This is a genomic window from Gimesia sp. (genome assembly GCF_048260065.1).
In the GTDB taxonomy this organism is placed as follows: Bacteria; Planctomycetota; Planctomycetia; order Planctomycetales; family Planctomycetaceae; genus Gimesia.
Genome location: NZ_JBLXHC010000015.1, coordinates 115,343 through 206,750, shown reverse-complemented (window position 1 = coordinate 206,750; position 91,408 = coordinate 115,343). Strand labels below are relative to the sequence as shown.

At 51.2% G+C, this 91,408-nt stretch carries 78 protein-coding genes (1 of these 78 only partly in view); 25 read left to right on the top strand and 53 right to left on the bottom strand.

Features of this window, described 5'->3' with window-relative positions; genetic code table 11:
• Positions 1 to 148: 148 nt before the first annotated feature.
• From ACN0YN_RS24430 to ACN0YN_RS24400, 7 genes are all read right to left on the bottom strand, one after another.
• Positions 149 to 1,156, bottom strand: a complete 1,008-nt coding sequence (locus tag ACN0YN_RS24430; RefSeq protein WP_417387649.1) for an ABC transporter permease — start codon at positions 1,154 to 1,156, stop codon at positions 149 to 151.
• A complete protein-coding gene (locus tag ACN0YN_RS24425; RefSeq protein ID WP_417387648.1) occupies positions 1,153 to 2,709 on the bottom strand; it encodes a sugar ABC transporter ATP-binding protein in 1,557 nt (518 codons plus the stop codon). Before ACN0YN_RS24425 ends, ACN0YN_RS24430 begins: the two co-directional genes overlap by 4 nt.
• The gene (locus ACN0YN_RS24420; RefSeq protein WP_417387647.1) at positions 2,706 to 3,683 is read right to left on the bottom strand and encodes a sugar ABC transporter substrate-binding protein; all 978 of its coding nucleotides are present in this window, start codon (positions 3,681 to 3,683) and stop codon (positions 2,706 to 2,708) included. The genes ACN0YN_RS24425 and ACN0YN_RS24420 overlap by 4 nt, the downstream gene beginning before the upstream one ends.
• A gap of 13 nt (positions 3,684 to 3,696) precedes the next feature.
• On the bottom strand, positions 3,697 to 4,629 hold the full coding sequence (rbsK, locus tag ACN0YN_RS24415) for a ribokinase (RefSeq protein ID WP_417387646.1): 933 nt from the start codon (positions 4,627 to 4,629) through the stop codon (positions 3,697 to 3,699).
• Positions 4,630 to 4,642: 13 nt separating this feature from the next.
• Complete coding sequence (locus tag ACN0YN_RS24410; RefSeq protein ID WP_417387645.1) at positions 4,643 to 5,695, bottom strand: nucleoside hydrolase; 1,053 nt, start codon at positions 5,693 to 5,695, stop codon at positions 4,643 to 4,645.
• A 39-nt stretch (positions 5,696 to 5,734) separates the two neighbouring features.
• The gene (locus tag ACN0YN_RS24405) at positions 5,735 to 6,769 is read right to left on the bottom strand and encodes a LacI family DNA-binding transcriptional regulator (protein WP_417387644.1); all 1,035 of its coding nucleotides are present in this window, start codon (positions 6,767 to 6,769) and stop codon (positions 5,735 to 5,737) included.
• A 171-nt stretch (positions 6,770 to 6,940) separates the two neighbouring features.
• A complete protein-coding gene (locus ACN0YN_RS24400; RefSeq protein WP_417387643.1) occupies positions 6,941 to 8,440 on the bottom strand; it encodes a PQQ-binding-like beta-propeller repeat protein in 1,500 nt (499 codons plus the stop codon).
• A gap of 297 nt (positions 8,441 to 8,737) precedes the next feature.
• On the opposite strand from ACN0YN_RS24400, the gene ACN0YN_RS24395 reads away from it, so the two are divergent.
• Positions 8,738 to 10,177 (top strand): DUF1501 domain-containing protein, encoded by a 1,440-nt coding sequence (locus ACN0YN_RS24395; RefSeq protein WP_417387642.1) that lies wholly within the window; start codon positions 8,738 to 8,740, stop codon positions 10,175 to 10,177.
• Positions 10,178 to 10,454: 277 nt separating this feature from the next.
• Positions 10,455 to 11,618 carry an FG-GAP repeat domain-containing protein gene (locus tag ACN0YN_RS24390; protein ID WP_417387641.1) on the top strand — a complete coding sequence of 388 codons (1,164 nt, stop codon included), beginning with the start codon at positions 10,455 to 10,457 and terminating at the stop codon, positions 11,616 to 11,618.
• A gap of 7 nt (positions 11,619 to 11,625) precedes the next feature.
• Here ACN0YN_RS24390 and ACN0YN_RS24385 read toward each other — a convergent pair whose 3' ends face one another.
• Together ACN0YN_RS24385 and ACN0YN_RS24380 are read right to left on the bottom strand one after the other, a co-directional pair.
• Positions 11,626 to 12,372 (bottom strand): SDR family NAD(P)-dependent oxidoreductase, encoded by a 747-nt coding sequence (locus ACN0YN_RS24385; RefSeq protein WP_417387640.1) that lies wholly within the window; start codon positions 12,370 to 12,372, stop codon positions 11,626 to 11,628.
• 66 nt (positions 12,373 to 12,438) lie between these two features.
• Positions 12,439 to 13,557, bottom strand: a complete 1,119-nt coding sequence (locus ACN0YN_RS24380) for a mandelate racemase/muconate lactonizing enzyme family protein (RefSeq protein ID WP_417387639.1) — start codon at positions 13,555 to 13,557, stop codon at positions 12,439 to 12,441.
• 401 nt (positions 13,558 to 13,958) lie between these two features.
• Here ACN0YN_RS24380 and ACN0YN_RS24375 point away from each other — a divergent pair, with 401 nt between their 5' ends.
• Positions 13,959 to 15,053 (top strand): serine hydrolase domain-containing protein, encoded by a 1,095-nt coding sequence (locus ACN0YN_RS24375; RefSeq protein WP_417387638.1) that lies wholly within the window; start codon positions 13,959 to 13,961, stop codon positions 15,051 to 15,053.
• Between the two features lie 16 nt (positions 15,054 to 15,069).
• Here the strand turns inward: ACN0YN_RS24375 and ACN0YN_RS24370 are convergent, their stop codons facing one another.
• Entirely contained in the window at positions 15,070 to 17,877 is a 2,808-nt protein-coding gene (locus ACN0YN_RS24370) for a serine/threonine protein kinase (protein WP_417387637.1), read from the bottom strand.
• A 451-nt stretch (positions 17,878 to 18,328) separates the two neighbouring features.
• Here ACN0YN_RS24370 and ACN0YN_RS24365 point away from each other — a divergent pair, with 451 nt between their 5' ends.
• From ACN0YN_RS24365 to ACN0YN_RS24325, 9 genes are all read left to right on the top strand, one after another.
• A complete protein-coding gene (locus ACN0YN_RS24365; RefSeq protein WP_417387636.1) occupies positions 18,329 to 18,925 on the top strand; it encodes a glutaredoxin family protein in 597 nt (198 codons plus the stop codon).
• 177 nt (positions 18,926 to 19,102) lie between these two features.
• Positions 19,103 to 19,576, top strand: a complete 474-nt coding sequence (locus ACN0YN_RS24360) for a response regulator (RefSeq protein WP_002648646.1) — start codon at positions 19,103 to 19,105, stop codon at positions 19,574 to 19,576.
• A 152-nt stretch (positions 19,577 to 19,728) separates the two neighbouring features.
• Complete coding sequence (locus tag ACN0YN_RS24355) at positions 19,729 to 20,979, top strand: class I SAM-dependent rRNA methyltransferase (RefSeq protein ID WP_417387635.1); 1,251 nt, start codon at positions 19,729 to 19,731, stop codon at positions 20,977 to 20,979.
• Between the two features lie 59 nt (positions 20,980 to 21,038).
• Positions 21,039 to 22,133 (top strand): class I SAM-dependent methyltransferase, encoded by a 1,095-nt coding sequence (locus ACN0YN_RS24350; protein ID WP_417387634.1) that lies wholly within the window; start codon positions 21,039 to 21,041, stop codon positions 22,131 to 22,133.
• A gap of 287 nt (positions 22,134 to 22,420) precedes the next feature.
• Positions 22,421 to 23,149 carry a YiiX/YebB-like N1pC/P60 family cysteine hydrolase gene (locus tag ACN0YN_RS24345; RefSeq protein WP_417387633.1) on the top strand — a complete coding sequence of 243 codons (729 nt, stop codon included), beginning with the start codon at positions 22,421 to 22,423 and terminating at the stop codon, positions 23,147 to 23,149.
• A 124-nt stretch (positions 23,150 to 23,273) separates the two neighbouring features.
• Positions 23,274 to 24,428: an efflux RND transporter periplasmic adaptor subunit gene (locus tag ACN0YN_RS24340; protein ID WP_417387632.1), complete on the top strand. Its 1,155-nt coding sequence runs from the start codon at positions 23,274 to 23,276 to the stop codon at positions 24,426 to 24,428.
• Positions 24,429 to 24,619: 191 nt separating this feature from the next.
• Complete coding sequence (locus ACN0YN_RS24335) at positions 24,620 to 26,110, top strand: serine/threonine protein kinase (protein ID WP_417387631.1); 1,491 nt, start codon at positions 24,620 to 24,622, stop codon at positions 26,108 to 26,110.
• A 94-nt stretch (positions 26,111 to 26,204) separates the two neighbouring features.
• The gene (locus ACN0YN_RS24330; protein ID WP_417387630.1) at positions 26,205 to 27,182 is read left to right on the top strand and encodes an acetyl-CoA carboxylase carboxyltransferase subunit alpha; all 978 of its coding nucleotides are present in this window, start codon (positions 26,205 to 26,207) and stop codon (positions 27,180 to 27,182) included.
• Between the two features lie 315 nt (positions 27,183 to 27,497).
• Complete coding sequence (locus ACN0YN_RS24325; RefSeq protein ID WP_417387629.1) at positions 27,498 to 27,893, top strand: hypothetical protein; 396 nt, start codon at positions 27,498 to 27,500, stop codon at positions 27,891 to 27,893.
• A 257-nt stretch (positions 27,894 to 28,150) separates the two neighbouring features.
• Here ACN0YN_RS24325 and ACN0YN_RS24320 read toward each other — a convergent pair whose 3' ends face one another.
• From ACN0YN_RS24320 to ACN0YN_RS24305, 4 genes are all read right to left on the bottom strand, one after another.
• Positions 28,151 to 29,380: a CvpA family protein gene (locus ACN0YN_RS24320; RefSeq protein WP_417387628.1), complete on the bottom strand. Its 1,230-nt coding sequence runs from the start codon at positions 29,378 to 29,380 to the stop codon at positions 28,151 to 28,153.
• A 240-nt stretch (positions 29,381 to 29,620) separates the two neighbouring features.
• Positions 29,621 to 30,070 (bottom strand): D-aminoacyl-tRNA deacylase, encoded by a 450-nt coding sequence (dtd, locus tag ACN0YN_RS24315; protein ID WP_417387627.1) that lies wholly within the window; start codon positions 30,068 to 30,070, stop codon positions 29,621 to 29,623.
• Positions 30,071 to 30,096: 26 nt separating this feature from the next.
• Positions 30,097 to 31,206 (bottom strand): glycine oxidase ThiO, encoded by a 1,110-nt coding sequence (gene thiO, locus ACN0YN_RS24310; RefSeq protein WP_417387626.1) that lies wholly within the window; start codon positions 31,204 to 31,206, stop codon positions 30,097 to 30,099.
• Positions 31,207 to 31,360: 154 nt separating this feature from the next.
• The gene (locus tag ACN0YN_RS24305; protein ID WP_417387625.1) at positions 31,361 to 33,253 is read right to left on the bottom strand and encodes a c-type cytochrome domain-containing protein; all 1,893 of its coding nucleotides are present in this window, start codon (positions 33,251 to 33,253) and stop codon (positions 31,361 to 31,363) included.
• A 446-nt stretch (positions 33,254 to 33,699) separates the two neighbouring features.
• Between ACN0YN_RS24305 and larE the strand changes: the two genes are divergently transcribed.
• The 4 genes from larE (at position 33,700) to ACN0YN_RS24285 (ending at position 37,110) form a co-directional block, all read left to right on the top strand.
• Positions 33,700 to 34,563 carry an ATP-dependent sacrificial sulfur transferase LarE gene (gene larE / locus ACN0YN_RS24300; RefSeq protein ID WP_417387624.1) on the top strand — a complete coding sequence of 288 codons (864 nt, stop codon included), beginning with the start codon at positions 33,700 to 33,702 and terminating at the stop codon, positions 34,561 to 34,563.
• 84 nt (positions 34,564 to 34,647) lie between these two features.
• Positions 34,648 to 35,745, top strand: a complete 1,098-nt coding sequence (gene ltaE, locus ACN0YN_RS24295) for a low-specificity L-threonine aldolase (RefSeq protein ID WP_417387623.1) — start codon at positions 34,648 to 34,650, stop codon at positions 35,743 to 35,745.
• Between the two features lie 522 nt (positions 35,746 to 36,267).
• Positions 36,268 to 36,564, top strand: coding sequence for a flagellar biosynthesis anti-sigma factor FlgM (locus tag ACN0YN_RS24290; protein ID WP_417387622.1), 297 nt, complete (start codon positions 36,268 to 36,270; stop codon positions 36,562 to 36,564).
• Between the two features lie 48 nt (positions 36,565 to 36,612).
• Positions 36,613 to 37,110, top strand: a complete 498-nt coding sequence (locus ACN0YN_RS24285) for a Fur family transcriptional regulator (protein WP_417387621.1) — start codon at positions 36,613 to 36,615, stop codon at positions 37,108 to 37,110.
• 47 nt (positions 37,111 to 37,157) lie between these two features.
• On the opposite strand, the gene ACN0YN_RS24280 is transcribed toward ACN0YN_RS24285, so the two are convergent.
• Positions 37,158 to 38,207: a prepilin peptidase gene (locus ACN0YN_RS24280; RefSeq protein ID WP_417387620.1), complete on the bottom strand. Its 1,050-nt coding sequence runs from the start codon at positions 38,205 to 38,207 to the stop codon at positions 37,158 to 37,160.
• A 321-nt stretch (positions 38,208 to 38,528) separates the two neighbouring features.
• Between ACN0YN_RS24280 and ACN0YN_RS24275 the strand changes: the two genes are divergently transcribed.
• From ACN0YN_RS24275 to glnD, 4 genes are all read left to right on the top strand, one after another.
• Positions 38,529 to 39,953 carry an ammonium transporter gene (locus tag ACN0YN_RS24275; protein ID WP_417387651.1) on the top strand — a complete coding sequence of 475 codons (1,425 nt, stop codon included), beginning with the start codon at positions 38,529 to 38,531 and terminating at the stop codon, positions 39,951 to 39,953.
• A gap of 225 nt (positions 39,954 to 40,178) precedes the next feature.
• A complete protein-coding gene (locus ACN0YN_RS24270) occupies positions 40,179 to 40,517 on the top strand; it encodes a P-II family nitrogen regulator (RefSeq protein WP_002648670.1) in 339 nt (112 codons plus the stop codon).
• Between the two features lie 91 nt (positions 40,518 to 40,608).
• Positions 40,609 to 40,947, top strand: coding sequence for a P-II family nitrogen regulator (locus ACN0YN_RS24265; RefSeq protein WP_417387619.1), 339 nt, complete (start codon positions 40,609 to 40,611; stop codon positions 40,945 to 40,947).
• Positions 40,948 to 41,029: 82 nt separating this feature from the next.
• The gene (gene glnD, locus ACN0YN_RS24260; protein ID WP_417387618.1) at positions 41,030 to 43,726 is read left to right on the top strand and encodes a [protein-PII] uridylyltransferase; all 2,697 of its coding nucleotides are present in this window, start codon (positions 41,030 to 41,032) and stop codon (positions 43,724 to 43,726) included.
• Positions 43,727 to 43,750: 24 nt separating this feature from the next.
• Here glnD and ACN0YN_RS24255 read toward each other — a convergent pair whose 3' ends face one another.
• Positions 43,751 to 44,752 carry a type I phosphomannose isomerase catalytic subunit gene (locus ACN0YN_RS24255; protein ID WP_417387617.1) on the bottom strand — a complete coding sequence of 334 codons (1,002 nt, stop codon included), beginning with the start codon at positions 44,750 to 44,752 and terminating at the stop codon, positions 43,751 to 43,753.
• A gap of 320 nt (positions 44,753 to 45,072) precedes the next feature.
• Here ACN0YN_RS24255 and ACN0YN_RS24250 point away from each other — a divergent pair, with 320 nt between their 5' ends.
• Positions 45,073 to 45,255: a hypothetical protein gene (locus tag ACN0YN_RS24250; RefSeq protein WP_417387616.1), complete on the top strand. Its 183-nt coding sequence runs from the start codon at positions 45,073 to 45,075 to the stop codon at positions 45,253 to 45,255.
• Between the two features lie 26 nt (positions 45,256 to 45,281).
• Here the strand turns inward: ACN0YN_RS24250 and ACN0YN_RS24245 are convergent, their stop codons facing one another.
• A complete protein-coding gene (locus ACN0YN_RS24245) occupies positions 45,282 to 46,922 on the bottom strand; it encodes a hypothetical protein (RefSeq protein WP_417387615.1) in 1,641 nt (546 codons plus the stop codon).
• A gap of 154 nt (positions 46,923 to 47,076) precedes the next feature.
• Positions 47,077 to 47,628: a hypothetical protein gene (locus ACN0YN_RS24240; protein WP_417387614.1), complete on the bottom strand. Its 552-nt coding sequence runs from the start codon at positions 47,626 to 47,628 to the stop codon at positions 47,077 to 47,079.
• A gap of 480 nt (positions 47,629 to 48,108) precedes the next feature.
• Between ACN0YN_RS24240 and ACN0YN_RS24235 the strand changes: the two genes are divergently transcribed.
• From ACN0YN_RS24235 to ACN0YN_RS24225, 3 genes are all read left to right on the top strand, one after another.
• Complete coding sequence (locus tag ACN0YN_RS24235; protein ID WP_417387613.1) at positions 48,109 to 49,785, top strand: type II and III secretion system protein family protein; 1,677 nt, start codon at positions 48,109 to 48,111, stop codon at positions 49,783 to 49,785.
• Between the two features lie 92 nt (positions 49,786 to 49,877).
• The gene (locus ACN0YN_RS24230; RefSeq protein ID WP_417387612.1) at positions 49,878 to 50,459 is read left to right on the top strand and encodes a hypothetical protein; all 582 of its coding nucleotides are present in this window, start codon (positions 49,878 to 49,880) and stop codon (positions 50,457 to 50,459) included.
• Between the two features lie 204 nt (positions 50,460 to 50,663).
• Positions 50,664 to 51,845: a tetratricopeptide repeat protein gene (locus ACN0YN_RS24225; protein ID WP_417387611.1), complete on the top strand. Its 1,182-nt coding sequence runs from the start codon at positions 50,664 to 50,666 to the stop codon at positions 51,843 to 51,845.
• A 15-nt stretch (positions 51,846 to 51,860) separates the two neighbouring features.
• Here ACN0YN_RS24225 and ACN0YN_RS24220 read toward each other — a convergent pair whose 3' ends face one another.
• The 4 genes from ACN0YN_RS24220 to ACN0YN_RS24205 form a co-directional block, all read right to left on the bottom strand.
• On the bottom strand, positions 51,861 to 53,435 hold the full coding sequence (locus ACN0YN_RS24220) for a hypothetical protein (protein WP_417387610.1): 1,575 nt from the start codon (positions 53,433 to 53,435) through the stop codon (positions 51,861 to 51,863).
• A 138-nt stretch (positions 53,436 to 53,573) separates the two neighbouring features.
• On the bottom strand, positions 53,574 to 55,802 hold the full coding sequence (locus ACN0YN_RS24215) for an alpha/beta hydrolase family protein (protein ID WP_417387609.1): 2,229 nt from the start codon (positions 55,800 to 55,802) through the stop codon (positions 53,574 to 53,576).
• Between the two features lie 164 nt (positions 55,803 to 55,966).
• Positions 55,967 to 56,827, bottom strand: coding sequence for a DUF1583 domain-containing protein (locus tag ACN0YN_RS24210; RefSeq protein WP_417387608.1), 861 nt, complete (start codon positions 56,825 to 56,827; stop codon positions 55,967 to 55,969).
• Positions 56,824 to 57,876 carry a DUF1559 domain-containing protein gene (locus ACN0YN_RS24205; protein ID WP_417387607.1) on the bottom strand — a complete coding sequence of 351 codons (1,053 nt, stop codon included), beginning with the start codon at positions 57,874 to 57,876 and terminating at the stop codon, positions 56,824 to 56,826. Before ACN0YN_RS24205 ends, ACN0YN_RS24210 begins: the two co-directional genes overlap by 4 nt.
• 668 nt (positions 57,877 to 58,544) lie before the next feature.
• Here ACN0YN_RS24205 and lexA point away from each other — a divergent pair.
• Positions 58,545 to 59,147, top strand: coding sequence for a transcriptional repressor LexA (gene lexA / locus ACN0YN_RS24200; protein WP_002649781.1), 603 nt, complete (start codon positions 58,545 to 58,547; stop codon positions 59,145 to 59,147).
• A gap of 129 nt (positions 59,148 to 59,276) precedes the next feature.
• Here the strand turns inward: lexA and ACN0YN_RS24195 are convergent, their stop codons facing one another.
• The 31 genes from ACN0YN_RS24195 to ACN0YN_RS24045 form a co-directional block, all read right to left on the bottom strand.
• On the bottom strand, positions 59,277 to 60,674 hold the full coding sequence (locus tag ACN0YN_RS24195; RefSeq protein ID WP_417387606.1) for a sigma-54-dependent transcriptional regulator: 1,398 nt from the start codon (positions 60,672 to 60,674) through the stop codon (positions 59,277 to 59,279).
• Between the two features lie 390 nt (positions 60,675 to 61,064).
• On the bottom strand, positions 61,065 to 62,627 hold the full coding sequence (locus ACN0YN_RS24190; protein WP_417387605.1) for a sensor histidine kinase: 1,563 nt from the start codon (positions 62,625 to 62,627) through the stop codon (positions 61,065 to 61,067).
• A 152-nt stretch (positions 62,628 to 62,779) separates the two neighbouring features.
• Positions 62,780 to 64,120, bottom strand: coding sequence for a PP2C family protein-serine/threonine phosphatase (locus ACN0YN_RS24185; protein WP_417387604.1), 1,341 nt, complete (start codon positions 64,118 to 64,120; stop codon positions 62,780 to 62,782).
• Between the two features lie 212 nt (positions 64,121 to 64,332).
• On the bottom strand, positions 64,333 to 65,412 hold the full coding sequence (gene flhB / locus ACN0YN_RS24180) for a flagellar biosynthesis protein FlhB (protein ID WP_417387603.1): 1,080 nt from the start codon (positions 65,410 to 65,412) through the stop codon (positions 64,333 to 64,335).
• A 22-nt stretch (positions 65,413 to 65,434) separates the two neighbouring features.
• A complete protein-coding gene (locus ACN0YN_RS24175) occupies positions 65,435 to 66,424 on the bottom strand; it encodes a flagellar biosynthetic protein FliR (RefSeq protein ID WP_417387602.1) in 990 nt (329 codons plus the stop codon).
• A gap of 38 nt (positions 66,425 to 66,462) precedes the next feature.
• The gene (gene fliQ / locus ACN0YN_RS24170; protein ID WP_002649040.1) at positions 66,463 to 66,729 is read right to left on the bottom strand and encodes a flagellar biosynthesis protein FliQ; all 267 of its coding nucleotides are present in this window, start codon (positions 66,727 to 66,729) and stop codon (positions 66,463 to 66,465) included.
• 51 nt (positions 66,730 to 66,780) lie between these two features.
• Positions 66,781 to 67,701 (bottom strand): flagellar type III secretion system pore protein FliP, encoded by a 921-nt coding sequence (gene fliP / locus ACN0YN_RS24165; RefSeq protein WP_417387601.1) that lies wholly within the window; start codon positions 67,699 to 67,701, stop codon positions 66,781 to 66,783.
• Between the two features lie 34 nt (positions 67,702 to 67,735).
• Positions 67,736 to 68,635, bottom strand: a complete 900-nt coding sequence (locus ACN0YN_RS24160) for a FliO/MopB family protein (RefSeq protein WP_417387600.1) — start codon at positions 68,633 to 68,635, stop codon at positions 67,736 to 67,738.
• A 59-nt stretch (positions 68,636 to 68,694) separates the two neighbouring features.
• The gene (gene fliN, locus ACN0YN_RS24155) at positions 68,695 to 69,363 is read right to left on the bottom strand and encodes a flagellar motor switch protein FliN (protein ID WP_417387599.1); all 669 of its coding nucleotides are present in this window, start codon (positions 69,361 to 69,363) and stop codon (positions 68,695 to 68,697) included.
• A 28-nt stretch (positions 69,364 to 69,391) separates the two neighbouring features.
• The gene (locus tag ACN0YN_RS24150; RefSeq protein WP_417387598.1) at positions 69,392 to 69,946 is read right to left on the bottom strand and encodes a hypothetical protein; all 555 of its coding nucleotides are present in this window, start codon (positions 69,944 to 69,946) and stop codon (positions 69,392 to 69,394) included.
• Positions 69,947 to 70,106: 160 nt separating this feature from the next.
• On the bottom strand, positions 70,107 to 70,835 hold the full coding sequence (locus tag ACN0YN_RS24145) for an OmpA/MotB family protein (RefSeq protein ID WP_417387597.1): 729 nt from the start codon (positions 70,833 to 70,835) through the stop codon (positions 70,107 to 70,109).
• Between the two features lie 84 nt (positions 70,836 to 70,919).
• Positions 70,920 to 71,699 (bottom strand): motility protein A, encoded by a 780-nt coding sequence (locus ACN0YN_RS24140; RefSeq protein WP_417387596.1) that lies wholly within the window; start codon positions 71,697 to 71,699, stop codon positions 70,920 to 70,922.
• Between the two features lie 89 nt (positions 71,700 to 71,788).
• Positions 71,789 to 71,983, bottom strand: a complete 195-nt coding sequence (locus tag ACN0YN_RS24135) for a flagellar FlbD family protein (protein ID WP_417387595.1) — start codon at positions 71,981 to 71,983, stop codon at positions 71,789 to 71,791.
• A 63-nt stretch (positions 71,984 to 72,046) separates the two neighbouring features.
• Complete coding sequence (locus tag ACN0YN_RS24130) at positions 72,047 to 73,738, bottom strand: flagellar hook-basal body complex protein (RefSeq protein WP_417387594.1); 1,692 nt, start codon at positions 73,736 to 73,738, stop codon at positions 72,047 to 72,049.
• A 185-nt stretch (positions 73,739 to 73,923) separates the two neighbouring features.
• Positions 73,924 to 74,364, bottom strand: coding sequence for a flagellar hook assembly protein FlgD (locus ACN0YN_RS24125; RefSeq protein WP_417387593.1), 441 nt, complete (start codon positions 74,362 to 74,364; stop codon positions 73,924 to 73,926).
• A gap of 31 nt (positions 74,365 to 74,395) precedes the next feature.
• Positions 74,396 to 76,318 carry a flagellar hook-length control protein FliK gene (locus tag ACN0YN_RS24120; protein ID WP_417387592.1) on the bottom strand — a complete coding sequence of 641 codons (1,923 nt, stop codon included), beginning with the start codon at positions 76,316 to 76,318 and terminating at the stop codon, positions 74,396 to 74,398.
• 373 nt (positions 76,319 to 76,691) lie between these two features.
• A complete protein-coding gene (locus ACN0YN_RS24115) occupies positions 76,692 to 77,342 on the bottom strand; it encodes a hypothetical protein (protein ID WP_417387591.1) in 651 nt (216 codons plus the stop codon).
• Positions 77,339 to 77,752 carry a flagellar FliJ family protein gene (locus tag ACN0YN_RS24110; protein WP_417387590.1) on the bottom strand — a complete coding sequence of 138 codons (414 nt, stop codon included), beginning with the start codon at positions 77,750 to 77,752 and terminating at the stop codon, positions 77,339 to 77,341. Before ACN0YN_RS24110 ends, ACN0YN_RS24115 begins: the two co-directional genes overlap by 4 nt.
• A gap of 93 nt (positions 77,753 to 77,845) precedes the next feature.
• Entirely contained in the window at positions 77,846 to 79,222 is a 1,377-nt protein-coding gene (locus ACN0YN_RS24105) for a FliI/YscN family ATPase (RefSeq protein WP_417387589.1), read from the bottom strand.
• 9 nt (positions 79,223 to 79,231) lie between these two features.
• On the bottom strand, positions 79,232 to 79,951 hold the full coding sequence (locus ACN0YN_RS24100) for a FliH/SctL family protein (protein WP_417387588.1): 720 nt from the start codon (positions 79,949 to 79,951) through the stop codon (positions 79,232 to 79,234).
• Between the two features lie 72 nt (positions 79,952 to 80,023).
• Positions 80,024 to 81,019, bottom strand: coding sequence for a flagellar motor switch protein FliG (fliG, locus tag ACN0YN_RS24095; RefSeq protein WP_417387587.1), 996 nt, complete (start codon positions 81,017 to 81,019; stop codon positions 80,024 to 80,026).
• Between the two features lie 50 nt (positions 81,020 to 81,069).
• Positions 81,070 to 82,686: a hypothetical protein gene (locus ACN0YN_RS24090; RefSeq protein WP_417387586.1), complete on the bottom strand. Its 1,617-nt coding sequence runs from the start codon at positions 82,684 to 82,686 to the stop codon at positions 81,070 to 81,072.
• A 64-nt stretch (positions 82,687 to 82,750) separates the two neighbouring features.
• Positions 82,751 to 83,065, bottom strand: a complete 315-nt coding sequence (gene fliE / locus ACN0YN_RS24085; RefSeq protein WP_417387585.1) for a flagellar hook-basal body complex protein FliE — start codon at positions 83,063 to 83,065, stop codon at positions 82,751 to 82,753.
• Positions 83,066 to 83,118: 53 nt separating this feature from the next.
• Complete coding sequence (gene flgC / locus ACN0YN_RS24080) at positions 83,119 to 83,532, bottom strand: flagellar basal body rod protein FlgC (RefSeq protein ID WP_417387584.1); 414 nt, start codon at positions 83,530 to 83,532, stop codon at positions 83,119 to 83,121.
• 51 nt (positions 83,533 to 83,583) lie between these two features.
• Positions 83,584 to 84,048 (bottom strand): flagellar basal body rod protein FlgB, encoded by a 465-nt coding sequence (locus ACN0YN_RS24075; RefSeq protein ID WP_417387583.1) that lies wholly within the window; start codon positions 84,046 to 84,048, stop codon positions 83,584 to 83,586.
• A gap of 37 nt (positions 84,049 to 84,085) precedes the next feature.
• Complete coding sequence (locus tag ACN0YN_RS24070) at positions 84,086 to 85,534, bottom strand: sigma-54-dependent transcriptional regulator (protein WP_417387582.1); 1,449 nt, start codon at positions 85,532 to 85,534, stop codon at positions 84,086 to 84,088.
• Between the two features lie 61 nt (positions 85,535 to 85,595).
• Positions 85,596 to 86,048, bottom strand: a complete 453-nt coding sequence (locus ACN0YN_RS24065) for a hypothetical protein (RefSeq protein ID WP_417387581.1) — start codon at positions 86,046 to 86,048, stop codon at positions 85,596 to 85,598.
• Between the two features lie 66 nt (positions 86,049 to 86,114).
• Complete coding sequence (locus ACN0YN_RS24060) at positions 86,115 to 88,718, bottom strand: tetratricopeptide repeat protein (RefSeq protein ID WP_417387580.1); 2,604 nt, start codon at positions 88,716 to 88,718, stop codon at positions 86,115 to 86,117.
• A 334-nt stretch (positions 88,719 to 89,052) separates the two neighbouring features.
• Positions 89,053 to 90,837 (bottom strand): peptidoglycan D,D-transpeptidase FtsI family protein, encoded by a 1,785-nt coding sequence (locus ACN0YN_RS24055; protein ID WP_417387579.1) that lies wholly within the window; start codon positions 90,835 to 90,837, stop codon positions 89,053 to 89,055.
• Between the two features lie 61 nt (positions 90,838 to 90,898).
• Complete coding sequence (locus ACN0YN_RS24050; protein ID WP_417387578.1) at positions 90,899 to 91,213, bottom strand: hypothetical protein; 315 nt, start codon at positions 91,211 to 91,213, stop codon at positions 90,899 to 90,901.
• A gap of 187 nt (positions 91,214 to 91,400) precedes the next feature.
• Positions 91,401 to 91,408 carry the 3' end of a LysM peptidoglycan-binding domain-containing protein gene (locus ACN0YN_RS24045; protein WP_417387577.1) on the bottom strand. It continues 1,873 nt past the right edge of the window, so the window shows 8 of its 1,881 coding nt (coding positions 1,874-1,881); its start codon lies beyond the right edge, outside the window; its stop codon occupies positions 91,401 to 91,403.

Genomic DNA, 91,408 nt, shown 5'->3' with positions numbered 1-91,408 from the left:
AATGAAGTCACATAACAGTTTACATGAGTGTTACCCATGTGTCCGAACGTGTGTTACCTATGTGTCCGGTCTTTACACTTGCCCAACAGTGATGTGATACAGCGTCCCACACCAAATTATTTCGTTTTTTTCGTGGTAGCAACAAATCTCACCCACGCTGCTTCCACCGCTGCCGTGCCGCGTCCAGCAGGACTGCGATGATAATCACCGCGCCGGTGATCACACGTTTGATCGGATCGGTTGCCCCGATCTGTGCCAGTCCCGTCTGCAGCACCGCGATGATCAGTACGCCGAAAAACGTATTGATCACCGAACCCCGGCCGCCCATCAGGCTTGTTCCGCCAATCACACAGGCTGCGATGGCTGACAGTTCCAGTCCCACTGCCGCGTTCGGGTCGGCACTGGAGAGCCGCGAGGTCTGCATCACCCCCGCCAGCCCGCAGAGCAGACCGCTGATGGTAAATACCGCAACCGAGCAGGGGGCCGTACGTATCCCCGACATCCGCACCGCCTCCGCGTTTGTCCCGATCGCCACACAGTAGCGACCAAACACCGTCCGCGTCAGCAGGTACTGTCCCGCCGCCACAATTACCAGCGCCAGCAGAAACGCGGGTGAAAAGACAAATCCTTTCAAAGGCACGCCGATCCATTCAATCGATGAGCCGATGTATTTTGTCTGGGAATCCGTGATCAGATACGCGCTTCCCCGCGCCATCTCCAGCATGCCCAGTGTCACGATGAACGACGGAATGCCCGCCTTCACACTGATCACCCCATTCAGCATGCCACACACAGCCCCCACACCCAGACAGACCGGTACCGCTGACCAGAGCGGCGCGCCCCAGTCGACCATGCACACCCCCAGCATGGCTGATGACAGCGCCAGCAGCGAACCAACCGACAGATCAATTCCGCCGATAATCAATACCAGCGTCATCCCCACCGAAATCACCAGCAGGTCCGGAATGTTATTCGCGACCGTCACCAGTGTCTGCTGTGACAGGAAATTCTGGCTCATCAGGCCGAAGATCATCACGAGCAGCAGCAGCACTCCCAGCAGACCCGCATATTGATATACAGAATACCTCACACCACTCATCAGCGAGGATCGCTGATCCGCGTTTTTATCCATAACAGGGGAAGGGGAGTCGCTCATTGATTTAATCCTGAAACAGTCTCTTTCGCTTGATTTGAGTATCCGGAAAAGCAGTCCTGCATGATGGCATCGTACGACCAGTCTTCCCGCGTGTATTCTGCCACCAGTCGTCCTGCCGACATCACACCAATCCGGTCACAGGTCTCAAACAGTTCTTCGAGATCACTGCTGACAATTACCAGAGCCTTCCCGTTCGCAGCCAGTTGATCGAACAGCTGATGAATATTCCGCCGCGCCGCCACATCGATACCCCGCGTCGGCTCATCGAACAGAAACACCTCTGCATCCTGCAGCAGCCACTTCGCGACCGCGACCTTCTGCTGATTGCCTCCACTCAAAGTGCCCACGCTCTGTTCGATATCGCGCGCATGAATCTGCAAACGCCGGCGTTCGGCTTCTACCAGCGCGACTTCCCGCCGACGATCGATCACGCCCGCAGTTCCCGTCAGTAGTTCCAGACTGGCCAGTGTCATATTCACGCGAATCGACTGTGACAGCAGCAACCCGTTCTGTTTTCGATCTTCGGTCACCATCGCCAGTCCCGCTTCCACCGCTTCGCCTGGATGCCCGAATCGACGGGACTGACTCTCGCCCCGCAGGAAAACGTTTCCCCGCGTCGCGCGATCCGCTCCGAAGATCAGCCGCAGCAGTTCGGTCCGTCCCGCTCCTACGAGCCCTGCGATACCATATCGTTCGCCAGCCTGAACGGAAAAGCTGACATCGCGCACCGGCCCGCCGGTCATCCCGTCCACACGTAATACCGTTTTTCCCGTCGCGTGATTGCTATGTTCCTGCAGCGCGTGTTGTAGCGCCTGCGTCTCCCCCGTCATCAGGTCCACAACCCGTTCGATGGGCTGAAACTCACTCACGGCATGCGTGCTGACATACTTTCCGTCTTTCAGTACGGTCAGTCGGTCCGCAATCCGCGCAATTTCATCCAGGCGATGGCTGATATAAATGATCCCCACACCTCGCGCACGCAGTTCATCCAGCCGCGCAAACAGTCGCTCCGTTTCCCCCGCACTTAACGCCGCCGTTGGCTCATCCAGAATAAGCAGCTCACACTTCCGGTCCAGCGCTGCCGCGATCTCCAGCATCTGCTGCTGACCCACTCCCAGACTCCCGGCATTTTGCGCTGTGTCGATCTCCTGCAGGCCGAACCGGTCCATCGCAACCCGCGCCTGCTGATGTAATCTTTTCCGGCTGATTATCCCCCACGTCTGCGGATAGCGTCCCAGCAGCAGATTCTCAGCGACCGTGAGCGTCGGGATCAGATTCAGTTCCTGCTGCACGATCTGCACACCCAGCAATTCCGCAAATCGTTTATCGACGGGAGAGTAGGGGACCCCGTTCAACAACATACTGCCCGCTGTTGCGGGAGTCAGTCCTGCGATAATTTTACACAGTGTACTTTTCCCGGCTCCGTTCGCGCCCAGCAGCGCATGGATCTCCCCCGGGCGCAGTTCCAGCTGCGCTTCATTGAGGACCCGCACCACATAGTCCTTACAGATGCCGCGGGCCTCGAACAGCAGCGACCGTGAGTCGCCCGTCATTTCAGAACCTCAGCCGTGATCAGATCAACGGGAGTCTCGCGGTCTTCGACTTTGGCTTCCGGATCAGCAATCAGCCGCAACGCATGCTCAATCCCGAACACCGCCAGTTCGCCGCCATGCTGATCCGCGGTCGCCAGAATCTGCCCTTCTTTAATCGCCTGCTGCACCGCGGGAATGTTATCAAAGCCGACAATCGCGACCTCACCCGCTTTGCCGCTGTTCCTGAGTGCCGCGAGAGCTCCCAGTGCCATACTGTCATTCGCCGCCAGGATTGCTTTCACATTCGGATGCTCGCTGAGCATTGAGGAAGCCAGCGTGTTCGCCATACTCATTTCCCACTGAGCCGACTGACTGTCCGCAATCTTGATGTCGGCTGCTTTCATTGCCGCTTCGAAACCAAGCCGCCGCTGTGTGCCGTTGAAGGAAGTTCGTATCCCTTCCAGCACAATCACTTCATCCCCGGCTTTCAGTTTTGTCGCCAGATAATCGCCGACTTTCTTTGCACCTGCCTGATTGTCCGGCCCGACAAACGGAATAGAAATCTTTTCGGCCTGCAGGATTTCTTCATCCAGTTTATTATCAATATTGATGACCACCACACCCGCTTCCCGCGCCCGTCGTAAAGCCGGCACCAAAGCTTTCGAATCCGCAGGAGCAATCACAATCGCATCCACGCCACTCGAGACCATCTCTTCGACCAACGCCACCTGGCGGCTCAGATCGCGTTCATCCTTGATCCCGTTGACGACCAGTTCATATTCATCGCTATGTGCCTGCTGATGCGATTCGGCTCCCTTCGCCATCGAAGAGAAGAAATCATTGGCCAGCGATTTCATGATCAGCGCAACTTTCGGCTTTTCATTGTCTGTCTTCTTTTCAGTCGTCTGCTCTGACGGTCCTGTCTGTGACGTACAGCCTGCGATCAGCCCGCAAAGCAGCAGACCGGGAATCAATCGTTTTCTCAACTCGTACATGGAAGCGCTCCTGTTATTGTTTTGTGATCAGTGTTTCAATCTGTTCGCGGTCGGGCATCGCGGTCTGGGCACCGGCCCCCGAGGCGGCAATCGCACCGGCTGCAGAAGCGAAGAGAGCTGCTTCCCGCAGTGTCGCCTGTTCTGACAGCTTCACCGCCAGCCCCGCAGCAAAGGCATCGCCGGCGGCTGTGGAGTCGACAGCCTGTATCTGAAATGGCGGAATGATCTCGACCGACGCTCCATCAAACAGGACCGCCCCCTGATCGGCCATCGTCACCAGGATCTGTCGCGGCCCCTGTTCCGCCAGAGCGGGAATCGCCGCGATGACATCTTCGAGAGCTGCCAGTGGTTTTCGTGTGAGAGCGGCCGCTTCGCTCTGATTGGGACAGATCAGATCGACGTCCAGTAGTTCCGCAGGGAAGTGAGCCGGAGCAGGGGCCGGGTCCAGAATGACCGGCACTCCCGCTTCACGCACGATGGCCGCTGCTGCGATGACCGTCTCGACAGGTACTTCCAGCTGCATCAACAAAACATCGCTGTCACAGATCACCTGCCTCGCCTGTTCCAGTTCCGCCGAACCCACCAGACCGTTGGCTCCCGGGACGACCAGAATCGCATTCTCGCCACTCGATTCCACCATCACCACAGCAATGCCGCTGGTCGTATTCGTTTTACGTGTCACGAACCTGGTATCAATGCCTTCTGCTGTCAGATTCTGTAACAGCTGGTCGGCGAAACTGTCATCTCCGACGCAGCCGATCATCGTCACTTCCGCTCCCATCCTCGCAGCAGCGACCGCCTGGTTCGCGCCTTTGCCGCCTGGATTCTCGACTTTGGTCTCTGCAATCACCGTCTCGCCCGGCAGAGGCAGCTTCGCCGAACGGATCATCAGATCCATGTTAATCGATCCCAGGACGGCAATTTTAGCGCGTCGTTTCTCGTCCATCACCGCCTCCGTTCTATTTCTGTGGAGGCTGACTGGAAAGTTGCACCAGCGCTTCAATCACGCGGATCCGCTGCTCGGGAGTCAGTTTCAGATAGCGCTGCTTTCCGTCCGCTGATTTTTGAAAAGTCGTCAGACCATCTTTCTCAACAGTCACGGTGCCTGCATCAGACAGATCGAAATACCCCCGATGTGGAAAGACGCCGTACAATACGCTGGTCAGATCCCAGGTAGGCCGATCGTGGGGCGGCGGATTGTACAAAATGTAAGCCTCCGCCAGCGGATGATGATCCACATAGTTATAATCCTCTTCGATACTCTCATGCGGATAAGCGACATTGAGCCCGATTTCAAACCCGCTCCACACAATCGGCGTCGGCCAGTCCTGCGCCAGCTTCTGCGCCGCCGGAATGTCTTTGATAATGTTATATTCACGATGATCGACAATTTTCCCTTTATGCGGAATTTTTTCAAACGCCCCCGCCATCATCGACAGCAGCTTCACTTTCTGTTTGACCAGTTCCTCACCGGTCAGGGGACTGATTTTATCTCCCGGCGATTTCAGCAGGTTCGCCAGATTGGTCGAGAACCCGACCTGCGCGATAACGACCGAATGATCTTCCGCCCCCGCCAGAGCCTTCCGTAAAACAGTCACGGCATCGGGTATCTGTTTCGGATCTTTGAGATCGTGTGGATAGCGCAGCTTGCCGTTGTCCATCTTTGCCGCCAGCACATTGAACTTGCCCGGCTGAGGAGTGACGCCGCTCCTGCAGATCCCGATCGGAATATCCCCTTTACCATAAAACGTATTCACAGCATCCGTGAACGAGGCAGCCAGCGGATTGTCTTTGGTAATCGTCACCGCCAGCAGTTTGCAGTCGCCGCGTGTCTCGAGTGCGTGAAGCATTCCTAAAGCGAGCACATCGTCCACGTCGTTGCCGATATCTGTATCAAAGATGATGGGCACCGGTCGTTCCGGTTCGGCAGCAGTAATCCGGTTCAGCGGCAGCACACAGACGAGGCTGAGCACCGCTGCCGTCAGGGCGAGCATCTGAGGGAATCGTTTCATTGCAGGATGTCCTTCTTCTGGTTGATAAATCGTCCCGCTTCAACCGCGCTGCGTGATCGAAGATCGGCGGATGAGCTGGACGGGAATCTGATACTGTTTCTGTTCGGGTGGTGCGCCGGTCCGGATCTGTTCCAGCAGCAATCGGGCGGCGACGCGCCCCAGCTGGTTCACATCCTGGCTGACCGACGAGAGCGGCGCTGCCAGATAAGCGGCGAACGGATGATCGTCGAATGCAATCAACGACAGATCACCGGGAATCGCACGTCCCAGTTCGCTGGCCGCCCGCAAAGCTCCCAGCGCATTCTGGTTACTGAAAGCAAACAGCGCCGTGATCTCGGGACGTTCCGTGAGCAGTGTTTTCGCGGCTGCATACCCGGAGGCTTCATCAAAATTGTGACCGGCTATAAGAGTCGTATCGTACTCCAGTCCCTGATATTCCAATGCAGCCTGCACTCCCGCCAGTCGTTCCCGATTAGGCAGGGTCTGGGGCAATCCCTGTAACACGCCGATTGTTTCGTGTCCCGCGTTTAACAGTAGTTGCATCCCCTCCCGGGCACCCGCCCGATGATCGGAGGTCACACTGACCAGCGCGGGATCGTCAAAGCCACGATCGACCAGCACCAGGGGCAGCTTCTGTTTCGCCAGCGATTTCAAATGGCGGTTCTCGATCCCCACCGGGCAGACCACCAGCCCTTCAATCTGTCGGGCCTGCAACTGATCCACCAGCCGGGCCTCGGTCTCACTGTTCTCCTGGCTGTCCGTCAGCAACACGGAATAGCCCTGTTCTTCCGCTGCCAGCGTAATCTCCCGCGCAATCGCCGCAAAGAACGGGTTCGCCACATTAGGCAGCACGACTCCCAGCAGCTTCGTCTGTTGTGATCTCAGGGACCGGGCCAGCAGGGAAGGGGAGAACTGCAGTTTTTTCGCTGCATCGCGCACGGACTGCTCGGTCGCACTGCTGATGCGATAGGCTTCCGCTTTGCCCGACAACGCACGGGACGCGGTCGAGACACTCACCCCGGCCGCCTCGGCGACTTCTTTCAACGTAATCGACTTGTTAGCAGACTTGCCCATAAAACCCCTTTGCACAATCGATTGTGCATATTACCAGATCCGAAGCGAAGATCAAGCCTGAACAGAAAAGTGAGCCCGGCGTACTGCTGTGCGTCCATAAAAAAAGCGGAACTGAATCGGATTCAGTCCCGCTTAACAAATTGAAAAAAGTTCACGCCAGGTTAACCAACTCTATTTCTCACCCACACAAATCAGTTTACCGCGGGTGCGGATAAAGAGCCGTCCGTCAGCGATCGCCGGGGTCCCCAGTATCGAATCCCCCATGTCGTTCTTGGCGATGATCTTCTGCTCGGGGCCGTCTTCCAGCACCACGATTTTTCCGTTCTCGCCAGCGACATAAATTTTCCCGTCGCCATAAATCGGGGAGGCGAAGTATTCGCATTCGTTCTGAATCCGTTTGGGTCCCCAGACCTTTTTCCCTTTTTCCACTTCAAAGCAGGTCGAGATTCCGCCCCCTTTGACGAGGAACATCCGATCTGCGGTCACCAGGGGAGAAACAATATGGTCGGTGTGTTTCGTGGGATGTTTCCAGAGCAGATGGCTTTTGGTCACATCGCCGCGACCGCCCCCTTTGACGGCGAGAATAAATTCCTGGGCAGGTTCTTCACCAAACTTGGCGCCCGCTTCATTACCGGGAGGCAAGAAGGCGATATCCAGTTCTTTGCCTTCGAGGGCTCCATCTTTATTCAGGTCGCCTCGATCAAACGTCTTTTTGTAGAAGGCTTCGGGCACTTTGGTCTTGCCGACAAACGCCTGAATCTCTTCTTTGGTCACTTTCCCGTCGCTGTTGCCGGTCTCCCAGCGGTCGATGGAGGCCAGCCACTGATTGGCAATTCCGCCACTCTGCAGTGCCACATAAATGATTCCGTCGCGACTGACAGGTGTCGTCTTGATATTTCGCAGCAGTGTCTGGGCCGTCCATAAACGCTTGCCGGTTTCAGGATCGTAACCAATCAGCTTGCCGGTTCCGGCAACGACGATTTCATCCCCTTTGTCGGTTTCACAGATGACTGGATGCGAATAGTTCACCGCCTGGTCGCTGCGATCATCTTTCCAGACGATCTTTCCGGTCTTTTTATCGAACGCATAAAAGGCGGGTGCCAGGTCATCATCCTGACAGAACAACACCAGATCTTTATACAGAGTGGGAGACATCCCCGCACCCCACTTGAACACGAAGTAAGGGATCGGCAGTTCCTGTTTCCAGACATCGGCACCCGTTTCTGCATCGACGGCCAGCATGCCCAGCGTGCTGAAGTAGAAGTAAACCCGTTCGTCATCCGCAGCAGGCGTCGTCGCAGCGAAACTGTTCGTTTTATGAATCTCGAGCAGATCACCGGTTTTCCAGACGCGTTCCCAGAGCTTCTTTCCGGTCTCAGCATCAAAGGCATATAGACCGACCTTATCCTTGCCGACCATGCCGGATGTAAAGACTCGTCCCCCCGCTACCACCGGACAGCCGATGCCATCACCCAGTTCTGCTGACCAGATCACATTTTTCTGATCATCGAACTCTGCAGGCAAGGACTTGTTGCCAGTAGAAACCCCCGAGCAGTTCGGCCCCCGGAACTGAGGCCAGTCTTCTGCCTGCACCACCTCACTTTGACTCAGGAGACTGAATCCACCAGTCACAACAGCAAGTAAAACAGCCAGTTTTCGCGTCCAAAGCATCAGTCAAATCTCCTGAAAATCATAGAAGCCAATCGAATCCGCGCTGAAGTAAACCCTGGTTTGCGCAAGAGGGTCTGGTTCCACTCTACTTAATCTTTTGCGTAATACCACCTCATCTGACCGATTTTTAACAACCTTTAAAAACATATAAAAAAAACCGCATATCATAGGGACAGACTGTCGATCAATTGTTAGAATCGCACACTTGAACACCCCGCGACTCCTGCCCGATGTGCTCAGAAGTAATTCCAGAATGATGGTGTCCCGCCTGACTGAAGCGAGTGAAAGGAAAGTTCCATGTTCTCGATTCTGAATCACCCCCAGCGAACTCCTGGAAAGATGTCACGCCGCGAACTGTTGACGACCGGCGGTGCCGGGCTGCTGGGACTCTCGCTCCCCCAGATGCTCAAGGCGGAACAGCAGCAGATCGTGAATCCCTTCCAGGGAGGGAAAGCGAAGTCGGTCATCTTCCTGTTTCTGTTTGGCGGCCCCAGCCAATTGGAAACGTTCGACCTGAAACCGGAAGCCCCCAGTGAAATCCGCGGACCGTTTCAGCCCATCGCCTGTCGTACTCCCGGATTGCAGATCAGCGAACACCTGCCTCACCTGGCTGAAGTATCCGACAAGTATTCCGTCATCCGCAGTATGACGCATACCTTCAATGATCACAGTGGCGGTGGTCACTACATTCAAACCGGTAAACGCTGGCATGTTCCCGTCGGTGCCGGGTTCGACGCCACTCCCAAAGACTGGCCCTCCATGGGGTCGGTCGTGGAATACCTGACACAACATTCTCCCGGGGGACTCGAACGCGATCTGCCTAATTACTCGGTCGTTCCGAATCGACTGGGTCGTCTGCAGGCAGGGGGACGTTATATTCGACCCGGTGAATACGCGGGCTGGCTGGGACGGGCTTACAACCCGTTGTCGACCACCGTAGACAGCCGCGATTCCACCGACAACCCCTACTGGCGTGACTGCACCGATGAAGAACTCAATTTTGAAATCGAAGGGCTGGCCCCCGAAGTTCCGTTAAAGACGATCCGCCGTCGCGTGGCGCTGCTCGAACACTTCGATGGCATGAAACGGAATTTCGATAAAGCCGATTCCCAGGTCTTCGACCGTTTCCGCCAGCGGGCACTGGCTCTGTTAACTTCCAACAACACCCGTAATGCCCTGAACATTAAAGACGAACCCGCGTCGCTCCGCGACAAGTATGGTCGGCACCTGTTTGGTCAGTCCTGCCTGATGGCCCGTCGTCTCGTCGAAGCCGGCGTTCGCTTTGTCACCGTGCACTATGATTGTGTTGATGGCTACAGCTGGGATTCACACCGCAACAGTGACGATGTCAAAAACAATCTGCTGCCCACCTTCGATCAAGGCTGTGCCGCTCTGCTGGCCGACCTTGATCAGCGGGGTATGCTCGACGACACACTCGTCATCGCCATGGGCGAAATGGGCCGCACTCCCAAACCCAACAGCAACTGGGGGCGCGGCCACTGGAGCCAGCTCTTCCCCGCATTACTGGCAGGTGCCGGCATTCAGGGAGGCACCACCTACGGCAGTTCTGACCGTCTCGCTTCCCGACCAGCCGAACACCCTGTCAGTCCCGAAGACCTGGCGGCCACCATCTACTGGGCACTAGGCATTGATCCTGGTCTGATGCTCCCCGATGCGCTGGACCGGCCGATTCCCATCATCGATGGTGGAGAACCGCTGAAGCAGTTGTTTGGCTGAATCTGTTCAACAACAGGCTTTTCTAATAACACTCTCACTTCATTCGTTTTCATCCACTGACAGTTTCCTGCTCGCTGCGCTCGGACCGAATTACATCTGTCCCACCCTTTTTTACTTTTTATATCTTTACGTCTGCAGGTCACTGACAGAGTAACAGTTCGACTCAGAACCAGACGACAAACCGGTTCATTCCTTGCATTCCGGCTGCCGATCGGCTCCAATCATAATAGTATTCTCAACTCTGAACTGTTCTCTTTTCTGTTAGACAGGTTCTCCCATGATGCGCCTCATTTTTGCCGTCTGCCTCTGTTCGACATCGGTCTGTTTTGCCGATGATGCAACACCGAATTTCAAACCGCAAACGATCGACAGTACGGTCGAAATCGGATATGGAACCGCGATTGGCGATGTTGACGGTGACGGCAAACCGGATATTCTGCTCGCTGACAAGAATGAATTTGTCTGGTATCAGAACCCGACATGGAAGCGACACGTCATCGCGGAAAACCTGACGGAACGGGACAACGTCTGTATCGCCGCTCGCGATATTGACGGCGACGGGAAAGTCGAAGTCGCCGTGGGGGCCCAATGGAATCCGGGAGACACCCTGACTTCGGGAGCCGTCTTCTATCTCGATCCCCCCGCAGATCGGACACAGCTCTGGAAAGCGATCCCGCTGCCGAACCAGCCGGTTATTCATCGTATGCGGTGGGTCAAACTGGACAATAACAAATTCGCTCTCGTTGTTTCCCCGCTGCATGGAAAAGGAAACAAAAAAGGAGAAGGGGCCGGCGTCAAACTGATCGCCTATGAAAAGCCGGCCAATCCGGAAAGTGAATGGAAGCAGACGGTCATCGAAGACACGCTGCACGTCACCCACAACCTCGATCCGGCACAGTGGAATCCAGAGACCCCCGCGGAAGAAATTCTGTACGCCGGCCGCGAAGGGGCCATGCTGCTTTCTTACTCCGACGGCCAGTGGAAGAAAACAAAGTTTCCACTCATCGAAGGGAGTGGCGAAATCCGCATGGGGCAACTCAGTCCCACCAGCCAGTTCATTACCACCATTGAACCACTGCACGGCGATAAACTGGTTTTATATCAGTCGGATGACGCGAACAAGGGGATCAGCAAACGTCAGATTCTGGACGACAACATCAAAGCCGGCCATGCCATCGCAACCGCGAACCTGTTTGGCGACGCGCGGCAGGAAATTGTCGCAGGCTGGCGGACTCCTAACAAAGACAATCAGGTCGGAGTCAAAGTCTACTGGACGACCGATGATGCGGGTAAAGTCTGGAAATCCGCCTGGATCGATGAGAATGGTATGGCTTGCGAAGACCTGCGACTGGGTGATCTGAATGGCGACGGGCGGATCGACATCGTCGCCGCCGGCCGCGATTCACACAACTTGAAAATTTACTGGAACCAGCCCGAGTAAATCGGCTTTACATGGTCCTGCCTCCATCCACGACCAGCAACTGACCGGTTGACAGGGTAGTGCCCAGTGCCAGGTACAATACGGTATCGGCGATATCATCGGGCAGTGCAGGGCGGGGGATCGGGAAACCGGCCGTCCGCTCTGCCAGTTCCTCGTCAGTCATCACCTGCTTGAGCCAGCGACTGTCAATCGGACCGGGGCAGACCGAATTCACACGAATTTCGGGTGCCAGTGCCCGTGCCAGTGATTTGGTCATGGTATTCAGTCCCCCTTTACTTGCGCAGTAGGCAACACTGGAACCCTGGCCGGTAATGCCGGCGGTCGAACTGACATTCACGACCGCACCAAATTCGCTCTCCCGCAGCAGAGGAGCAGCAGCGCGAATGCAGAAGAAGGGCCCCTTCAGATTCACGCTGATAATACGGTCCCAGGTCTCTTCACTGAGTGCATCCAGATCTTTGTGTTCGATGAATTCGGTTGTGCCCGCATTATTCACCAGCACATCCAGTCGCCCCCACTCAGCTTCAATTTCGGAAATCATCTTTTTCACGGCAGCGTCATCACTGACATCACATTGAATGAGCAGGACCTTCACTCCCTCTTCTTCCACCATGGCTTTCGTCTCTTCCGCTTCGGCCTGGCTGCGTGAATAATTTACGACGATATCAAAGCCTTCCTCTGCCAGCCGCAGCGCACAGGCGCGACCGACTCCCGTTGCAGATCCTGTAACCAGCGCGACATTGTTTTCGTTCATCTGAAGTATGTTCCATTTAAGAAATTGAAAGGTAAGGAAACGTAACGGTTTGAGCTTCGATCTCGATCAGTCGGCAGCATTCGCTTCGACCACGCTCCAGTCGACTTCGATCCCCAGTCCGGGGGTATCGGGAATCGTAATCACAGGGCCTTCGATCTTCAGCGGATTTTTGACAACAGAAATCTCATGGTATTCGGGGCCAAGAATATCGCCCGGATATTGTTCGATGTTCATATTCGGACACCCGACCACGGCATGGCACATCGCAGCTGAAGCGATATCCAGCTCCAGGTTCGAACCGATACTGCAGGGAATGCCATGTTCGGCAGCGTAGGAAACAATCGCAGCCGTCTTGCTGATGCCTCCATTTTTTCCCGGATACACGTTGATCACATCACAGGCCTCATTGCGAATGCATTCTTTCGCATCGGCCAGATCGAAACAGGTATCGTCGGCCATGATCTCCGGTTGAATGGCCCGTCGGACTTCTGCGAGAGCAGCAAAATCACCGCGGTGTGTCGGCTGTTCAAACAACGCGACATTATAATCATTCATGCGTTCCATAGCAGCGATGGCGGTCGCAGCATCCCAGCCTGCATTGGCGTCAATCGTCAGTTCCAGATCAGGGCCCATCGTCTCGCGGACCATTTTCACACGGGCCACATCTTCGTCAGGATTCGTCCCCACCTTGACTTTGATCGTTGTGAACCCCGCTGCCACCAGTTCCTGCGTTCGACGTTCGGCCCGTTCCAGCGAATAGGCGCCCATGGAAAAGCGACATTTAATCGACCGGCTGCGGGCAGCGCCTCCCAGCAGATCGTAGACCGGCTTACCCGCTTCTTTGCCTTTGATATCCCAGCAGGCCATTTCAATCGCGGATTTGGCAAACCAGTTTCCCTGCGAAGTGCGGTCGAGGGTGTGATTGATCGTTTCAATGTCACAGGGATCCTGGCCAATCAATAATGGCGTAAAGACGCGATCGACAATCGCCTGGGCCCCCCAGACGGTTTCACCACTCCAGCGACAGAGCACCGTCGCTTCACCGGCTCCTTCAATCCCGGCATCGGTTTCGATCCGCAGCACAAGATAGTTCGAGACTTCGTGTTTTCCCAACGCGGAAATCATCCGCCGTTCCGGCTTCAGGGGGATGCGGACCGGGTAAGTTTTGATTGCTGTAATTTTCATGGTGTGCCTCTTGCTTTACTTCACATTGAGCGGGTACTCAAACATCCACCGGCGCTGGTTGCAGATCATCTGCTTCATGATATCAGAACCGGTTATCTTCAGGAATCAACAGCCGCGCTGAGAACTGAAAATACTCTGCACCGGGCAACAGGAGGTCGCAGCTTACACATTGTATGGTGAGAAAACGTGACTCACTCGATCTGCGATAAATCATCGAAAATGCGAACTTCATTCGAAAGTTCCCACAGCAACCTCCTGTTCGCTCCGCTCGGCCCGAATGTACATTCGGGCCACCCACTATAGGAAAGAATTGATTGAGAACCTCAGTTGAATTACCGGCTTCATTCCGCTAAAAGCAAAGCTTGAGCTCTTTTCATTTTCTTATTTTATGCGAGTCGATTGTGTCCTCACTCACCGAACGTCTGCCTTTGACCTGTCAGTTGATCCAGGAAGGCATTGAAAACGAACTGCATACAGGAGTGCAGCTTTATATTTCTCAGCAGGGTGAAGTGCTGGCTGACGGCGGCATCGGCGAAGCCCGCCCCGGTGTCCCGATGACTGCTGACACCATCAATCTCTGGCTCTCCGCGGGTAAACCTCTGACAGCCATGGCCATTGCCCGCTTGTGGGAGCAGGGAGACCTGCAGATTGATGATCGCGTTTCCCGCTTCATTCCCGAGTTCGGTTCACACGGGAAAGAACCAATCACGATTCTGCATCTGCTCAATCACACCGCCGGCTTTCGTCCCGTCGATACAGGCTGGCCCGATGTCAGCTGGGAAGAATCGATTCGGCGGATCTGCGAGGCACCGCTGGAAGAGAACTGGCAGATTGGAAAAACCGCCGGTTACCATGTCAGTTCCAGCTGGTTCATTCTCGGTGAAATTCTGCAGCGCATCACAGGTCAGTTGTATCCACAGCTGATGCGCGAACTGATTCTGGAACCGTTGGGAATGATACACAGCTGGCTCGGTATGCCTGCAGACATTTACGAACGCGAGCAGGATCAGATCGCGTATATCTATCAGCGCGACAAAGGGGAAATGCAGTTAACGAACCTGCATGATGCGTCCCACTGCATCACGCCTTCACCGGGCGGCAATGCGCGGGGACCGATTCGTGAACTGGGCCGGTTTTATGAATGCCTGCTCAACCAGGGCACACCACTGTTTGATCCGCAGACCGTGGACACAATGATTGAGCGTCATCGGGAAGGGGAGTTTGATCTCACGCTGCAACACAAAGTCGATTATGGTCTGGGGTTCATTGTGAATTCCAACCGCTACGGCGCAGGAACAGTCCCCTATGGATTCGGCAAGTACGCTTCCGAAACATCATTTGGGCACGGCGGCTCACAGTCTTCGATTGCTTTCGCTGACCCGGAGCGTGAACTGGTAGTTGCCGTCGTTGCCAATGGCAGACCTGGGGAACCGCGACATCAACGCCGCGCCAGAGAGATCAACGAAGCCATCTACGAAGATCTGCGTCTGGCGTAACTGAGATCTACTTGGATTAAGGAGCCACCGCTCCGATAAACGGCTTCATCCCGCCGGGAGTTCCCGCTGCTTTCGCGGCTGGATTATCGGAAGCCGGCGCCAGAAACTTTTCGTCCCCGGGTGTCGTGGAGACAAAGTTATTGAAATTCGCATCCCCCTGTTTGCCTTTATTTTTGAACAGATCGAGTTCATCCGCGGGCAGGGGACTGGGAGCGGCGCGGGAAGAATCATTTTCTGACGCGATCAACGCTTTGGCCCAGAATTTAGCATCGTTACCTTGCTCTACTTTTGCAGGAGGACCTTCGATGGTCGCAAACAGATTCCGTGAAATCTGAATTGCCTCACTGTTGGCATTCGGCATTGCCGTGAAGACAATCCCGGAGTTGACGATGAAGAAGGTATTGTTCGTTAATTTAAGATGACTGACTTCCTCTCCCTGACAGTCAATCCGAATCCCAGTGACGGTCTCCGAGAAGATTGACTCTTTGACCTGCGTTTCCCTGACAGCAGAGGCAAACTGCAGACCGACCTGCATGGCATTCAGGCAACGAACCTTCGTCAGCCTGATATCACTGTTGGTATCGCCGGTAAAATCCAGACCCACTGCGGCAGGATTTGCTGCTTTCAGATTGAGGTTTTCGAGTTGAAACGGTTCGCTTGAGAGCCCTGACACACTGGTGGCAGAGACGCCTGATTTTTGAAAATCATTGATCTTCAGGTTTTTCAACTGTGTCCCCACCAGATACCCCGACAGTTGGATCGCTGTTTTTTTCCCCTGGGCTTTGATCAGAAATCCATCAATCGTGAGTCCTTCAATGCCCTGCAGTTGAATGACCGGTTCGGGACCATCGGGAGCCAGGATTACCGGTTTACCACTTTCTGCGACGATCGAAATTCCTTTGGGGTAATTAAAATCGGAGTTATCAATTACGATCCGCTCTTTCAACTCCTGGTCGGCGGCGACTTTAACGGTGTAATGCTTATTGCCCGTGCCAATAGTTTTCCCATGAACAATCTGGATATCCTTGAGCACAGCCGTGATCGTTTTATAAGTTTCGTTCGGACCAACTTTGATTTCATCAGGCAGTGATTCCACTTCAACCGGTTTTTGAACCACGGGCGCCGGTTTGACGGGTGCCGGCTTTTCAGGTTCTTCACCCGGTAAAACGAACATCACGACCAATACGATCAGCAATAAACCGATCCCACCACCGGCGACTGCCGGGATAAACCATTTCTGGCTGGTAAGGGAGCTTCCGGCGGGCGCTGCTTCTTCGACGACTTCTGCTTCAATTTCATCCGGCTCCGCTTCCATCACTGCCGAGTCACCAGGTAACGCTTGCGCTACAGGTGCCGGCTTTCTCACAGGTCGTTTGGCAACCGGCTTCGCTACGGGCTTGGCAACAGGTTTGGCCACGGGCCTGGCAACCGGTTTGGCTGTGGGAGCCGGGACCTTGGGTTCTGCTTTTTTGAGTGTGTCGGAAGTACTCCCGATTCGCGTGGAAGCGGTACTGATTTTGTCCTGCTTTAAGACAGAGGAATCATGCACATCAGAAGAAGGTTTCGCTGCCGGCTCCGGACGGGGACTGCTTTTCTTTTCATTCGCTTCAGGAGCGCTGGTACTTTTCTGAATTCCAGATTCCTCTTTCAGATTCGAAAGAAAGGCCGCCAGTTCAGGATTCTGATTCTGTGGCTGCGCTCCTGAGCCTGTCTGCGCCAACTCGACACCGGAGCCCAGCCCACTGCTGACATTGTGGCTGCGCCACTCTTCGTCGGTGTTGTTCTGCAGCCATTCATACAAGGCTTCGGCTGTCTCATCCATGGTCTGAAACCGATTTTCCCGGTCCTTCTCCATCATCTTATTTAGAATCTGGACCACTTCGGGAGGCGTATCGGGACGATCATCGGTCACGGGAGGCGGGTCTTTGTGCTGATGCGCCATCAGCCGCTGTGTGAGAGAACCTTCGGTGAAGGGGGGGTGCCCCGTTAAGAGAAAGTACAGAGTACAGCCCAGACTGTAGATGTCCGCGCGAGAGTCCACCTGATGACTGTCGATTGCCTGTTCGGGTGCCAGATAATCTGCCGTTCCCAGAACCTTTTCGTCGTGAGCAATCGTCAGGGACTTGTCTTCCCCTTCATGAAAGAACCGGGCCAGTCCCAGGTCAAGAATTTTGACAACCCCCTTGGAATCCACCAGCAGGTTGCCCGGCTTGACGTCACGGTGCACCATGTCTGCTTCATGGGCATGGGCCAGGCCTTTGGCTGCCTGGCGGATATAGTTGACCGCATCGCGAATATCGAGGGGACCGTTTTTGGTGACGATTTCCTGTAAATCCTGTCCGTCCACATATTCCATGACCAGAAAATGAATTTCCGTATCATTCTCTTTTTCATGGTCCACATCATAGGCGCGTACGATGTTAATGTGATCCAGAGACGCCACCGCCTGTGCTTCTCGATGGAAGCGCGCGAGATAAGAGGCGTCATTCACCCGTTTCGAGGGGAGCACCTTGATGGCACAGCGGCGGCGCATCAGCACGTGCTCGGCCAGGTAAACCGAACTCATGCCCCCTTTGCCGACCAGGTCCAGCAGACGGTATTTTCCCAGGAAAAAACCTTTGTGTTTGCCTTGCAGCAGCTTGTTGGCCTGCCAGCGTGTCAGCAATGATCGAGAAATGAGTTCCTCGGCAACCTCAGCAGGTTCTCCCAGCTTCACCCCTTTTTCCTGATATTCGGAAAGCAGCTTCTTCAGCTGATCGACCGAAACCAAACCGCTCTGTTTTACCAGGTTTAAAAAAGCCTCGGCCGTTAGTTTGCCTGCCATTTTTTACCAATTCGCTCAACATGTCCTGCGATGAATCTCTATATTCCGTAAGGTAATAGTAACACTCTAGCATCAGTTTTAACGACTGACCAGTATTGGTTTAAGGATTCTACCGAATCATCGGAAAGGTCATTCCTCCTGCGACCGCTCACAGGCTCCCTGCCTGGCCTGTATTTTTTGAACACTATTTCAGATTCCGGAGTGGAAGACTCTCGCCTGTCTGGATATTTTGATAAAACCGGTAAGAGATTCAAAAAGCCCGGCAATTGACTATAATATTCACGGTCAATATTCGATTAATAAAGTATCGACCAGGGACCGGGAACTTACTTGGATAACAAGTGACAGATGCGAGCAGGATCTTGATATGAGCACAATGACACAGAAAGAAGAGCTACCCCACGGATTACCATTCTTAGGTAACTCGATGTTATTCCTAGGCTTAGGAATAATGGCTCTTTCACTGACCGGTACCGAATGGCTGCCATTTAATATGCCCCGTTCCTGGTACCAGAGCCCATCGATCTGGAATCTGCTGGCATTCTGCATGACCTGTGGCGGCATTGCTGTCCTGAAACAGGTTTCCAGCACAGAAATGAAAAACAGCGAACGAAATCGCCAGATTCCCCAAAAAGAGGACTGGATGCCCGAAGAACCGGGCCAGCGTTTCGAAACACTGATTGTTTATACGAAAGAAAGCTGCCCACTCTGCGAAGAAGCTGCGGAAATTCTGGAAGACTACGCCGCCTATCTGCCCGAAATCGAATTTGTCGACATCTACAGCGATCCCGGGCTGGTCGAACAGTTCGGAACCTGTGTCCCCGTCGTGGCCATCGATGGGAAAATCCGCTTTCGTGGCCGGATCAACGAAGTACTGCTGCGGCGTCTGATTGTGGCTTCCCCCGTAACGATCGCCCCTGCCGCCTCATCAGGGTGTGGCTGCAATAAGCAGAGTTGTGGCTGTAAACGCCAGAAATCGAGTCAAGATTCCCACTCTGAATCGACCAGCGCGTCAACGGGCTGTGGTGGTCAGTGCAAATGTGCCTGACCGCATTTTGAACCGATTCCAGAGGAAAACGGTGCATAGCCAGTAAAAAACGGTTTATCGGTTATTGTGATTCCGCCTTAAATGAGATAAATTACTTCCAGCAGGCACGATTCCCGAAACGAATTCAACTACAACGTGTCCGAATTTTAATTTCACGAAAGCTTTAGGCATAAGACCATGTCGTCTGAAATCTCTTTGAAGAATTCAAAAATACTCATCGCAGATGACAATCATCAGAACTGCGAACTGCTGGACGCGTATCTGCTGGACGAAGGTTATGAAACGTTTATGGCCTACGATGGGAAAGAGACACTGGAAAAGGTGGCTGAAATCGATCCCGACCTGATCCTGCTGGATATCATGATGCCGAAACTGAGCGGATACGAAGTGTGTGCCCAGTTGAAGCAGAGTGATGAAACAAAAGATATTCCGATCCTCGTGATCACCGCGCTGAACGAAATGGGCGATATCGAGAAGTCGGTTCAGGCCGGCTGCGATGACTTTCTGACCAAGCCCGTCAATCGAATCGAATTAACGACCCGCGTCCGCTCTCTGTTACGTGTCCGACACCTGACACACGAGCGCGATCGTCTGCTGGCTTATCTCGCTGAAGTAGAAGGCACGACCCGTTCTACTTCCAGCGAATCATAAATACAGTAGCAAACCACTTTCCCTCAGGAAAGAATTCCGGTCTGCACTAATTTCATAATCCTGCTCAGTCCCGGCACCGTCTGCCTCTGAGTCTCGCTGTACTTGTTTGCCGGACACTGACGCTCCTGCGACCCTTTGATTAGAAAACTCTTATGAGTGACTCACAACCCTCGGTCTCCGACGATCACGTCGCCACCGATACCAGACCAGTTCCTCGCGTGACATTGAAACCACGACGCGCGCTCCCCTTCTTTGGACGACATCCCTGGGTGTTTGCCGGTGCCATCTCACGGATTGAAGGCAATCCCAATGTCGGTGAGGAAGTGATTCTGCTTTCCGACAAAAATGAATTTATCGCCCGTGGTCTGTACAACCCCAACAGTAATATTCGCGTCCGCCTGTACTCCTGGAATGAATCGGAAGTCCTGGACGATGCGTTCTGGACCAGTCGACTTGAGCAGGCCGTGTCATTACGGGAACAGGTCGGGCTGCTCGAAAACTATGAGACTTCCGGCTGCCGTCTGGTCTTCAGTGAATCCGATCAGCTTTCGGGGCTGACTATCGATCGTTACGGTGCCTGGTTCCTGGTCCAGTTTTCCAGTCTGGCGCTGTCGCAGAAACAGGACCTGATCATTCAATTCCTCAAAGAACGTTTTCCGGCAAAGGGTATCTGGCTCAGAACCGAAAAAGGGATGCGGGAGGCCGAAGGACTGGAAATTTCCGATCAGCTTCTGGATGGCGAAGAGCCGCCGGCCCACTTCTTCCTGGAAGAAAACGGAATTCGTTACGGGATGAGCATGGTCACCGGTCAGAAGACCGGATTTTACCTGGACCAGCGGGAAAACCGTCTCGCCGCGGCCCGCTATCTGAAAAATCATCGGACACTGGAACTGCATTGTTACACCGGCGCGTTCGGTCTGAATGCCGTCATCCACGGACAGACACAATCGGTCCTGTCTTACGACTCATCACAGTCGGCCATCGATCAGGCGACTGCGAATGCAGAGTTGAACGGCGTGGGCAATCGCATCCGCTTTCAGACCGGTAAAGCGTATGCGGTTCTGGAACAGTTTAAAGCGGAAGGGGAGCAGTTCGATTCCATCATTCTCGATCCCCCTAAAATGGCCCGGCACCGTAGCGGCGTCAAACAGGCGCTGAAAGGTTATTTCAGCCTCAACCGTCTGGCATTCGATGTCCTGAAGCCGGGAGGCATTCTGATTACCTGCAGCTGCTCCGGTTTGATCAGCGTGGTCGAATTTCAGCAGATGCTCGCATCGGTTTCACAACACACCGGACGGCACATGCAGATTCTGGAACAGCGCAGTCAGCCGGCTGACCATCCGATCTCTCCAAGTTGTCCCGAAAATCAATACTTGAAATGTTTTATCTGCCGCGTGCTGTAATTGCGGCGTCCACTGATCAGGTACTACATCACAGATACTGTTCTGAAAATTGAAACATCATGTCGCGTAAGTCGAAAAAAAAACAACGCCTGAAAAAACAGGCACCTCCGCCGGAACAGATGCTGCTGGATTTCCTGCCTGCAGACTGGCACTCTACACAGACGCTCTGCTTCCAGTCCAATCTGTATCCCCTGACGACCGCATTAATGAAGCGTGTCACAGAAACGGATCAGGTCGACTGTTTCAGCTTCGATAAAACGATCGCGCAGCGAATTGGTCACAAATGCAGTCTCCTGCAGGAAGAGCAGGGGGGGGCACCGGCCTTTAACACGATCTGCGACAGTGAACTGCCTGCAAACGAATACGAAGCAGTACTGCTGCCGCTCTCAGAACAGTTCTCCGATGAACTGGCACGTGAACTGACACTCTCCGCCGCCTACGCGCTGCAGACAGGCGGTACGCTGACGATTGCTTCTTCGCGCACCAAAGACTACGAGTACCATAAATTTCTGCAGACGCTGTTCAACAAAGTCACACGCATCTCCTCTGATGTCGGCATCGCCTACCAGGGGAAGCGACAGCAGCCACTGCCGGAGAAAAAATGTCTGCAGGATGAGTCCGCCATGCGGGAAGGTGAAAAACTGCTTTATGCCTACACGCTGCCGGGTGTCTTCAGTCACCGGCGTCCCAACCAGAGCGCCCGCGCCCTGATTAATCTGATGGAACTCTCCGACGAATCATCGATCCTCAACCTGGAGTGTGGTTCCGGTATCGTCTCGTTTGTGGCGGCCAACCGCTGTCCCGGTGCTCAGATTCATGCCATCGACAGTAATGCCCGGGCAGTCAAATGCACAGAGCAGGGGATCGAGAAGAATCAACTCACGAACGTCTCCGTGAAGCTGGCGGCGATTGACGAAGGGATCATGCCTGAAAGCTATGATTACCTGTTGACCAATAAATCTTATTTCAACAGCGAAGAGCAGGGCGAAGCCTTTCTGCAAATGTGCCTGCGTGCATTGAAGCCCGGAGGGCTGCTGCAGTTCTCCACCAAGCAGTATCAGTGGTATGCCCATCGCCTGCTTGATCTGTTCACTGATGTGGCCATTGACGGCGCCGTCCATCACTTCATGCTCTCGGCCCGAAAACCGGAATAAGACGTCGCACCGCAGCCTGTACAGACCATCGTTCCTTCACTGGAGAGACACACTTCACACCAAAAATTTGTTGATTTTACAGAGTCTCACCGACTGCAAAATCGCCGGTAGACGTATCAGCGGCTTCTGATTTTATGGTTCAGAATCCATTTTTTCTGATCTTTTCCCAAGAAATCCTCGTTGACAGCGAAGAACTGATGTGAAAATATCGTTTATGGCTTCGGAAGGACTTGAAAACAGCCTGCTGGAGCTGTGAATCAGATTGCTCTTTTCAGAAGGAGGCTGTTATGTCATTATTCCTGTCAATTGCGGTCCTCGCAGCGACACCACAGGACACCCAAAGGAATGAACAGCCAGTCGAGGCTGCAATACCACAGATGACAACTAACTTTTCTACGTTCGACCAGCTGGCCGATTCCCTCTCATCCCGCGTACAAACGGGAACCCTGCTGTTCAGTAAAGGCGATTGCCTTGCCGTTCGCATTTATACCCAAAGCGCTTACACTCATGTTGCCATGATTGTGATGCGAAATGGCGAACCGCTGGTCTACGACAGTATGAACGGGGTCGGTGCCCGCTGTCTCACGTTGAAAAACTATCTGAATACACAACGTCCGGCTACCATCCATGTGTTTCAACCTAATACTGCATTCAATCCGACGATGACAGAGCAGTATGAACGCTACCTGGATCAGAAGCTGGGAACTCCTTATTCAATCCGGCATCACCTGACCGGCGCACGCGCCCGGGGAATTCATTGTGCGGAATATGCGATTGATGCACTTTCCGCCTGTCATCTGATGAAAGCACAGGCACCTGCCAAAGTTTCTCCGGCTTCCCTGGTGACTGGCATCGTGCAGGCAAATCGCTATTCACCTTCAATCACCTTTGAACTGGAACGTCCTCCACTGGTGGCGGAAAAACCGCGGAACTGGTGTCATCAACTTTGGGTGGATACCAAAAACTGCACCTCCGCCTGCTGCGTGAAACTGCGTGGCTGGGTTCTTTGCCAGTAAACGACAGTCATCTGTCGCAAAGCTGGTTCTTCACATCTTCTGTGAAATCCGGGAAAGATCGGCAAACACTGCTTGAAACTGCGCAACCGGTCAGCGAGAATCTGAGAAGGAATTCTTCTTAAGTGTGACCCGTTTCGTATTTGAAAGCGCCAGTATGACCAATACCTTTCAGAACCAGCAAACGAATTTTCAGCAGTTGATTTTGAATCGATCTGTATTTGGATTACTGCTGCTCACATTCGGAATCCCGGCAACGGCATTCTCTCAGGAGAAGTCAGGCGAACCGCAAACCGTTTCCATTCAGCGTGAAGCAATCACTCTCAGGCATCCGCGGGATTACTACGTTCCTCTTAATCTGAAGCCACTGCGTTCGCTGACCATTGCTGCCCCCATTGATGGCATCGTACACACTGTCGAAGTCAAATCCGGAGACAAGCTGACGGCCAAATCAGTCGTGGTTCGGCTCGATTCTTCGATCCCGCAGGCAGAGCTGGATCGTGCGGAAGCCGCGCTGGAAGTGGCCCGGGAAGAACAGAAAAATGCCACGGGAAAAGCCGCTGCAGTCGCAAAAGCAAATGTTGCGCTGGCAGAAGCAGATCTGAAGCTGGCCAACATTCGTATGGAGCAGACCATCGTTCGTGCACCGTTCGAAGGTGAAGTCTTTCGAATCTTTTCGGCACCGGGTGAATTCGTCAGAGCAGGGGAGCCACTGCTCGAACTGGGGGACACCTCAAAACTGCAGGTGGAGGTCCCCCTGTCGCGCGAACAGGCTCAAAAGGGGTCCAGCATCAATCTGAATGTGGAAGAACAGGCGACCCAGGCGACCGTGGATCAGGTTCTGCCTTTAGCACCGCAGTTCGAAAAACTCCGCGACCTGGCAAAGTCGATCACTTCGGCCGTGGTCATTCTGGATAACAAAAATGCACAATTCAAACCGGGTCAGTCCGTCAGCGTGGAGTTAATTCCACGTTATCCGATTGCAGAAGTTCCCACGGTTTCAGTCGCTAACACACCCGAAGGAACGCGAAAAATTCAAATCGTGCGTGAAAATGTGATCAGAGACCTTACGCCACAGATCCTGGGACAGATCGGCCCGGAACGCCTGTTTGTTTCGGCCCCCTTCAACAAAGATGATGAAATCATCGTCAGCACGTCACAGCCTCTGACGGACGGAACACAGGTACAACCTCGGCTCACTGTGGGAAAAACTCAGACCACACCAGCGGCCACGCCAGGTAGCCAGCCTGCAAAACCACCTGAAAAAAAGGTCAGCTTTTAGAATCCATTGTTTCGCTGGGTAACTGAGCTCGTTACACTATAATGTGCGAAGCAAAGTCACGTCCGATTCCATCGATTCCTGGACCGATTTCAGACTTCTGACAGAAATCGGGTTAGGGCAGATCATTGTCATAGGCTACAATGATATTCGACGGATCTTCGTCGAATCACTTAACAGCAAGAGGTTGCACAGTGGCTGAAACAGAAACCACAGAAACAGATAATATAGTCGATGAATACGAGTTGGTGAATCTCATCGTAGATGGGACTACGACTCAAATCTGGGAAGTGAAAGAACAGGGGGGCGCCAACACTTTCGTCATGAAAAAGCTGCTCCCCGAGCCCATGAAGCAGCCGGAAATCGTTGCGACCATGAAACTGGAAGCAAAGGTGGCAGCGGCACTCGATCACCCCAATATCATCCAGCTGCATAAGTTTGTTAAGAACAAAAAAAACATCTATCTGCTGATGGAGTACTTCAAAGCTCCCAACTTGCGCTCACAGATTTCATCGGATCGTCAGAGCGTTCAGGCCCGACTCCGCAAGTTGATTGAATCAACGGCAATGGCACTGGGGCACATGCATGAAAAGGGCTGGGTTCATAAAGATATCAAACCGGAAAACATTCTGATCAGCAAAAGTTCGGAAGTCAAAATCATCGACTTTGGACTGGCCGTTCCGGTTGCCAAAGGGCTGGGAAAGCTGTTCGGAAAACCCAAAACAGTACAGGGGACCCGCTCCTATATCGCTCCGGAAACAATTAAAAAGGAGCCTCTGGGGCCCGGGGCAGATATCTACAGTCTGGGAATCACGATCTTCGAAATCCTGACGGGCAGAACCCCGTTCCATGGAGAGAATCCCAAGGAAGTTCTGTTAAAACATATCTCAGAAAAGCCCGCGTACCCGTCCAGTTTCAATTCAAACGTCACACCGGAAATGGATGAGTTTATTCTGAAGATGCTGGCCAAGAAACCGGAGAACCGGTTTGCCTCCATGGAAGAGGTAGTCTCGACCATTCGAAACCTGAAAATGTTCAAATTGGAAATATCTGAGATCATCGCGCAGGAAAAGGCGGATGCAGAACAGGCTGAAAAAGAGTCCATGAAGGAGAAACGTCTCGACAGTCGCGCCGATGCGCGGCTCTCTGAAATGGTTAAAGAGAATCCGGAACTCGCAAAACAGTTGATGGCCGAGCGGAAAGCCAACGCGAAACCCAAGCCCAAACCGGAACCGCCACCAGAGAAAAAACCACAGCCGCAGCAGCCACCACAACCACAGTATCCGCCACAGTACCAGCAGCCGATGTATCCGCCGCAATTCCAGCAGCCGATGTACCCGCCGCAGTACCAGGGGCAACCCATGCCGCCCGGAGGTTATCCGCCGCCACAGGGATATCCACAGCAGCCGTATCCACCACAGCAGTACCCGCAACAACCTTATCCGCCTCAACCACAGTATCCGGGTCAGCAGCCGCCTCCGCAACAGCAGCAACCATCGGCTCCACAGCAGCCTGCCCAGCAACCGCCGGCTGCCAATGCGCCTCCACAGCAGTCACAGGCACCGCAACAACCGGCAAAACCACCTCAAAATCAGCCGGAACCTCCCAAAAATGAAGAGAAAGAGCAAAAAACCAGAAATGATGACGATCTTCCCTTCATGGATGAATTGCCGGATGTGATCTGAAAACATAAAATCTTCCAGGAATTGCCTGTATCTGGTAAACTTGCCGGCATCATTATCTCTATACATTTTTATTTAATACGTGGTCTCAAAAACTATGTCTGCGATCAATCAGCTTCCATTCGAACGTCCCATCTACGAACTGGAAGAACAGCTCAAAAAAATCGAGCAGGAACCAAACCCCACTCCGAATACAAAAGATGCCATTCGCAATATGCGACTGGAAATCACGCGTATGAAACGCGAGATCTTTGAGAATCTGGATGCCTGGGATACGGTTAAAGTCGCCCGCCATGCGGAACGACCTCAGACACTCGATTACCTCGAACTGGTATTTGATGAATTCGTCGAACTGCATGGCGATAAAGCCATCGGCGACGATCGTGCCATCCTGACCGGCCTGGCAAAACTGGACGGGCAGAAGGTCATGTTTGTCGGACAGCAGAAAGGTCGCACGTTAAAAGAGCGCACCGAATGCTATTACGGCTGTGCTCATCCGGAAGGTTATCGCAAAGCACTTTCCAAAATGAAGATGGCGGAAAAATTCGGCATCCCCATCATCTGTCTGATCGACACTCCCGGCGCCTACCCGGGCATCAAAGCGGAAGAACAAGGCATCTCCTACAACATCGCCATCAACCTCAGAGAAATGTCGCTCCTTAAGACACCCATTGTCTGCGTCGTGATTGGCGAAGGGGGATCCGGGGGAGCCATCGGGATCGGCGTGGGAGATCACATCTCCGTACTGCAGTATGCGTACTATTCGGTGATCACTCCCGAAGGCTGTGCCGGCATCTTATGGAAGGATGTCAAATACGCCAACGAAGCTGCCAACGCATTGAAGTTCACCAGCCAGAATCTGCTCGACCTGGGGATCATCGACGAAGTCATCCCGGAACCACTGGGGGGAGCCCATCGCGACCATCGCCAGATGGCAACCGCACTGAAAGCGTCTCTCTCTGCCAATCTGAAACAGCTGATGAACATCCCCCTGGATCAACTCGTCGATCAACGCTACGAAAAGTTCCGCAAGATCGGCAAGTTCCACGAAACACTGGAAGTGGAAACCGCGTAAAACGACTCCGGCCTCCACAACGCCACTAAAGACATTCAGACATACGCCCGTTGTTATTCCCGCAAGGAACTTTCAACGGGCGTATTTTTTTTGATAAGCATACCTGCTCTGTAAAACCACCCGAACAAAGTTCTTCCATTCTCTCAACGTCAGAGGCTGGTTCGGATGCTATGCTTCGAGTAGATGTTTCCCGATCGCGAAAGTGATTGAGGATGGCGTCTCTGTTTTCATTCAACGCTGTTGAAAATACGTTTTTGCGCGCTGAAAGAAGCGAGCCTCTCAGAGGCCCGTCAGTGAGCTGAAAAGGAAAACGCGATGCAAGTGTCACAAATCCGAATCGAGGCCCTCAGCGACGCATTTCTGCGCGAGGAGTTCCGGGAACCCGCTCTCCCTGAAGTCGATGTCACCGGCAACGAATTCACGATCGCAATCGCCGACCAGTCGCGTCAGATACCTGGGGAAACGGAGACGCGAAAATCGCAGTTCAGACCCGGCCAGAGAACTCTAATCGGGGCATGGAAATGGACCGGTTTCAAGACGCGATTTCGACGTCCGTTTCAGCATAATCAGGGCGAGAAACAGCAGCATAAATCCATGCCAGGATCGGCTCGTCTCGAGCGAGTTGAAGTGTGGCTGCTGACGGAGATCAGGTCTGCTATAAAGCGGACCTTTGCAAGAGAGCAGCGGCCCCGATTCACTTACCGTTATTAAGCACGCGATTCAAAGCATGAGAGTTGAGACAACACAGGGAAACCCCCAGAATGTACCCCACCACGAACGTCCGATAATGTCCGTTATGTTAAGTTCGGCGTGAATTTTAGCCTGTTTTTACAGGGTTTGCAATTCCCCTGATTCTGCTCTCTCACTTAACACACACTCTGTATCAGACTTTGAATTGACACTCAAAGCCTCTCAGCTTTCAGCGTTAGAATGATACTGAAAGCTGACTCGAATCCCACTTCCATTAATCATCTGCGCTGTGCTTCACGCATCCGATCCTGCAACGCAGATCCCAGTGAATTCAAAGGCACCTTTTGCAGTTCCAGCTGACGCAGAATTCGTGTATCCAACGGTGTCGTCACATCCGTTTTTGGATCGGGGTCTCCCCCGTTCAATAACAGGTCTGCCCGCCAGTCCTTGAGAGCTGCCAGGACCACCTGATCTGGCAGTCCTGTCAGAGTGAATTCAAACTCTTCGATCAACGAGTTCTGTGCTTCCGGGTAATCGGAATAGACGGCGGCAATATCACGCAGGAGCCGGGTTCGCTCCTGAGCGATCCCCTGCATCTCAGCAGTCGGCTGTCCCCCGTTCGTTCCAAACAGAGAACTGTCAGCTGGAAGCGATGCCTGGGGCTGGCCGTTCTGCCATTCGTTGGTCACATTTCTCAACACACCGGGAATCCGCGACTGCAGCTCTCTCGCGAACTGTTCCCGATCCTCGGGAGCGGTCGCGTTATAGGCTTCAATGACTTTGTCCTCAAGTTCGCTTTTCAGATAGCTGGGAATACTTTTCAGGATCTGCTTGAGTAATGAATCCTGCTTCGTGGTTCTGATGTCTGGACTACCGCTCCCTGGTTTTTCAAAGAAGGGATTCGGGAGATCATTCGAACCGGGTGGAAATGGATTGTGATCTCCGGAATGATCGTGGTCGTGATCGTCGCCAAACAGTTCATCGTCATGATGATCGTGCATTTCGATTCCGGGATAATCCAGTTTCGCCAGACACGAATCCAGGATATTATGCAACTCTTCCGGCATCACGGGTGCCATTTCATTCAGGATTACTGCTGCCGCATATCCGCTCCGCGACTCCAGTACGGTAGCCCGCGCCGTTTCGGAAATGGTAATCAGAAAGAACGTCAGGAATAATGAGAACAGAATTCCTTTCAGCAGCCCCAACACAGCGCCCAGATGGCGATCGAACTCATTGAATTTCAACGAATCGATGGCGGTCTTCAAACTGCGCGCCAACGTAAATGAGATGAATGAGAAGACAATGTAGATCACGAGCATCGCGATCCAGCGATTGAGTGGCGGTTTCACATTGATCAACGGAGCCAGTTGCAGCGACAGTGATTCGGCAAACGCAAAGCAGAGCACCAGCGCTGCAATTGCGGCCAACTGCCAGACGACGCCTTTCGAGGCACCTTTCCAGACAGCATAAATCAATATTCCAACTATCAGCAAATCAAACCACATCGCGACATCCTGTCTATTTCGGGTCATCCATGAGAAGTTTTCGGGGTTGGCCCTCTCCCCTGCTCACACTCCCCCGATTTTTCATGAATTCAAGGGAAGGGGATTATAGGCCAAAATTGAGCGTAACGGAAAGACCAGAATTTTGACCGGAAATTTCGGACATCAAGCGAATTGAGGCCAAATTTTCAAAATAGAAAAGCAGGGCGTCTCTGCCAGAAAGTTGCCATCACGGATTTGAAGCTAAAACTGCTTCTTACTGTCTAACAGCAGCGTAATCGGGCCATCGTTGACCAGTTCCACATCCATGTGCTCCTGAAAGCGTCCCGTTTCGACCGGGATCCCTTGACCGCGAACTTCCGCCACGAAACTCTGATACAATTCATTCGCCTGTTCGGGCCGCGCTGCATTCACAAAACTGGGACGACGCCCCTTGCGACAGTCTCCCAGCAGAGTGAACTGACTCACGACCAGCATTTTCCCATTCACATCGGACAGTGACAGATTCATTTTTCCGTCCGCATCTTCAAACACACGCAGACCAGCGACCTTAGGAGCGAGATAAATGACATCATCCTGCGTATCCCCCTGTTCTACACCCAGCAATACCAGAAACCCCTGCTCGATTTCTCCCGTAATTTCACCGTCCACCGTCACACTCGCGCGGGATACTCTTTGCACAACAGCTCTCAAGGGGATCTCTCCTGGTGGAAGATAACTTAATCGAATTGAATGCCGCGACGGCAGGAAAACGGTTCCAGTGAGATCGACAATTCTTCTTCACAGATCAATTGCCGAATCAACTTTGCCGTGATCGGCGAAAGCTGTAAGCCGTCCCGGTAATGCCCGGCGGCCATGATCAGGTTCTGGTAACCATCAACGCGTCCCAGGTACGGCAGGCTGTCAATCGACTTGGGTCGTAAGCCTGCCCAGGCGCGTTCGAATGTTGCCTCCTTCAAGCCCGGCACGACAGACTGTGCAAATGCAATTAAACCTGCGACTCCCTCCGCCGTATTCTGTTTATTAAAGCCGACATGTTTTTCAGTGGAGCCGATTAGTATTTTTCCATCACTGCGTGGCACAAGATAGCGGCGCCCTGATTCAATCACCTGGCGGAATGGAAGACGCGTCATCGAAAGTAAAACGATCTGTCCCTGCACGGGGACCAGCTCACACTGAATTCCCAGTCGACTGAGCACTTCAGGAGACCAGGCGCCTCCTGCAATTACGGTTTGCCCTGCCTGATACACTCCGGAAGGTGTCTGGACTCCCGTGATGCGCTCCCCTGCCTTTTGAAATCCGATAACAGGACTCCCTGTATGCAGTAAGACTCCTCGCTGAGCACATGCTGACAGCAGCGCTTTCATATGTCGCGGATTTCGAACCTGGCCCATTTCAGGCAGATAGAATCCCGCCTCGATCTGCTCATTTAAAAATGGAGCCCGTTCGCGCAAAGCAACCGAATCCAGTTCTTCAACAACGGTCCCGGTGTTGCGCCAGTCCTCAACATAACTCTGCCAGTCAGTCACATCTTCAGACAGAGCGACATGCAGACCACCACAATTCAGATAGCCGTTGTCAATGCCCGATTCCTCTTGCAGTCGACGCGACCAGTCAGGCCACAAAGGCTGGCTGGCGGCCCGCAGTTGTCCTCCGGGAGTGGTGGCACATTCGAGTTTCGCGGGAGGCAGCATGCCGGCACCGGCCCACGAAGCTTCCTGGCCGAACTGCTGACGATCAAAGACGGCAACCTGCAGGCCCTGCTTTGCCAGTTCATAAGCGATCGAAAGCCCGATCACTCCGCCGCCAATAATATTTACATCCATCATGGGTTTAACGAGCCCTGGTCACACTCTTCAATACGAGACACTCAAGGCCGTTGATTATAGCGGACTGGCCGCAGAATCACAGGGCTGCTACTCATTTCCAAAATCAGGAAACGAGCCCCCCTGCTTTTCTGCCTGATTCCGATTCACAGGAATCCTAATTCAACTTACCGGGTCGGAGAGTCCTGGCATAAGCGGTTGCCAGTGCCCGCAGATTGGTGCCATAAACTTTCTGCAATGCGGCAGGAGCTGCGGTTCCCGCTTTGAACTCCTTCAACAGCAGCGCCATTTTTTGTGGCCCCCCATTGTTGATCAGAAATTCGACTAGAGTGAACCCGACCGCCGTCGTTTCGGAAGGTGAAAAGGTTCCTTCCATCACCAGTTGTTCGGGCCGTGTCACTTTGGGAGCCGCATTGAGTGCTTCCTGTCGTAATGACTCGAAGTACTTTTGGCCGGATGAACCATTTGCCGCCAGCAGCATTCCGAGACCGCGAGACAACCACATCGGCACTTCCCCTTCTCCACGCTGGATTGCTGCATTCGTCACTCCTGCAACAACGTTGGTCTGCAAACCCGGTGAGTCTACGGTCGCTTCATCGCCGACATCCTGCAGAACCAGATAGGCATCCAGATAGGTTGGTGTCACTTTGGAATGCCAGGTGGTAGCGGCGTCTACCTGACGGTCTTCAATGGTCTGATTGAACTCGGAGTAACCAAATCGATCTTTGACTACAAAAACTGCCAGCTTACCGCGCCAGAGCGGTTTCTGTTTTTCATTGAACAGTTTTCGTAAACTGTCTGCCTGAGTTTCTGCCCAGCCACTGATCTGCTTCAGACGATCCGTGCTGACATTACCGTAGAAAATAAAATCATCGGTCTCGAGCAGTTCCGGTTTCTCATTGTTGAGTGCGCGTTTCCAGGTCGGTTCCAGTGTTTCCCGACGCAGATCTGCAAATTTTTCCGGTGAAAGATTCGCGAGTTCTGCCATCCGTTTCTCATCTTCGGTCGGCACCATTTCCCGCAAGTTGCCTTTGGCATTCTTCCCATCGAACTTGGCCCCTTCCTCGATCCAGGTTTTGAGATCGTTGGCATTTTTTCGTTTCAGTAATGCCTGTCCCTGAGGCATTTTGATTGGATCCTGCAGACCGACCAGATGCCACAGACGACTTTCATCCGGCTTCCCGGGTACAATCACTTCACCGGTATCACCGCCGCGCAGAATATCTTCAAAGGTCACGACTGAGAATCCGCTGGATGGATTATTGCCGCTGTGACACCGCATACAGAAGTCGAGCATCCAGGGAGCGATGTCTTCCATGAACGAGACTTTTTCGTTTCCTGTCGCCATCTCGACTTTCACAGGGTTCTTTTTCGCTTTCGCTGAAGCACCGATGGGATCGGTCTCTTTCTCACCGTCAAAACGGGCCCCCTCCTGAATCCATTTGGCGATCAATTCAATCTGATCCCGTTCCAGAGCCGATGCATTTTTCGGCATCCGCTGATTGTCCGGCGCGATCAACTTGAGAGCCATCAGACTGGCTTTCGGATTCCCCGGCACTAACAGCAGGCCACTGCGCCCCCCTTTTCGCATATCGGCAAATGTGTCTAATTTCAAATTGGCACTCGCACGCTGAGATCCGTGACAGTTCACGCATTTCTCATTCAGTATCGGCGCGACCTGAGATTCAAAACTGATTCCTTTATTCGCCCCCGGGGTCCCCCCTCCCCCGCCCATGGCTTTTTCGAGTACGGAGCGGCGGGCACTAATCAATTTTTTTGTACTGACCATGACGGGATCGGTTTCCGGAATCATCGCGTCCTGAGCCAGCTTGTCGAGTTTGGCTTCCTCTTCATCGGTCAGTGTTTTGGCTTCATCATATTTTTTCTGACGAATCAGCGTTGCCACTTTAGTCAAGTTCCGTTTAATCGAAGCCAACTCTTTGCGTTGCTCTGCAGTCAGCTTCGCCGCCTGAGAGGTGGCCGTGAGTATTCCGGAGAACAGAATCAGAGCCAGGAGGAATCGAGTAATCTGAACGGACCGATATGACATAACTTTCCTCTTAGTTTTGAAACAGGGTGGATTGCGTAATTCAACGCGGCTCCCCTGCTCCGCCACATACGGGAGAACGCAGGAGAAACATTTCTGACTGAATGAGACATTCTTCAATCAGACAGCTCTATCTTAATTGTCAGCATCAACCCGATTTAATCAGATTGAGGCTGCACTCCGTTTTCACTGGTTTCAGTATAATGGTCGCGGGTATGAGAAAAAAGCTCTGAATGCCATGAATCACAGATCCCGAGGCAGTCGATACCCATCCCTTATTAACTGAACCTCCCTTCTCTACCCCGAATTCGTTCCTTTTTGGCTGTCTTGATGGGGAATCACATATTTTTCGCCTGAAGTTCCAAGACAATGACTCCCCGGGTTGTCTATAATACAGTCAAATCGCATGAATTTCTGATAACCTCTTTCATATACTTCACTTTTTGACCATGCCTCTGACCGCAGAATTATCCCGGAAATCCACACGCCTGCATGAGATTCTGGCGAGTATGGACCGGATTATCGTCGCTTTTTCTGCCGGGGTAGACAGTACCGTCGTCGCAAAAGCGGCGTACCTGGCACGCGGCCATCACGCACAGGCGGCGACTGCTGTCAGTCCCAGTCTGGCCTCCGGCGAAAAAGAGGAAGCAATCCAGCTGGCTGAACTGATCGGTCTTCCGCATCGCCTGGTTTCCACCTCGGAATTCGCAACCGCGGAGTACCGGGCCAACGCTCCGAACCGCTGCTTTTTCTGTAAAACAGAACTGTATCAGATCCTCAGCCAATCCATCGCGGGTACAGAGTGGGAATCCGCCACCCTGGTCAACGGTGCCAATCTGGATGACCGCGGCGACCATCGTCCCGGAATGCAGGCGGCGAGCAATTACCATGTTCGCAGTCCGTTGATCGAAGCGGAATTCACAAAAGAAGACGTTCGCGCCCTGGCGCATCACTGGGAACTCCCGATCTGGGATAAACCGGCTCACCCCTGCCTGTCCAGTCGCATCGCCTATGGAGTGGAAGTTACGGAAGAACGGGTCCAGAGAATCGATCAAGGCGAACAGTTTCTCCGTAATCAGTTCGAAATCCGGGAACTCCGCGTTCGCCTGGAACCCAATGAACTGGCCCGCATTGAAGTTCCCCTGAACGAGATCCCCAAACTGACCACTCCCTCGGCGCTCACACAGATTTCAGATCATTTCCTGCAGCTCGGGTTTCGGAATGTCACACTCGACCTCCAGGGCTTTCGCTCAGGCAGCCTCAACAGTTTTCTTTCCATCAATGACCTGCAGATAGCCGCTCCCAAAACCTGAACTCAGGAGAGATCATTTTCCGTTCGCTTCTGAAATACAGCACTCAATACAGCACAACAGCAACGAATGACAAGGAAACCAGCCGTGGATTCAGACAGTTCGTCTTTCATCGATCTTCGCAGTGATACCAAAACCAGACCAACCCCCGAGATGCTGCAGGCCATGATTTCTGCAGAGCTGGGCGATGACATGAATGGAGAAGATCCGACCGTCAATCGGCTCGAAGCCATGATCTGCGACATGCTGGGCAAGGAAGCCGCCGTCTTTGCCTGCTCGGGAACGCAGTCGAACCAGATGGGGCTGCGGGCGCACTGCCTTCCCGGTGATGAACTGCTGATTCATGAACTCGGTCATATCGCCATCTTCGAAGGGGGCGCTCCCGCGATTCTAAGCGGCGTCAGCTGTCGCACATTGACCGGTGAGAGAGGCATGCTGACTGTAGAAGGGCTTCGCGGTAAGATTCGTGCCAATGATCAGCACCTGGCCCGCACTCGACTTTTATGCGTGGAAAACACGACCAATGCAGGAGGCGGGCACTACTACCCTCTCGATCAGCTCACGGACATCTGCAACTGGGCACACGAGAACGGCCTGAAAACTCACATGGATGGCGCACGGATCTTTAACGCCACTGTTGCCGGCGGCTATTCAATCAAAGAGATCTGTGCCCCTCTGGATACGATTTCCATCTGCTTCTCGAAAGGTCTGGGCTGCCCGATGGGGTCGATTCTGGTCGGTTCTCAGGAAGCAATCACCCATGCCCGCCGTTCCCGCAAGATCTTCGGCGGTGCATTACGACAGGCGGGCATTGTCGCAGCAGCCTGTATTTATGCTCTAGAAAACAATATCGAACGTCTACAGGAAGATCACGACAACGCCCGTTTCCTCGCCGAACAACTGGCGGAGATTGAAGGAGTTTCCATCAATCCTGCGAATACGGAGACCAACCTGGTCTTCTTTGACGTCCATCCGGAGCTGGGAAATGCGATGCAGCTGGCAGCGGCCCTCAAAAAAGAAGGGGTCGGAATCGGAGCGATGGGGAATTCCACCCTGCGGGCCTGCACGCATCTGGATATCAGCCGTGCCCAGATCGAACGGGTTGCCCCTGCAGTCCGCGCCGCGTTACAGACGGGACTGGAGCAGTACCAGGGGATTGCCACCGGCCCTTATGCCCGGGGATAGGCGATCAGCTGAAACTCTTTCTACCAAAAGACTTAACCAGAAAAAGTGTTATCTGAGACACAGACCGTTTTTTCCTGCGCCGCATAATCGGCATAATTGATACCAGCGGTTGAGTCCTGTCAGGTTCAAATGATTTCCGGGTCAGAAGTTAAACTTTTGCTATCTGGTCAGTCGATGGAATTAAGGTTCAGACTCCCCTCAACGATTGAGGCCGTAAAGACATAGGAACATGTCTTACATATAAGCCTAATACTCGTTTTAACTCCATTGAGCTGGAGGATGTGCAGGAAGCCATTCTACATTCAATATTGATGACTATCTGAAAACAGGTGTTCTTTTGCTTCATTAAGTGGCAAAAACACTGGAAATTCAGTGAATTCAATGAAAGAATTGGCCATGACTGCAGACTACCAGTTGAATCGATCCCCCGTCTTACGATATCATGAACCTCATACAGTAACTAACAGTCGGGAGAATTCTATCCCGACAGGTTCAGGACCACGTGACAGGGGGAATGCCGCCATGGATGTTAACGGCACCAGTTCTATTTCCGGATCTCTGCCTATCAGTAAGCAGATCGGTCCGAGCAATACCAACTTCAAACAGACACCTGCTTCGAAGCCGATCTCTTCTCCTCAGGATGAACTTGAGATTTCTTCTGCAGGTCGAATGCTGGACGAAATGACGAACAACTCTGATATGCGTGCAGAACGGTTAGCACAAATCAAGGCGGCGATTGACGATGGAACTTATGATACGGATGAAAAGCTGGATGCAGCTTTGAGCCGTCTGCTGGATCAGATTTCTGATTCGGAATAAACCACGTTAATGTCGTAGTAGAGAAATTAGATGAGAAAGAGATAGACCGTGCTCAATTTTGAAAGCCTGGAAATCGCTGTTTCTCCTACTGAGAAATTCAGGGAGTACCTGGCCACCAAGGGAATGAGACTGACACAGGAGCGAGAGTTAATCGTTGCTGAAGTTTTCTCGTCCCATGAACACTTCGATGCAGACCAGCTGGTTGAGCGCATGAAACTGCAGAAAACCGGACGTCGCGTGAGCCGCTCTACCGTCTATCGGACATTGAGCTCTCTCGAAGACGCGGGTCTGCTGCGTAAAGTCGCACGAACCAACGACAGGGACGTCTACGAGCACGATTACGGCTATCCTCAACACGACCATTTTATCTGCAAAAGCTGCGGCGAACTTTTTGAATTCCATAATGAAGAGATCGCCGAGATCCTGGAAAAGCTCGCAGATCAGATTAACTTCCGTATGAACGAGCACCGCCTCGAAGTCTACGGAATCTGCGATGAATGTTCGCGTCCTCCTCAACGCCGCCATAAGAAGCTGGATCTGATCTGATCCCGGGGCTGCTTTTTTGCAAGCCCCCTGCCCTGCTTCACTTTGATTTAACGGCGTTTGACGGGAATGGCTCTGTAGATTCTCAGTAGTACCAGTAACAGGATCAACGCGCCTAATGCGATCCCGCCGATCATCACCAGCCCCAGGCCATCGCCGTACAATTTCCGAATGGAAAATTCCGGTGCTGTCTCGGGAAGACTGGACGGCCATTCCGCCAGCCAGAACCATTTCCAGCCCATGAGCACAATCAACGTCGCGGCGCACAGATAAGGGCCGTAAGGCAGATAGGTTTTTCCCGTCATCACCCGCGTGAGAAAGCCGATCAAAATTCCACACAATGGAGCCAGCAGCAGAATTGGCAGAATGGCCTGCCAGCCCAGAAAGCTGCCCACCATTGCCATCAGCGTGACATCCCCCAGACCCAGCGCTTCCTGCCCCAGCAATACCGATGACACCAGTCGCAGTCCCCAGGTCAGTCCGCCTCCGACAATCAATCCCGCCAGACTCCAGCTCAGTCCATGCCAGTGTGAATGGTCTTTGATCCATTCCGGAATGTAAGGTCCCGTGAGACCGGGAACCGCCTGATTCCAGTCCACCCACAAATGGATGATCTGCAGATGACCGGCGATGGTCGCCCCCAGCACACCAATCAACATACCAGGCAGGGTGATCTGATCCGGAATCAGATATTCGCGGAAATCGATCGAAGTCGCAGCCACCAGCAGAGTGAGTAAGACGTATAAATACAGCAGTCGCCACTGAAGCATTTCACCGGATGGACGGACCGAAGGAACTTCGAGACAGCGTAACTGCACCGCCATAAAATAGAACAGCACAAACAGCACACCGGTGGCGATTTCCAGCAGCACCTCGGAACGTGGCAAACGCGCGGAACATTCACGGCACCGGTTCTGAATTGGCAGCCAGCGGAGAACGGGGACCAGCTTCCAGAACCGGACACGCGCACCACAGGCCTCGCAGCGCGTCAGAGGTCGGACAACGGGCTTGAGGGTCATCAGACGCACCCAGGCATTCACCAGCAGACCAACAACTGCCCCTGCTAAAAACAAGATTCCAGGTAATAAAGTACTATTCAATTGTCCTATTCTCACTCTCGTCAGATCTTAACCATTCCTGAACAAAACCCGTTGTTTCTCGGGTGATTTTGCAGCAGGGCTTTGGTAGACTGACGCGTTAACTGATTTGATCGTAAGATCATGCTGGATGAGGATATGGTGAAGTCTGTCTCATTCAATCGCAATTGCGGTTCGATGAAAAAATCAATTTAGATGAAACTGCTTGCTCGCACAATCATCTGAAACGATTCATCCACTTGGCAGATCGTTCGATCAATTCAGGGACCCAAAGCGCTCGCTCACTGCTTTGAACAATTTTTCGCGCTCGGAAAGGCCTTCATGATGAGGAGAGTCTACAGACAGATTACGTACTGTACATTTTTAACATTTCTATTAAGTTTCTCCGGAGTAGGACAGCTGTTCGCTGATGAAACTGCTCCTCCCCACGCACTTGGTTCTGATGCTGAAGCACCGGCTCAGGAAGAAGCGGCACCTGAATTCAACAGTGCCGACATCGCCTGGATGATGGTTGCCTCAGCTCTGGTGCTGATGATGACTGCCCCTGGACTGGCGCTGTTTTATGGCGGTCTGGTTCGCAAGAAGAACATTCTGGGAGTGATGATGCAATGTGTGTTCCTGATGGGGCTCATGTCCGTCATCTGGGCACTCTGGGGCTATAGTCTGGCATTCGGTACAGATATTCTGGGTGGATTTGTCGGCGGTTTTGACCATCTGCTCCTGAAAGATGTCATCCCCTCCTGGAAAGATGGCGCGGTTGTCATTCCCGCGAATGGATCCATTCCGAAATCCCTGTTTATGGTTTTCCAGATGATGTTCTTCATCATCACCCCTGCTCTGATCTGCGGCGCCTTCGCTGAACGCATGAAATTCAGCTCAATGGTCGTCTTCTCAATTCTCTGGGGCACTTTTATCTATTGTCCGATTGCCCACTGGGTCTGGTCAGATACAGGCTGGTTGTGTGAATGGAACGAGAATGCACTCTACCCCGCTTTTGATTTTGCCGGCGGGACAGTCGTACATATCAGCTCCGGTTTCTCTGCCCTGGTTTGTGCGATCCTGCTGGGCAAACGCCTGGGATACGGCCAGGAACCGATGCCACCTCATAACCTCACATACACCTTCATTGGTGCCACGATGCTCTGGGTCGGCTGGTTTGGCTTTAATGCGGGAAGTGCCGTCGGCTCTAATCCTGCTGCTGTCAACGCTTTTGTCGCGACCCATCTGGCTGCAGCAGCCGGTGTTCTGGCCTGGGCAGGCGCTGAATGGTATTTCAACAAAAAGCCGAGTATTCTGGGTGCCTGTTCGGGGGCCGTCGCCGGTCTGGTCTGTATTACGCCCGCCTGTGGCACGGTCACTCCCCTGTCGGGAATCATTTTGGGGCTGATTGCTGGTTTTGCCTGTTATTTTGCCTGTACAACTCTCAAATCCAAGTTTAAATATGATGATACGCTGGATGCATTTGGTGTACACGGCGTGGGAGGAACCGTGGGAGCGATTCTCACGGGTGTATTCGCCTCCAAATCCATTACCGGGAATGCGGCTGGTTCAGGTTTACTGGAAGGGAATTCCCAGCAGTTGATCAACCAGTTTGTCAGCGTAGGAGCTGCCATCGCTATTTCCGTCGTGGGAACGATTATCATTCTGAAGCTGATCGATCTGACCATGGGTCTGAGAGTCAGTAAAGATGGTGAAATTCAAGGACTCGACTTGAGTCAACATGGTGAAGAAGGATATATCTTCCTGTAAAATCGGGAGTCGGGAGTCGGCTTCAGGCCGACTCTCATTCTCATTTTCAGGAATTTCGGTCCGAAAGGCCTGTCAGGACAATAGTTCTGATTGTTTTTTCAGGGAAATCAATTTGCGGTATCGAGATTTCCCGACAATTGCGATATAATATCTAAGTGTGATAGTCGTCTGGGTTTCTGAAAGCGCTGGAAGAAAACCGGACATTTTTCTGGGAGTATGATTCCGATGAAAAAAGTGGAAGCTGTCATCAGACATTTCAAACTGGAAGAAGTTAAAGATGCTCTGACAGAAATTGGTGTACAGGGCATGACAGTGTCTGAAGTACGTGGTTTTGGTCGCCAGAAAGGCCACAAAGAACAGTACCGTGGTGCAGAATACACCGTGGATTTTCTACCAAAGGCTAAAATGGAAGTCATCGTTCCCGATGATCAAGTCAAAGCCGTTGTTGATACAATCCTGGAATCAGCACGCACCGGCCAGATCGGCGATGGTAAAATCTTCGTTTTACCTATCGAAGATATTATCCGGATCCGCACAGGTGAAGCCGGAGATACTGCGCTTTAACAAACGACGGTAAAGCGAGGGGCGGGCTTTTGCCCCTTTTGCTTTACGTCAGACCGGCTGACTGAAATTACGGTTTTCGAGAGAACTTTCAATGAAAAAGATTCAGGCAATCATTCGCCATTATAAACTTGAAGAAGTCAAAAATGCGATTTCTGAAATTGGCATTAGTGGAATGACTGTCAGTGAAGTCCGTGGTTTTGGTCGCCAACGTGGCCACAAAGAGACTTATCGAGGCAATGAATACATCGTTGACTTTCTTCCGAAAGTGAAACTCGAGATTGTGGTCCAGGACGATTTGGTGCCCCAGACCGTTGAAACGATCACTCAGGTTGCACGTACCGGGCAGATTGGTGACGGAAAAATTTTCATTACCAGTCTCGATGAAGTCATTCGAATCCGTACGGGAGAAACTGGTCCGGAAGCGGTCTGATCCATTGGCAGATTTCCTGCAAGATACTCTGTCCTGAATCCGGGCTCCTTTTGTTCGCGTTCGTTTCAGCCTGGAATTGATGATGTCACACACGTCGACCTCCTGCAGTGCACAACAATTTGTTGTCTATCGCACGAAGGTAGAGCAAGCCCGGCAACGCGGCCAGGAACTCTTGCGCAATGGCGCCAGCGGTTTGCAGATCGCCACAGCGATCGCCGAGTCTATTGAACAGCTGCTGCTGCAGATTATTCAGGATCAGTTTCAGCAGCTCCCGGAACAGCGTCAGAAATTACTGATTCCCAACTGCTCAATTCTCGTCATAGGCGGTTCTGGTCGCGGGTTGATGGCCCCCTACTCCGACGTAGACCTGTTGTTTCTGTACCGGAATCAGGTTGAGGAAGAATTTGCAGGATTTGTGGGAGACGTCGTTCGCAACTGCTGGGATGCAGGCTTGAAACTGGGACACAGCCTCAGAACCATTTCCGACTCGGTCAAAATGGCGCGTACCGAACCCGAATTTGCCACAGCGATGATTGAAGCCCGTGCCATCTGGGGGGATGAACATCTGGCCGAACAGCTGATTCGGTCATTCTATCGACACGTCATTTTATTTCGCAGACGGGTTTTCTTCGAACAGTGTGTTGAGGCACGCTGGCAGGAACGCAAACAGCATGGCGGCGCAGTCATGCAGTTGGAACCCGATATCAAGCGTTCTCCCGGCGGTCTGCGCGACATTCATCTCCTGCGCTGGACCGGCTTTGCCCGCTATGGAACCGCGAATCTTGACATGCTGCGACTCGACGGGAGAATCAACAGTCGCGATGTCAGAACATTGAAAAATGCCCGCGACTACCTGCTCAAAGTACGCATTCAACTGCATTACGAAGCGGGGCGTCAGCAGGACCTGTTTACCAAAGACACGCAACTCTGGATGGCCGAACAACGCAAAATTGAAGGCACCAACGGCCAGCGCCCCGTAGAACTGCTGATGCAGGAATATTTCCGGCACAGTAAAGCGGTGGCAGAAATCACTGAGCGTTTCATCAAAGCGCATCGGCCTCAGCCACTGCTGTCGCGGATCTACGATTTTCTGATGACACATCGCTCAGACTCCATTCTCAAAATTGCACCGGACCATGTGGACGTGATCCCCCGCTATCGGGCTCAGGTCTGTAACAGTCTCGAAGAGATATTGAAACTGTTTGATACCGCTTCACTATATGGCATTTCAATCGCTCCGGATCTGCTGGACGCCATCCGTGAATCGGCGCTCACTCTGCCTCCCGCGATTTCGAATCGAGCCATTGATCTGTTTCGTGCCATTCTGGCTCGCAGCACCAATCTTGGCCCGACACTCAGAATCATGTCCGAAACCGGGATCTTGAATTTACTGATCCCCTATATGAAGCACGCTTACTGCCTGCTGCAATTCAATCAGTACCACAGTTATACGGTAGACGAACACACATTTCGTGCCATCGAAGCTGCAGAAACCTTTGCCAGCGATGACTCCAGTCTCGGCAGTTCTTATCGACACATTGAAAAGAAAGATATCCTCAATCTGGCGATTCTGCTGCATGATATTGGCAAAGGCTACGGTGAAGACCATTGCAAAATGGGCGCGATGATCGCGACGGACACTTCAGTTCGACTGGGGTTGAAAGAAGAAGAACAGAAACTGCTGGTCTTCCTGGTATTCGAACATCTTAATATGGCGCATCTGGCTTTCAGACGTGATATTTCTGACCCGGACATTCTGTTCGCATTCAGCCAGAAGGTCGGCAGCCCGGAAAAACTGCGGATGCTGTATGTGCTCACTGCAGCGGATATCACAGCCGTGGGTCCCGGAGTCTTCACAGACTGGAAATCAGAACTGCTGGCAGACCTTTACGAGCGAACCATGCTCCTGCTGGGGGGAAAACATTCCCGTTACAATCGCGACCAGCGACTCTCACGTGTCAAACAACAGGTGCGCAGCTTCCTGAATCTTCCCATACTGCTTGAAGTCGAAGCAGAACAGGAAGAAAGCTGGTTTACAGAACTGTTCCAGTCATTCTCTCCCCATTACCTGCTCGTCACTCCTCCGGAACGGATTGCTGCTGATATTGAGATCCTGAGGGACCTCCCCTCGGACCAGATTGTGGTCGAAGGAGAATTCGAACCGGATACAGGAACGGTTAATTATCATGTGATTGCTTCTGCCTTGTATTCGCAATCCTGTTTTCATCGCATGGTCAGTGTATTTACTTCGCGTCGAATGGAAATCATTTCCGCACAGATCACCACGAGCGCTTCCGGCGGAGTGGTCGACAGTTTCCGTGTGATCGATCATGATTTCGCCGGCGAAGTACCTCGTTCGCGTGTGCAGGCGATTGAAACGGAAATCCGCAAAGCCGTGATTGGCGAGAGTGACGCTAAAACCATGTTTTTAAACAATCGACGTTTTCAGGAATCAGCCAGCCTGAGTGGTGAACTTGATCTGGGCCGGGTGGAAATTGACAACCAGTCTTCCCGACGCTGTACGATCATTGATGTGATCGCCCATGACCGTACCGGGCTGCTGTATATCGTCTCGCGTGCCATCAGCCGCATGGGACTCTCCGTCGTGATGGCAAAAATTTCCACGCACCTCGATCAGGTTGTCGATGTATTTTACGTCATTGATGAGCACGAACGTAAAATCGAAGATGGTGACCGGTTACAGGAAGTAAAAGAACAACTGGAACGCACCCTGCACGACTTTGAACTGGAAGGTTATAAACGCTATCAGCGCGTCTGACAGACCCCGCTGTTCTGCTTTGTCTCAGGCAGGGATCACTTCCAGAACAGTCACAGGCGTCTCTACATGGATTTGACAATCCGAGGCGGCTGCAGGCACCAGCAGCGTTTTCCCCTGAAACAGTTCATACGTTTCGGCACTGCAATCCAGTTGCCCGGAACCTTCCAGGACAATCAGAATCTGCGCCTGATTCAACGATGTCAGTTGAAATGATTCATGCGCGACATGCCGACGAATCGAAAAATGTTCGCACGATAATAAATCTTCAATCTGATGGTTTTCTCGAAACTGCTTTTCGGGTTCCAGCAGATCAACGGGCCCCAGATCAAAATCAATACAGGAAATGGCCTGCTCGACATGTACGGGACGGGGGCTCCCGGACTGATCCAGACGATGCCAGTCGAATAACCGATAGGTCACATCGCTGGTCTGCTGCACTTCAGCCAGTAATATTCCCTCACCGATCGCATGCAGAGTACCGGCGGGAATATAAACACTGTCCCCCTTGCGGACAGGATAGCTGTGCAGACATTCTTCAACAGTTCCCTGCTCCAGGTGGTGCCGGAGCTGATCGGGACCAATCCCCTGCTTCAGGCCGGCATAGATGCAACTCTCAGGTAATGCATCCAGAATGACCCAGGCTTCAGATTTTCCTGACTTCATGGCATCAAATCGGGGTAGATGACCTGCATCCGGGTGAACCTGCAGCGAAAGTCGGTCCGTGGCATCAATAAATTTGATGAGTATCGGGAATAGCGGATAACTCTTTCCCTCCCCAAACAATGCTTTGGGGTTCTTCTCAATTAATTCTGTCAGGGTCTTTCCTGCAAATTCTCCACTGGCAATCAGAGTCGGGGCTCCGGGATAGTCAGAGAGTTCCCAGCTTTCTCCATAATCCTGTTCCATTCCAATCATTTTATGTAATACCGTGCCCAGACGCTCCCCGCCCCATCTGGCACGCTTCAGGATTGGCGTGAACTCCAGAGGTAATAAGGTGGCAGTAGATTGGACTTCTTGTAATGACATAATTCGTTGAAAAGTAATACCAGATAACAAGATAGAAAGACTGGAAAAGATAGATGCTTCTATCATCGTAATTAAGGAAACCCCTCAATTGCAACTATAATCCTTACGAATTATGAGATCGGGGATCTCCTGCTTTATTTTATCATTTTCTTAGAACTAACGTTCTTAAAAGGTTTCAATTGCCATAAACGGGAACTCCTGCTAATCTCTCCCCCCTTGAAGCCATCGACAACACAAATAGAACACGCGCACACCATTTGTTCGCAGTTTGCCTCAGTTGTCTGGTGAATTACCGCTGTTAATCGATGAAAGGCTCATAAGTGGCAGATCTGACATCTCAAAGTTTAGAAGTTGAACTTTCCATTGGTGACACAATACAGATCGGAGAACAGTTTTTAACAGTAATCGATATCGAAGATAACGAAATCCTGTTTCAAGTCGATACAGACAATCCCACCGGACCTGCTGCAGACGCGATCAAAGATTCCTGCTCTTTTCTCTGAGAGTCCGCTTTAACATCGTTTTCCATTCATCTAGCGCTGTTTTCCTGTTTCAGAGGATCAGCAGGAAACAGTAGCCACTGGGAAATTTTTGGCTTTTGTATCTCCCCCCGTTGGGAACGCGCTATCGTCGTCCGGAACCGGGGAATATCTTTCAACCAGAGCGTTGCCTGATCATCTTCATAAATCAGCGACCAGTCCTTTCTCTGCTTCAAATACCCATTCGTCTGCTGAGCCTGAGGCAGAAGAATGATATCCGTGGGATACCGATCCAGTAGTGGCGTCGAAGCACTGGATTCCTGATTCAGCTTTTGAAACGCCACAAACTCCTCTTCCAGTTGCGCTGAATACACCGTGCGATAACGTCCATCAAAGGCCACACGTGATTCCGGAAAAGTCTGCCAGATGATATATTGCGCCCACCCGTAATCGGTCAGAATGTTCCCTGCCAGTTGCTCCTTCTGCATGACTTCAATGACGGCAACAGGCATTCCAGGAGCTCTGCTTCGAGTTTCCACTCCAATCTCCCAGGGCGGAACTCCTTCTTCCTGCAGATGGATCACCGTGTGAGCTCCCAGTCCCAGGATCACCAGTGTCATCATTGTAATCAGAACGGATCGCAAGCCCCGTCTCGATGCTCCCGACCACTGTTGATTGATCAAGGGAAACAGATTTCGCAGCGCGTCTGTGATTGGCCGTGGCAGCAGAATCATGACGGCAATTGCCAGCAATGCCACATGCCTGATATGACTGACTGCCTGCCAGGCAACCACGCCAATCAGTAACAGATCAATCCACTCCCATTTCTTCGAACGGAAAAAAGCCAGTCCGATCAGTAAAAACGGGATGTAATACAGCAGTGCCTGCCTTGCCTGCCAGAGTGGCTGCCATTCTCGAACAATCTGTGTTGTAATCAGATGATCCCAGAGCATCAGATGCAGATGAACCCCGTAGGGATTGATCAGCGTCACCAGCCAGCTCACAGTGACAGCCACCAGCAGTCTGAAAAAATCGCGTCTCTGGTAGAGGCCTTGAAAACAGCCCCATCCCACCCACAGGACAACCACCGCCTCAACACCAACTCCCGCCAGAAAGCCTCCATGAGAGTTCGACCAGAAGAGCATGACAACCGGCAGATACCAGACTCCCTTAGCCTGAGGACGATCAACATAATCCCGCAATAGTAACAGAGTCCAGGCGAAGCAACCAAAAGTCACCAGTTGCGGGCGAACAAAAACTACAAACTGCGCCAGACAGAACGCACCATACACCAGTAACAGGACCGCAGCGGCGAGACTTGCCTGCGACTTTCTCAATGCCATCCAGGCGGGAATCAGAATCATGCCTACCCAGAAATTACGCCAGAGCCACAACCCGGTATTTCCGATTTGACTCCAGAGCCAGCCAAAGGACAATTCGGAAAACCACTCATGGTTAATCCAGATGGCGCCCGGTTCCGTGTAACAGAATGGATCAGTCCGTTCTACCAGAACATGCTGTTCCAGCGCTCGTAATCCGTAGAGTGTATGCCCCCATAAATCGGGATCCGCAATGGTCACAGTGCCTGTTAAAAACAGACATGCGAGCCAGATACTCCCCGATGAAATCAACCATTCGCGAGAGCTCATATCCCATTCGGCATGACCGGATTCAAACTCAGATACTGACACAACGATTCTCCCGGTAGATTCCCTTCAGGAACCATGCTGCCATCAGCAGTTTGTCATCAAGCTGAAAAGAAAAAAAGACCTGCACTCAATAGTACAGATCTTTTTATATTTTTCTGAATTCTGTTCTCTACTGCATAGCTCACAATGGTGTGAACTATTTGGCCTTCAGAATATCTTCCAGGCTGGGAAGAGAATTATGAAGAGGTTCCAGCGTCGGAACGCCATCACCGTCTGCAGGGAATTCTTCGTACGCTTTCATGTCGATCTGCTCGTAGATTCGATCAAACATTTTGTGAGCGTAAGGAGCTTTCGGATTTCCGCCGAGAGCAATAATCTCACCTTTTTGACGAAGAATATTTGTGTAATTGTAAGGTCGGAAGTAATAGTATCCGTGATAGACAGGCGGGTAAGGATAGTGGGGGTACATATCACCCGTCGTTTTCCAACACAACCAGCTCCGCTTTTTCAACTTGCAACCATTGTCGCTGTAACAGCTGCCCCACATACCCCAGTGACCGAAGAGTCCCCCAGGCTGACATAGATCACCTGTCGAACAACCTGGTGTGCAAGCATCAGATGTAACGCAGGTATTTTGACATGATGCCATTGAGATTGTTGCGGGAGCACTGACGGTGCTGACAGGTACAACTTCTCCATCGTACTGCCAGACACTTAAACCGATGAGCAATGCAAAACTCGCATTCATGAGACCACCTTTTATTTTTACGTTGTATCAACAACACTATTTGTTAGGCATTATGGTGGACATTAAATTGATAGACACTCTGGAATCAGAGCACAAATTCTCCCACCATATCTCGTTTTCGTCCTGAAACAGACCAAATGTAAAGTAAAAATAGAGGAAATCAACAAAATCTTTAAATATACATAAATTGGGAAACACCTCAAAATTTATATCAACCTTCCGTACAGTTCTAACCGATATGATTGATGCTATGGGTTTTGCCTGTAAAGAGCAAACTCGTATTACAAACCAGTAATCAGGTAATTTTAAACATTACAATTCACTGGGACTGCGACAGCTAGCAGACAACATCAGACAGACACCACTGGACTAAGATTATACAAAGTTCTGTTAAACGTAGTTTTAATCGAACTTCAATTGATTCAACAAATCACTTACTCCAATTTCTCAAATTGACGACCAAAGGATTGGGAGACAAGTATGTCTATAAATGCCTCATGGAAAAGACGCACAATGCTGGCAGTTGCCTGCGGTGTCGCTATCACAGCATCGCCACTTTCTGCGCAGGTTCCACCAGCTCCTCCTGTCCCGGGAAAGTTGAAAACCAATAATTACATGCCTGGTAAAAAGCAGAAAAATGCACCAGTCATCAGCACCAAAACAAAAGAAAAAGTTCATCAGCTCGTTGATCAGATTTATGAATCTGAAGTAGAACTCAGTGTTCAACAACGACATTCAAAAATCTTGAAAATGAAGATGGACGTGTTCCGGGTGGCCATTGCAGACCCTTCAAAAATTGAAGTGGTTGCATTCGGATCACAGGAAGTAGAAGTAATCGGGAAAGACACCGGTACCACCACCATGACGCTCTGGCTGGGAGAAGAAGCAAATCCCCAGATCCTGAGCGTGCAGGTCAAAGTGGAAGGTGACAACTCCATCGAAGATCTTCGCCGCATGGAATACGGCGAATTTCAGAAAATGATTAACGAGTTCTTCCCGAACAGCAAAGTACAACTCATCCCGTTTGCAGACAAACTGATTGTTCGCGGACAGGCCCGGGATGAACAGGAAGCAGTACAGATTATTACCATTATCCGTGCCCACTCTGGTTCAGGTGGCGGTGGACAGGGTGGTGGAATGGGTGGCGGTTCTCTGTTTGCCAGTGGAACAGCTGCTGATCCATTCCCGGATGGTGCAAGGCTTCCAGAAGCAACAGTCGTCGACATGTTGAAAGTACCTGGTGAAAAGCAAATCATGCTTAAGGTACGCATCGCTCAAATCGATCGGTCTGCTGCCCGAACTGCGAGTACTGATCTGTTTGTCCAATCAGGTGATTTTGGCTGGAGTCAGTTATTCACCGGAGTGGCACAGCAGTTAGGAAACGGTGGAAGTGGTATTGTGACTGCTTCCTTCACAAGCAGCGATGTCGATCTGTTTATCTCAGCTCTGGCACAAAATGGTTATGCCAAAATTTTAGCAGAACCGAACCTGGTCACAATCAGTGGACGTACCGCCAACTTTATCTCTGGTGGTGAATTCGCTGTGCCGACCGTTGTCGGAGTTGGCGGTGCACAGGCAGCAACAACCACCTTCAAAGGATTTGGTACGCAGTTAACCTTCCTGCCGACGGTTCTTGATAAAGACCGGATTCGGTTACAGGTAACACCAACTTTCAGTACCGTCAACCCGGCTTTAACCTCAGGTGGAGTTCTGGGGCTCGATACACAATCTGTGAGTACGACCGTCGATATGCGGGAAGGACAGGTTCTGGCAATCGCCGGTTTGATCCAGGAACAACAGCGTGGTGACTTGAACCGCGTCCCGTTCATTGGAGACATTCCACTGGTGGGAACACTGTTCTCTAACAAAGCAGTTTCCCGTGATGAAACAGAACTGATCATTCTGATCAGCCCTGAACTGGTACATCCGATGGAGCCGGAAGATGCTCCCACCGTATTACCGGGAATGGAAGTAACCGAACCAGGCGACGTGGATTTCTTCTTTATGAATAATATCGAAGGCAAACCTGATGTGCATCATCGAAGCACTGTCTGGTACATGCAGAAAAAACGAATTCACCAACAACAGAAAGATTTCATTCACCAGAGTAAGTGTGATAAATATTACATCAATGGTGACTACGGATTCTCTGAATAATTATAACTGATTATTTCTTTGCCAAATGATACCTATAAAATTCCAATCACATTTATTGAAATGAATGTGAGAGAAATACAAGGAAGTAAGCGATGTCTATACAACCCAAAATTGCAAGTTTGCCTGCTATTGCATTAGCAGCAATGCTGATCAGTGGTTGCCAACATAAACAACATCACGCAGAAATTCCCTACGACTCTGTAGCACCCCTGGGAACCATCAGTGATGACATTTGGCAAAAGCAGGAAGAAAACGGAGAAGCTTCTGACTTTGTGATCGTCGAAAGTGAATTCGTTGGTGCGACTGCTAAACTGAATGCCGCTGGCGAAGACCACATTAAACAGATCGCTGTTCGCATGGGGTCAACACCATTCCCGGTTGTTGTCCAGCCCAGTTCAATGACTGTCAGAGAATCATCGGAATACAAATTTCCGATACATGGCAATGACGACCTGGACATGCATCGTCGCGATGTCATTGTGAAAATGCTGCAGGCAATGAACGTTCAGGATGCGGATGAAAGAGTTGTTGTTTCACCTGCCTTCACACCTGGCTTCGAAGGATTTGAAGCTTACAGAGCTTATTCCAACGGATTCATGAATCGCGGAAATAACGGCGGTGGTGGATTCGGCGGTGGCTTCGGTGGATTCGGCGGCGGAGCCGGCGTCTTCTAATCCCGATCGAATGATTTGAATTGACATGAGGTGGACGGATTCAAGTGAATCCGTCCACTTTTTAATAAAAATCAAACCGCTCACACCTCACCTCACACAAGTAAAACAGTTCAACCATTTCAATAGATGATTTTTTTACTGTGACAGCCTGGAATTCCCTGTGAATTCCTCACCATTTAAGTCGATTTACGTCAGGACAGAGTCATGAACGACAAAGGATTGTTTTGTTCAGCTGTAATCCTCATCATTTCACTTCAGGGTTGCGCCCAGTTGGGAACTCAGGTTGCCAAAGTGAAATCAGCCTTACCGGGAAAACATCAAGCACAAGACGTACTCACTGCAGCTCGTAGTGCCGAGCACAAAAAAGAGTGGTTGGCTGCGCGAAAGCAGTACGAAACCTATCTCAAAAAAAATCCTCGCAGTGTTGTTGCCTGTCATCGGCTGGGGATTGTCTGTTCTCATCTGGGTGATTCTGTTGCTGCCACACGCTACTTCACCCAGGCAAAACAACTCGACCCTCATAATTCAGAAGTACTGAATGACTTCGGTTACGCCCTCTATAAACGTGGTCAATATGATGCCGCAGAAAAAGTTCTGACAACGGCATTGCAGAATGATGCGAATAATAAACGTGTCATGAACAACCTGGCATTAACTGTTGGTCACCAGGGTCGTTTCAAAGAAAGCTACACGATCTTCCGCAACATTATGTCGGAAGCGGAAGCACACGCAAATGTGGCATACATTCATACGCAGCGTGGTGAAGGAGAGATGGCTCTTAAAGAATATGATCTGGCGTTAACTGCTGACCCGACTCTGGAAACAGCTGGCCGCGCAGCAGCAGAACTGGCTGAAATGAAAAACGTCTATCTGGTTCGTCAGGAAAAAGAATCGCAGGCTCAACCGGAAACACAACTTGCTTCCAACCAGACAAAGCCTGTTCAGTCTGCACCTGAGAAAAAAGCAGTCGAGAACCCGTTCATCGAAAAAACGATCACCAGAGAATCTGTCGCCAGTCGTTCAGAACCCGAGCCTGAATTCCGCAACATTCCAGAACAGCAGAAAACACAACTGGTCAGTGCAAAACAGACGACGAATGTTGTCGCAAGACCGACTCTCGATTCTCCAAAGAAGAAACTGGTCACACAGGCTGATCTCAAAAAAGAACTGCTTCCCCCCCGGACAGAAAAACCTGCACCAGTTGCTAAAATCGAGCCACCGGTACAGCAGCAGGAGGAAGAATTTCTGGAGCCGCTGGAAATCAACTCTTTCCGTACGCTTGATGAAATTTCCCAGGAAGAAGAACCTGCGATCATCCGTATTTCAAACGAGACTCCAGCGGAAGAACCCATGTTCCGTTCACCTGGTGAGCTGACCAGCCCGTAACACGGCTGGCAGGACTCAGTTCACCCTCGCTTCAATCGCTTTCACGGTAGATGCCGCCTGGAAACGGAAATTGTTATTCGTAGTAGTACGATTGACTTCTTCAATTTTCTTGAGGCTCTTCTCTGTGCCGATCTCTTTCAGTACTCGAAAGACATTGACCAGCACAACAAACTGATCCGGATCCATCTGTTCCAATACAGCATCTTCCGCACCACTTCCATACTCAATCAACTTCTTGGAAGCATTATGGGCTTTGATCGGCTCTTTCAGAAGTTCGGCCACTGCCGTTACTCCTTCTGGGGTCTCATGTTTCAGAATTGCTTCCATAACGCTTTCCTGCCCCAGGATATTCACTTCTTTTAAAACGCTGATCATCTCAGGGATATCTTCTTTGGTTGACCAGACAGCAAGTGCACGTGAAGCATCCTGTACGACAGTGATATCTTTACTTTCCAGGATGCCGATCAGGATCCCGGAGATTTCCCGATTCTCCTGCTTCGGCTTTGCCTGACTTAACTTCTGCAATGCTGCTTTGCGTTTGAGAACATTATTCGTTCCCAGATCGGTCAGGATCGATTTCATTTCCTCGTCAATATTTTCCGGAATCTCAAACCGGGCTGCTTCCTCACGTTTTTTCTTCTCAGCAGCATGCTTTGCCATTGCTGCTTTCTGGTCTGCCTGCAGTTTAGCCAGTTCTTCTGCATTCAACAAAGTAGAGGCAAGCGTAATCGGGATTTTCTGTGTGCTGTTTTCCGAACGCTGAATCAGTTTATAACTGAGAGACAGTTCCTTCACACAACCCTGTTTCTGATCAAACAGAATGGTACCGTTCCCCGTCAGCTCGACTTCCGGGCCACTGTCGTCAATCGTCGATACCGTGCGATAGGAATAGCTGGCTTCGATTGTAACCAGGTCCCCTTCCTGCCCCGTGATTTTATATTCCGCTGTTTTTTTCGCTCCCATCGTCTTTTCAATATCAGGACCTCGCAATGGTGAGGAAATTCGATTTGATGAAGAGATGACAGAGATACTGCTCTTCTCCGACTCAGACCAGGTACGCTCTCCCTTCGGAGAAAGCGGTATCAGGTTGATCTGCGAAAGGTGGCCGAGCAGGTAAGGCAGCAGTGACGACCCTTTGACCGTATCGACTTCACCATAACGGTTCAGTTCAAGCGTATGTTGTTCGAAAGCACCGGCAATACTACCCGACAGCCCGGCGAAAGGACTCCGATGACGATGCATTCGCATCGGTGGCAAAAACGGTCGCCGGCTTTTACTTTTTGTTACCGAATTCAAATTTCCGGAGCAACGCAGGGAGAAAGAATTGTCATCGGCGGCTGTCACATCGTACTGCTCAACACCACTCAATGTCTCTTCGAAGTTCTCCATACTGACTTCAATCTTCACTTGATACGCATATTGCTGGCCTTTTTCCCACTTGTACTTCAAGGGCAGTGGTTCTGCAGCCAGACTGGATGCCGGCGCAGCCACCATCAGCAGTACACAACAGACACAGCTTAACAGCAGAAAAAACGGGTCAGTCAAACGGCGTGAAACCGACTCTGATTGAGAGAAGTTGCGAGCAAACATGGGAGACTCCCTGGAAAGGATTTAGCCAGAAGTGCTCTAACGAGACATCAGAACACATATTCCACAACAGTATAAACAGATCCAACAGGAATGCATCAATAATTTCTGTTTTTTACATCCTGAGGCAACTCCTGAATATTATTCCTGCAAGAGCCAGCTGGCGGCAGTGGATTCCCGATCTCCCTTTTCGTGATACAAAGCCACCCGATTTAACTGGCCAGCGGCATTGTAGGTCGCCTGAATCAACTCAGGAATCGAACTTGATTTTCCCGCAAGCCAGAGAGACGCCGGCTGGCAGAGAGACAGCAAGCCTTCGACATCCCCGTACTTGACGGCACCAGGCCACAAACGCAGATCACGAATATTGGTGATTTCCGCAAAGTGAAATCCGCCCGTATCAACCGCCAGCTTCTTAACGATATCGGAAGAATGTGCACAGGCTGCTGCTGCCAGCACTCCCGAAAATCCAAATCCAGCCAGTGCGATTGATTGCGGCTGACTATCGTGATGCCTGGAAAAGGCAAGCACATTCAGAATGTCATGCACCTGCTTCGAGAAGACAGGATGATTATAGCCCAGTGTGTACCCGAGAAATTCCCGGGGATTCTTAACGACAGGCATTGAAGTGGGCGCTTCCTGCAGTCGATTGAATTCCCCCTGATATAACACATCAAGGCCCGCAACAGCAGTCCCGGAATCAACCAGTTTCTGAATGGGGGATTTGAGGCTGCCATCCGCTTTCAACAGACCTGCTTTGCCCTGGTCATCCAGCCAGATCACCACTTTCTGGTTCCACTGATCGGGCAGAAAGAACAGAGTAGGAGTCACTTCTCCATACCGCTTGTTTTTAATCAAAGTATGATACTGACGATAACCTGATTTGGATTCTTCAGATAGCTGCTCCGGTTCCAGATCATCTTTGCCAGGCAGCGATCGACCGATCATCACTTCAATTGCTCCGCCGACAACCCGGCGGTATTCTTCCAGACTCTTCTGATCGCGTGGCGTCAATCTTCCAATCTGCTCCGCATTGTTCTTCGCCAGCGTATGCAATATCTTGATTTCTGACTCTTCATCTCCCGGAGGCGCCGGGTATTCTTTGCTCCAGACGGTTAATTCTTCCCGGGAAAGCGGTTTGAAATCCGCTTCGACGATGGGTGAAGTCAGTCCCAGCTGAAAATGCTGATTGAAGAACTCATACATCATTGCCCGACTGACATAATTATAATTATGTGGGAACGGATAATATTTCCCGATCACATTCTCAGGCACTCCCAGCATTTTGAAATGCTGTTTTAGCTCCGGTAGTCCTTTGCTTTCGATTTCTTTCGTCCAGTCATCGGCAGCCGTCATGCCCAGCGGACGGGGTGCCACCAATGCTGCAAATTCGATATTTCCCGTATCGACGCGCAGATAAGTCGCGTTCTCACAGGTACAGCCCCCCTGCATGGCTGTCGAAACCATCACTGCGGGAAACGCTGCGGTAATACGCTGATCGATGGCGGCCAGAATAAATGTCTGTGTCCCTCCCCCACTGGCTCCGGTAATCCCGATCCGTTTCTGATCGACTTCCGGCAGTGAGCAGACCCAGTCCAGGGCACGAATCGAGTTCAAAGTCTGTAATCCCAGTGCACTGATCAGCCGCAGTTCTGATTGCGCGCTGAACAAGCCCCAGTTCTTCTGACTCGACATCTCAGGTCGCTGTTTTGCAAAGCGATGGATCAGATCATAGCTCAGACAGAATCCGTCAGCGTATCCCAGCATGTCATAATGAAAGACCATGCAGCCCATGCGTGCCAGTTCGACGCAGCGTGCCTGTAAGGGATAACGTCCGCCGACTTCATGTTTTTCAGCGCCTGCTTTAATATCAGCCTGTACTTTCTGCGCTCCACTGTCATAGAACCGGCCTTCTGCGAAATGTCCATGAGGTGAGAGCACCATTGGGAACGGTCCCGATTTCCCTTTTGGACGATACAGGTTGCCGGTCACATACAGCCCCGGAGAACTCTCAAAAAAGACTTTCTCTACGGTGTATTCATCCCGATCAACTTTCCCATGGATGGTCGCATTGATTTTCGTATTCTCAGGTTCCGGCCAGACTCCGGCGGCCACCTGGATCTGTCGTCTGACATATTCAGCCCGCTTTTCCCAGGCTTCAGGCGACTCGGCAGGAGTAAAAGGAAAGTAACCATTCAGATCTTTCAATGCGCCCAGCCGGCTGTCTTTGAATGCCGGGTCTTCGTCCGCTGCCAGAACGGCTTCCAGTCCCATGGGAGAACCAATGACTCCTGCGGAGAGTAAAGCCATTCCGATATTCTGCAAAGCTGTTCTGCGGTCCATGGAAAACTGGTCGTCATTCTGAATCATCGTTGCCCTGCTTTCTTCTATGATGCGATCCGAGAGGTAATTCCAGCTGGAATCCAGATTGAATTTTGTCTATTCAGTCTAACCGGAATTACTTGATCGTTGCCAGCCCGAGCGTGTTTTTTTACTGCCGTGCAGCGTCCCCGCTTCAGGGGAACAGGCGTGCTTCAGGCTCTTTTTCGGATCAGGTAGACGGCAAGCAGAATACATAGCAACACGATCCCCGCAACCAGACTCCAGATCAGTGACAGGGAATGAGGTTGTGGCGCAGTCTGATAGGTGGGAACATGCTGGCGTTCCCCCAACGCCAGCGTGTCAGGATGATTGGGAAACGCTTCTGCGGTAATCGACAACTCTTTCCATAACACCTGAACGGGAGTCTTCAAATCACTCTGTTGCGCCCCCAGTCTCAACAGATCGACATCGGCAGTTCCCAGTTCCACCTCCCGCAGTTCGCGAAACTCGGCATCGGGCCCATCAGCGACCAGAAACTTCAACTGGCTCCCGGTGCGAATCAGTTTCAGTTTTCCTGAGTTCTGTTTGGCCTCTTCCAGCTTCACGTCAAATGTTCGTTTGCCTTCCAGGGTCGTCGACACACTGCTACTGAAAACCTGCTTGTTACCCGGTCGTAACAGTCGCGCAATCATCGCAGCCGATTCCTCTGCGTCATGCATCCTTAAATAGAGGCTCGGCCCCAACCCGTAACCTGACTCCGGATTTTTCCAGGCAGGCACTTCGTACGAAGCAGTGATTTCAAAATCACCGCTGATCTGAAACCGGGGGCTGATGCCGACTGAAGAGACCTGATACCCGGCCGGCAGATTCAAGGAGAGACCATCCCTGCGCGGTTTGATCAATCTGAGCATGCCTCTCCCCAGTGGAACCAGTTGCTCATTATCAAACTGTTCCCCCAGAAAACTGAATTTCAACTCACGTCCTCCCTGCTCTGCCTGGACCGGACCGGTCATCAACAAAAGCAGGCAGGCGATCCCCCCATGTATCACCGCAGTACGGAATGGAGACTTCATAGTTCTGCCCCTGTCACAGGTTCTTCACCGGAAATCGTTCCCAGTGCCTGCCAGATCTCGCTATTGATGTTTTCATTGACGAACTTGACATTCCCATCTCCCATCAACACATTCACCCCCTGTCGATGCCAGCTGGATGCATTCAGGATCACCCCATCCCAGGTAAATCCGTTCTTACAGCTGGTCCGGTTGGGTGTTCGCACGTGATTGTAGCGGGTCCAGTTCATATTTCCTTCCAGCCAGGTCTGTCCTGATTCCACATCATACTGGTAGGCCCCGGCAGACTGCGGCGTCAATCCTCCGCAAGCGTCAGAAAATTGACTTTCAGTCCAGACCCCCTGCAGGTTATATAAATCGGACAGGGGATCGATGACGGTATCATCCCAACTCCCTTTGACATGCTCGCTGAACATCGCAGTCTGCGAAAGGCCATCTTTGACATCCCGCATGCGGACGCTGCTGTTCTGCCCGAACATCCCGTTCCCCGCCCTGCCCGACCAGGAACTTCCGTTACAGGATCGATAGTTATTGGGCCCCCAGCGACTCTTCAGGCGATCCAGATCAGTAGGGCAGATAAAAACATTGAGTCTGGCCTGAGCTGCTGGTCCGTTGATGACTTCGTCAAACCGCGTTTCCAGCTCGGCCTGGTCGTCATTCGCCGCATTTACAAATGGATGAAAGGGAGCCACATTGAAGTTCAACTGATTATAGACCACAGCCTGATCCAGATAAGGCAGTAACATCGCGTGTGCAGAATAGCGACGATCCGCCAGGGTTCCCAGAGAGGAGATCGGCCCATCCTGATCATCACCCACTCCAAACGGGAGCACATCATGCGATTCATGGTAAGCATGTAAAGCGATGCCAATCTGATGCAGATTATTGGCGCACTGCATTTTCCGGGCTGACTCCCGAACCGCTTGCACCGCGGGTAGCAGCAACGCAATCAGCAGACTGATAATTGTGATCGATACCAGCAGTTCAATCAGAGTGAATCCTCGGCGGATCGGCTGTTCTACTTTCCTGTTTTTCTGCTCAGTATGATGCATTTTCAATCCTCCAAAGTCGCCCCATTCAGACAACCTCTGACCCACCTCGATAATTTTTACATTAAATTCTCTGAAATTTCTCAGTTTTCTGCATTAAGAAATGCTGCTCACTATACAACTAACTACTGAAGTCCATCTTGAGCAGGCTTTCATAGATAAACGCGCATATTTCGTAGATATACGCGCATTTAATACTCAAATTCACTGATTTTTTGATAATTGGTATTTCAAACCACTTTTTAAAACAGGAAACCTACCTAGAGTGTTACAGTAACTTCTTATGAACATTCAAACAAATATTCAGAAAAACATCTCAGACTTAATAAACAAGTTTAACCAATTGCAACCCCTTGTATTTTTTAATCTTATATTTCATGGCAACCAGTCATTTAAAATCAATCACGAGTTGAGACTTTAATAAATCAAGCATGTTTTTAATCGCCATGCTTGCCGTGTAGACGATAGTATACTAGAATAAGGGGCACATGCAAAAATCAGAAATCTATGTGATTATCACAAGAAGACACCCTCAACCCTTCTTTTCTGATTCCGCATTTTTTGAGTGATCCCAAGACAATTCAATTTTGGGATCAGATATTTTTTTCTTCCTGATTGTTTCAGGATCTATGATTTGTTCACACTACTTTTAAGAAATGGGGTACTTTGTTATGGCAGGCACCAAAGCAAACCTTACACAGCGACAGCAGGAAATTTATGATTTTCTGAAAGACAAGATCATTAACCGCGGCTACGGCCCAACCGTCCGGGAAATCGGTGCTAATTTTGGCATTCGCTCTCCCAATGGCGTGATGTGCCATCTGAAAGCCCTCGAAAAGAAAGGGCTGATTACCCGCGAATCCCACATGTCACGTGCGATTCAGCTGTGTGATCACTCACAGAAACGCACACGTCTTCCACTGGCTGGTCAGATTGCCGCAGGAAGCCCTGTTCTGGCTGTCCAGGATGACGAACACATTGACTTCGGCTCTCTCTTCGATCCCGATGATCAGTTCTGCCTGAAAGTCAAAGGCGTTTCCATGATTGAAGATCAGATCGCCGATGGAGACTATGTCATCGTTCACAAGCAGAACACCTGTAAAGAAGGCGACATCGTTGTCGCGCTGGTAGACGGTCAGGAAGCAACTTTAAAACGCTACTATTCCGAAGGCGATCGCATTCGCCTTGAACCAGCGAACTCGAGCATGCAGCCCATCTATTCCAAGAATGTTGACATCCTCGGAGTGGTAACAGGCGTCATTCGCAAATATTAGATCAATCTGGTCTCGCTGATTCAGCGGAAGCAGATGAGATCATTTTCTGACTGATTAAAAAATTAATGCTCTGGCAGCTTCTGCCAGAGCATTTTTTTATGTTTAAGAATCAGGAGTGGCTGTCCGTTTTTAACCGGCGGCCCGGGTCTGATACTGATTCAGTTTGTTATACAGCGTTTTCAACGCGATTCCCAACTCAGCCGCACATTTGGGTTTATCACCATCGTGCTTATCGAGCACATGGTAAATCACTTCCATTTCGATGTCCCGCAGTGTCTTCCCTTCCATGCCCTCGGTCCAGTTGACAGCAGTAGAACCAGAAGACATCGGAATCGAAGAGTGCCGGCTCAGATTCGATGGCAAATCACCGGGCTGAATCTGGACACCATCCCATAGAATCACGGCATGTTCCAGAGCATTGGCCAGTTCCCGAACATTGCCTTTCCAGTCATATTCCTGCAGGATTTCAATCGTCTCCTGCGAGAGAATATCCTGGGGAATAGAATCCTTTTTCAGATGCCGTTTCAACAGAACCCGTGAGATTTCCGGAATATCCCCTTTGCGTTCCCGCAGAGGAGGCAGATTGATTTCAAACGTATTCACACGGAAATAAAGATCCTCGCGGAATGTGCCTTCCGTCACCATATCCTTCAAGTCACGGTTCGTCGCACAGACAATCCGCACATCGACATGAAATGTTTCACTGTCACCGACACGACGGACTTCACCTGATTCCAGGAAACGCAGCAGTTTCACCTGCATGGTCTTGTCCAGTTCTCCCAGTTCGTCCAGGAAGAGTGTACCGCCATTGGCAATTTCGATCAGTCCCTTGCGTGGTGTATCGGCACCGGTAAAGGCCCCTTTACGATGACCAAACAGTTCGCTTTCCACCAGGTTTTCCGGCAGAGCACCGCAGTTAACAGGTACAAAAGGCATCGAAGCTCGCGCGCTCAAGTCATGAACTCTGCGTGCGACCAGTTCTTTACCGGTTCCCGTTTCTCCGAGAATCAACGCGGTGGAATCGGTGGGAGCAATCTTTTCGATCAGCTTTTTTACCCGCATCATCGGGGGAGTTTCGCCGACAATCTGGCAGGGCCCTTCCACACTTTTCAGGCGGGATTCCAGGGCATAATTCTTGTTTTGCAGAGACCGTTTATCAGCCACTTTCTGTAATACGGTGGCAATATCGATCAGTTTGCATGGTTTCGGCAGAAAATCGTAGGCACCGCGTCGGATCGCCTGGATGGCTTCGTCGATACTGCCATGCCCGGTGCTGATGATCACTTCGGTCTCGGGGGAGACTTTATTAATGTGATCGACGACATCCCAGCCACTCAAGCCAGGCATGCGTAAATCAACAATCGCTGCATCAAATGTGATTTTATCCAATGCAGTTAATGCCGACTGACCATCTTCACAAATGGTGACATCATGTCCCATACGTGGCAGTTCAATTCGCATGACTTCCCGAATTGCCGCTTCGTCGTCGACAAACAGGACCCGTAATTTATTGACCGAATTACTCAAGTTGTGCTCCTTCTTCCTGCTCCGACATCCTGTCAAAGAGAAAGCCATTTAACAAATTTCATAACCGAATGGTATTCAGGAAGGATATTGGGAAAGGCTCTGGAGAAAGCCGGCTCGCAAGGAACTGACTCATCCTGTTCTCCAGTTTCGATACTCAAAGTGGCAGCCCCGGAACCGGGACTCCATACAGGACCTTTCTCTGCACAAACTGTGTCAAATCAGGAAGGGAAATACTGAGACTTGCCTGCAGTACAGAGAACATCCATTTTCTCCTGTATCGTTAACTTTATGTGAATCATTTGTGGGGAGAGACGTGTAATATCAGATTTTGAAAATCGTGGCAATCGGAGAATCACAGAAAATCCAAGAGTCACAAACATACCTAAACCATTAAGCAGCAGCATTTTGCAGCTTAGACTTTTTGGGCAGTTCAACAAAAATTGTACTCCCCAGTCCGGGACCGGCGCTTTCCACTTCAATCTCGCCACCATGATCTTTCACAATCCGGTGTGTGATCGACATCCCCAGTCCAGTCCCTGTTCCATCGGCCCTTTGTGTGAAGAAGGGGTCAAACAGGCTCTCTTTGACTTCCTGGGTCATCCCCCGTCCGTCATCCCGGAAAATCAGGGTCACGGAATCGACGTGTTCATGGACCTCAATCTCCAGATTCCCGCCGACTTCCATCGATTCCAGGGCATTGGTCATGATATTGAGAACCACCTGCTTGATTTCAGCAGGGTTAAATTCAGCGTTACAGGGATTATGAACAGTAAAATGGATGTTTCTGCCTTTGAGCCTTTTGATCAGATTGACCATCGAGCAGACTTCATTGATGACACCGACGAGATCGTTCTGACTGCGAACCGAATTCTGACCTCGGGAAAAATCAAGCAGTTTTGAGGTAATCTCGCGGCAACGCATCGATTCCCGCTGAATCAGGCTCAGATACTGTTCGACGACTTCATAATCCCCATCATTACAATGCGGTTTCAAGTCAACCAGCCGCCCCTGCAATGATTCTGATGCCATCGAAATGGCAGAGAGCGGATTATTGATTTCATGTGCCACACCAGCTGCCAGCACACCGATTCCTGCCAGACGCTCTGAGCGTACCAGCTGTTTACTCCGCTCGTCCACTTTATGATTCAGTTCGTCCCGTTTCTCTTTGAACCGCATCGTCATTTTGTTGAATGCTTCCGCGAGCTCTGCCATTTCATCGTCAGATTTGATTTCAAAATGGTGGTCATAATGTCCCTGGGCCACGATGCGTGCCCCCTCATGTAACGCCTGAATCGGTGCAAGAACGGTGCGATAGCCATACCAGATCAGACAGCCAAATGCGATGAACACGACCACACAGGTTACCGTGACCAGATTAAAGCGGGAACGATAAACCGAAGAAGCACGGGCCAGCACTGCTTTCGTACCAGAGGGAACATCACGTACTTCCAGAATCAGCGTTTCCAGGTGGGCTACTTCCAGAATCATCTGTTCGGCCACTTCCAGACGTTGCTGGGGGGTTTCCAACTGGACCTTCATCAACTCCAGTTTATTCAGAATCGCCACACAGGCACTGTATTCGCTTAACTGGGATTCAACAAATCCTTTCCACCTTTTGAAGGCTGGATCCGCAGGTAACCGATCCACTTTTTGCAGAAAGCCCTGAATTTCCATGCGTACTTCCTGCAGTTGTTTATCAAACTCCTGCTGATAGTGTGCGCTGGCTGCCGGTTTGGAATGACGAATTCTCTGCAGGGGCTCATTGAGCGCGACCACAGAAACGATCAGGCGGTCACGGTCAGGCAGGTTATCCAGAGAATTCTTAAACTCATATACCGTATTGTGGTAAGACAGTAAACCGGATACCGCACCATAGGCCAGTAGAATGAGCATGAAGAAGATAATCCCCAGCCCCAGTCCCAGCTTGCGCCTGATTGTTTGAGTAAAGAACACACTGACCTCCGTGTCACAAGTCCTTCAGATTCCCTGAATAAGGGACGGATCATATCGGAAACCCGGCAAGAATCCAATGTTAAAATTACAAAGATCCGGGAGTGTACAAAAGCCTGTCATTTCTGCAGGCTTCGGGACCATCAGCCGAACAGTTATTCTTCCTGAGAAGCGGACGGCGGACCTTTTTTCCAGCGTGCCTGATGCACCATTTCTTTGCGGTAAGAATGCAGGCCTGTCATCAGGATATCGATGGCTCGGGAAAAATCGCGAAAGGCATGCAGGTATTTCTTCTGTTCCAGCTCTTCTTTGGCATCGTAATAGATCTTATTGTGTTCGGACCATTCGATCGTCCACTCCTCTTCCATCGCGGCCCGTTGTAATTCGGACTCCATGGTAGTCAGATACTGCAGAAAATCCGTATTGAACTTCAGCTTTTCAGACCGGTAAGGTTTCCACTCGATCGTTTTGCTTTTATCCAGATACTCTTCCCGTTTACTGGATTCCCGTTGTGCAAAAACCTTGCGGACCAGCAGCATCACCAGCAGCGACATGCCCCCAAAAGTCAGAAACTCGCCCCGGTCAAACCGGGTCAGAATCCACATGATAATTCCGGCCGCTACCATCAGAGAGGCCACCCAGACACCAGCCAGCCACAACCATTCACCATAATCGCGTTCGAGTTCCAGTTCCGGCTCTTCTTCCGGCGCTTTTTCCTGAGGCAGATTCACATCGGGCAACTCACCCACTCGCACAACAATCACCGAGATGTTATCTGAACCGCCACGTAAGTTCGCCAGATTGATCATCAGGCGACAGGCATCACCGGGCTCCAGGTATCTGGCGATCATGCCGATCTCTTCATCTTTGAGATGACAGGTCAAACCGTCACTGCATAAGATGTAACGATCCCCTTCCAGGACTGTGTAGGGTCCTTCAATGTCAACTTTGACAACCGGTTCCGGTCCCAGCGAGCGTGTGATGACATTGCGAGGTTCATTCATGTAAACCTCTTCTGGTTTCATCCGTCCCTGCCGAATCAGTTCCCATTGCAGGCTGTGATCAAACGTCAGTTGATCGATTCGGTTTTCACGCACACGGTAAACGCGGCTGTCCCCGACATGACCGATGACAGCGCCTTCCGGGCAGAGGCATAAAGAACTACAGGTTGTTCCCATACGCATGAATTCACGATTGGCCATCCCCCGCTCATTGATCACCTGGTTCGCCACTTCAATCGCTGATTTCAATGATTTCGAAACAGGTCCCGGCTTATTCTTGAAGAAGGTATGGGGAACTGTTTCGGAGGCAATCTTACTTGCCAGCTCACCTACGGCATGGCCTCCCATACCATCGGCAACCAGAAAGAAATGACCGTGGTCGCGCCAGCTTTCCTGATCTTTGCAGATTCGAACCGAAATGGAGTCTTCGTTATTCCTGCGCCGAAAGCCAACATCACTCTGCGATGCGAACTGAACCGGATGTTCCCAACGCATTCAACCACCTCACAAACTTCAGTAACGTAAATCCAGTACCTGCTTCCACTTCAATATCTTGGTGAGTATTAAACGTAAACACCAGTGTATACTGCTGGAAAACCCGTTTTTGTTGCTGAAAAGTAATGATCCTCTACTGCCACCTGAACCATTGAAAGCTCATTTGCCGGCAGAACACGCCGACAAATTGTCGCAGCTCATTCGCAGACTAATTAACGTTGCCCCGGCATGGTTTTCCCTGTCAGACTGTAAACGTAGGCCATGATTTCGACGAAGACCTCATATAACTCAAAGGGAATCTCCTGACCGGTCTTGACATCACGGTACATCTGACGAGCCAGAGCTTTCCGCTCGATAATGGGAATTCCGTGTTCGTTGGCAATCTTACGAATCTGAAATGCGATCTCCCCTGCCCCTTTCGCCACCACCACCGGTGCCGGCATTGATTCCGGATCATATTTGATCGCAATCGAAATATGTGTCGGGTTAGTAATCACGACATCTGCTGTCGCGACTTTGGAGATTTCCTGCGACATCGCCAGCTTGCGATGCGCTTCCCGACGGCGTTGTCGAATCAGGGGATCTCCATCCATCGATTTCATCTCTTCACGGATTTCCTGCTTACTCATCATCAGGTCTTTTTCATGCTTCCACTTCTGAAAGGCATAATCCAGACCGCCCAAAATGATCAGCGCAAGTGCCAGCAGCAGTCCCAGTTCGATGGTGGAATTAAAAATGTCTCGTAGAATCGTTTCGGGAGGTGCGCCCATTAATCCCAGAAAACTGGGAAATACCAGGTAGCTGAACCAGACTGCAATCAGCACCAGCAGACAGATTTTGCCGAGACTTACTCCCAGCTTGACCAGTCCGCGGATCGAAATAATCCGCTTGGCCCCCTCAATCGGATTCAGCCGCTCCCACTTGAGCTGGAGCACATCCGGGGTCATCATGAATCCCACCTGGACGATATTCAGGAAGACAGCGGCGACAAACAGCACCACCATCATCACAACCGTCCCTTCCAGGAACAGTTTAATAATGGCTTCACAACGTTCGATGAGCAAAGGGGGATCGACCTGCAGCCAGACAGGAGTCGTCAGTGAAACTTCCATGAAGTTTTTCATTTCGCTACTGAGACTGACGGCAAAGAAATATAGAACAGCCGCCGTTGCCAGCATCATACCGGCGGCATTCAGGTCGGTACTTTTCGCAATGTTCCCCTTCTCGCGGGCCTCATTGCGCCGGCGATCTGTGGGTTGCTCTGTTTTTTCTCCGGTATCGTTCTCAGCCATAACGAAACGTTTTCAATTCAATTTATAAAACAGCACTGCGGCTTAACTGATCAATGGCAGAGGGAATGGATTCCACAACAATGTCCGCGGCGCCCGACAGGGTGAATACCAGTACGATCAGACTGATCATCGCTCGAATCGGAAAACCGATCACCAGCACATTGATCTGGGGAACCGTATGCCCGAGATAACCCATGGAAATCGAGATTAAGGCACTGATTGCCAGCAGCGGCGCGGCGACCTTGATTGAGAGCACCAGAGACTGATGCATCAGATTCTGGAGCAGATCCAGTGTATTCGTGGAGACGATTCCTTCCCCGACCGGAAAGACCTGAAACGTATCAATCAGGGACGACAGCATTAACAGATGACCATTCACCGGTTCCATCAGCAGGAAGACAGTGATCCCGATAAAATACAGATACTGTCCGCTGAGCGAAGCATTCATATCGAAGCCGGGATTGAAGACTTCGCCGAGCGCCATCCCGGCCTGCTGATCGATCATCTGACCTGCCATCTGCAGACTGAGCAGAATGATATAAACCCCCAGCCCCAGCGAAAAACCCAACGTCAATTCCCCCAGAACGGACCAGGCATAATCCAGCAGGGAATTCGGCATCCGCGTCACAAACCGGTAATCGTTGACCGTCAGTTCTCGAGTTGCCTGGCGACCTGCAGTAATAATCAGATCTTCAAACCGGTCCTGTAGATGTTCTGGAACTTCATCCTGACTGAGCCGCTGATCCTGGTTGATGTCCAGTTGATAAAACCCGACGGTCGTCTGGTCATGCAAGGTGGGGGTAATGAGCAGCGAGAGACTCAGAATCAGCAGAATTCGGATATTCGTGGGAAAAATCGGCTGCCCGAATACAGGTCCAATAATCATCAGTCCGCTGATCCGTACAAGAACCAGTGTAAACGCATAAAACTGCAGCATCGCCCACTGCAACAGCTGTCCCGGAGCCAGCTGCAGGATCGGATTCATCACATATTGATCGAGAAGTTCGCTCACGGGGCTCGCAGTTTCTCAGGTTCATTCAAAACCGGCAGTTAAAGACGTGTGGGAATATTGGTAATCAGATTTGTACTGTATTCCACCATCAATGAAGTAATCCAGGGGAGCGTATACAGGATCGCCAGTACCATCATGATGATTTTAGGAACGAAGCTGATGGTCTGATCCTGAATCTGCGTGACGGCCTGTCCGATGCTGATCACCAGACCGACCACCACAGCCGTCAGCATGACCGGGCCGCTGACCTCCAGCATGATCAGCAATCCTTCACGTCCCAGATCGAGAACAGTGGATGTATCCATAACATTTACCTGAAATTAAGTAAGATCCGGGCGCAATCTGAGCGCCCGAAATCAACCGACGGCCCTGATGCTTTCCAGTAACATTCCAACCGTCAGTAACCAGCCATCAATCAACACAAACAACAGAATTTTAAAGGGTAAAGAAATCAAAACAGGAGGCAGCATCATCATCCCCATACTGATGAGAATGGAACTGATCACCATATCGATCACAATAAAAGGCAGATACAGCTGAAAACCGATCAGAAACGCCGTCTTCACTTCGCTCAACATATATGCGGGCAACAAAACCGTCAGCGGTACTTCGTCATAATCCTTGGGAGCCTGATAGGTGTCCGCTCCGGGAGAACCTGGCAGAGGCTGCTGATAATCCAGAAACATCCAGACCGTATCGCTGTTGCCGGTTAACTCAATCTGATCGCTCATGAATTTCCGCAGAGGCGCGACCGTTTTCTGAAAGGCCACTTCGAGTGACACCGGTGACTGTTGCGTCTGATTCGTGTAAGGCACAATGCCTTCTTCATAGGCTTTTTCCCAGATCGGCGCCATGACCATGATTGTCAGAAACAGACTTAAACTTGTCAGTACCTGGTTGGGAGGCAGCTGCTGGGTGCCCAGTGCCTGTCGCAGTAACCCGAACACGATCACAAAACGAATAAAACTCGTCGTCATGATCAGAATCGAAGGTGCCAGGCTCAACACCGTCAGCAGCAGAAACAGCTTCAAGGTAGAATTCAGTCCCTGAGGTGATGTCATCTGTTCGACATCCAGCATCTGAGGTACGCCTGCCCCTCCCTGCTGGTTATCTTGAGGCATGAATACTGGTTGAACCGGCGTTTGAGTCGGGTTCTGACTGGTGACTCCCTGATTGGATAAGGCCTGATTCGAAGCAGGCGGCTGTGCCTGAACTCCCTGCGCAGCGAAACCCAGCCACAGCATGACCAGCAGAAATCGTACTGCTGATTCAGTCATCTTCGCTGTGATTCGTTCTGGAACGCCCCCCCGGCTATGCATGATCTGACTCCGCACGCTCATTCAGGGACTGGCGAGGTGAATGCAACAGTTTCTGCTGTAAACGACTCACAGCTGAGTCGTAATCTGCAAAAGGCTCCTGCTCTGTACGTCGAACCGGTTCTGGCTCCTCCGAGTCGTGATGCGATTCCGGTTCAGATCGTCTGAAACGTGGCTCCTCTTTTTTCTGCACGCTCTGGAACAGGTTAAGAAATGAATTCGCCGATCGAGCCGACTCAGCACCTTCCCGACACATGCCCGTGATCAGGTCGACTTCAACCGGGTCAACCACTTCACTGAGCATTTCCAGTCCCGCAGGAGAAGAACCCAGAATCAGAATCCGGGAACCACACCGCACGAAGTGAATCGTCTGCCGGGCATCAAGTGGCTTCTTACCCAGCACTTCCATTACTTCACGAGGCAGGCCCGCTGATCCGAGCGGATGATGTTTCTTGAATAACTTTGCCCCTACCAGAATGATCGAAATCACAACCAGTAACGCACCGAAAGTCCCCCAGATGGAGGGAGCCCGTTTACTGACAGGTTGACCTGCAGATCCCGTAGCGGTCTGCTTCGGACGCTCCAGGGGAGTGATGGGATTGGACTCGGATTTCCGCACATCAGCGCCGCTCCGCTGAGTCAATGTTTGAGTCCTCGCATTGTTGACTGCTTTCGAATCCGATACCAGATTCGTGCGGCCTGTTTGAGCTGCTGGTCGTGGTATTCCGCTTCTGACTGGCTGCTGGTATTTTTGCTGGAACTGCCCTGTAGAATTACCCTGGTTGCGAAATTCCGAGGGCTGCGTAAAGACAGGATTATCCGCTGAATGTACGGGGTGCGTACCAATCAGAGAACACAGCAATGCCAGCAGTAATAGTTTACAAAGAGGATTCATCGCATCCTTTACGTCGTCAGACTTTTCGATACACACGGGCATCGTTTTCCAGCAGGCTGTTACAGCTCCGGAGAAATGATCTCTGCGACACGGACGCAGAAATTATCGTTCAGAACCAGCACTTCCCCTCGTGCGATGATCCGACCATTCACCAGAATATCAACCGGATCGCCCGCCAGTTTGTCCAGGGGCACCACGACCCCCTCTTTCATTTTTAAAACTTCTTCAATCAGCAGTTCTGTTCTGCCTAACTCAATACACAGGTCCAGCTCGACATTCTGCAGCGATGACAGTTTCATCGCTTCTTCCGGATTACTGGCCATTGACTCAAAATTGGGGAACTCAAACGCTTTTGTTCCCCCCAGATCATGCGGAATCCCGTTTCCAGGACCCAGATTCGGTGAAATGGCAGCAGCCAGATTCGCTTCCGCCTGATTTAATAAGGCTTCGGTCTCTTCGCGCGTAGAAAACGGCATTCCCGACTGGTCGTCTGCGGCAGAAGAATGCTGATTAAACAGAGCATCGATATCGTCGTTGTTGACGACTTTCCCTGAACTGCTGCCGGCATCTGCAGCCCCCTGTAGTAATTTTTCAATATCAGCTGGATCGAGAAGACTATCCGATTCTCCCCCGGCAGGAGGTGGATCCGCAGGCGCACCCTGACCCTGAGAATTCAGCAGTTTTTCAATTTCAGAGGGATCCAGAAGATCGTCATTCTCTTCAGCCACATTACCATCCTGTTATGCTGTTCAAGCATTATTGTGTCATAGTGCGATATTCGCTGATCACAGTTTCGATGACATAACTTTTCTTGAGAACCTTGTTAATGGACTCTTTCATCATGCGTTTCACCGTACTCAGCTGCGGGTCATTCAGGTCACTCAGGCTTGACTTTCGCACAACCTCAATGACGGCCTGCTTAACGCGCGCTTTACTCTGCTCTTTGATTAAAGAGTCAAAATCAGCAGCTGCTCCCTGCTCGACCAGTGCCACCAGATTGAATGTGACATGAATCGTCGCGCCCGGTTCAGCGATATTATTGGTCACGCTGAAGTTATCAACCGTCACTTCGGCGGTGGTTACCTGCAGATTTTCACTTCCCTTCGAAAGGGAATCTTCTGCCAGTTCAGCGGGTTGAGCCGGTGGAGTCAGCAGCCAGTAGGAAATGCCGATCTGCAGGAAGATGACCAGGAGTAACAAGCCTCCAATCTTCAGCAGTTTACCTTTCGATTGCCCCTGGGATGTTCCTTCAGTTGAAGCAACCGCCTCCGTTTCGACACCAGGCTCTTGCGTTTCGGTGTCTGTTGCCACGAGTCTCCTCCTTGAACTCTCGCATCCTGATCGCGCAAAGACAAATCCATCGTCTTTTAAATACGCTCCGCTCCAGGCGGATGTGTTGGTTACAGGCTTAGCGAAATATAACCGAGTGAATCTGAAAAACGCTCGATCAGGTCAAATCAATCGTCCAAGTCTAACGATTGCCTGTCTTAGGAGAGACTATATACGCATCAATTAAAAATACGTCAACCCGACGATTTAAGTATTGCTCTTCGGGGTTCCGCGTGATGGTCCTGGGCTCGGCATCACCCACTGAACTGACAATCAGTCTTTCGGGTTCAATCCCCTTGGCCTCCAGGTACTCCGCGACATTCTTCGCCCGATAAAAAGACAACTCCTGTGAATCCAGGAACTTTGAGTCTTTTGGCAAAGGTTCTGGTGAGGCATGTCCACGGACGATCAGCCGATTGGGCGTTGGTAAAAGAATTTCGGCGATGATGTCGAGTTTTCGTTTTATTTCCGGAGTCAGTTCCGCCGAGAACCTCTCGAAACAGGCTGCTCCCCCCAGAGTCACTTCAGTACCTGTATTAATACGTTCGACGGTTTTATTCGGACCGCCTCCGCCGCTGGATTTTTCTTTTCCCGTTTTGGTACCGCCGTCAGAGCTGGAGCCTTTTGAAGCAGGCTTACTCTGGTTACTGGTGGGATCCAGAGATTTCCCGGGGACCGCAGCCGTCCCCTGATGGGTACCAAACCGTTCGCGCAACGAATCCAGCATGGCGCGAACGCTACCTTCGTCGTTCCGGATTTCACTCATCGACACGAGCATGATGAAGAATGTCAGCAATAATGACATCATATCACCATAGGTGACCACCCATTCCGGAACGCCAGGAGGTCCATCTTCTTCCGGCATCGCCATCTGAGAACACTCCTTTGTGGTCTATGAATTTCAAGAACAATACGATGCTGGAATGAAATGGGAATCCGGGAATATTCGACAGAATCAGGCTGCCTGACTGTCTTTGCCCACCCGCTGATCCTGTGGTAAAAAGGTATTCAGTTTCTGTTCGATCACGCGCGGATTGTCACCTTCCTGGATGGCAATCAGACCTTTGATGATCACTTCACGGACCTGAAACTCCTGCTTGCTGTAAAATGCCAGCTTATCGGCAAACGGAAGAAAGAACAGGTTCGACACCAGCGCGCCGTACAATGTGGTAATCAACGCCACCGCCATACCCGGGCCGATCGCCTCAGGGTCATCCATGTTCCCCAACATGATGATCAGCCCCATCAGCGTCCCGATCATCCCAAACGCCGGGGCATAACGCCCGACTGTATCCATCAGCGATTTTCCGTTTTTATGCCTGCCGGCAACCGCTTCCATTTCCGTTCGCAGGATCTGTTCCATGAGTTCCACATCGGTACCATCCACGGCCATCTGGACCCCCAGGAGAATAAACGGGTCCTCGATTTCTTCGGTTTTGGCTTCTAATGCAAGAATCCCATCGCGGCGGGCAATCTCTGCGAACTCCACGATTTGAGTAATGACGGGAGCCAGTTCCTGCTGTTTGGGGAAGAAGACTTTCTTGAGCACCTTGGGGAACAGCATCATCGCTGCACCGGGAAACGCGATGAAGCAGGCGGCGATCGCTCCCCCGACAACCACGGCAGCAGACGGAATATCAATGAATGCAGCAAAACTGGAACCGGGCGCAATCGCAATCGCCAGCAGCAGCAGAATGATCCCTGATATTAATCCACCAGCGGTTGCCTTATCCATTTCTGCCAACGTTCCTGAGATCGTGGCCTGTCAGCCACTGTAAATTCAAATCACACTGCCTGATGGCGCTCACCAGCCGCGTTTCGAGGTTATAAACCGGGGACCAGACGAATCGCCCGCGAATAAGCAATCGAACGTTTCACCACTTCTTCAACACTTTCGCGGACAATCAGTCGATCATCTGATGTCAGCGTAATAAAGGTATCGGGACGACTTTCAATGCATTGAATCAATGCCGCATTGACGACGAACTCTTCACCATTCAACCGGGTCAATTTGATCATATCGCCAACCTCCCTGGCAAAACGATTTCCGTCCTGCGCTCATGAAACTTCATGCGAGTCTCACTATCGTCCCAGGACCAGCAGTTCATCCACCAGCTGCTGCACAGAACTGATCACCCGCGCGTTACCACGATAGTTCGTGGACGCGACGATCAGGTCAACCAGGTTACGACCGACATCGGTATTTGATAATTCAATCGAACCGGCACGAATCGTTCCCGCTCCGAAGTTACCCGGCGTCACCAGGAACGGAGGTCCTGAACTGACCCCTTCCTGAAATGTCGAGTTACCGGATTCCAGTAACCCCTGGGGGTTCGCGAAGCGAGCCAGGGTCACCTGTCCCAGAGTACGAATAATACCGTTATCAAAAACCCCGTTGATAATCCCGGTTTCGTCGATCACGAAGCTGGACAGCGTTCCCGGATCGGAACCATCCTGCAGAGTCAGTTTCAATGTACTACCGGCACTCGCTGAAGAAATACCGGAAATATTTGACAGATCGAGTGTCACGTCCATTTCATCGGCAGCCGTATTAACGCGACTGATTCCAAATGTATTAGGCGTATAGTTGGTCACATTACCGTTACTGTCAAAGGTAATGGTTCCGTTAGAGACGGCGACGTCTCCATCGTTATCATCAGCACTTTCCAGGAAGTAACGGAAAACCGTATTGTTAGACGATTGCGATTCCAGCACACTGGTCATCTTCATCGTCACAGGCTCACCTAGTGAGTCAAAAATGACGAAGTCAGTGATGGCACTTTCACCGTTGGAGGTTTGCGACTTGGTAAATGGCAGAGAAACCGTTGCCCCATTGGAAGTGATGTTACCAATTGTGACAGCGATGTCATTCACCGTGCCTGTATTACCGACGATTTGAAATCCACCCGTTCCCGTAATGGTAACCCCAGGCTGCGTTCCCGTCGTTGCATCATTCGGTATACCGTTACCATTCTGAATGCCCAGTGTCCGATCCAGAAAGTCGGCAAAGTCGGCTGCTGTCGTGGTGGCAGTCACCAGCAGTGTCATTGGATCGAGTGAACGACCTCCCTTGTTGGGTGTAAATTCCAGTGTTTCACCCACAGTAAACAAAGGCGTTCCAATGGTCGCTTCGACATCGGTCAACAGTGTCGTCCCGGTAATGGCAGCGTTTGCATTTCCTGCATCCGTCAGGTTAGCTGTTGTCAGTACTGATCCCTGCGTTCCGATGACCCCCGTTGGCAACAAGGCACCACCAATCTGCACGTTCTGTGTGGCCTGAGCGACGTTCAAATCCCCCAGGGGAATTTCAATGTCCGTCAAAGTCGTGGTAACCAGATTAAAGTCTTCGTCGACGCCGTATCCCTGAACTTTAAAACCGCTCTGGTTGGTCAGCAGGCTCTGGCTGTTCAACTCGAAGTTACCATTACGAGAGAAAACCTGGCCGTCCGGTCCATCGAGAATAAAAAAACCATCCCCCTGGATCGCGAGGTCGGAAGGACTGGTACTGTTGGTCACACTTCCCTGTGTAAAGTCTTTGCGGATTGAAGCACTCAACGCCCCCAGACCGACCTGACGGGGGTTGGTACCACCATTACTGGTCGTCGGGCGGGAACCCACACTTAAGGTACGGGCCAGCTGAGTGGTGAACAGCACGTTGGAAGCTTTAAAGCCGTTCGTACCTGCGTTGGCAATATTGTTACCCAGTACATCGATACTGGTTTCATTCAGTGTTAAACCACCCAACGATGTATTTAATGCAGATGTCAATCCCATGACTACTCCTCGGTTGAATCAACCAGGTAAAACCTAATCCATTGGTTCCAGAGCGCAGCTTCAGTCCTGCTGGAGCTGCCCCCTGTTCTGAATATCGTCTAAACGGAAACAATTCATACGATTTTTTTTAAGAATGACTCCGTAACAGAGTGGCGACTCACAACTCAATAACCGTAAACACATAATTACTCTACACTTGCAGCTTCCTGCACACTACTGATGGCGGACACCGGTAATTCAAAGGCCCCGATGCCGACATACGACTTTCCATCACGGACAAATGCCCGGTCCACAATCCCCGCAACCGGGTTTTGCTCACCATCCTGTCCTTCGACTTCTTTTCCAATCAAAGCAGCAGCCTGTGTCAGCGACTGTCCTGTCGTGATTTCTTTCAGGGTATCTGATAACTCAATATTCGACTGCAGTTCCCGCATGCTGGAAATCTGTCCCAGCAACTCTTCGTTCCCCAGGGGTTCAGTCGGGTCCTGGTTTTGCAATTCGGTAATCAGGAGTTTCATAAATGATTCGGCGGTTAAACCATTGAAGCCAACTTTATCCGGATCAACAACATTGACCTCTGTCGTACCGCCTGTACTGCTGCTTCCACCAACTCCATCAACGGCCATAATGGCACTCCTTCATCCCTGAATAATGGATTTAAATCTGGACGTCTATTTCTTCGACATTCTCTGTCACAATCCCCTGCGAACGAACGACCTGCGGACGATCCTGTTCTGCAGGTTCATCCTGCTTCACAGCCTCATCGACAAATGACTGGTCACCCGAGCGTTGTTCGCTGTCCTGCTGGCTCTCTGAGAATTGCTGAGAATTAAAATCATTTCCTGAGTTTGACTGCGTCCCTGAATGCGAGGAACGCTGGTCTTCACTGGCATCCGTATTGATGTGTACGTCAATACGATCCAGCGAGACTCCCGTTTTGGTTAATGCTTCTTTTAACTGGGCAATATTATCGTTAATTACTTTTTGAGCGTGACGGTTCTGTACTTCCAGCTTGGCCGTGTATTCACCATTTTTCAACGAGACCTCAATCTGTAAAGTCCCCAGTTCGGGAGGACTCAAACGAATTTTCAATTGCTGTCCGGTAGAATGCGATTGTTTGACGGCGGTAGAAATACGCTCGACCAGCTGATCGACCTGTTTGACATCAATCACCGGTCCCGCGGGTGCCGCAGGAGCGACTTCATTTGTTACCGGCGTAGCCTGGTTGCCGTTGATCGCCTGGAGACTGGATTGATCGGTCTGCTGGCTGGCAGTCGTTTCGTGACCCTGCGGAGTAGCTTTGGCTGTCTCAGTTAGCAGGGGATTCGCAGAATCGGAGGCAGTTTTCAATAGCGGATGTGCCGGATTAAATGTGACATCATCGGTCGCACCCTCAACGGACTCAGTTTTCGCATCTGCTTTTTCGTCTACGACTTCAGTCTTTGTATCGGGAGTGGCTTCCACAGGCTGCTGCAACTGTTCAATCACCGTTCGAGATACTTCTTCTACCGTAGTATTCTCTGCCGATGGTGCCCCCTGATTATTTTCGTCCGTAGAGGAATCGGACTGATTTTCATTATCCGAATTCAGATATCGCTGTTGGATGATTGCCTGAATATCGACTTCCGAATCTGCTGTCTCCCCGTTTGCGTCATCGGAGTTTTTCGCCTTGAATTCTTCAATCGCCTGCTTCAATTCCTCTGTGATTTTGATCTCCGGGAGCCCCAACGACTGCAGCGGGGAAACGGACTCTTCTACAGAATCACCGGTTGCCTGTGCAGTGAGCGCTTCTGCTGCCTGATTCTGCTGCTGATCCGCCGGAACAAGTTCACTCGGCGTTTCGATGGAAGTCGATTCGGTAGAAGAAACGGCTTCACTCTGATTCTTCAGTAAAGCGGCCAGTCCTTCTGGAATCGGGTAAGCACCTTCCGGGTTTGTTTCCGTCACTTCGGTCGGAAGTTTGACCAGCGTCTGATTTTCCGAAAACTGAAAACTGGCGGGAGGTTGAATTTCCCCATCAGTTGCAGTCACTTCCTGAAGTGACTGCTGACTGGAATCACTGACGGCGGAATCGTTGAACAGTGAATAAACCGACTCTTTCTGTTTGACAGGCTGTTGTACTTCGGCAGCCAGTGGGTTGATTGAGTCTGATCCGTTTTCTGCCTGACTGGTGTCGCTGTCTGAAACGGGCTCACTGGAAACGTCCGTTTTTTCTACATCGCTGCTGACAACGTCCGTCTGATTCTGTCCTTCAGTCGCGTCATTCTTCGAATCATCGCGCTGCAGGCTGTCTGCTGATTCCGTAGACTTCTGGCTCGGAGTGGGAGCCTGTGGTTCAGGACTCGTTTTTTCTGCCGGTGTACGTTTTGAATTCAAATCCCGTGTTCGGGTATCGACTTCCGGTTTTTGATCAACGGAATTTCCCGACTGTTTTCTGGCAAGGGACTCACTTAACTGTCTGCGATAAGTTGAGTCGGGATTACGGGTTGCTCCCTGATTCAGATCAAGTTTCTGCTTTGCATATTTACTGAGATCCAGCGATTGTAGATCCAGCAGAGAAAACTTGTGAGAATCTGACATTTCTCATTACCTTCCAGAGGGTTAAGTACCGAGGACAGCCTCCCTGCAGGTCACCTGGGAACCGCGCAGTGGTATCCACATCGGGAATTGACTGTTTCACCACTATCTTATTCGTCAGAATCATCACCCGGACATCACGTAAGAATACACAAAATAAATCAATTTTAGCGAAAAGTCACATTAGACGGAGTCCCGTGATCACGGAGCGTCTCCAGATCCATGCAGACCGGGTTTCCTGGATGAAGAGATTCGCTGCTGGAACGCGATCCTCCCCCATCTCAATTGAAAACGGGGTTGATGAGAGCTGAAGCCTGGTCAGTTACGACCCGAGCGAGAACTGCGGCTGTCACCGTAGAGAGTCAGCGGTGGGCCCTCAATTGTTCTGGGACAATTTGTCTAAGGCACCGTCAGCGAAGCTGCGAAACGGTTCATCCTGAGAAATCTCTTTGAAAATTTCTTTCCCCCGTTTAATGACCAGCGGATCAGGGGCGACCAGGAATTCCTTGAGAAGCTTGGCGATGAACTTGCCGTCCATCCCTTTGATCAGTTCAATATTTTCTTCTATGGACAGCTGCATGAGATACTGAACCGCATCTCCCGAAGGTAACGCAACCAGCACCGACTGGGTTTTCTTTGTCGCGATGCTTTGACTCTGTTCTTTCAGAGTTTTTAATTCTTCTTCGAAGTTCTTTTTGGCCTGCTCAAAGACGAGACGCTCTTTTTTGAGAATATCCGAGGATTCCGTAATCGAACTCTTCAGCATCTCAATTTCATCTTCGCGCGAAGCTAATTCCAGAATCCGCATCGCCCGTGTTTCTGCGACTTCGTCACGTGAAGGCAAACTGGTTTCTTCCTCAACTAATTCCACATCATCCAGTGACTGTCCCGTTACAATCATGCGGATATCTTTGATGGAATCCGCATTCAAATTCCCGCGAAACCATAAAAAGCTGAGCCCCAAAATTTCCGAGATGATCGTCGCCACACAAAACACACTGATAATCACAATCAGAGGACGAATCATTGATAACCTCCCGTCTGCTGTGTTGCCGACCAGGTTTCTTCCAGCTCAATCATCTCTTTCTGGTTTTGTGCATACAGGAATGCGTCGCGGTATTTATCAGACAGTTTTTCCATCGCTTTGACTTCCTGCTCGGCTTTGGCGAGGGTCTGTCTGCAAAGAGCAATCTGTTTTCCGATGACGTTCCGGCTGGCAATAACCGACTGAATCTGTGCCTGTAACTGACCCGCGTAATACCGCAAACTGGTTGTCCCGTCGATATCGACCAGTCCCTCAGACTGACGGGCTCGAATCTCCTGTAACTGTTCTGTGCGATGCTGTTTCAACTGCTCGGCCTGATCAATCAGTCGCTGATCTGCCTGGAGCATCTCCCCCAGCAGCTGACGACACATACTGCGTTTATGCCGTCGCATTTTGAGCACTGATTCAAATTGAAAATGAAATTTTTTCATCTCACTCAGGTTCACACAGGATTAAAACGTTTGATTGCATCTTATAATATTTTATCAGCGGGCCGCTTCTGCTGCCTGGTCTGCTGCAGCGATCTTACCTGCTTCCGCACTGTTCATGGGTTTGAGTTGCTGCATCCTGGCAATCAGATTTGCGAGACCCTGGGAAGCGGCATGAAAGTCTGAGTTTTCGGTATTTCCCTGCTTCAGATATTCATTCCAGAGAGGCCTCATTTTAATCGCCAGATCGACTTCCGGATTGGAACCCGCCTGATAAGCGCCAATGGAAATCAGATCTTCTGACTGCTGATAGGCGGCCATCAGTTTCTTGATCTGAGCCACAGCCTGCTGGTGTTCGACCGATGTAATATCATTCATCGAACGGCTGATGCTATGCAGCACATCAATGGCAGGCCAGTGTGATTCATGTGCCAGTTTTCGTGAAAGCATGATATGCCCGTCCAGAATTCCCCGCACCGTATCAGAAATCGGCTCGTTCGCATCATCGGCTTCAACCAGAACCGTATAGAACCCGGTGATACTGCCAGATTCAGTCCGGCCACTCCGTTCAAGCAGCTTAGGCAGGAGGGAAAATACGCTGGGGGGATAACCTCGCGTGGCCGGAGGCTCTCCTGCTGCCAGACCAATTTCCCGCTGCGCCAGAGCATAACGGGTCACGCTGTCCATCATCAGCAGCACATCATTACCACAGTCACGAAAGAATTCCGAAACCGCGGTCGCCAGATGAGCTGCCCGCAAACGAATCAACGCAGGTTCATCACTGGTAGCCACAATCACCACACTGCGTTCCAGCCCTTCCGGTCCTAAATCACGATCCAGAAACTCGCGTACTTCACGGCCCCGTTCCCCCACCAGGCAAACGACATTCACGTCAGCAGAACTCTGACGCGCCATTTGCCCCATCAGGGTACTTTTTCCAACACCGCTCCCGGCAAAAATACCGAGTCGCTGACCTTTGCCACACGTCAGCAGTCCGTCGATCGTGCGGATGCCGGTACTCAGGGGGGAATCGATACGAGGACGATTGAGGGGAGAAATCGGTTTGGCTTTCAGATTCGCACGATGCGAAAGCATCGCCTGGTTTTTACCGTCAATACAACGGCCGCGTCCATCCAGTACTCTTCCCAGAATCCCCTGCCCCACTGCCACGGCAGGTACGGATTGAATCAGACTGACACGGTCTCCACGCCGGATTCCCGCCAGATCTTCATAAGGGAGCAACAATGTTTCTTCATTCTGGAAACCAACGACTTCGGCTTCGACAGCTGCACCATTTTCCCGATCAATGGCACAGACCGATCCCAAAGGCGCTGGAAAACCGGAAACGGAGGCCGTCAACCCAACCACGCGTGTGACTCTCCCTGTCAGGCGAAAGGGTAAAATCTGTTTTATCTGCTGAGAAACATCGAACATGAAATGCGGCTAGTCCTGAGTCTGGATAATCAGCTCCTGGAAAATGCGATCCAGTTGCGTTTCGATTCTGGCGTCGATTGTTCCATGCTGTGTTTCGATAATGCATCCCCCGGGGGAGATCGATTCATCTTCAATAATTTCACAGGTCTGACAGCCCGTCAGATTAGTGATAAAACTCTGTGTATTCGTTCCCAGATGCACGACATCGGTCGGATTCAACTGGAACCGGACATGCTGAGTTCCTGATGCCAGCTTGAGCGCTTCACTCATCATTGGTTTTACGGTTTCGGGATGAGTCTTGATCTCATGCCGGACCATTTTTTCGGCAATCACCAGGCACATTTTGACGGCAGTCGTATCCCACGTCTGTCTCCAGTTAACCTGTTCCTGCTGTAAACCTGCAACGGCTGCCTGCATCGCGGGAAAAACGGTCCCCAGTTTTTCTTCCACGATCTGATTTGCCAGGGTTTCAGACCGGGACTGGACCTGGGCTTCGATCTCGCGTGATCCATCTGCCAGCCCCTGTTGTTTGCCTGCCTGATATGCTTCCTGCTTGATCTGTTCTGCTTCTGCCTGCGCATCGATGATCATCTGACGCGTCTGATTGCGCACGTTTAAGATATACTCTTCACAGCGTTTCTCAATGTCATTGAAGTTATAGGCGATTTTCGAACCCAGCGCTCGAAACGCATCCGCCTTTAACAATTTTGCTGTTTCCAGTTCTGCCATATCTTTGACTTTATCTATCCCGTGATGACTGGTTCCATAAAAGTTTCAGGACGCAACCCGACATGCCCATCATCAGGTAATGTACTGTTCGCTCTCATTCCCGGCAGCGACTTCAATTTCACCGGCATCTTCCAGACGTCTGACACTATCCACAATCTGCTGCTGAACGGCTTCCACGTCGCTAACTTTGATCGGACCAAGATATTCCATTTCTTCCCGCAGCATGTCGGCGGCACGTTGAGACAGGTTGCCAAGCACTTTCTGCTTGATCTCTTCCGAAGCCCCTTTCAAGGCCACCGCCCACTGATTGGTATCCACTTCCTTCAGCAGAGCCTGAATCGCTTTATTGTCCAGTTTCACCAGATCGTCAAAGACAAACATCAGACGGCGGATTTCATCAGCCAGATCGGGAGTTTCCTGATCCATATTTTCCAGGATTCCTTTGTTGGTCATACGATCCGTCACGTTCAGAATCTCGGCAACCAGTTCGACTCCCCCTGCTTTCTCCGTGCCCTGACTGAAAGTATTTTTCATACGATGCTCAAGGCTTTTCTCGACATCCTTGATCACTTCGGGACTGGTCTGCTCCATGTTGGCGATGCGTTTGATGACATCCATCTGCTTATTGGAAGGCAGTCCTGCCAGAACTTCCGCAGCCATATTACTGGGCAGATGCGACATGATCATGGCGATCGTCTGCGGATGTTCTTCAATGATAAACGTCAACAGGTTGTTTGCGCCGGATTTCTGCAGGAACCCGAACGGCACGGAATTCATCGTCTGGTTAATGCTGTCCAGAATCGAGCCGGCGCCTTCTTTCCCGAGTGACTGCTCGAGCAGTTCGTTGACCGCATCCAGACCGCCGCGCTCCATTGTGGTCTGTTCGCCGCGCAGGTTGGTAAATTCCGTCAGAACGCTGGCCTGCTGTTCCTTGGAAACATCCTGCATCCGGGCAATCATCATCGTTACTTTTTCGACATCCTCTTTGGACATCAGACTCAGAACTTCAGCGGCAAGCGCTTTATCCAGGCTCAGTAACAAGATCGCGGCTTTTTGTAGTTCATCCATTTTTCAGCCTGCAAAACAAGAATTTTACTAACTTCGAATCCAAATCCGTCTTAAGATTTTGAGTGGATCCATTTGCTTAATACCATCGCAGCCACTTCCGGGTTGTCACGAACCAGCAGTTGAACCTCATCGCGCTGTGTCGGTTCTTTCTTGGGTTTTTCCGATTCTTCATCCGGAACTGTAGCGGCTGCCCGTTTCTGTGGCATATCGAGTTCTTCTGTATTGACCTCTTCCATTTGAGGCATACTCTTATTCAGCATCCATAATGCCCAGATCGCAAATAAACCCAGACCGATCGTACTGCCCCACTGGCTGACAAACTCGCCGACACTTTCCGTGATCGGCAAAGCAACTTCAGGCACTTCTGCATCCACGCGTACATAGGAAGCCACACTGACGGCATCAGTTGCAGACTGCGAAGGAATCAGCTTCTGGACATGCTTTTGAATACTGGTTTCGACTTCGGTCTGAATCGCAGCGGTGGCCTGTTTGAAAGCAGCGAGATCCGCTTCTGCTTCCCCTTTTTTGATGCCCCGTTTCAGAGCAACTGCAGCATAATAATCTTCAGGGATCGAAACAGAAACCTGCACCGTACTGGGCATGGCGGCCACAAACTCTTTTTCCGTCCAGGTAAATGAGGGGGCCGTGGTGGCCTCATTATTCGTCTCTGTCACCTTCTCATTTTTTTCGTTCCCCCGCGCCACTGACAGGGAGTTAGGCTGATTGGATCGTGCGCCGGGTTCGGCCCGGGTTGGCTTTTCTGTCAGGCTGCGTTCGGTAGACTGCTCCTTCGACTGCAGTGTCACTGAGCCGTCCGTGCTGATTTCCTGCTTGCGTTCGACATACCGTTTCAGATTTTCGACGTCGACATTCACATTCACGATCACATCCGGAATATAGGAAAGTGAATCGAGAATTTTATCCTGGTAGTTTTTCGTGTGCTTATTGACCCAGCTGATGAATTTACTGTCAAAGGCGTCGTTTTTATCATCCGTGGTATAAGAAGTTCCCGTGGATTGATCGAATACCGTGACCGAATCAGCGGTCAGGTCGGGGACCATCGTCGAAACGGCCGCTCTCAGGCTGGTTACCAGTACGGGAGTCAGGTCCCGTCCGGGACGGGGTTTGACCATCACGGTCGCCGTCACTTCAGGAGTGGTATTATTCCAGCGTAAGCGTTTTTTAGAACGTGCCCACATCACGCTCGCATCTTCAATGGCCGGGATGGCACGAATCATCCGTCGCAACTGGTTTCCCAGTGCAATATCCCGCATGACTTGCAGCTGGTCTTTACTGACAAACATGCTCGATTTTTCAAACTGCTCCTGCCATTCCGAAGCCCAGTCTGTCGGAAGCCCGCCCCCTTCAATGAGGGCTGCGTTATAGCGGGGTACTTCATTCTGAGGGACCATAATCCGTTGTCCCTTTCGCGAGAAATCGGTCAGCCCGGCCCGCAGCAGAACTTCCTCGGCATGGATGACCTCTTCGGTCGTAAAATCTTTACCCAGCGAAAGTGAAACATAACTCGACTTGCTGTCTCGGAAAAACAGAAAACCAAACGCCAGCATCATCAGCAAAGGGACGGACAGCAAAATGGCGCGCTGGCTGCCAGTCATTGTTTGAAACAGGTTTGAGAACTGCTGATATATTTTTTTTATCGTATCCATACCGGGGAACCAATCGACGAATCCGTGTCAAAATGGTGAAAGTACTGCCTGACGTGCTTGCGCGTTACATTTGCATCTTCTGAATCTCGTTGTAAGCCTCCAGAAGTTTATTTCGCATTTGAACCATCATTCTCAGAGCCAGATCTGCCTTCTTGATCGAGGAAAACACTTCTGTCTGAGTGATATCGTCTCCCAAAAGTCCTGCCTGGATCGCCTGCTCGGATTGCAGCTGTAACTGATTGGCGCTGTTCAGAGACTCCAGCATCATATTTTGAAATGAAGGAGCACCGGCCGGGGAACCTGCGCCTGCGTCCTTGAGTCCCGCCGGCGAAAGACCGGGGAGTAATGAATTACCGATATGACTGATGGAACTGGTCATACTGTTCCCTTCCCTGAGATCAGATGATTCTTAAATCTTTATATATTTATAGTTTATGCCAATATCCGCAGCGACGTATTGAACATTTCCTTTGTGATATCCAGAGCCGAAATATTGGCTTCATAAGCCCGTCCTGCCTCCAGAGCATTCACGAACTCGGTCACCAGATCAATGTTAGGATAGGTGACATTCCCATCCTGATCCGCATGGCGATGACCGGGATCATAGGTTTTTCTCAGCGGTGTGTCTGTATCAATTTCAACATGATATTTTACCCCGGTTCCGGAGCTGTTCTGATCCAGACTTTCCGTATCTGCCTGGAAGGTGACGATACGGCGATAAAAGGGCTCTTCCCCACTGGCAGGATCGTGAGACACATTGACGGCAGCAATATTTCCTGCAATCGTGTTCATCCGTTGCCTCTGGGCGACCAGTGCACTGGTACTGATATCAATTCCTTTTAACATCCGTTACTCCTTTCAAATTATCTGATGGGTTCTGATCTCTCAGGTTGAACCTCAGGCACGCTCCGAAACGACCGTCAACAACTGATTCAACTGCGCCATCATGACCTCGACGGCAAACTGCTGCATCATTGAGTTTTTGGTCATCTGCATCATTTGCGATTCCACACTCCGATTATTGGCATCCTGAAACGTCAGGTTCTGAGGAGTCGCTTCCCGTGCCTGAAACAGGCTGCGTGGAAACAGCTCCTGCAGTTGAGCATCAACCGATTTCGCCTGCTGCAGAGTGACAGGCATCGCCAGAGACTGCCGGGAGACGGGATCAGACAGGTTTTCCTGCAACTGCACCGCATCACGCAAAGCCTGCTGGAACTCCTGAACGGGAAGATCGCGCATCTTGTATGAGGGGGTGTCGATGTTCGCAATATTACCTGCCAGAACATCTTGTCGCCGTTCAGAGAACGCCGCCATTTTTTCCAGCAATGGTAATGCTTTTGAATTTAAAACCTGATCTAACATAATCTCACCTGCCTGAATAAATACAGAAAACCCGCGGTCAGGCCGCACGCCTGACCGAAAAAGCCCGCTTGGAATCTGGGCCTCCCCGAGGCGGATACCCATAAGATCTGAGTTTGCCGGAAAGCGTTCTCAAACCGATATCCAGCATTTGAGCCGTACTTTCCCGGTTCCCTCCGCAACGTGCAAACGTACTCTCAATCAGCTTCTGCTCCATTTCACGCAGCGTCATCCCGGTCAGGGAATCCGCATTAGCAATGGAATCGGAGCCAATCCACGGCAATAAACTGGCCGCATCCAGTCGCGGACCATTATCCACACGGTTCACGTGTTGAATCAGATTTCGCAACTCCTGGATATCTCCGCTCCAGTCATGTTTCTTCAACAGTTCCAGGCCATCCAGTGTCAACAGTTTTGGCACGGTACCTTCCGCGATCGCCACTTCGCTCAACAGGTTTTCTGTCAGCAGCGCGAGATCTTCTTTCCGATCATTCAAACGCGGAACCGACAGACTCGACGCAGACAGAATACCAGCCAGTTTTCGTTTGAACTGATTCTGGGCCGACAGTTCCTGCAGCGAAATATGACTCAGAGCGATAACGCGGCAGTTTAATTTTTTCTGCTGGCTGTCTTCCGGCGAGCGATATTCACCGCTTTCCAGAATTTTCAATAGAGCCGCCTGAACGGGTAATGATGTCAGATGAACCTGATCCAGAACCAGAGTACCACCGGCAGCCTGTTCGAGCTGACCGGGATTCCAGACGGGTTCATCTGAATAACTGCTTGTTTCATTTGAAAAATAACCGATCAGTTCCCGTTCGACATTTTCAATCGTCAAGGTACTGCAGTTAACCCTGATCAACGGATGATAGTTCAGGAACATGGAATCATGAATAATTTCTGCCACCACGGACAGTTCCGTTCCGATGCCTCCCTGAACCAGCACGGGAGTTCGTAAATGCACCAGATCGGCAATCCGGTCTCTTAATGTCTGAATGGCCTGACTGTAACCGATCAGTCGGCGGCTGGAACGCAGGTTCAATTCAGAGATCAACTCGGTACATTCACGTGACAGCCGGGAGTATTTAATCGCAGAATCCAGCAGACGACTGATGTGATCCAGCGAATCGTTCGAACGCAGTTCCGCAAACGGCACCATTGTTTCATGCGATGCAGTTCGTGAAGGCTTCAGACAGGCCTGCTGAACCTCATGAGTCATCATCGGATAATACAATACCGGGATCAGACTCTGCTCGGCTACCGATTCGACAGCGAACGTAAACTCCGTAATCGACCGCTGATCCAGGAGCACACAGATATCGGCGTCCGGACGTTGCGATGTGGGAGTGAACGTCATTTCCGTCAAAGGAATGACCGTATATCCCAGGTTCGAGAACTGCGTGCAGACTTCCAGTCTGCGGATGCGGTCTTCAGAAACAATCTGAATCAGACCGCGTGATGTTGAGCTGTGTAACAAACTATGATTCATTATTTAAAACCCGCTTTAAACAAAGGGAATACTTCTCTTCTTTATCAGTAATCTAAAACTTTTATTGATCTATATTCAGGTGCCGATGCGTCGCAGGTGCCAGGCTGTCGCGATAGGCTTCCCCGACTTTTCCTCCCTGATTTAACGACTGGATCTGCTGCTTCGTCCGATCCCGTCGAACGACCATGGACTGTGTACTGCTATCCTCATTCTTCAATAGCTGTGCCAGCACTGCTTCGGAATCATTCAATATCTGCTCACAGGTGGCACGTTGCTCGGCTGGTAACTGGTCCCGATCCTGCTGCCACTGCTCCCAGAGCCGGGGTAACTGTTTCGTATATTGATCCAGCTGGCCCAGCAGTCTCTGTTTCTTTCCCAACACGTCCAGCAGACTGGAATAATCATCTTCATTGATCAGTTCCTGCTGTTGAAGTGACAGCGTCAACAGGGCCCGGGAGTACTCCAGGCGTACTGCAAACAGTTTGGGATAATCAATCGTGTTTGTCGAAGTCATATCAACTACTTCATTCTTCAGGTTTCATAATGAGGAACAGATTTCGTCCTCAGGTCATTTTCTGTTTCAGGCACCATTCACTGCCGGCAGAGCACTGGTTCGACTGTCGGAATCGCGAAACTCGCGCGACCAGTCCAGCCAGCGATTCCATTCTTCGCGTCCCAGGTTTGTTCCCCCGGACTCGAATACACTGTCAGGCATCTGTTTCAAAATTATCTTGGCTTGTTCCAGCATACTTTTGGCTTCATTTTTTTTACCGAGTGCTTCGTAGCAGCCGGACATTTTCATATACGCAATCAACACTTCCGTACATTGCGGATACCGGTTTACGGCATCATGGTACGATTTGATTGCGTCGGCATACTCTTCGGTCAGATACAAAATATGAGCTTTCCCGAAGCAGCTCGACTTCAGTAACTGCTTGCCCAGAGCATCGAGCCGGTCTCGGCTTTCCAGTTGACGCAAATCCCGATTCAGAAATTGAAGCTGTGCCAGAGCCTGGTTCAAATAGCCAAACTGCTTACGTTTTAATTCCTGTCGGGCGTTTTCTGTCCGGGCTTCCTTCATCTCCCTGAGTGGCTGTTCTGACAGATTCTGTAACGACCGTGCCAGCAGATAACGCGCTTCTGAAATTTTGTCTGACTCAGGATAGCGGTTGACATATTCGGTCAAACGTCGTGTTGCCTCTTCATAGAAACGATTCTGGCTGGAAACGGGAATCTGATCTGCTGCTGTCTCCTTTGCCGTCTCGCTCTGCGTTTCCGCCTCGACAATCTTGCCCTGGTGAAAATTCAGCTTCCCCAGTGAAAACAATGCATCTCCCCACTGCTTTGCCTTGGGGTTCAATTTGCTCGACTCCAGAATTTCTTTCCAGACAGTTTGAGCCTGATCAAGTTCATTTTTTTCCAGAAAAGCAATTCCCAGTAGATACTGCGCTTCAAAGGCAGAGACGTCAGTCGGGTAATTTGTCATCACCCGTTCGAAGTGGTTAATCGCTTCATCGAGCCGATCCAGCTCCAGTAAAATTTCGCCTCGCTGAACCAAGGCCTGTGGCATCTGCTTATCCGGATTCGTATTGATGAACCGTGTGACCACTTTCAGTGCGGTCTCGAAGTCCAGACCTTTCTGAAAATGATTGGCAGAGATAGCAAGGATATCTGCATAACGATCAGAAGTCGTCAATCGGCGGGCGAGTTCAAAGTAGGCCCGTCCACTCTGTTTCCAGTGCTCATTCAATTCGCTTCTGAGCGACTCCTGTTCCGTAAAGGTTGATTCTTCATAGCGGCGTTGCAGATATTCCGCCCAGCGACGATTGGCATTCGCAGCCAGTTCCTTCGCCTGAACTTCCGGCAACAGCGGAGGCAGATAATCAGACAGCTGAATTGCCGCATTGAAGTAGGTTACATCATTTTTGATCCGCTCTTCGTCAACCCAGTCGTTCCAGGCATTCAGAACATAAGTCCTCACGCCCTGCAGACTGATCCAGCGATTACGAAATTCGTCCGGACTTGTGATTGATTTGAGAGCCGTCCGATAGGCGATCAAAGCTTCTTCGGTACGTCCATTTTTTCGCAACAGTTCGGCCAGATGCAGAAACGCAGCCAGCCCTTCCTGTGTTCCTGCATATCGGTGTGTTGTCTGCTCGAAAAAATCAATGGCTCCATCTGCATTACCAAGCGACTCTGCACAGACTCCCATCAGATAGGACGCCTGTCGTGAAAACTTGCGTTCCAACCCCAGATTGTCCTTCACCGGCGCCAGAATCGTTAATGCTTCCTGGTAGTTTCCTTCTGCCATCAGGGTCTGTGCCTGAAACACCACCGTCACCTGATTCACAGATTCCTGCTGCTTGACCTGGTCCAGAACCTCCTGTGCCAGGTTAGTCTTGCCTTGCGCCAGAAAAATCTGGGCACGCTGTAAATACAATCGATCCTGCGCTTCCTGATCCAGATCTTTCAACTGCAGACATTGAGAATTCAAATCGAATGCCTGCTTTAACTCAGACGCCTCTTTATGATCGAGATAAATATCCGTCAGCGACATCGAAGCATTGAGCTGACCTTCCGCAAACGTCTTGACCGCTTCTTCCAGCAGGGGGCGTGACTTCTGAATGGAGCCCGTCATGTAGAGACTTGTGCCCAGTGCATAGGACCACTCCGGACGATGCTCGTGATCAACGGCCCTGCGTTCTGCCTCTTTCAGATAACGACTGGCGATCAGGTACTGGTGATCCTGAGCTTCGCCCGACAACTCTTCCGCATTCCGAAAAGCCACAATTCCGAAGATGAAGTACAATGCTCCGGGAAAATCCGGATCCATATATTCCTGTTTTTTTAACGCATAAGCCAGTTCAAGCACTTCGTTTCGTTTTTTGATATCCGTCGCGGATTCCAGGATCAGCAGTGCCTCAGCCAGTGTTTCCCCGGGAGTCTTTTCCGGTTCCCCAGAGAGCGAGAACAGGTATCCTCCCAACAACAAAAGCACCGGCACAACACCCGCCAGGATTTTCCAACGCGATTTGACAAAACCAGTTAAACGTTCGCGCAACCCAATCGAATCGGAAACAGCAGATTCGACCTCTGCGTCTCCCGACGATTTTTCAGGTGGATCTTGAACGGCTACGTTCGCTGACTCATCTGATTCTGGTTGTGCGCTTGTTTCTTTGGCCATGACTGAGCTGCCTGTGACAAAATCGGCTCGTCCCCATCAAGGATTCGAAACCTGATTTGTAATCAGCAGGTAATTTCTGGAATGGAAAACAGGAGTGATCAGCAGAATTGCTGGGTTGACTTGTTGTATTCCGCGATGGGAAGAAACCCGTTTCGCAGAATGCGATGTGAGAGTGTCGTAATTGTTCAGGAATTGAATAGGAGAGAGGTAAAACTTGAGCATTAATACAAAAAAAAGCGAATTTTTGTCAATATTGATTCAAGTCTGCCCCAGTCAGCAGAGAGAAGCACTGCTCCTGCATGCCGCAAATCACAAAACAGGTAAACTGAACAACTCAGCGAAGTGCATTTCGAAATCGTTGCGCCGTCCGTTCCGGAGGCATCTGACTGGAATGATCAAAGGGAACCCGTTGATACATTAATGTCTGCTTCAGGATTTCTGCAGCAGGTGGACCGGCAATGGTTCCCCCATAATGGTTCTCTCCCACGGAAGGCTCATTCACCACAACCAGCACGAGCACACGGGGATCATGCGCCGGGGCACCACAAATGAAGGAACTGACATGGAGCTCGGAGGAATACTTGCCCGTTTTCGGATCGGGTTTCTGGGCGGTTCCGGTCTTCCCAAACACCACATACTCTTCAAGCTGGGCTTTTCGCCCCGTCCCTCGTTTGACCGTCTCTACCATGGGGACCTGAACCAGCCAGTCAGCCACTTCAGGAGAAACAATGGGTGTCGAAACCAGCGGACGCACCTGGGCTGACTCTTCTTCAGAACGGGGAAAGTAATTGTGGTCGATCTGATCGCGGATCAATCGTGGATTCAACAACTTCCCCTGATTTGCCAGAGCCACATGCCCGGTAATCAGCTGGACCGGAGTGACGGCAATTTCCTGTCCCATCGGCACGGAACCTGTCGAATAGATATTCCAGTCTTTTAAAGGCCTGACAATCCCCCCCAGTTCACCGGGCAGTTGGATACCGGTTTTCTGCCCGAAGCCGAAGGCCGTCACTGCTTCATACAGTCCGGGATTCGTCAGCTTCTCGCCAATTTTTGCCATGCCGATATTGCTCGACTTCACCAGGACATCAGTCACACTCAACATCCCATAACTGTGGTGGTCGTGCAACAGTCGCTTTCCCATGCGGTATTCGCCATTCTCGCAATCAAACTCTGCGTCAGTTTGAATCAATCCCTTTTCGAGTGCCGCGGCAACGATAAACGGCTTGAGTGTGGAACCAGGTTCATAGATCGATGCAATGGCGGTATTTTTCCAGGCGGATTCATTAATCCCTTCCGGATGATTCAAATCGAATGTCGGCACCGATGCCATCGCCAGGACTTCACAGGTTTTGACATCCATCACGATCGCACAGGCGCTTTTAGGCTTCCATTCTTCGACAATCGACTGCAGTTGCCGCTCCGTGTAGAGCTGAATGATGGAATCCAGAGTCACTACCAGCGTTTCGCCGTTTCTTGCAGCGACTCGCGAGTCATTGCGAACTTCAATCACGCGACCATGCGCATCGCGGATCAGAAAACGATATCCATCCTGCCCGCAGATCAAATGATCGAACGCTTCTTCCAGCCCCCCCTGACCCTTTCCATCAATGTCCCGCAGTCCCAGCGCGTGCGCCGCTAATGCGCCCTGTGGATACTGCCTGCGGTATTCCTGTCGAAATCCCCAGGCGTCATCGGAAAGATTTAATGCCCGGATTCCGGACAGTTCCTGATCAGAAAGGCGGCGTTTCACCCACAGGAAGAGTTTGTCCTGGTTTTCGTGCAACCGCTTCCGGAAGGCAGTCTGATCGAGCTGCAGAATCTCACAGATTCGACCGATCTGCTTCTGCTCTCCCAGCCTCTGGGGAACGACATACAGACTGTTGCTGACAATCGTGGTTGCCAGCAGTCGACCATTCCGGTCGAGAATATCCCCCGGTCGGGCGGGTATTTTTTCTTTATAGACCTGCTGTCGTGCCACAACCCGGGCAAACTGACGATGCCCGATGTACTGCAGGTAGATCAGACGCCCCGAGATTACCAGCCAGGCCAGTACCACAATCAAAACCAGGCTCCAGGTACGCCAGCTGTTTCGCAGATTCGATGGTACGAATTTCAAGAGTTGCTTCTCCCGGAGATATGGTCTCTACTGAACCTCACCTGACAGGCAGAACCCAGCATTATTTCTCTGCCTGGTTCTTCTGGGGATTCAAATGCCATTGCAGCAAAGGCATCTCGCGACGATTGCTGAGCGCAGGCTGCTGATTCGATTCGACATCCAGTTCACCGCGTTCGATCGAATTCAATACCTGACGGGGAGAACCCGCGCGTTGCGTTGCCAGCTTCATCTTGGCATGAGCATTCACCAGAACATCCAGCTGATAATGCTGCCGACTGACCAGTCGTTTCAGCTTCAGGCTCTCTTTTTCCAGTGCAATTCCAATCAGAGAGACGGCAACCGCCAGTAAGATTGCACTACTGAAACGGAATAACATCCAACCGACCTTCCTCACCAGCGAGAACGCCAGAGCGGTTCACATTTCACCAGAGCGTCTGGCAATCCAGTCTTCCCGGTCCATATGGACCTGGAGACGCTGCAGTAAAACGGGACACAGTCTATTGGAAAGTTCGCCGCCGGCTAAGTTGATAATGAAACAGGACGCACCATTGCGCCTGTATTCACTATCGGC

Excerpts from the sequence above, each read along its gene's own strand:
- ACN0YN_RS24430 (WP_417387649.1), bottom strand. The coding sequence starts at position 1,156 with ATGAGCGACTCCCCTTCCCCTGTTATGGATAAAAACGCGGATCAGCGA.
- ACN0YN_RS24425 (WP_417387648.1), bottom strand. The coding sequence starts at position 2,709 with ATGACGGGCGACTCACGGTCGCTGCTGTTCGAGGCCCGCGGCATCTGT.
- ACN0YN_RS24420 (WP_417387647.1), bottom strand. The coding sequence starts at position 3,683 with ATGTACGAGTTGAGAAAACGATTGATTCCCGGTCTGCTGCTTTGCGGG.
- rbsK (WP_417387646.1), bottom strand. The coding sequence starts at position 4,629 with ATGGACGAGAAACGACGCGCTAAAATTGCCGTCCTGGGATCGATTAAC.
- ACN0YN_RS24410 (WP_417387645.1), bottom strand. The coding sequence starts at position 5,695 with ATGAAACGATTCCCTCAGATGCTCGCCCTGACGGCAGCGGTGCTCAGC.
- ACN0YN_RS24405 (WP_417387644.1), bottom strand. The coding sequence starts at position 6,769 with ATGGGCAAGTCTGCTAACAAGTCGATTACGTTGAAAGAAGTCGCCGAG.
- ACN0YN_RS24400 (WP_417387643.1), bottom strand. The coding sequence starts at position 8,440 with ATGCTTTGGACGCGAAAACTGGCTGTTTTACTTGCTGTTGTGACTGGT.
- ACN0YN_RS24395 (WP_417387642.1), top strand. The coding sequence starts at position 8,738 with ATGTTCTCGATTCTGAATCACCCCCAGCGAACTCCTGGAAAGATGTCA.
- ACN0YN_RS24390 (WP_417387641.1), top strand. The coding sequence starts at position 10,455 with ATGATGCGCCTCATTTTTGCCGTCTGCCTCTGTTCGACATCGGTCTGT.
- ACN0YN_RS24385 (WP_417387640.1), bottom strand. The coding sequence starts at position 12,372 with ATGAACGAAAACAATGTCGCGCTGGTTACAGGATCTGCAACGGGAGTC.
- ACN0YN_RS24380 (WP_417387639.1), bottom strand. The coding sequence starts at position 13,557 with ATGAAAATTACAGCAATCAAAACTTACCCGGTCCGCATCCCCCTGAAG.
- ACN0YN_RS24370 (WP_417387637.1), bottom strand. The coding sequence starts at position 17,877 with ATGGCAGGCAAACTAACGGCCGAGGCTTTTTTAAACCTGGTAAAACAG.
- ACN0YN_RS24365 (WP_417387636.1), top strand. The coding sequence starts at position 18,329 with ATGGCTCTTTCACTGACCGGTACCGAATGGCTGCCATTTAATATGCCC.
- ACN0YN_RS24360 (WP_002648646.1), top strand. The coding sequence starts at position 19,103 with ATGTCGTCTGAAATCTCTTTGAAGAATTCAAAAATACTCATCGCAGAT.
- ACN0YN_RS24355 (WP_417387635.1), top strand. The coding sequence starts at position 19,729 with ATGAGTGACTCACAACCCTCGGTCTCCGACGATCACGTCGCCACCGAT.
- ACN0YN_RS24350 (WP_417387634.1), top strand. The coding sequence starts at position 21,039 with ATGTCGCGTAAGTCGAAAAAAAAACAACGCCTGAAAAAACAGGCACCT.
- ACN0YN_RS24345 (WP_417387633.1), top strand. The coding sequence starts at position 22,421 with ATGTCATTATTCCTGTCAATTGCGGTCCTCGCAGCGACACCACAGGAC.
- ACN0YN_RS24330 (WP_417387630.1), top strand. The coding sequence starts at position 26,205 with ATGTCTGCGATCAATCAGCTTCCATTCGAACGTCCCATCTACGAACTG.
- ACN0YN_RS24325 (WP_417387629.1), top strand. The coding sequence starts at position 27,498 with ATGCAAGTGTCACAAATCCGAATCGAGGCCCTCAGCGACGCATTTCTG.
- ACN0YN_RS24320 (WP_417387628.1), bottom strand. The coding sequence starts at position 29,380 with ATGTGGTTTGATTTGCTGATAGTTGGAATATTGATTTATGCTGTCTGG.
- thiO (WP_417387626.1), bottom strand. The coding sequence starts at position 31,206 with ATGATGGATGTAAATATTATTGGCGGCGGAGTGATCGGGCTTTCGATC.
- ACN0YN_RS24305 (WP_417387625.1), bottom strand. The coding sequence starts at position 33,253 with ATGTCATATCGGTCCGTTCAGATTACTCGATTCCTCCTGGCTCTGATT.
- larE (WP_417387624.1), top strand. The coding sequence starts at position 33,700 with ATGCCTCTGACCGCAGAATTATCCCGGAAATCCACACGCCTGCATGAG.
- ACN0YN_RS24290 (WP_417387622.1), top strand. The coding sequence starts at position 36,268 with ATGGATGTTAACGGCACCAGTTCTATTTCCGGATCTCTGCCTATCAGT.
- ACN0YN_RS24275 (WP_417387651.1), top strand. The coding sequence starts at position 38,529 with ATGAGGAGAGTCTACAGACAGATTACGTACTGTACATTTTTAACATTT.
- ACN0YN_RS24270 (WP_002648670.1), top strand. The coding sequence starts at position 40,179 with ATGAAAAAAGTGGAAGCTGTCATCAGACATTTCAAACTGGAAGAAGTT.
- ACN0YN_RS24265 (WP_417387619.1), top strand. The coding sequence starts at position 40,609 with ATGAAAAAGATTCAGGCAATCATTCGCCATTATAAACTTGAAGAAGTC.
- glnD (WP_417387618.1), top strand. The coding sequence starts at position 41,030 with ATGTCACACACGTCGACCTCCTGCAGTGCACAACAATTTGTTGTCTAT.
- ACN0YN_RS24255 (WP_417387617.1), bottom strand. The coding sequence starts at position 44,752 with ATGTCATTACAAGAAGTCCAATCTACTGCCACCTTATTACCTCTGGAG.
- ACN0YN_RS24240 (WP_417387614.1), bottom strand. The coding sequence starts at position 47,628 with ATGAATGCGAGTTTTGCATTGCTCATCGGTTTAAGTGTCTGGCAGTAC.
- ACN0YN_RS24235 (WP_417387613.1), top strand. The coding sequence starts at position 48,109 with ATGTCTATAAATGCCTCATGGAAAAGACGCACAATGCTGGCAGTTGCC.
- ACN0YN_RS24230 (WP_417387612.1), top strand. The coding sequence starts at position 49,878 with ATGTCTATACAACCCAAAATTGCAAGTTTGCCTGCTATTGCATTAGCA.
- ACN0YN_RS24225 (WP_417387611.1), top strand. The coding sequence starts at position 50,664 with ATGAACGACAAAGGATTGTTTTGTTCAGCTGTAATCCTCATCATTTCA.
- ACN0YN_RS24220 (WP_417387610.1), bottom strand. The coding sequence starts at position 53,435 with ATGTTTGCTCGCAACTTCTCTCAATCAGAGTCGGTTTCACGCCGTTTG.
- ACN0YN_RS24215 (WP_417387609.1), bottom strand. The coding sequence starts at position 55,802 with ATGATTCAGAATGACGACCAGTTTTCCATGGACCGCAGAACAGCTTTG.
- ACN0YN_RS24210 (WP_417387608.1), bottom strand. The coding sequence starts at position 56,827 with ATGAAGTCTCCATTCCGTACTGCGGTGATACATGGGGGGATCGCCTGC.
- ACN0YN_RS24205 (WP_417387607.1), bottom strand. The coding sequence starts at position 57,876 with ATGCATCATACTGAGCAGAAAAACAGGAAAGTAGAACAGCCGATCCGC.
- lexA (WP_002649781.1), top strand. The coding sequence starts at position 58,545 with ATGGCAGGCACCAAAGCAAACCTTACACAGCGACAGCAGGAAATTTAT.
- ACN0YN_RS24185 (WP_417387604.1), bottom strand. The coding sequence starts at position 64,120 with ATGCGTTGGGAACATCCGGTTCAGTTCGCATCGCAGAGTGATGTTGGC.
- flhB (WP_417387603.1), bottom strand. The coding sequence starts at position 65,412 with ATGGCTGAGAACGATACCGGAGAAAAAACAGAGCAACCCACAGATCGC.
- fliQ (WP_002649040.1), bottom strand. The coding sequence starts at position 66,729 with ATGGATACATCCACTGTTCTCGATCTGGGACGTGAAGGATTGCTGATC.
- fliP (WP_417387601.1), bottom strand. The coding sequence starts at position 67,701 with ATGACTGAATCAGCAGTACGATTTCTGCTGGTCATGCTGTGGCTGGGT.
- ACN0YN_RS24160 (WP_417387600.1), bottom strand. The coding sequence starts at position 68,635 with ATGAATCCTCTTTGTAAACTATTACTGCTGGCATTGCTGTGTTCTCTG.
- ACN0YN_RS24145 (WP_417387597.1), bottom strand. The coding sequence starts at position 70,835 with ATGGCGATGCCGGAAGAAGATGGACCTCCTGGCGTTCCGGAATGGGTG.
- ACN0YN_RS24140 (WP_417387596.1), bottom strand. The coding sequence starts at position 71,699 with ATGGATAAGGCAACCGCTGGTGGATTAATATCAGGGATCATTCTGCTG.
- ACN0YN_RS24135 (WP_417387595.1), bottom strand. The coding sequence starts at position 71,983 with ATGATCAAATTGACCCGGTTGAATGGTGAAGAGTTCGTCGTCAATGCG.
- ACN0YN_RS24130 (WP_417387594.1), bottom strand. The coding sequence starts at position 73,738 with ATGGGATTGACATCTGCATTAAATACATCGTTGGGTGGTTTAACACTG.
- ACN0YN_RS24125 (WP_417387593.1), bottom strand. The coding sequence starts at position 74,364 with ATGGCCGTTGATGGAGTTGGTGGAAGCAGCAGTACAGGCGGTACGACA.
- ACN0YN_RS24120 (WP_417387592.1), bottom strand. The coding sequence starts at position 76,318 with ATGTCAGATTCTCACAAGTTTTCTCTGCTGGATCTACAATCGCTGGAT.
- ACN0YN_RS24115 (WP_417387591.1), bottom strand. The coding sequence starts at position 77,342 with ATGATTCGTCCTCTGATTGTGATTATCAGTGTGTTTTGTGTGGCGACG.
- ACN0YN_RS24110 (WP_417387590.1), bottom strand. The coding sequence starts at position 77,752 with ATGCGACGGCATAAACGCAGTATGTGTCGTCAGCTGCTGGGGGAGATG.
- ACN0YN_RS24105 (WP_417387589.1), bottom strand. The coding sequence starts at position 79,222 with ATGTTCGATGTTTCTCAGCAGATAAAACAGATTTTACCCTTTCGCCTG.
- ACN0YN_RS24100 (WP_417387588.1), bottom strand. The coding sequence starts at position 79,951 with ATGGCAGAACTGGAAACAGCAAAATTGTTAAAGGCGGATGCGTTTCGA.
- fliG (WP_417387587.1), bottom strand. The coding sequence starts at position 81,019 with ATGGATGAACTACAAAAAGCCGCGATCTTGTTACTGAGCCTGGATAAA.
- ACN0YN_RS24090 (WP_417387586.1), bottom strand. The coding sequence starts at position 82,686 with ATGGATACGATAAAAAAAATATATCAGCAGTTCTCAAACCTGTTTCAA.
- fliE (WP_417387585.1), bottom strand. The coding sequence starts at position 83,065 with ATGACCAGTTCCATCAGTCATATCGGTAATTCATTACTCCCCGGTCTT.
- flgC (WP_417387584.1), bottom strand. The coding sequence starts at position 83,532 with ATGTTAAAAGGAATTGATATCAGTACCAGTGCACTGGTCGCCCAGAGG.
- ACN0YN_RS24075 (WP_417387583.1), bottom strand. The coding sequence starts at position 84,048 with ATGTTAGATCAGGTTTTAAATTCAAAAGCATTACCATTGCTGGAAAAA.
- ACN0YN_RS24070 (WP_417387582.1), bottom strand. The coding sequence starts at position 85,534 with ATGAATCATAGTTTGTTACACAGCTCAACATCACGCGGTCTGATTCAG.
- ACN0YN_RS24065 (WP_417387581.1), bottom strand. The coding sequence starts at position 86,048 with ATGACTTCGACAAACACGATTGATTATCCCAAACTGTTTGCAGTACGC.
- ACN0YN_RS24060 (WP_417387580.1), bottom strand. The coding sequence starts at position 88,718 with ATGGCCAAAGAAACAAGCGCACAACCAGAATCAGATGAGTCAGCGAAC.
- ACN0YN_RS24050 (WP_417387578.1), bottom strand. The coding sequence starts at position 91,213 with ATGTTATTCCGTTTCAGTAGTGCAATCTTACTGGCGGTTGCCGTCTCT.